The organism is Microbulbifer sp. SH-1 (assembly GCF_011326135.1).
Lineage (GTDB): Bacteria > Pseudomonadota > Gammaproteobacteria > Pseudomonadales > Cellvibrionaceae > Microbulbifer > Microbulbifer harenosus.
Window position 1 is genome coordinate 685,344 of the sequence record NZ_CP046948.1, and the last position, 115,343, is coordinate 800,686.

Genomic DNA, 115,343 nt, shown 5'->3' on the forward strand with positions numbered 1-115,343 from the left:
CCTGACAATAATAGTCTTCAATCCGGTGCTATCACGCAAGTTGTTCCCGGTTGGAATTGTAGAGAGCAGTAATGGCATTAAAAGCAACTGTATTCAAAGCCCGCATTCAGATAGCGGATATGGACCGGGATTATTATGCGGAACACCTGCTGACGTTGGCGCGCCACCCGTCGGAGACCGATGAGCGGATGATGATTCGGCTGCTGGCTTTTGCGCACAATGCCAGTGAGCAGCTCGAGTTTACCCGCGGCCTCTCCAGTGATGACGAGCCGGACCTGTGGCAGCACAGTCTGAGTGGAGAAATAGAAACGTGGATTGAGGTGGGTGTACCGGCGGAGGACCGAATTCGCAAGGCGTGCGGGCGCGCGCGCAGGGTAGTGATCTACGCCTACGGTCAACGCACCGCGTCGGTGTGGTGGCAGAAAATGGAGTCCGCCACGGCGCGATTCGACAATCTGGATATTTTCTATCTGCCTGCGGAAAGTTGTGCGCAACTAGCGGCGATGGCGGAGCGCACCATGGATTTGTCCGTCACTATCCAAGACGGGCACCTGTGGTTCGCGAGCAGCGACAGCAATATTGAAGTCCTGCCAGAACGCTGGAAATAAGGGCGCCTCAAAAAATCTACGCGCGTGCGCCTGGCGTCTACCGCCAGCCACCTGCTCGCTACGATTTTTACAGGTGCCCGCAAATTTTTACGGCCCGCCAGAGGCGCGGGCGAGATCAAGGAGTCTTACTATGCCGTCATTCGACATTGTTTCCGAGGTAGATAAGCACCAGCTGACCAATGCGGTGGACCAGGTCAACCGCACCATCACCACCCGCTATGACTTTAAGGGTGTGGATGCTGAGGTCGAGCGCAATGAGTTCGTGCTGACATTGCGCGCCGATTCCGACATGCAAATCGGCCAGATGGAAGACCTGGTGCGCCAGGCGCTGATCAAGTGCAGCATCGACCCGCTGGTGATGGATGTGGGCGACCCGGTGCAGTCCGGCAAGCAGGTGAAACAGGAGATCAAGCTGAAAAATGGTCTCGACAAAGAGCTGTCAAAAAAGATCGTCAAGATCATCAAGGAGGAAAAGCTCAAGGTGCAGGCCGCTATCCAGGGCGACGCCGTACGGGTTACCGGCAAGAAGCGCGACGACCTGCAGCAGGTGATTGCCATGCTGCGGAGCAAAGAACTGGAGCAGCCGTTGCAGTTTGAGAACTTCCGCGATTGAGGTGGTCTCCTCATAACGGGGGATTCCTTTTTTGAAGTATCTTTCGAAACCGTTATTTGTTGCTGCTGTGGCCGGGCTCTTGAGTCTGCCCGCGGTAGCTTCACCTATTGCGGAGATTGAGACGCGTTCTGCGGTTCCGGTGTTGCCGGCGGGGCTGGTGGATGCCTGGTGGGTCGACGGCAGTGAGGGGCTGGATATTTCCGGTCTGAGTTTCTGCGATGGCGAATTGTTGGCGGTGGCCGACAAGGTGTCGGAGTCTATTTTTCGCCTCGCTCCCGAATCCGGCCGCAACGCGGTAGCACTCGAAACCAAAGCAGATTTCGCCCGGCCGCCGTTGCCGGATGATCAGCCGGTGCTGTTGAAAGCCCGCATCATGCATCATGTAAGCGTGCCGCTCAGCATGGACTTTGAGGGGATCACCTGCGATGAAGCTGGGATCTATCTGTTGAGCGAGCGACACAATCGCATCAGCCTGCTCAATCAGGACGAGCGCCGGGGTGAGTGGCTACCGGTGCGCTGGTCGGAAGCGGCTAAGGCGCGCGGTTTTTTGCAGCAGTTCAATGGCGAGAGTGAAGGTCTGGCCAAGGCCGGCGACGACTTCTGGGTCGCACTGGAACGGGACCCCCGCGGGCTGCTAAAGCTGAGTGCTGGCGATAAGGTGGGGTGGGACTTTCGTGCCATACCCGCTGTCGACGGGCTCGATTTTCGCGGTCGCTCGGAGGATATCGCCGGGCTTGCGGTGTACGACGGCGCGCTGTTTACACTTGAGCGCAACGCGTTTGCCGTATGCCGTCGCAATTTCGACAACCTGAAAGCCCAGTGGTGCATCCACTATCGGGGCATCGAAGAAGGACCGGCATATGTCTACCGGGAGACCAGTTTCGGAAAAGGGGAGGGGCTTGCGGTGAGCGCGCAGGGTATTTTTGTGGTGCTGGATAACAACGGTGCCGGTCGCGTCGCGGCGCCGGAAGATTCCCGTGGGTTGTTGTTGCACCTGGCTTTCCCCGAACTGCCTATGGAAAAACGGTAACAGATTTTGGCGGTCACCAAGCTGGATCGACTATTGAAAGAGGTGCGTGCTTGCCGTTTGTGCGAGGCCCACCTGCCGCTCGGTCCGCACCCGGTTCTGAGTGCGGCCCGCAGTGCGAGATTGCTGATTGTCGGCCAGGCACCCGGTACCCGAGTGCATGCTACCGGGATTCCCTGGAACGATCCCTCCGGCGACCGCCTGCGCGAGTGGCTACAGATTGACCGGGAAACCTTCTATGACCCGTCCCGCGTTGCGATCATACCCATGGGTTTCTGCTATCCGGGGCGTGGTAAGGGCGGTGATCTGCCGCCGCGCCCGGAATGCGCGCCAACATGGCATGCGCGCCTGTTGGCGGAGTTGCCAAATATCCAGCTCACATTGCTGATTGGCCAGTATGCCCAGCGCTACTACCTGCCTCATTGGTATGGGAGCATTAGCGAAAACGTTTACCACTTCGCCGATGCGCTGCCACACGGATTGTTTCCGCTGCCGCATCCGAGCCCGAGAAATACCCTCTGGCTGAAGCGCCGCCCCTGGTTCGAAGAGGAAGTGGTGCCGGCGTTGCGCGAGCAGGTTCGCTCGATTCTGTAGGAGCTTGCTTGCAAGCGAACCAGGTTACTTTTGGAAAAAATATGCAGGTTTCCGACAAGATAAAAATCCACCCCAGCTGGCTCTCGGTACTAAAGCCCGAGTTCAGCAAGCACTACATGGCCGAGCTGCGTCAATTCCTGCAGCAGGAGAAACAGGCGGGCAAAAAAATCTTTCCACCCGGTGGTCAGATTTTCAATGCCTTCAATTCCACCCCGTTTGATCAGGTCAAGGTGGTTATTCTCGGGCAGGACCCATACCACGGTGCCGGCCAGGCCCACGGCCTGTGTTTTTCCGTGATGCCCGGCGTGCGCATTCCGCCGTCGCTGCAGAACATCTACAAGGAATTGCATTCAGACCTCGGCATCGTGCCGCCGAATCACGGTTGCCTGCAGCCCTGGGCGGAGCAGGGTGTGCTGTTGTTGAATGCCACCCTCACAGTAGAGGAGAGCAAGGCGGGGGCCCATCAGGGGCGCGGCTGGGAGCAGTTTACCGACGCCGCGGTGCACGCGTTGGCGGAGCAGCGGGAAGGGCTGGTGTTTGTGCTGTGGGGCAGTTACGCGCAGAAGAAGGGAAGTTTTATCGACCGCCGCAAGCATCTGGTGCTGCGCGGGCCGCATCCATCGCCGCTGTCGGCGCACCGGGGTTTTTTCGGCACCCGGCCGTTTTCCCAGGCGAATGCGTATCTGCAGCAACGCGGCGAAGCGCCCATCGACTGGGCGCTGCCTTCCGCGGATGCCTTGCGCCGAGTAGCGGTGGAGATCTGAACTGTCTTGTAGGAGCCTGCTTGCAGGCGAACGCTCTGTGTCAAGCAAGGTTCGCCGGCAAGCAGGCTCCTACAGGAGGGATTAGCGCAGTTCAGGCTAAGGGATCGGCGTCGGCGTCGTAGGGGAGTTCGAGCAGTTCCAGCACGCGGCCGTCGGCCAGTTGCAGGCTCTCGCCATCCGCCACCTTGCTTTTGGTCAGCACTGCCAGCAGTTCGACGTCATCGCCCGCGCGGCTGGCCTGCACAATATTGCCGACACTGGAACCGCCGGCGGGGGTGAAGATTTCCGCTGCGGGCTGTGGCAGTTCACCGCCGTCGATGCGCGCGCGGTACATGCGACGTTTGGCGGCGCCCAGGTACTGCATGCGCGCAACCACTTCCTGTCCGGTGTAACAGCCTTTCTTGAAGCTCACGCCGTCCAATACCTGCAGGTTCACCATCTGCGGAATGAATATTTCGCTACTGCTCTGGTAAACCTGCGGCACGCCTGCTTCGATCAGTTGATACTGCCAGCGACAGTAGCTGGAGGGCACGGGGCCGCTGCCGGCGAGCTTCTGCCACAGATCGGCAGTCTGCTCCAGTGGCAGCTGGATCACCACATTGCGCTCGCCGAGGCACGCCGCCAGTGCGCGGTGGCCGTTGTGATCAAAACTGCGCAGCTGGCCGGGTATCAGGTCGGAGCCGCTGTCGTGGGACAGGGTCAGGAGCTGGCTGGCAGCGGCGCCGGCATCGCGCCCGCAGAGAGCGAGCCAGTGCTGACTGTCGCTGACATCTTCCAGCTGGGTTTTGAAAAATACCGCGTATTTTTTCAGGGCAGTGAGTGCCGTGGTCACCAGGTCCCGCGGCAGCAGCAGGACGAACTCAGTCTGGGAAATTTTCAGGGCGTGAAATGCGCTGATCATGCGGCCCTTGGGGTTGCAATGGCTGCCGAGGGTAAGGTGTTCGTCCGGTAGTTTCACCAGGTCACAGGTGAGCTGGCCCTGAAGGAATTTCTGGCTATCGGGCCCGTTGATGGCAATGGCGCCCATGGGGCTAAGGTCGATCAGTCGCAGTTCGGCACTTGAGCTGCCGTTTTCTGCCGGGGAAAAATCCGCCGCGCCGTCATTCCATTGTGCGCCCTGGCTACTGAGAAATTCCTGCCATTGCTGTTGATCCATGCTGAATTCGCCTTCGTCGACCGCTTGTTGAAGTGGTGCAGTATCTGGGGTTTTGCGGCGGGATTTCAACTACCGGTATACTGCGCGCACTTTGCAACCGGCTATTGAGAAAAGAAGTATGGATCGCAACCGCCTGTTTTGGGCCAGCCGCCGCGGCATGTTGGAGCTGGATCTGGTGCTGCTGCCGTTTCTGGATAACGTCTACGAAACGCTTTCCGAGGAAGACAAGCAGCGCTATATCCGCCTGCTGGACGAGCAGGATCAGGATCTGTTCGCGTGGTTCATGCGCCGGGAAGATCCTCAAGATCCTGAGCTGTTGAAAATAGTGCAGATTATCCGTGACAACACCGGTCTACAGGACTGACTCCACGGTATCTCCCGCCTGCGAGGTGCCTGCGCCGTTGCGCAGTGCCTTCGCGGGCGCCCGCAGTGAACGCAGCGCACGACTCGCCTGTGATTTCTCATCCTCCCTTCGGTTGCAGTGCCTGCTGTGGCTGATAACCGCGCAAACCCTGTTTCTGCTCGTCGTGTCCCGATTGCCGTGGTTGGCGGTGGGGGGCGCGCTGCTCCTGATCGGCGTTTTCGTCTGGCGGGAGTGGCGCCGCCTTGATCGCTCGGTGGGGAGACTGTCGACCGCGGAGAAACGCTGGTACTGGCAGACGACGGGCGGTGCCAAGCGGGAGTTCCAATTCTGCGGAGAACTGACTCTGTGGCGCTGGCTGATTGTGATCAACGGCCGTGATCTTGAGGGGCGCAGGCTGCGGCTTGTGCTCAGCAGTGACGGGGCCAGTGCCGACGACTGGCGCCGGCTGCTGGTAGCGTTGCGTTATTCTCGATAATTTGCCGCTGAATTCCCGCCAGTTCAGTCCACATCGATAAACTGTCGCTGGTTGGCGTAATTTTCGGGCACCAGGATAGTATCCATCGCCAGTTCCCTGAGCCCCGGGTAGTCGAGTGAGTAGTGCAGACCACGGCTCTCGCGGCGATCCAGCGCGGAGCGGATGATCAGTTCTGACACCACCGCCAGATTGCGCAGTTCAATCAGGTCACTGGTGATCCGGTAGTTGGCGTAGAACTCCAGGATTTCCTGCTGCAGCAGCCGCACCCTGTGCTCCGCCCGTAGCAGGCGTTTGCGGGTACGCACGATGCCCACATAGTCCCACATAAACCGGCGCAGCTCGTCCCAGTTGTGCGAGATAACCACGTCTTCATCGGAATCTGTTACCCGCGAGGCATCCCATGCCAGTGCCGGCCGCGGCGGGTTAATCTTGTCCAGGGTGCTGTCGATGTGCATGGCGGCGGAACGGGCATAGACCACGCATTCCAGCAGTGAGTTGCTGGCCAGGCGGTTGGCGCCGTGCAGGCCGGTGAAGGTGGTTTCGCCGATGGCGTACAGCTGGTCCAGGTCGGTGCGCCCGTACTGGTCCACCATTACGCCGCCGCAGGTGTAGTGGGCGGCCGGTACCACGGGGATGGCTTCCTTGGTGATGTCGATCCCGTACTGGAGGCAGTTCTTGTATACCGTGGGAAAATGCTCACGGACGAATTTTTCGTCCTTGTGGGAAATGTCCAGATACACGCAGTCGGCACCAAGTCGCTTCATCTCGTGGTCGATGGCGCGGGCGACGATGTCGCGCGGTGCCAGCTCGCCGCGCTTGTCGAAGCGTTGCATGAAGCGCTCACCGTTCGGCAGCTTGAGCTGTGCCCCTTCGCCTCGCAGCGCCTCGGTAATCAGCATGGATTTGGCTTTCGGGTGATACAGGCAGGTGGGGTGGAACTGGTTGAACTCCATGTTGGCCACCCGGCAACCGGCGCGCCAGGCCATGGCGATGCCGTCACCGCTGGCGCCGTCCGGGTTGCTGGTGTAGAGATAGGCCTTGGCGGCACCGCCGGTGGCGAGAATCACTGCACGCCCCTGGAATACCTCTACCTCTTCGGTGTCCTTGTTGTAGACATAGCAGCCGGCGCAGCGGAAGCGGCCGGTGGCCGCGTCGGGCTGGCGAATCAGGTCGAGGGCGATGTGGTGCTCAAAGCAGTCGATATTCGGGGTGTTGCGCGCGCGCTCAATGAGGGTGCTGTGCACCGCGCGGCCGGTGGCATCGGCGCTGTGGATGATGCGGCGGTGGCTGTGACCGCCTTCTTTGGTGAGGTGGTAGTCGCCCGCCTGTTCGCGGGTAAAGTCCACTCCCTGGTTGATCAGCCAGTGAATGGCATCGCTGCTGTTTTCCACGGTGAATCGCACGGCGTCCGGGTGGCAGAGTCCGGCCCCGGCATCTAATGTATCGGCAATGTGTGCATCCACCGAGTCGGTCTCGTCCAGCACGCCGGCGATACCGCCCTGGGCAAACCAGGTGGAACCATCCTGCAGCCGCTGTTTGGAAAGCAGCGCCACGCGGTGGCGGGCGGCAAGGTGCAGGGCCAGGGTGAGCCCCGCGGCGCCGCTGCCGATAACGAGAACGTCGTAGTTGTTCAAGGTTGACATCGCCTCTTTGCTGGTAGAAGGCGCCTTTAAAATCTACTGCGCGTGCGCCTGACGGCGTCTGCTCGCTAGGATTGTTAGAGGCGCCCTGGAGTTTTATTCGAGTCGGAGGGCGCGTAGTATACGCTATCTTCAAAAATTGCCGATTTGTCAGGAACTTATGACCAAAACGGGTTGTCTTCGACACAACAGAATAATCCTGTGGTCCGGGCCATTGTGCGTCGGGACCGTGGTTGGGAGTAGGGGATGACAGGTCATCAGGCGTCGCCGAGTGATCAACAGCTGGTCGAGCGGGTTCAGAAAGGGGACAAGCGTGCCTTTGATCTGCTTGTACTCAAGTATCAGCACAAGATCGCGGCGGTGGTTAGCCGTTATATCAATGATCACGCCGAGGTCAACGACGTGGTGCAGGAGGCCTTTATCAAGGCCTACCGGGCGCTGGCGAATTTCCGTGGGGAGAGCGCCTTCTATACCTGGATGTACCGCATTGCCATCAATACCGCCAAGAATTACCTGGTTTCCCGCAGCCGCCGTCCGCCATCCTTCGATGTGGATCTCGAAGACGCCGAGTTTTACTCCGGCGCCGAGATGTTGCGGGATAACGATACCCCGGAAAACCAGCTGTTCCGCGATCAGCTGGAGGCTACTGTGCACCGCGCGATTCGCGAACTCCCGGAAGACCTGCGCTCCGCGGTTACCCTGCGGGAGCTGGAGGGGTTGAGTTACGAGGAAATCGCAGAGGTCATGGGTTGCCCGGTGGGTACGGTACGCTCGCGGATTTTCCGCGCGCGCGAGTCCATTGACCGCGCGGTACAGGCGGCCATGGCCGGTGAGCCGGAACCGGTCGGTGGGCGCGGATGAGGCGGCCCCGGTCGCATGTCATTCTGCCGGGGTTTGCGTCTATTATTTGATCGGCACATAGTCAGAATTGTTTTATCCAGAGGGTGTTAGAGAGTTTCCCGGTCTAGCCAGTAGCGATGACCGGTACGACAGGCAGTTTTTTCGTGGAATTCACACAAAATTTGCCTGCGAGTAAAACTTTTCTGGTGGACACCGGTCTCAGATACCAACAGACAGGGCGGTTACAACGCCCATTGGATTGCACTGAAAGAGGGTTGCCCCGTATGTCTCACGGGAATCATCAGCAGCGTTTGAATGAATCGCTTTCCGCGTTGATGGATGGCGAGGCCAGCGAGCTGGAAATTCAGCGCCTGCTCCGAGAAGCGGATGCCTATGGTGGCGAACAGGGCCAGCGCTGGTCCCGTTATCAGCTCGCCGCCAGTGTTCTGCGTGGCGAAAAGGTTGCGCCGGTAAATCTCGGCCTTGCGGCGAGTATTTCTGCGGCTATCGCCGACGAGCCGCCATTGGCGGCAATCGCGGAGCCGCAGGCGGCCAACGATTCAGGAGCTGCCCAAAGCCGTTGGTGGCGCCCGCTGTCTCGCGGGGCGGTGGCGGCAACGGTGGCATTCGCCGCGGTACTCGGGGTGCAGCAGATGCAGGCCCCACAGACCGGTGGTGAGCTGGTGGCCGAGGTAGAGCGCCCGGCGCAGCAACCGGTGCAGTCGGTGCCGCAGCCCAGTGGTTTTCTGGTCCCTTCGCTGAATACCCGCTCGGTGAGCACCAATCCTCAGTTGGTTCCTGAGCAAAGAGTCGGTATGGGCGCGTCTGCCCAAATGCAGGCTGTCCCGTCCCCCGAATTGATGCGCCACCTTAACCGGGTGATGATGGAGCATTCTGAACAGGCTGCCCGCGTGGGGAGCCAGGGCATGGTGCCCTTCGCTCGTGCCGCCTATGGTGAACGCCCGCCGGAGTAACGGTGAGGTGATAGCAGTGCGCGGGCGGCTGCCGCTTGCCGCACCGCTATCCCGTTAGGTTGCCAGCGCACGTCTACTTTGAATAAAGATTGATCATGGCAAAAAAAATTCCTGTCACTGCCCTGAAAGCCAACAGTTCCCTGTTGGCTTTTTTACTGGTCACTGGTCCGGCGTTACCACTGGCAAATGCTCAGGGTCTGGATGTTTCACGCGCCGAGAAGTCCGCGCCTGCCGCCAGCGATACGGCCCTTGTGCAAGGCGCCGGGCAAGCAGTACCTCCTGAAGCCGTCACTGATCCGCAGGCTGGGGGCGCCGAGATCCAGGCGTTGCTGGGTAAGCTTTCCAACGCGGTAACCAATCTGGAATACCGCGGCCTCGTGACCTTTGAACACGTGGGGGTAATGGAAACCCTGGAGGTGGTACACGGTATTCGCAATGGCGAGCCGGTGGAGCGAATCCGCTTCCTGACGGGGGCACCCCGGGAAATGGTGAGTCGCGGGCACGATGCCCAGTGTCGCCGCGACGGCAGCCCGCTGTCCCGCGCCGGTCTCTGGAGCAATTTGGGACTGCAAAATGTGCAGGACAACTATCAGTTTCTGCTGCGTGGAGAAGAGCGTATCGCCGACCGCGAAACCGTGGTGCTGGAAGCGCGTCCACGCGACATGCATCGTTTCGGAATGGTGGTGAGCGTGGACCGCGAAACCGGCCTGCCGCTGAAGTCCCTGCTGGTGGCACCGGCCGGTCGGGTGTTGGAGCGTTTTCAATTTGTCGAACTTGAATTGGCGCCGGTGGCCGACAGTGAGTTGCAGCCACACTCTGACTCCGCGCGGGAAAGAGATAGCACCGGTCACTGCGGCACCCTGGTGAGCCGCTGGCAGCTGGGATGGGTGCCAAATGGTTTCAAGGCGGTAGCGGCACGAGAATTGCCTGATGGCGAGATGCAGGTATTCAGTGACGGCCTGAATGCGTTTACGGTATTCGTGCAGCAGCTCGGGCCGGGCATGAATTATCGCGGGCGCGCAGTGCGCGGAGCCACTGTGGCCTACATGGATCATATCGAGGTCAACGACGAACACTATACGGTGACGGTGGTGGGGGAAATTCCCGACAATACCGCGCAGCTGGTTGCGAAATCGGTAAAAAATCAACCGTGACACGGGATGTCGGGCAGGGGTGGTTTCAAGGCGATGATTGAAGAGCGCGGCAGGGTCTTAGCCCTTGACGAAACCGGTATCTGGGTGGAAACAGTGCAGCGCAGCAGTTGCCACAGCTGTGCCGCCAAATCCGGATGCGGGACCGGTTTACTGGGAGATTTCTGGCGTCGCGCATCCCAGGTGCGTGTCGAGGTGTCGTCACAAGCGCTCATGGACATCCGGTTGCATGACACGGTGGTGATTGGAATTGCCGAGAACACTCTCGCCAGCAGCGCATTGATCGTCTACCTGTTACCACTGGTTGCTCTGGTGTTGGGAGCCGTGATCGGGCAGTCCCTCGGTGCCGAAATCTGGGCCATTCTGGGTGCTCTGGCGGGGCTGGCGCTGGGCGCGTTGGCGATTCGCCTCTACAGTCATATCAATCGCGCAAACCCAGCGCTAACACCTCAATTCTTGCGATTGGAACGGGAATACTCCTGTTCCAGCATTCCTGTTGCCGAAGTCCGCTGAGTCCGCCGGTTCCTCTTTTCTACTTATTGCTTCCGAATATCTCTCTACACTGAGTGATGGACTCGTGGCGGCTCACCTTGCGGTAAGCGAATTTTATCCGGGAGCGTTCAGATGAGAGAGACGCGTGCCAATTTCGACGTGCATGGCGATTTCGACGTACATTGTTATGCGGAAAGCTGGCCACTGAAAACGGCGTTCGTGATTTCCCGCGGTGCGCGGACCGAAGCTCGCGTCGTGGTGGTTGAGGTCTCCGCCGATGGGGTTACCGGTGTTGGTGAGTGCACGCCGTATCCCCGCTACGGGGAGAGCGTGGAGTCGGTGCTCGCAGAAATTTCCTCCGTACTGCCGGCCTTGCGCCGGGGGCTTACCCGCGAGCAGCTGCAGCAGGCCCTCCCCGCCGGCGCCGCCCGCAATGCGCTTGATTGTGCGCTGGCGGACTGGGAGTGGCGAAAATCCGGTGCGGCTCACTCAGGCCCTGACTGGCTGCCGACGGTGCAGACGCTGGTGATTGCCGATCCCGACTCCATGAGCGAGGCAGCGCGCGCTGCCGCCAGACGCGGGGTGACCGTGCTCAAGCTCAAGCTGGACCGCCAGCTGGTGTTGGAGCGAGTGGCTGCGGTGCGGGCGGCTGCGCCGGATTGCCAATTGGTGATCGATGCCAACGAAGCTTGGGACGGGGAGGGCCTGCCGGCGCTTTGCCAGGCCCTTGCCGAACATGGAGTGGCGATGCTGGAGCAGCCGCTGCCCGCTGGTGAAGATGCGTTGCTGGCTGACTTCACCCACCCTCTGCCGATTTGTGCCGATGAGAGTTGCCACACCCGCGCCGACCTGCCGCACCTAGCCGGCCGCTATGACATGCTGAATATCAAGCTGGACAAAACCGGTGGTCTCTGCGAGGCGCAGGCATTGGCGGAGGCTGCAGCAGCGCAGGGTTTTGAGGTGATGCTGGGGTGCATGTTGTGCACGTCCCGCGCAGTCAGGGCGGCCTGGCCACTGGGGCAGTTTGCGCGGTTTGTGGACCTGGACGGCCCGACCTGGCTGGCGCAAGACGTGGAGCCGCTGCGCTTTGAGGGTGGTCGGGTCTACTGGACCTGACACGAGAAATCCTTGGGTGCTCCGGGCATGTCAACGTCAGGGGGTGTAGCAGAGCAGTTCAATCATGGCGGCCAGATATTCCTCGCTCGCGGCATCAGCGGAGATCGGCGGATATTCCAGGGTGATGCATGGGTATTGCTGTTCTTCGCACCAGGTGCCGAACGAGCCCGGCGTTTTGTAGCCGAGATCCGTGACCAGCGGCAGCTCCATGCGCTCCGCCAGCCAGTGGCCCAGCGGGCTCTGCTGGGGGTCATCCACGCAGGCGAGTGGCTCGTGAATGGATACCAGCCATACCGGTTTGAGGTCGTGCACCAGGCGGCACAAGGCGTCGGTTTCCGGCTCGGAACCGGCCTGGGTGCCGGTGGACAGATAGACATCGCGCTCATCGGCTGCGCTGTTCCAGCGATAGATGGTGCCGTCTGACTTCCAGTTAGCGGTGGCGAAGTTCCGGTTGAGATCAACGCCGTTGGCATTGGAGCGGGTACCCAGTTGGCATCCGTCAGGGTTGACCGCCAAGATCACATGGTGGCGCAACTGCCCCGCGCCCAGGGAGCGCAGCGCGCAGGAAAGGGTGACCACCGCAGCCACTTCATCGCCGTGCGTACCGGCCATCACCATACCGGTATGCTGGTCTTGAACTTCCGCGGGAAAGTAGAGCAGCGGTGCGCCAAGGGCGGACAGGCCATACTGCAGCCGCCGATGCGCAAACAGCCCCCGCTCGGTACGGGGGCGTAGCGCAGGACCGTGGTTATTGTTCGATTTGCCGTTCCCGGATCTGGCTGATTGCTGAAGTTGTCTCATCTGCCGTGGCGCCTTTAAGTCCTTAACACTGTTTTACACTGGATTGTGAGAACTTTTCCGCGAATTTTTCGACTAACTGATTGTCTCTCGCTGGTGGGCGCATGCGGTTTTCCGTGCCAGCCCGGATTTTGGTGAGACGCGCGCGATGGTAACGCTGATTGATAGTTACACTGCGCGCAATTTGGAACACACTTTTTGGCATATTAATAGAATGGTTTATCACAGGTGGCAAATATGATTGCACGCTGCACGCAGTTTTTGCTTGTGCTTTGTCTTTTTGTTTCAACGGCGGTTTACGCACGCGGGTTTCCTGAGCTGACCGATCTAGTCGAGCAGAACTCTCCCGCAGTGGTGAAAATCAACACGGTGGAGCGCAGTCGTGTTGCGCGAAACTCCGTTCCGCCCCAATACCAGCAGGAAATTCCGGATATCTTCCGCCACCTGTTGGAGCCCCGCGAGCGCCAGCAGCGGCCGGTGGCAAGCATGGGGTCTGGCTTCATTATTTCCTCTGATGGCTACGTGGTGACCAACAATCATGTGGTGGACGGTGCGGATGAAGTGCTGGTCACCCTTACCGACCGCCGCGAGTTTGAAGCCAAGGTGATCGGTACCGACCCCCGGTCCGACCTGGCACTGCTGAAAGTGGAAGCCTCGGATTTGCCCACTGTGCGCTGGGGCGACTCGGAGAAAATGAAAGTTGGTGAATGGGTAGTCGCCATCGGTTCACCGTTCGGCCTCGATTACTCCGCCAGCGCGGGAATCGTGAGCGCGATGGGGCGCAGCATTCCCAACGAAAGCCGCGAGAATTATGTGCCGTTCATCCAGACTGACGTGGCCATCAATCCGGGCAACTCGGGCGGCCCGCTGTTCAATTTGAATGGTGAAGTGGTGGGGATCAATTCCCAGATCTACACCCGGAGCGGCGGTTCCATCGGTCTGTCGTTTGCCATTCCGGCGAGCCTCGCCCAGGACGTGGTGGCGCAGTTGAGGGAAAAAGGGCGCGTGGACCGCGGCTGGCTCGGCGTGGGTATCCAGGATGTCGACCGCAAGCTGGCTATTGCCATGGGACTGAGCAAGCCGGCGGGTGCGCTGGTGGGGCAGCTGGAAGCCGGGTCTCCCGCGGCGCAGGCCGGTATTGAGGTGGGCGATATCATCATGCGCTTTGACGGCCAGCAGATTCTGATGCCCGGCGACTTGCCGCACGTGGTCGGCCAGACCCGCCCGGGTGCCGAAGTGCCGGTGTTGCTGATGCGCGAGGGTAAGGAGCGCAAGCTCAATGTGCGCGTAGGTGCTCTGCCCGGGGATGACGACGGTCAGCAACAGGCGAGCAGTGCCCCAGCGGCCAGCGATGTGGGCGGTCGACTGGGTCTGGTGGTCGATGATATCCCCGACAGTCTCAAACAGCGCCTGGGCGTTGAATCCGGTGTGCAGGTAAAACAGGTGGTGCCCAGTAAGGCGGGTGCCAATGCCGGTCTGCGCAGTGGCGATATCATCGCCCAGCTGGGATTCGATCAGGTGGAATCTCTCGATGACTACGAGAAAATCGTCAAGAAGCTTCCTAAGGGCGAGCTGCTGCCGATCCGCTTCTTCCGCGGCGGTCAGCCTACCTTCCGTACCATCCAGATCGACGAGGACTGAGAGTGAGTTGAACTGTGACCGACGGGCTCCAGCGGTTGCCACGCCGCATCCCGGGAGCCCGCCGGCGGTCCTTGGCCCCCAATACCCGGGGGTATAGCGCTGACTGGATGCACTTTTCCCGCAACCTGTTAGACTTGCGCCCACAGCGCGGCCCGGTCCGCCTATTAACTCACTGATTTTTAAAAGGTTTTGTCCTCGCAGTGGCCACTGATCTCTCCCATATCCGCAATTTCTCCATCATCGCGCACATCGACCACGGGAAATCCACCCTCGCAGACCGTTTTATCCAGGTTTGCGGCGGTCTGAGTGACCGCGAGATGGCCGCCCAGGTACTCGACAGCATGGATATCGAGCGGGAGCGGGGTATTACCATCAAGGCCCAGAGCGTGACGCTGGACTACACCGCGCGCGACGGCAAAACCTATCAGCTGAACTTTATCGACACCCCCGGACACGTGGATTTTTCCTACGAGGTGTCCCGTTCACTGGCAGCCTGTGAAGGTGCGCTGCTGGTAGTGGACGCCGCCCAGGGTGTAGAAGCCCAGTCCGTGGCCAACTGCTATACCGCGATTGAGCAGGGGCTGGAAGTCATTCCGGTGCTGAACAAAATGGATCTGCCGCAGGCGGAACCTGAGCGCGTTGCGCAGGAAATTGAAGACATTATCGGTATCGACGCTACCAACGCCACCCGCTGCAGCGCCAAATCCGGCCTGGGCATTGAGGATGTGCTGGAGGATCTGGTGCGTCTGGTGCCGCCGCCAGAGGGCGATGTGGATGCGCCGCTGCAGGCGCTGATCATCGATTCCTGGTTCGACTCCTATCTAGGCGTAGTGTCGCTGGTGCGGGTGAAGCAGGGTACCCTCAAGGCCAAAGAAAAAATCGTCACCAAGTCTATCGGTCGCCCGCATGTGGTGGACAGCGTCGGTGTCTTCACTCCCAAGCGCAAGGAAACCGGTGTACTCCGCGCCGGCGAGGTGGGCTTTGTAGTGGCCGGTATCAAGGACATTCACGGTGCGCCGGTGGGCGATACTCTGACCCACGCCAAAGGTGCTGAAGATGTGGCGATGCTGCCCGGCTTCAAAAAGGTCAAACCGCAGGTGTATGCCGGTCTGTTCCCGGTCAGTTCCGATGACTACGAAGCGTTCCGCGATGCACTGGACAAGCTGTCGCTGAACGACGCCTCCCTGTTTTACGAACCCGAGTCTTCCGATGCGCTCGGATTCGGTTTCCGCTGTGGCTTCCTCGGCATGCTGCATATGGAGATCATCCAGGAGCGTCTGGAGCGGGAATACGATCTCGACCTGATCACTACCGCGCCCACCGTAGTCTACGAAGTTCTGATGAACGACGGCTCTATCGTCTACGTGGACAACCCATCGCGCCTGCCGGAAATTGGCTCCATTGAAGAAATGCGCGAGCCCATCGCCGAGGCAAATATCCTGGTGCCGCAGGACTACCTGGGCAACGTGATTACGCTATGTATCGAAAAGCGCGGCATCCAGAAAGACATGCAGTACGTGGGGGGGCAGGTGTCCCTGCGCTACGAGCTGCCCATGAGTGAAGTGGTGATGGACTTCTTCGATCGCCTCAAGTCCGTGAGCCGCGGTTTTGCCTCGCTGGATTACAGCTTTGTGCGCTTTGACCCGGCAAAACTGGTGCGTCTTGATATCCTCATCAACGGCGATCGGGTCGACGCGCTGGCGGTGATCCTGCATCGCGACAACGCGCAGAGCCGCGGCCGTGCCATCGCGGAAAAAATGAAAGACCTGATTCCGCGGCAGATGTTTGATGTGGCGATCCAGGCCGCCATCGGTGGTTCGGTCATCGCCCGCACCACGGTGAAGGCACTGCGCAAAAACGTAACCGCCAAGTGCTACGGTGGCGACGTCACCCGTAAGAAAAAGCTGCTTGAGAAGCAGAAGGCCGGTAAGCGCCGCATGAAGCAGCTCGGCCGGGTGGAGGTGCCCCAGGACGCCTTCCTCGCGGTGCTGAAGGTCGACGGCTGATAGGCCAGGCGGCTCTTCCCTGCGCCGCTGAATAACAAGAACCAGTCAGAAAAAGAGACACTTGAATGGATATCAATTTCCCCCTTATTTTGCTGTTGCTGGTTGTGGCAACAGGGGCAATCTGGCTGTTCGATGCACTGTTTCTGGCGCGTGGGCGCAAAGCGCTCGCGGGCAAGGGGCAGCCGCCAGCGGAGCCGGTATTGGTGGAGTATGCCAAATCGTTCTTCCCGGTGCTGGCCATCGTATTCGTGTTGCGCTCTTTCCTGGTGGAGCCTTTCCAGATTCCTTCCGCGTCCATGGACCCCACTCTGGAAGTGGGCGACTTCATTCTGGTGAACAAGTTTGCCTACGGCCTGCGTCTGCCGGTCTCCCGCACCAAGGTGCTGGATATCGGTGAGCCAAAACGCGGCGACGTCATGGTATTTTTCCCTCCGCACGCCAATGAAACCTACTACATCAAGCGGGTGATCGGCCTGCCCGGCGACAAGATCCGCGTGGTGAACAATCAGTTGTACATCAACGGCAAGCCCGCTCCGCAGGAGCTTATCCAAGCGCCGTCGCCCGGAAACCCGCAGAGAGAATTTCTTTGGGAGGAGATTGACGGCGAGCGCCACCTGATGGCCAAGAATGTTGTCCCGGGTGAGTTCGGCAATATCCCGACCATTACCGTGCCCGAAGGCCACTATTTCATGATGGGTGACAATCGTGACAACAGTCTCGATAGCCGCAGATGGGGCTTTGTGCCGGAGAAAGACATTGTCGGCAAGGCCTTTGCAATCTGGATGCATTGGGACAAACTACTCAGCCTGCCCAGTTTTGACCGGGTAGGAGGCATCGAATAGTTGGCATCGAATAGGACTCGATGAACCCAGCCAAGCGCTGAAACCAGGGATGACCGTCGTTTATTAGAATGATAAAACGGTAGCAGAAGATGGCGATACAACACCTTTCGGGGGGGCGTCTGTTGCGGGCGCAACGGGGTATGAGTTACTGGGGTTGGCTGTTGGTGATTGCGGTGTTTGGCTTTGGCCTGACCGTTGTATCCAAACTGGGGCCGGCCTATATCGACGCGCATTTCGTGGAGGAGGGGCTGCATTCCCTGTCGCAAAACTCCAGTATCCGCGAGATGAGCAATACCGAAATCAAGCGCGAGCTGGACCGGTATTTCACCATCAACAACGTGCGCGGTGAGCCCACCCAGGCGGTGAAGATTATTCGCGGTGCCGACAGTACTCTCGTCAGCATCAACTACGAACTGCGCCAACCACTGTTCCACAATGTGGATGTGGTGATGAAGTTCGACAAGCAGCTCAATACTGCCAAGCCGGAATTGTGCTGTGAACCTTTAGTAGACATCGAGCAGTTCCGCCGTCGCGAAGACTGAGTGCCCCCGGGCGCGCTCAGCGCACGGTGGGCGCTCATAGTGAAAGACGACAGACTTACGTGACAGACCTCTTGCTTCAGCGACTCTGCAGCCGCCTGGGCCATCAATTTGCCCGGGCGGAATTGCTCTCCCTCGCTCTCACCCATCGCTCCCACGGCAGCCGTAACAACGAGCGGCTGGAATTCCTTGGCGACTCCATCCTCGGATTTACCATCAGCGCAGCGCTGTTTGAAAAATTCCCCGATGGCCGCGAGGGCCAGATGAGCCGCCTGCGCGCACAGCTGGTGAGTGGGGAGACGCTGGCTGAAGTCGCACGGGAGCTGGAACTCGGCGAGTGCCTGCGTCTCGGCGAGGGCGAAATGAAAAGCGGCGGCCACCGCCGGGCCTCGATACTGGCGGATGCCGTGGAAGCGATAATCGGCGCTATTTATCTGGACGCCGGCCTTGAGGCTGCGCGGGCACGTGTACTGGCATGGTTCACACCGCGGCTTGAGAACCTGTCGCTGGAAACTGCCAAAGATCCGAAAACCCGCCTCCAGGAGTGGCTGCAGGCCCGCCAGAAACCACTGCCGGAATACACGGTGGTAGATGTCGGGGGTGAAGAACACTCCCAGGAATTTGTGGTGGAGTGCCGGGTGGCGGGCCTCAAAGTGCCGGTGCGTGGCACTGCCAGCAACCGGCGCGCGGCGGAGAAAGCTGCCGCCACCGAAGCCTATACTCGACTGACCGGGCAGGACTGACTCTATAATCTGCGTCAACAGCCAATGCCCAATTTATTTGCCTGGCCGACCCTCTATACGGGTGTCGGCCGTCCGGAGACCTTTCTTGAGCGACACAACCATCCCGCCAACCCCTTCACCCGCCGCCCCGCTGAATTCCTCGCCGACCCGCTGTGGCTATGTGGCTATTATCGGCCGGCCTAACGTCGGCAAGTCGACCTTGCTGAACCATATTCTGGGGCAGAAGATCTGCATCACCTCGCGCAAACCGCAGACCACTCGTCACAATATGCTCGGGATCAAGACCGAAGGCCCGAACCAGATTATCTTCGTGGATACTCCCGGGCTGCACGCGGGGGAAGAAAAGGCGATCAATCGCTACATGAACCGGGCGGCCATCAGTTCCACCAGAGATGTGGATGTGGTGGTATTTGTGGTGGAGCGCGCGCGCTGGACCGAGGGGGACGAGTTGGTGGCGCAGAAGTTGCAGGGCCTCAAGTGCCCGTTGATCATCGCGATTAACAAGGTGGATCAGCTGGAAGACAAGAGCGATCTGCTGCCGCAGTTGCAGGCACTGTCTGAGCGTTTTCCCAAGGCGGAGATTGTACCGCTGTCCGCACTGCGCTCAACCAATCTGGAGTCTTTGGAAAAGGTCATTGCCGAGCGACTGCCGGAGGGCGAGCACTTCTTCGAGGAAGATCAGATCACCGACCGCAGTTCGCGCTTCCTCGCCGCGGAAATCGTACGCGAGAAGGTCATGCGGCAGTTGGGGGCGGAAATCCCCTATGCCGTTACCGTGGAAGTGGAAGAATTTGCGCAGCAGGGCAATGTCCTGCACATCAGTGCGGCCATTCTGGTAGAGCGCGACGGCCAGAAGCGTATCCTCATCGGCACCAAGGGTGAGCGCATCAAGCAGATCGGCCAGGCGGCGCGGCTGGATATGGAGAAGCTATTCGACAGCAAGGTGATGCTGAATCTGTGGGTCAAGGTCAAGTCCGGCTGGTCCGATGACGAGCGCGCGTTGCGCAGTCTCGGTTATATCGATAAGCAGTAACCGTTCCCGCTCTCCGTGCAGCAGCTGCCCCCGCAACCGGCCTACATCCTGCATTCGCGGCCGTTCCGGGATACGAGCCTGATCCTGGAGTTGCTGACCCCGGACTATGGACGCATTGCCTGTATTGCCAAGGGCGCGCGCCGCGACAAACAGCGGCGCCAGCGCGCCCTGCAGCCATTCGCCCCCCTACTGGTGACCCTTTTGGGACGCCACGATCTGAAAACCCTCGGTCCTGTTGAAAGCGCCGGCCAGCCGCTGTGGTTAAAGGGGCGCGCAGTTTACGCCGGCCTCTACGCGAACGAGCTGCTGGTGCGCTTACTGCCCGAGGGGGAGTCACATCCCTTGGTGTTTTCCGCCTACCAGCGACTGCTGACGCAATTGGCGCGCCTGACAGGAGAAGAGCGAGGGGAGCAGGGCGCTGTGCTGGAGTGGCCCCTGCGATGTTTTGAATTGCATCTGCTGCAGGCGCTGGGTAGCTGCCCCGAGCTGGATTTCAGCCCTCTGGACAACGGGCCGATACGCGCGGAGTTGATCTACCGTTTGACGATGGAAGAGGGGTTTGCTCCGGTCCATCTTCCTGCGGGCGCAGTGCCGCGCGGCAACGACTTTTCCGGTGCGCACTTGTTGATTCTCAATGCGTGGCTGTTTGCCGGCGACGAAAATGGAGGAGAAGAGGGTGCTGGCTCGCTGGAGCACCGGGCGGAAGTGCTGGTTGCAGCCAAGCGTCTGTGTCGGCTGATCCTGGCCCCACTACTCGGGAGCCGACCGTTAAAGAGCCGTGAATTGTTCCGACAGGTGTACGGCGCGTCATAGTCGGGCGATCCGGCGTTCAGTGGGAGTTTTCCCCCTCACGAATCACTCGACCGTTACTGCCCTTCGCACCGACGCTTTCCAGTCCGAACAGCGCGTCCAAATCCTGTTCTGTGGCCCATTCGCGCAGGCTGCGAATTTCCCGTCGCACCTGCTCATAGGCGCCTTCGAATTCACCGGTGTCTACCAGAGCCTGATCCTGGACCGGGCGCAGCATTTCCTGCAGCTGTCCGGTGGCCGATCTCAAGCGCAACACGCCGCAGTAACAACACCCGCCGTGGAGGCGGTGTACCCGCTCAAAGAGGCCTTTGTGGTCTTTCTCGGCAAATAACCGGGTCAGTTCCGGTTCGTCTTCATGCAGCCCTTTCAGCAGCATGCGCAGCAGGTCGCGGGCGAGGCCTGGGTCTTGATTGGCCAGATTCAGGCTCTCGCCGATATCTACCAAGCGCGGTGCGACCAGAGGGGGGATGGCGATATCCTCGCCGGACCCGTTTACTTCCATCCAGCGCTTTACGGTGTGGGTGAGCTGGACTTCACTCACCGGTTTGCTGAGGTAGTCGTCGAGCCCGGCGCTTAGCAACCGCGATTTTTCCTCGGTGCCGACATGGGCGGTGAGGGCAATCACGGGTGTGCGGCGGCCCGACTCCTCCTCGCGGATCTTACGTGTGGTGGCGATGCCGTCCATGCCGGGCATCTGAATATCCATGAAAATCATGTCGAAGTGCTGCTCCCGCCACAGCGCCAGGGCTTCTGCCCCACTCGCCGCGACTACCGCTTCGATATTCTGTGCGCGCAACAACTCACTCATCAGCAGGCGATTGGCCTCGTGATCATCCACCGCCAGTACCCGCGGTGCCGATGGCCACGGGAGCGCCGGAAATGCGCCGGTTTGTGGTCGCGACTGGGCCTGGTGTGGCACCACCCGTTTGAGCGCTCTCAGCAGCCCCTCACGACTGACCGGTTTGCCGAGAAATGCCAATACCCGGGTGCGCAGCGCGTCATAGCAGCGACGCAGATCCACCGGCGAACCCTGGACCACCACCCGACACTGATAGGTGTCCACCAGCTGCTGAACGGTGGCAATGAAATCGTCGAAATTGCCCGCGGCGATGGCCGTGTCGATAATCAGCGCGTCCGGCAGGGCATCGTGTCGCCACATTTGCTCAATCGCTGGCACCAGGTTCTGGCCGTCGCAGTGTTCCTGCGCCTCGGCCTGCCAGTGGCTGAGTTGCTGGTATATCTGCTGGCGCGTCATGGGGTTGGGGTCGACCAACAGAACCCGGCAACCGGGGAACTGCTCGCGGGTGATTGCCGCGCGATTGCGGTCTATGGTCAGCGGCAGCTGTACCCAGTAACTGCTGCCACCCTGCTCGTTACTCTCCATTCCGAGTTCGCCGCCCATGGATTGCACCAGGCTGCGGGCGGTACTGAGCCCCATGCCGTTGTTCGTCACCTGCTGTTGTAGCGGACTGGAATTGAGTAGTTGTCGCAGCTCGCGACGCCCCTGTTCATCGCAGCGGGCACCGTTGTCAACGATGCTGATTTGCACCATCAGTTCGGATTCCTTGCCACTCTGTACGGCTATCCGCACGGGTATGCTGCCGTTCTCCGAGCAGCGGATGGCGGTGCTGACCAGATTGGTGAGAATCTGTTTGATGCGCAGCGGGTCGCCGATCTGCGACGGTGGGAGCTGCGGGTCGACGAATGGCACCAGCTCCAGATTGTGCTCGTAACCGAAGGGCGCGAGGATCTGCAAGGTTTCTTCCAGCACCTGCCCGAGGTTCATAGGGCTGTGGTCCAGCACCAGATTGCCGGATTCGATGCGGGAGAAATCCAGAATGTCGTTGATAGTAGTGAGCAGGCTCTCGGAAGAGCGCAGGATGGTCTGCAGATAGTCCTGCTGCAACTGGTCCACCTCTGTCTTCAGCAGGAGGTTGGTAAAACCGATGATACCGTTCAGTGGGGTGCGGATTTCATGACTGGTATTGGCGAGAAAGGTGGATTTGATCCGGCTGCTTTCCAATGCTTTCTTGCGCGCGAGTTCCAGCTCAATGTTCTGTTCCTCCATGGCGTCCAGCGACTGGCGCAGGTCCTCCATGGACTGATGTAGCCCGTCCTGATAATCCCGCTGGTACTCCGCCAGATTTTCCGCCATCAGGTTGATCTCTTCTGACAGTTGCGAAAGTTCCAGGTTGCGGGAGCCGGCCGCGCGGGTGGCAAACTTGCCCTGGCCCACCGCGCGGAGGGTTTCCTTGATGCGCTCGAGACTTCTGGAGGCGCGCTCGGCGAGTGCCACTGCCCATACCAGCGCGATCAGGGTGCAGATGATCAGCCCGATGAGGCCGACCAGCGCCACCTGATACGTGCCGACGAGAAAGTAGGGGCGGTGCAGCTCAATGGTCAGCCAGCAGTTGGTGTCTTCTCCGCGCAGCGGGTGCAACACCTGCAGGCTGTTCAGGTCTTCGTACACGTGCGCTTGCTTGCCGCGCAGCTGGTCGGCGCTGAAACTGGTGCGGGGGCGCGGCCCCACGCTGGAGAGCAGGGTGAATTTTTCCTCTCCCGCTTCGTTGCGGTCGGCGCGGTAGAGCTGTACGGAGCGAATCATGTCCCGCTCGAGCATCAACGCCATCAGGCCTTTGTCGAGCCACTGAATGCGCTCCTCGAACGGGTGGCCCTCGCTCAGGTGAATCAGCTCTACCAGCTGTTCGGCACTGGCGCGACCGTGACTGAGCAGTAGGTCGCGGCGGTCCTGCATCTGCTGCAGGGTAAACAGCAGTGCCAGCAGCAGCGACAGGATCAGTGCCGGTGCCATGGTGTAACGGAACAGAATGGCGCGCAGGGAAAAGCGCCGGCCATGAGTGCGTCGCGGGCTGGCACGCGTGTGTCTGCGACCGGGTTGCGGGTTTTGTTCCATTATTGATCCGATATGGGCGACCGCCTCAGGCGTAGCTTGGGACTTTGAAGCGGGGGCCACGGCAGTGAAAATACTGTGTTATTTTTGTCCGATTCTACCCCTGCTGCCCGCAGATGCCACCCCAATTTCGCGACATCGGGCGGCAATTGTGCTGGCAGCCGGCAAGGCGCATTCGCAGCAGCGGCGGTGCGGGGGTAGAATGTGCGCCCGCATATGCCGATGGATCAGAAGTTGACTATGGAATACCCGACGATTGCCGACTGCATAGGCAACACGCCCCTGGTGCGTTTGCAGCGACTGCAGGGGGATACCTCCAATACCATCCTGCTCAAACTCGAGGGCAACAACCCCGCGGGCTCGGTGAAGGACCGTCCGGCCCTGTCGATGATCAGCCGCGCGGAAGCCCGCGGCCAGATCCGCCCCGGCGACACCCTGATCGAGGCCACCAGCGGCAATACCGGCATCGCTTTGGCCATGGCCGCGGCCATCAAGGGCTATCGTCTGATCCTGATCATGCCGGCCAGCGCCACTGAAGAGCGCAAGGCCTCCATGACCGCCTACGGCGCCGAGCTGATACTGGTCACCGCCGAGCAGGGCATGGAGGGCGCGCGGGATCTGGCACTGCAAATGCAAGCAGAGGGCAAAGGATTGGTACTGGATCAGTTCTCCAATAGCGACAACCCAACGGCGCATATCGAAACAACCGGCCCCGAAATCTGGCGTCAAACCGGGGGCGAAATTACCCATTTTGTCTCTTCAATGGGTACCACTGGCACCATCATGGGATGCGGCCGCTACCTGAAACAGCAGAATCCGGGCATCCAGATTATCGGCCTGCAGCCCACCGAGGGCTCGGCCATTCCCGGCATCCGTCGCTGGCCTCTGGCATATCTGCCGAAAATTTTTGTCCCAGAGGAGGTCGACCGGGTGATGGACATCAGTCAACGGGAAGCCGAGGCGATGACCCGGAGGCTGGCGCGGGAAGAGGGGATTTTCTGCGGCGTCTCCTCCGGAGGTGCTGTCGCGGGTGCGCTGAGAATCTCCGCCGAAGTGGAGAATGCCACCATCGTCGCGATCATCTGTGACCGTGGAGACCGCTACCTGTCGTCCGGGCTGTTCAACGCAGAGCAGCCCTGATACAGGGCATAGTGGCGATCGTACCCATCCTATTGTTCTGACCGCGAGTTAATACATTGGTACAAGTCAGAAAAAAATATCCGCGACTGGCCGACGGCACCCTGGATCGGGAGACTTGGCTGCGTCACATTCAGGCGCTTGCGAAACTGGACGGTGGCAGCTTGGTCACACTTCGCAATGCTATTGAAATGAGCGAGCAGGCGGAGCAGAAAGCCATCGATGCGGAAAACATCTGGGCCGAGGGTGCCAGCAGTTTTCTCACCGGCCTGGAAATGGTCGAAATCCTCGCAGACCTGCAGATTGACGGCGAAGCCCTGTGTGCCGCCATGCTCTATCGCGCGGTGCGGGAAAAGCGCCTGCCTCTCAAGGTCGTAGAAGAGGAGATGGGGGAGACCATCGCCAAACTGATCCGCGGTGTGCTGCAGATGGCGGTTATTCGCAGCCGCAGTGCCGATACCGGGGTCGAAAACCAGAGTGGTGCGGTAGAGGAGCATTCGGAAAATATCCGCCGCATGTTGGTGGCACTGGTGGACGATGTGCGCGTGGCACTGATCAAGCTGGCGGAGCGCACCTGTGCCATTCGCGCTGCCAAGAACGCGCCCGAAGCCAAGCGTCGCCGCGTGGCGAGAGAAGTGGCGGACGTCTACGCACCGCTGGCACATCGCCTGGGTATTGGTCACATCAAGTGGGAGCTGGAGGATCTGTCCTTCCGCTACCTCGAACCCGACGACTATATGCAGATCGCCCGCTTGCTGGATGAAAAGCGTCTGGCGCGGCAGGACTATATCGACAATGTGCTGCAACTGTTGCGCAGCGAACTGGCGAAAGCGGATATCGAAGGGGAGGTGTTTGGCCGGGCCAAGCACATCTACAGTATCTGGCGGAAGATGCGGCGTAAGAATATCGGCTTTTCGCAGGTCTATGACATCCGTGCGGTGCGCATCCTGGTCCCTACGGTGCGGGACTGCTATGCCGTGCTGGGTATCGTGCACAACCTGTGGCGCAACATCCCCAATGAATTCGACGATTACATCGCCTCGCCCAAAGACAACGGCTATCGCTCGCTGCACACCGCAGTGATCGGTCCCGACCGCAAGGTGCTCGAAGTACAGATCCGCACCTTCGCCATGCACGAAGAGGCGGAGTATGGGGTATGCGCGCACTGGCGCTACAAGGGCACCGATAAGAAATCCGGCCAGCTCGATGGGCAGGACGGTTATGAACAGAAAATCGCGTGGCTGCGCCAGGTGCTCGACTGGCACGAAGAGGTGGGCGGCAACCCCCTGCAGGAGGATCTGCAGGCGAGCGATGTGGACACCCGTATCTATGTGTTCACGCCCGATGGCCACGTGGTGGATCTGCCCAAAGGGGCGACGCCCCTGGACTTCGCCTACAAGATCCACACTGAAATCGGCCACCGTTGTCGTGGCGCAAAGGTGGATGGCCGTATTGTACCGTTGAACCATGAACTGCAGACGGCCAATCAGGTGGAAATCCTCACCGGCAAACGGGAGGCGCCGAGCCGCGACTGGATTTCCCGCAGCATGGGGTACATCAATACCTCGCGCGCGCGGGCAAAAGTCATCCACTGGTTCAAGATGCAGGCGCGGGACCAGAATGTGGCCGAGGGCCGCACCATTCTCGACAGCGAGTTCAAACAGCTGGCGCTCGCGGATTTCGACTTCGAAAAGCTTGCGAAAAAACTCAACATGCACTCCCTGGACGACCTGTATGCCGCGGTCGGTGCCGGCGATATCGGCGTGGGTCAGGTTCTGAATACCGCCCAGCGCATGGTGAAAGTTGATCAGGGCGAACCGGTGCTCTCGCTTACCGCGCCAGTCGCCCGGGAAGGGCAGACCGATGTCTATATCGACGGCGTCGGCAATCTGCTGACGCATATCGCCCGCTGCTGTAATCCGGTACCGGGGGACGACATCATGGGTTACATCACTCTCGGGCGCGGAGTGTCCATTCACCGCAAGGACTGCGCGAACATGTTGCGCATGCAGTCCGATGAACCCGAGCGTATCCTGCAGGTCAGTTGGGCCGAAAAACCCACCGAAGTCTATTCCGTGGAAATCATGGTGGAGGCTTACGATCGACACGGCCTGCTGCGGGATATCACTACCATGCTCGACAGTCAGCGGGTCAATATCACCGCCATGCAGACCCGCTCGAACAAGCACAAGCACACGGTGGATATGGTGATTACCGCGGAAATTCACAATTTCGAAGAACTGAGCCACGTGTTGCACCGCATCAACCAACTTCCCAACGTGGCATCCGCCAAGCGGCGGATTTTGCATTGAATCCGGTGAGCGCGGCATGCCAGGGGACAGCGAACGGGTGAAACCGATGAAACAGCGCTATAGCGTAGAAGACCTGCAATACTTGATGTCGCGGCTGCGCGACCCGGAAAGCGGTTGTCCGTGGGACCTGAAGCAGACCTTTGCCTCCATTGTGCCTTCCACAATTGAGGAGGCTTATGAGGTGGCGGAAGCCATTGAACGGGAAGATTTTGCGCATTTGCGGGAAGAGCTTGGTGATCTGCTGTTTCAGGTGATCTTTTATGCTCAACTGGGATGCGAGCGGCAGCACTTTGATTTTCCCGGAATCGTCGACACACTAGTGCGGAAACTGGTACGCCGGCATCCCCATGTGTTTCCCTCGGGAGACCTCTACGGCGACAATCCAAACGTGGCAATCGATGAGCAGCAGGTCAAGGCCAACTGGGAAACGATAAAAGCGGCGGAGCGCGAATCCAAGGGTGAATCCGGTACACTCGGCGGGGTGGCTGCTGGCCTGCCGGCGCTGACCCGCGCGCTGAAATTGCAAAAGCGTGCGGCTCAGGTGGGATTCGATTGGCCCGCAATCGACGGTGTATTGGAAAAAGTAGAGGAAGAGTTGCGGGAGCTGCGCGAAGCCATCGCCTCCGGAGACACTGCACACGCCCGCGAAGAACTGGGCGATCTTCTGTTTTCCTGTGTCAATGTCGCGCGGCACCTGAGTGTCGATCCGGAAACCGCATTGCGCCAGTGCAATCGCAAATTCGAACAGCGCTTCGGCGCCGTGGAAACGGTGCTCGCGGAGCGCAATCAGCGGCCTTCGGATGTCTCCCTCGAGGAGTTGGACCAGCTCTGGGAAATGGCGAAAAACGCAATGACCCCCTGAATCCGGCGGTGGTCCGCATGCACCGAACAGGGTGTAGTCCGCAAGGATTGACCCCAAAAAACTGGATTTCTGTAAAAAAATTACCGAATTCGGCCTGACCACTTACGGACTTGTTCTGCCTTGGGGCAAAGTGTAAGGTAGCGCTCTTTTTATCACTGGGGGTAAAAATGCCCCCCGGTATGATCTGGAGATTATCTGATTATGCGAATCATACTTCTGGGCGCACCGGGCGCCGGAAAGGGCACGCAGGCCCAGTTCATCACCGAGAAGTTTGGAATTCCTCAGATTTCTACCGGAGACATGCTGCGTGCTGCGGTCAAGGCGGGTACTCCTTTGGGGCTGCAAGCCAAGGATGTGATGGCTGCGGGCAAACTGGTAAGTGATGAATTGATCATCGCGCTGGTCAAAGAGCGTATTGCCCAGGCGGACTGCGCCAATGGCTTCCTGTTCGATGGCTTCCCGCGCACCATTCCCCAGGCTCAGGCACTGCTGGATGCGGATGTCGCTATCGACCATGTTCTGGAGATCGCTGTAGATGACGAGGAGATCGTCAAGCGTCTTTCCGGCCGCCGGGTGCATGAAGGTTCCGGTCGAGTCTACCACCTGGTGTACAACCCACCCAAAAACGAAGGTGTGGACGATGTGACCGGCGAAGCACTGGTTCAGCGTGGTGACGACAGCGAAGACACCGTGCGCAAGCGCCTTGCGGTTTACCACGAGCAGACCGAACCGTTGGTAGGCTTCTATCGTGAGCTGGGCCAGCGCGCGCCAGAGACCGCCCCGAAGTACAGCAAAGTAGAAGGGGTCGGCTCCATGGATCAGATTCGCGAAAAAGTAATCGCTGCACTGAGCTGAAGCCGTCGCCGCTAACGGCCGGCAATGATAGAAATAGAAAGGGCTCCAGTTGGAGCCTTTTTCATTTATTGATGCGACCTGTCATTGTCCCTGCCTATATGGCCGTTTGCAGCACGGCTAAATACTTTTGCGTCGGACTCTGGAATACTGCCGCCCGTATTAGGCGCGGAATCCCGCTGCAGAGACGACCTATCCTCTCTAGAGCAGAACCGGGACCGCCTCCTGACCCCATTGGAGTGTTTACGATCATGGCTCACGCGATCATTCTGATGAACCTTGGTACCCCCGCCGAACCCACACCCCGTGCGGTACGGCAGTTTCTGCGGGACTTCCTTTCTGATCCCCGGGTGGTGGAAATCCCCCGGCCAGTCTGGCAGTTGATCCTTAATCTGTTTGTGCTGCCACTGAGACCCGCGCGGATTGCTCCCGCCTACAGGGAAATCTGGAATCGCGGTCTCGATGGCGAAGCAGTGACGGGGTCTCCCATTACCTTTTATACCCAGCGTCAGGTCGAGCTTCTGCAGCAGCGTCTTGATGCCGCGGCAGAGCGTCGGTTCCCGGGAGAGGGTGCGCAGGAAAGTGGTGGACAGAACAGTTTGGTGGCTTACGCTATGACGTACGGCGCCCCGAGCCTTGCCGATACGGTTGCCAGGTTGCAAAAACAGGGTGCCAGCAGGTTCGTCGTTTTACCCTTGTATCCGCAATATTCCGCCACAACCACTGGCGCTATTTACGATCAAGTGGCGAAAATCATCCGCGCCTCACGCAATGTCCCGGATATCTCCGTCGTACATGATTACTGGAGCCATCCCCTCTATATTGAGGCGCTGGCTAACTCGGTACGTGAACATAGGGAGAAATACGGTGCGGCAGAAAAACTGTTGATGTCGTTTCACGGTATTCCCAAAGCCAATATCCGCAAGGGGGATCCCTACTACCAGCAATGCTGCGGCACCGCTGAGCGGCTGGCTGCGGCACTGGCGCTGCCCCGGGATCAATGGGAGATTACGTTTCAGTCCCGATTTGGCAAGGCGGAATGGTTGCAGCCATACACCGATCGAACCCTTGTAGAGTGGGGGCGGGCGGGTGTGGCGAGTGTGGATGTGATCTGTCCGGCGTTTTCTGCAGACTGCCTGGAAACCCTGGAAGAAATCGCGGTAGAGAATCGCGCTAACTTTATTGATGCCGGTGGTAGTGAATACCGATATATTCCGGCGTTGAATGCGCGAGAGGATCACCTGGCAGCCATTGAAGCGATCGTGCGGGAGAGAATGCCTGCAGGATTTTCCCGGTAATATTTATTGGGTTTCCAACTTCCCAACGGTGAAATTTACCCTCTGAACACCGTTGAACCATAAAAAATGGAAATTTTTTAATAATTTTGGTTGTTTTTTTGCTTAATTTCTTGCAAACGCCTTTTTTTTTATTAACTTTGATACAGCCGTGTCATTTTCTATGGCTGGCCGGCACATATCTGTGTTCAGAGTGACTTCTTTTACAGAGAAAGAGGAGACAAGGGATGGCACGAGTCGCAAAGAAAGCTGCCAAAGCAAAACGCGTTGCGAAAGCAAAGCCGGCTGCCAGGGCCAAAGCAACCACATCACCGGTAAATACTTCACCGGTCGTAACCAAAGCTCAGAAAGCGGTGGATGCCGCAGCCAAGGCGCTGGATGCGCAACTGGACAGGGTGGGTAAAGCCCGTGCCCGCGCGCAAAAAAGCAATTCCGCTGCCGCAAAGCAGTCGCTGACATCAGCCAATGCCAAGCTGAGGGAGCAGCGCGTCAAGCTTGCTGAGGCCAAGCTTGGCCTGGCCAAGGCCAGTGCCATGGATGCCGTGCGTCACGCTGAGGAATCCGCGAAGAAAGCCGTCTCGGATATGGCCGAAAAGCTTTCGGCCAAGGCAGACAAAGAACTCGATAAGGCGGTAAAAGCGTTCACCAGCCGCTGGAAGAAGGCCCGCGCCAAGGCCGATGCCAAAAAAGTAAAAGCGGCGGAAAAGAAAGCCACCGCCAAAGTGAAGTCTGCGGCGAAGAAAGCGGCGGCGAAAGCCAAAGCGCTGGAGAAAAAGGCTGCTGCCAAGGCTAAGGCCGAAGCCAGGAAGGCAAAAAAGGTTGCGAGTAAGAAAAAGGCCGTTCGGAAAGCGGCGGCCAAGAAAACTCCGGCCAAAAAATCCCCGGCTAAGAAAACGGCCGTGAAAAAGACTCCCGCCAGGAAGAAGGCCGCTGCCAAGAAGGCAGCCACCAAAGCGGTTAAAACCACTCCGAAAAAGTCCGCGGCTCGCGGGCGTCCAGCCAAAAAGGCACCCGGCCGTCGCGGCCGCCCGCCAAAGTCTGCCTGAGCTTTTTCCGATCCGAGAACCCCGGCCAAGTGCCGGGGTTTTGCTGTATTCGCCAACAGTTCTCCGCTCTGCCTGTAAATTAGGCCTTCAGGCGCAACGTTACGCGGTTTGCGTTTGCCGCTGGTCGTGCCACAATTCGCCCCCATCTTCTGGCCCCCTTTCCCGGGGGCCGGGTTCGTCTGTGTGATACCAGTGCGGGGCACTTTCCTTGAAAATCCTGGCCATTGATACCACTTCCGGTGCCTGTTCCGCCGCTCTGTACGCCGATGGGCGTATTTGTGAGCAGTTTTTCCGGGCGGAGCGGGATCATACCCGCCGTCTGCTGCCCATGGTGGAGGCGGTATTGGCAGAGGGGCAGAGTAGCCTGACGCAGGTGGATGCGCTGGCGGTGAGTCAGGGGCCCGGCTCCTTCACCGGCCTTCGGATTGCCATCAGCTGTGTACAGGGGCTCGCTTTTGCCGCAGACAAGCCGGTGGTGCCGGTATCCAGCCTGGCGGTACTCTCGCGGGGGGCGCGGCGGTCACACCCGGATTGGGGTGACGCTCCGGTGCTGGCGGCGCTGGATGCGCGAATGCAAGAAGTGTACTGGGGGCTGTACCCGCCGGGAGAGGGTGCAAATGCGCTGCTCGCCGACGCTGTTTCCACCCCCGAGCAGGTGGTCTCGTCATTGAAGTCGGTTGGATTCCTAACGGCCGACACCGCTTCCACGAATTGCTCGTTGTATGCCGTGGGGCCAGGTTGGGAATATCCGGCGCTGGCAGCACTGAAGCCGCTGGCTGTGTCCACTGAATCGGCCATCCATGCACAGGATATCGCGGTGCTGGCGGCAGAACTCTGGCAGCGGGGAATTCAGGTCAGTGCGGAAGAGCTTGAGCCCGCATACCTGCGCAATGAGGTGACGTGGAAAAAGCGCGCGCGCATCCGTCAGCGCTGACGTTGTCTATTAAACAGCTTCAGCAAATCACGAATCGTTCACAGCGCGTCTCGGAACAGGCGACCGACAAGTAGTAGCGGAATTTATGGATATTTTTCACATTGTCATTCTGGCGTTAATCCAGGGCATTACCGAGTTCCTGCCCATCTCGAGTTCAGCGCACCTGATACTTCCCAATCAGGTTCTCGGGTGGCCGGACCAGGGGCTGGCATTCGATGTGGCAGTGCATTTCGGCTCACTGATGGCCGTGTTACTGTATTTTCGCAAGGAAGTCTGGCAACTGATCTGCGATGGGCTGGGCGGCTTTAGAACAGGGCAGTTTACGGATGAGGGGCGATTGGCATGGCTGATTGTGCTGGCAACCATTCCCGCCGGGGTTGCCGGCCTTGCCTTTAAAGATTTCATCGAAACCCATTTGCGTTCCTCCGCCGTCATTGCGGCTACCACCATCCTGTTCGGCCTGCTGTTGTGGTGGTCGGATGTGCACGGCAAGCGCAGGGACGATCTTCGTAAACTGAACTGGAAAAAGGCGCTGATGATTGGCGCTGCGCAGGCATTGGCATTGATTCCCGGTACGTCGCGTTCTGGAATTACCATGACGGCCGGACTGATGCTGGGGATGAATCGCGAGGCGGCCTCGCGTTTTTCTTTTTTGATGTCGATTCCCGTTATTGCACTCAGCGCACTGTTGCTTACCCTGGAGTTACTGGAAAGCGAGTCGGTGCCCTGGGACAGTATTGTTCTTGGCGTGATTCTTTCCGGTATCAGTGCCTACCTCTGTATTCACTTTTTCCTGCAATTCATCAATCGTATCGGTATGGCGCCTTTTGCCATTTATCGCCTGCTGCTGGGTGGCGCCCTGATCTGGCTGATACTGGCGCAATAGCTGGTTCCATAACAATCGGACGCAGGCGCGTGCCGGTGCAAGCGGGCCTGCCTGACATGAGGTGTATTTATGACAACCACAGTGGCATTTATTGGGCTTGGCGTAATGGGATATCCCATGGCGGGTTATCTTTCCAATGCCGGGTATCGGGTGCGGGTCTATAACCGCACCGCAAGCCGCGCCGACAAATGGCTGGAAGCCTATCGCGGTGAAGCTTTCGCGACGCCGGCGGAAGCGGCGCGTGGCGCCGAGTTTGTGTTTGCCTGCGTAGGTAACGACGACGACTTGCGCCAGGTCACCACCGGCCCGGATGGGGCTTTTCTCGGAATGGACCAGGACAGTGTGTTCGTGGATCACACCACGGCGTCGGCCAATGTCGCACGTGAACTCGCCGCTGCGGCGGCAGCGCAGGGTATTGGATTTCTGGATGCACCGGTTTCCGGTGGGCAGGCAGGTGCGGAAAACGGCGCGCTCACTATCATGGTCGGCGGTGACGAGAGCGTCTATCAGCGGGTCAAACCGTTGCTCGTGTGCTATGCCCGCGCCGTCAACTTGCTGGGCCCGGTGGGTAGTGGGCAACTGTGCAAGATGGTTAATCAGATCTGTATCGCCGGGGTGGTGCAGGGGCTCTCGGAAGGGCTGCATTTTGCCCGCGCCGCGGGGCTTGACGCCGCGCAAGTGGTGGAAGTGATCTCCAAGGGGGCGGCCCAGAGCTGGCAGATGGAAAACCGCTATAAGACCATGCTCGCTGGAGAGTACGAACACGGCTTTGCGGTGGACTGGATGCGCAAAGACCTCGGTATCGTGCTTGATGAGGCCAAGCGCAACGGCGCTTTGCTGCCGGTGACTGCGTTGGTGGATCAATTTTACAGTGAAGTGCAAGCGCTCGGCGGCAGCCGCTGGGATACTTCGAGCCTGTTTGCGCGCCTGACGAATATCCGCGATTTCAGCTGACCTGCGATACGCGCCTCAGGCCGGCAACCGTGAAAGTGCTCCTGCTTTCCGCCTACGATGCCGACAGTCACAAGCGCTGGCGGCGCGGCCTCGTGGCCGCGATTCCCGAATGGCAATGGACGGTGCTCACCCTGCCACCGCGTTATTTCAGCTGGCGGGTGCGCGGCAACAGCCTCAGTTGGGGGCGGGGTGAAGCCCGCGCATTGCTGCAGCAGCCCTGGGATCTGATCGTCACTACCTCAATGACCGATCTCGCCTCCCTGCGAGGGCTGGTGCCATCCCTTGCCAGTGTGCCCACGGCAGTCTATTTTCACGAAAACCAGTTTGACTATCCGCGCAGCAAAGATGCGGTGGCGAGTGTCGAACCGCAGCTTCTGAATATATACACGGCCCTTTGCGGCGACCTGTTGCTGTTCAATTCCGAATACAACCGCAGGACCCTGCTTGACGGCGCCGAAACGCTGCTGTTGAGATTGCCGGACCAGGTGCCGAAAGGTATCTGTGAGGAAATCGCCGGGAAATCCCGCGTATTGCCGGTGCCGCTGGAGGTCGCGGCGTATCAGATACCACAGACGAAGCCGTCTCGACCAACTTTTGTGTGGAATCATCGCTGGGAGTACGACAAGGGGCCGGACATATTGCTGGCTGCGGTGCAGCTTTTCGGAGGCTTGCAGATTCCCTTTACCTTGCATGTGGTGGGGCAACAGTTTCGGCGGCAGCCAGTGGAATTCACCCATCTACACCAGCTGCTGAAAGACCTTGGTGCGCAGGGGGTATGGGGTTATCGGGAGAGCCTCTCTGACTACCGCAATATTCTGAGGCAAAGCCATGCGGTTATTTCCACTGCCCGACATGACTTTCAGGGGCTTGCTGTGCTGGAGGCCGTGGCGGCAGGGTGTGTACCGCTGGTGCCGGATAATCTCGCCTATCCCGAGTGGTTTGGACCGGGCGGCTGGCGCTATAGCGGAGATGTCGCATTGAGCGCGGCAAATCTCGCCAATGTAATGGAGCGAAGTGCTCTGGCTGTTCAACGCGGTGTTGCTCTGCGTGTGCCGGATGTTTCCGGATTGAGCTGGAATGCCCTGCAAGGGGAATATCGCCAGCTGCTGGAGCAGTGTGCCGGGGCTGGCGCGCGCGTGGACTGAGCGTACCCCCTCGTGCGGGAAACAGGTATCATTCCGACGTGCATTCTCCGACAGCAACTCAGAAGAACGGAACAGCAAGGATTTATGAGCAAGCAGCGCGTACTCACCGGCATTACCACCACCGGAACCCCTCACCTGGGCAACTATGTGGGCGCCATTCGCCCGGCCATTGCCGCCAGTCAGGAGGAGAGCAATCAGTCTTTCTATTTCCTGGCGGATTACCACGCGCTGATCAAATGTCAGGACCCGGAACAGGTGCATCAGTCCACTCTTGAGATCGCCGCCACGTGGCTGGCGTTGGGGCTGAATACCGATAACGTAGTCTTCTACCGCCAGTCGGATATTACCGAGATCCCCGAACTGACCTGGCTGCTCACTTGCCAGACCGCCAAAGGGTTGATGAATCGCGCCCATGCCTACAAAGCGGCAGTAGACAGCAACCGCGACGATGGCCAGGACTCCGATTTTGGCATCACTATGGGCCTGTACAGCTACCCAATCCTGATGGCCGCCGACATCCTGATGTTCAGTGCCAACAAGGTGCCGGTAGGCAAGGACCAGATCCAGCATATTGAAATGGCACGGGATATCGGAGCCCGTTTCAACCATCACTACGGCGAGCATTTTGTGCTGCCGGAAGCGGTGGTGGATGAGAATGTCTCGGTATTACAGGGTCTTGATGGCCGTAAGATGAGCAAAAGTTACGGCAACACCATCCCGTTGTTCCTGCCGGAAAAACAGCTGAAAAAGCACATTAACAAGATCAAAACCAACCTGCTGGAGCCCGGGGAGCCGAAAGACCCGGATACCTCTACCGTGTTCCAGATCTGGCAGGCCTTTGCCGCGCCGGAGCAGGCCGCGGAAATGCGCAAGGCCTTCGAAGAGGGCATCGCCTGGGGTGAGGCCAAGAAGCAGTTGTTCGAGTTGATCAATGGCCAGATCGGTGAGGCCCGCGAGCGCTACAACGAACTGTTGGCCAATCCGGCGCAGATTGAGGTGGAACTGGAAAAGGGTGCGCACAAGGCCCGCGAATATTCCCGTCCGTTCCTGGCCAAGCTCCGCGAAGCTGTGGGTATCCGCAAGATCGGCTGAGCGACTGCTCGGGTGTGACTGTTACAGAACCCACCGGCCGGTGGGTTCATTCATTTCCATCTGCGGATTTCCCGGATCCCCGATTCCTACTCTGCCCAGACGTACCCTGGCCAGTGGCCCTCTGCTCCTCACTGGCTTTCCAGCGTGGACGCGGCGGTTTTTCCGCCCGGTTCGCCGGCCAGCCCTCCCGCTGGACCCCGCGCTCGCCATCGGATTCATCGGTCTGATCGTGGAAGAGGTGGACCTGTGTCTCGAATGGCATGTCGATACCAGCTTCATCCAAGGCTTCTTTCACCGCCTGAATCACCCGGGCACGGACGTGGGTCACGTCTGATTTTGCGCTGTTTGTCCACCAGCGCATGCTGATGGATACCCAGCTGGCTGACAAATCCCAGGGCAGGGCTTCCGGCGCCGGCTCATGCAGGACACCTTCGACGTCTGCCAGAGTATTGCGGATCACTTCGCAGGCCTGATCGATGTCATCGCTGTAGCCGATGCCGATTTCATACTCGCTGCGACGCCGGGTATGGGCCGTTTTCACGACGATTGCATTGGTATAAATGTCGCTATTCGGTACGACCACTCGCTCGCCGTCATAAGTGTCGATCAGCGTCGCGCGGGTTTCGATACGGTGCACGGTGCCCTCGAATTCGGCGACTTTGATCTGGTCACCTATGGCAAACGGCTGGCGCACGAGAATCAGAAGGCCCGCCAGCCAGTTTTGCAGGATGTCTTTGAAGGCAAAACCGATGGCGACGGAACCGACACCCAGCCCGGCAATGAGGTCTCCAGGCTTGAGGCTTGGCATGACAATGGTCGCGGCGAGCAGGAATCCCACCAGTACTAAGCACCATTTGACCAGGCTGCCGAGTACGTCGCCAAGGTTGTCCCGGGACCGGCGTTTGAGTTGCCGGCGGATCAGAAAACTTAGAACACTTCCGACTAAAAGGGCGAATAGCAATACCACCAATGCGACGGTGAAGTTGGGCAGCAACCGGATGGCGCCGTCCACCCAACTGTCGACCTGGTCAATTGCCGCGCTGTAGTCCGCGGAAACGGTTTGCTCCTTATCCGTTTCAGTACTCCGCGGTTCATTTTCCTGCATCTTGATCAGCATAATGGGATTGGAGTTAACCTGGGTTGCGCAGCCGGATATTCAGCGCGAAGTCCGCGCTCTCTCCATCCTGAGCGGCGCTGTGCATCAGGTAAATCAATACCCGGTAGGTACCGTCGCGGGGAAGAGTGGCGATAAAGTGCGAGTGGTGGCCGTGTCCCTTGTGCAATGCGCGCGGCGCTGCCGGCGCAGTGACATGATAGCTGGCCTGGCTGTTAGAACTCTGTATATCCAGCTCCAGCGATTGGCCGGTTCTGGCATCGATCAGGTATTCAATGGACTGATGACCATTGATTCTGGCGGTGATATGTGCGGTCTGACTGCGTGATGAGGTTACCTCACCAGGCTTGAGAGGGGCGTTGCGGAGCTCAACTTTTTCCTGCTGGACCGCGCCGGGCGAGCCTGCTCCGGCGGCGAATGACCCATTTGACTGGAACAGCAGCCATAGAAAAAGTAGAAGCCATCGTGATATCTGCACTGGATGCTCTAAAAAACTGTTGGAACCGGGCAACCAGTGTAGTTTCGGGGGGCGAGAATCAGTCGTCTGTGGTGTGCCCGGCTTCGCGCTGAAATTGTCCGAGCCGGAGATAGTGGATGACTTGGTCGGTGACGGTCTGGTTTTTCATCATGAAAACGTGTGTCACCGGCATCTCCAGGTGATCGTTCATGCCCGCGAGGCGCGTGCGCGAAACCGAGACCTTACCGTCATCTTTACTCGGCAGCAGGGTGGATAGAATCGGATTAATACTTCTGGTACCTGCAATAATTCCGACATCAAAATTCGCGGCCCCAAGCTGGTTAGGCTCGCTCATGTTGCGGGTGCCGAGCAGCAGCCCCGCACCGCCAAACATGAAGTGGAAGCCGGGAAATTTCCCGAGAATGAGGGATGTGCAGGGGTCAACTGACCTGAGTCTCCGCGAGCGGCTTCAATGTTTCCACAAACCGCTCGGGCTTCTCCTGAGTGACTACAATGGACCGAGCTGGCAGCTGGATGATCACCGCGCGGTTCCTGGGGGCGGAAAACTCACTGGCCGGTACAACTTGTATGGTCACGGGCAGTCGCCTTGGGCCGAAAGTGGATGGACACAGGGTGTTCCGGGAGTGTAATGGCACCGTGGAGCAAGGGGAAATCCCCGGTCATATTTGCCGTGACTGTCTAGTTTCAGCTCCCGGTCGGCGCTGTCGATTGCTATACTCCGCGCGCTTCAAGCTGTACCCAAATTCTGGAGAAATTCATGTCGGATTCACGCTGCGATATCGGTTTTATTGGCGCGGGCGTCATGGGGAAAAACCTCATTCTCAATCTCGTCGACAACGGATACCGTGTGTGTGCGTTTGACCTGGATCACAGTCGCCTGGAAGCCCTGAAAGCGCAGGACGTCCTGGAGCGCGGCGACCAGCCGCCGCGGGTGGAGGTCTGCAACTCCTACACAGAGCTGCTCGCACGGGTGAAAGCCCCGCATCTGGTGGTCCTTTCCGTGCCCGCAGGGGCACCGGTAGACGACGTGTGCAATAAGCTGCTGGACGCGGGGCTGCAAGCCGACGATATCGTGATCGATACCGGCAATAGCCTGTGGACGGACTCGGTCAAGCGCGCCAAACGCTATGAGGGCAAACTGATTTTCTTCACTACTGCGGTTTCTGGTGGTGAGGTGGGTGCCCGCTTTGGGCCATCGCTGATGCCAAGTGGCGATCGCTACGCCTGGGCGCGAATCGAGCCAGTGTGGCATGCCATTGCCGCTAAGGTGGATCCTGCCAGCGGCCAGCCCATTGAACGCTTTGAACCGGGCAATCCGGTCACCGAAGGCGAGCCCTGCGCGGCCTACATCGGCCCTATCGGTTCCGGTCATTTCGTAAAAATGGTACACAACGGTATCGAGTACGCCGATATGCAGATGATCTGCGAGGTGTACGACGTGATGCGCAGTGCTCTGGAAATGACCCCGGGGGAGATCGCCGCCGTCTTCCGGGAGTGGAACAAAGGAGTGCTCAACAGCTACCTGATCGATATCAGTGCAGAAGTGCTGGATACCCCCGATTCCGTCACCGGCAAACCTTTGGTAGATATGATTCTCGACCGCGCTGGCCAGAAAGGCACCGGTCTGTGGACCGCGGTGGACGCCCTGAAGCTGGGTTGCCCGGCGCCGAGCATTGCCGAAGCGGTTTTTGCCCGCGCGCTCTCCACTCGCAAGGTGCTGCGCACCCGTGCGGCGAAAAAACTGGTGGGACCGGACGTGGCGCCAGTGGCGAAAGGCGAGCGTGACGAGATCATCGCGCAGCTGCATGATGCGCTCTATTGCGCAAAAATCTGTGTGTATGCCCAGGGCTTCGATTTGATGAAACTCGCGGCCCGCGAACAGGGTTGGGAGCTGAATTTCGCTGAAATCGCACGGATCTGGCGCGCCGGCTGTATTATCCGCGCTGTATTCCTGCAATCCATCAGTGATGCCTATGAGCGGGATGTGAAACTCTCCAACCTGCTGCTGGATGAATTTTTTATCGAGCAGATTGCCAATCACCAGGGCAACTGGCGCCGTGCGGTGGCCGATGCCTCTCTCGGCGGTATTCCGGTGCCGGCGCTGTCTTCGGCGCTGAGCTACTACGACGCTTTCCGCCGCGAATCCCTGCCGGCCAACCTGCTGCAGGCGCAGCGGGATTTCTTTGGCGCACACACCTTTTCGCGGGTGGATCGGCCGGAGCAGGAAAAATACCACGTGCTGTGGGGTGAGCCCGGTCGGCCGGTGAAGAAAGTCTGAATGGAAAAACGCTTAGTAGAAATGACCGCAAACGCGGCCATTTTTCATTGGCAACACAACACTCAATGCGTGTGGGGAGGAAAACTGCGGAATGCCTCCACTACCGCCCGGTCCATGGACCGTTGCGGGTTGTCCAGCACCTGCCTGGTAATGGGGTGTGAAGTATGCCCGCGCCACACCAGGTGATTCTGGCGCACATCCTTCAGGTCGATGGTGAGGTGCCCGTCAGTGGTGTGGTTGATGTTGGCGTGGGCCCGGCCGAGATATGTGGTTCCCGGCATGCGGACCGCAGGATTTGCGCGCACCTGCACATTCACCAACAGGTCCGGGTTACTGCTTGGCATCAGGCCGCGAGCCATCAGCTGCCGGGAGACCTCATCCTGTGCCAGGGATATGGCGCGGCCGTTACTGCCGGTGATGGGGCCAAAACCAAATGTCTGATAAGGGCCTAAGGCTGCGGATGCGGTGTGCTGTGTATCCGGGCTGGCGCAGCCAGTGCCGGTAAAAATACCACCGAGCGTGGCGAGGGCAACCAGCGTTGACGCGGTCATCGTGCGGACAGTGTTATGGCGATTCTGTTTCATGGGCCAATCCCGAAACTACTCTGCTACTGACCCGCACCAGCTTAGTTTGGGATTGGCCTGAAACCACGTCCGTTGATAGCGGGGAAACTTCTCGGTCAGACTTCCTCGACTTCCTCTGCCAGTTGCCGGTCGCGCTCACTCTGGGTTGCGCGGGCGACAATCTCGTCGACGCTGGCGGTGTCGGTATTCACACCACCGAATGCCTGTAACAGGTCTTTCAGCAGCGCAGAAATTTCCAGGGTCATCACCGAAAATTCAATATCAAACCGTTGCGCGGCGCTGTCGGCATCCACATTGTCGGCTTTCTCGGTGACCGCATCACTGAATTTGAGGCGCTTGATCGCGAGCTGGTCGTCCACCATCAGCTCTACACCATCGCGCCAGACAAGTCCGAGTTTGTGCACCTGCATGCCGGCCACCAGGTGGTTGTGGATTTCCTCTGCGCACAGGTCCTGGTTCTTGCAGCGGATTACGCTGCCGGATTCCTGCGGGTCGCGCAGCTCGCACTCGTTGCCGAATTCAAAATTGGTTGGGGCTTCCGGTGCGGAGAGCCAGTGGGTCATGGATTGCTGGGGAATATTTTTTGCGGCAAGAGGTACCACGGACAGGCTGCTGATGGCTTCGCGCAGGTTTTCCAGCAGCTCTTCGGCGGCCTTGGCGGAAGAGGCGTTTACAACTATCCAGCCATCTTTGGGGTCGATATAGGCAAATTGCAGGCGTGAGCGGGCGAAGGCCTTGGGGCGCATTTCCAACAGCACTTCGTCTTTCAGATTCTGCCGCTCCTTGCGCCCCACACTGCGGGCCTCTTTGTCGGCGATGGCCTGTGCCAGTTCCTCGACTTTTTCATTCACCACTGCAGCGGGGATTACTTTCTCCTGCTTCTTCGCACATACCATCAGATAGCCGTTAGCGGCGTGTACCAGTTCGCTGCCGTGGCGCCCAAGCGGTGCCACCCAGCCATAGCGGGTCATATCCTGGCTTCCACACGGCGTGAAGGTAGTGGGTTCGAGCAGCTCGTTCAGCTGTTCGGCGGAGAGGTTGAATTCGCGGGTGAGGCGGTAGACGCGCAGGTTTTTAAACCACATACAGCAGGCCGTTTGTTGTCAGATTTATCGGGATCGTCAAAGCGGCCGCGCATTATCCAATGTATGCGGAAGTGGAGCCAGTCAAAATCGAGACTGGCAATTCGATCTCGCCCGGGGCGGCCGCGTGTTCTCTGTTTGCTAGATGTCCAGATTGCCTTGCTGGCTTTGTGTGTAAATGGTGTAGGGCAGAGCAACGGTATCGGTGGCCGCGGAGAAGACACTGTCGATCAGATACACCCCGACCAGTGGAGTGAAGTAAATGGAACTGCCGTTCGAGTTCAGTTTGCACATATTGTAAGCAACGCCGCTGTATACCCGCGGCATACTGATGCATGAGGATTTCTGCTTGTTGAGATTCGTCGCGATCTCCTGATCTGTACTTGTAAGCGTGGTGACAGTGCCACAACCAGAGAGAAGCAAGGAGCCAAGAGCGCAGGACAGAAAGGAAGCATATTTCATAGTTATACCTTCATATACAGATTTTTATTTTCTGATGTACAACACGATTGTGTGATTCACTTCTTAAGTGAAAGTTTCATCAATCTGGCCCGGCCGCTCGAATAGGTACGTGGGCTTGTGCTCCTGCAGTTCTAAGCGCGAGCCATACCCCCATAGTACTCCGGCGGCGTGGAGCTTGTTTTTATGTGCCGCACTCAAATCAAAGTGGCGGTCTCCGATCATAAGCGTGCGGGAGGTAATACGTCGCTCCGCTAAAAGCTTTTCCAGTTGCTGCCATTTGGCAATTCCCACATCGCCACCGCTAACAAACTCGAAATAGTGGTGAAGGTTGAACTGTTTAAGAATCCGCGTGGCAAAATCCGCGCGCTTGGAGGTGCAGACCGCGAGGCGAATACTGTCGTTGCGGCTCAGTTTTTCCAGCATCTCGGTGATGCCGGGGTAGAGTGTGTTCTCTGCATATCCGCTCTCACCATAGCGCTCGCGGTACTTGTCCACCATAGCGCGGATAAGCTTCTCGTCGCTGCTACCTGTCAGGTGGGCCATGGTCTGCTCCAGCGGCGGGCCAATGTGGAGCGTAAGCTCGCTGGCGGGGCGTGGGGTAAAATCGTGGAATTCGAGCGCGTGGTTCATGGAGTTGATGAAGCCCTCGGCCGGGTCACTCAGTGTGCCGTCCAGGTCAAAAAGCAGCCATTCGTAGTGGGCCATGGATCACTCCTTGCAAATTTATGTATCGTCGAATTCAGACTGCCAACGGCGCAAACTGGCCTCGGGTGAGACGTAGCAGATCCTGTGGTGCCAACTCAATTTCCAGCCCCCGTCGACCGGCGCTGACGAAAATGGTGGGCGCAGTTTCCGCCGAGTTGTGCAGAAAGGTCGGTAGAAGTTTTTTCTGTCCCAGCGGGCTTACGCCCCCGAGCACATAGCCGGATGAACGCACTACCTCGTTTTTATCCGCCATGGCGGCTTTCTTTGCGCCGGCGGCCCGGGCAATCAGCTTCATATTGAGCTGGCATTCCACTGGCAATATCGCCACGGCGAGGGACTTTCCATCCAGTGCGACCACCAGTGTTTTGAAAACCCTCTCCGGAGGCAGTCCGAGCTTCTCCGCGGCTTCCAGCCCGTAGGATTCGGCTGCAGGATCGTGGGTATATTCGTGGAGCTGGAAGGTGATTTTTGCTTTGATGGCGCTATTGACGGCAGGGGTCATTTCCAACGTTCCTGTCAGGTTTCGCGCATTTTCACCCGATTGCCCGCCAATTACAAAAAGGCCCGGTGAGTCTGCCGGGCCTTTTGGGGAAAAACAGCAAAGGTGAATCAGCGGCGGGGAATGGCCGCAACGACCTTGATAAAATAGGCCCAGAAATTCGCCACGCTCTGGATATGCACCCGTTCTTCCGGTGAGTGCGCACGACGGATGGTGGGGCCGAAGGAGACCATATCCCAATGGGGGTAGGGTTTGGCCAGCAGGCCGCATTCGAGTCCGGCGTGGATCACTTTAACGTCCGGCTCCCGGCCTTCCATCCCGCGGTAGACCTCTTTCATCAGAGCCAGTAGCGGGGACTGCATATTTGGTGTCCAACCCGGGTAGGCGTTGTCGAGGCTGGCCTCGGCGCCGGCGAGCTGGAAGGCGGCGGCCACGTTGAGACCGTGTTCATCGCGTGCACTGTCGGAGAGGCTGCGTACCAGGCATTGGATGCGCACGCGGCTGTTGCCATTTTCCGTTTCGGTAACGATCCGGGCGAGGTTGTTGGAGGTGTCGGCGATGCCCTCAAGTGCGGTGCTCATGCGCTCCACACCATTGGGACAGCAGCGGATGGCGCGGATCAGCTTTTGTTGGGATTGCGTGTCCATGACCGTTGCCGGGACATCACACTGTTCCAGAGTAATATCCAGTTTGGCTTCGTTGTCCAGCTCCGCCTTGATGACCGCCGCCACCGCCTGTACGACGTCCTGCAGTTGGGCGACTTTTTCTGCCGGGACGGCAATAACACTGAACGATTCCCTCGGAATGGCATTGCGCAGGCTACCGCCATCGAGGCTGGCGATACGCAACTCGGCAATTTGCGTCAGGCCGCTGTCGATCATACGGTTGGCGATCTTGTTGGCATTGCCCCGTCCCTTATCGATATCCAGTCCGGAGTGGCCGCCGCGCAGGCCGCGCACGCTCAGTTTGAATGCCTGGTATCCAGCGGGTGTTGGTTCCGCGGAGTAGGGCAGGGACACATTTACATCCACACCGCCGGCGCAGCCCACGTAGAGTTCGCCTTCATCTTCAGTGTCAAGGTTCAGCAGCAGTTCCGCTTCGAAGTGGCCCGGCTGCAGATGCTTGGCACCGGTCATGCCCGCTTCCTCGTCGATGGTCAGAAGAGCTTCCAGCGCGGGGTGCGGAATGTCGGTGGATTCCAGCAGGGCAAGGATCGCGGCTACACCAATGCCATTGTCTGCGCCGAGGGTGGTGCCCTCTGCGGTCACCCATTCGCCATCGATATAAGGCTTAATGGAATCGGTGAGGAAGTCGTGCTCGGTGTCGGCGTTCTTCTGCGGCACCATATCCACATGGCTCTGCATGGCCAGCGTTTTGCGGTCTTCCATTCCCGGGGTAGCCGGTTTCTTGATGATGACGTTGCCAATCTGATCCAGCTTCACATCGAGGCCGCGGCTTTGGGCGAATTCGACGATATACGCCACCACCTTGTCTTCGTGTTTGGATGGGCGTGGGATTTCGCACAGTTTGGCGAAATGCTTCCACAGAGGGGTGGGGTTGAGCGCGGCGATGTTTACCATGGAATTTCCTTGTATTTGGGCCCGGGGGTATAGACCGCAATCCGGGTGGGCCGAAAAAGGCCGCGGCGCTTGTGGCGCCGCGGCTGGAATTGAGTTTTGGAAACGGTACCGGGGATCAGCTGGCGGTGTCTTTGCTCTGCGCCGGGAGGGAATCCGCCTGTTCCTCCGGGGTATTTACCACCAGCTCCAGGGCAACCCGGCGCTTGTCGGTATCCACCGCGCTCACTTTGACTGGTACTTCCTGGTCCAGCTGGAAGCGTTCTTCGCCGCGGGAAATCCGCAGGCGCTTGCCATCAAACTCGAACGGATTCTTTTTGCCATTGAAACGAACAAATCCGTTGATGCCATTCTCTTCCAGGCGCACACCGATACCGGCCCCGTTTACCAGGGTGATCTTGCCGGTAAATTCTTCGCCCACCTTGCTTTCCAGGTACTGGCAGTAGAGCCATTGTTGCAGCGCGCGATCCGCCTGTCGGCCAGTGGCCACAGTCTGTTGAAGAGCTTCGCCCTGTTCGTCGTTGAGTGACGGAAGCTCGCCGCCGGCCTGGGCGGCACGCAGAGCGCGGTGGTTGTGCAGGTCGTTGAACTTGCGGATAGGGGAGGTGACGGTAGCGTAATGCGCGAGGCCGAGCCCCAGGTGCGGTGCTGCCTTGTTGGACAGCTCACCGGGACGCAGCATGCGCTTCAGCACGGCGAGCACATTTTTCATTTCCGCGTCTTCGCTGCTTTCGAGCTCCTTAACCAGTTGCAGGTACACCTCCAGTTGGTGCAGATCCTGCTCCGCATATACCGGCAGCACGTCTTTTAACAGCGCACGTATTTCGGCCATCCGTTCGTCGCGGAAGCCCAAGTGAATGGAGAAACAGCCGGTACCGATTTCCGCAAGCTTCTCACCGGCGCAGATGTTGGCCGCAAGCATGGCTTCTTCCACCATCCGTTGCGCGGCGGTGCGCTCCTGCTTTTCGATGCGCTCAATCTTGCGCTGCTCGTTCAATACCAGCTCGTAGTCGGGACGGTCTTCCATCATCAGGGAGTGGCCAGCGCGGTAGCTGGCGCGGGCCTTGCTCAGGCTGTCGAGCAGGCGCAGGCTCTGGTGTTGGTCGGCGGGCACCGCGTTGTCGTCGCCCTCAATGAAGCGCGCCACCTGGTTGTAGCTCAGTTTGTGCCGGGAGCGGATGGCGGCAAATTCATACTCAAAGCCATTCAGAGCACCATCCGCACCGACCGCGATATGCAGCACCAGTGCCGGACGCAGCTCGCCCGCCAGTAGTGAGAAGCTGTTTTCGCACAGGCTCGCTGGCAACATCGGCAGGGTTTCACCGGTCAGGTAAACGCTGTTGGCGCGCTGGCGCGCTTCCTTGTCGAGAGGCGAGCCGGGCTCAATCAGGCTCGAAGGGTCAGCCACAGCGATGTGTAGATTCCAGCCGTTCTCGGCGGTAGTGACCGCGAGGGCGTCGTCCATATCCTGTGTGGTTTCGGCGTCGATGGTAACAAAGCCCAGTTCCGAAAGGTCCTGGCGTTCTGCGCACAGCGTCTCCAGCGTTGCCGGAATGGACGCGGCCTGTGCGAGGGCGGCTTCACTGAACTGGTTCGGCAGGCGGTGCTGGGCGACGATGAATGCATGCTCGATACCGGCCATATCCGGCTTGCCGATCACACTCTCCACCTTTGCCTGGGACTTGCCGTCCTTGAAAGGGTGGCGGGCGATAGAGCAGGCGATGAACTCACCCGGCTGTGCCTTGCCGCGGGCCTTGGGTGGCAGAAAGATCCAACGTGACAGGCCTTGTTCGCTGGGCTGGATGAAATGGCCCTGCCCGCGCTGGATGTACTGGCCCACCAAATACGAGAGGTTCGATTCGATCAGTTGGTCCAGTTCGGCCGTGAGTTTTCCCTGCTCCTCTTCGGTCAGGCTTACGCGCACCCGGTCGCCGGGGAAAACCCGGTCCATCTCTGACGGCGGCAGGAATGCCTCGCGGCCATCGTCAAGAACAATGAACCCAAATTTGCCGCTGCTGCCTCGCACTCGCCCCTCGGCAAATTCCTTGGAGGAGCGGATTTCGGTTTTCAGCTGTGTCAGCTGCTTGAGGGCGTCGGCGTTCAGCATGGAGACTTCTCTGGTGGTTTCTCGGGGGTTCTCTGCGCAGAGCAAGGTTTTGTTGGGCGCGGATTCTACCAGACGGACGATTACAGGCCAGCTGAGTAGGCGACACAATGCCTGCAGGCCAGGTGACTGCGGGACGCCTGCTATTTCGCAAGGTTGGTTTATCCTAAAAAATGTCGATGTGGGGGATGAGGTTGATACCTAATGGTCTAAATGCGCAAAGATCGCAATGCCCATACGGTGCCTGAGGCTATATTCTTAGGGACCCAGAATAATGCGCGGTTGCGGACAGAGCCGACAAAATCGGTCGAGTCTGGCGCCGTTGTAAAACCGGCCTCCGGAGAGGAATGAAATGAGCATATTTTCCCACCCCGCATACGATAATCACGAAGAAGTGGCGTTTTACCACGATGCCAAAAGCGGGTTGAAAGCGATTATCGCGGTCCACAACACCAATCTGGGCCCGGCCCTCGGCGGCTGCCGCATGTGGCCCTATGCCGATGATTCCGAAGCATTGAATGACGTGCTGCGCCTTTCGCGCGGTATGACCTACAAGTCCGCTATGGCCGGACTGAAGCTGGGCGGCGGCAAGTCTGTGATTATCGGTGACCCGCGCAAGCAGAAAACGCCGGAACTGCTGCGCGCCATGGGCGATTTCCTCAATACGCTTGGCGGTCGTTATATAACGGCGGAAGATTCCGGCACCAGCGTGGCGGATATGCAGATCATTGCTGAGCGCAGCAAGTTCGTCTCCGGAGTTATTGCCGGCCAGGAACACGGCGGCGATCCCTCACCGTCCACCGCTTATGGCGTTTTTGTGGGCCTCAAGGCCGCGGCTGCGCATCGTTGGGGGCGCACGGATCTGGCCGGCCTCAAGGTCGCCATTCAGGGCGTGGGCAATGTAGGTTTCCGCCTGGCCAAACTACTGAAAGAAGCTGGCGCTGAGCTCTACGTCACCGATATTTTCCAGGACAACATTGACCGTGCGGTGGATGAGCTGGGTGCGACCGCTGTGGGCGCCGACGAAATCTTCGATCTGGACGTAGACCTGTTCGCTCCCTGTGCAATGGGTGCCATTCTCAACGACAACACCATCAGCCGTTTGAGGGTAGGTGCCATCGCTGGCGCCGCCAACAACCAGCTGGCGGAAGAGCGCCACGCGCAGGTGCTGAAAGAGAAGGGCATTCTGTATGCGCCGGACTATGTGATCAACGCCGGTGGCATCATTGACGTCTACTACCAGCAGCTTGGTCAGGAGCAGGGCGAATACAACGCCGAGCAGGTAAAAGCCCATATCGAGACCATTGGTACGACCATGCGAGAAGTTTTCCAGCGCGCCGACGAATCCGGTGAAACCACCGCGCATGTGGCCGATCGTATCGCCGAGGAGCGTTTTGGCCATAAAGACGCGCTCAACAAAGCCGATTCCGCAGCCGCGTAGTGTGGCGTTAGCGCGCATTCTGACTGCTATTTACACCAGTCTCCCTGACGACGTCATCGTCCCTCTGTGAAGTAATTTCGGGCGCTACGGCGCCCGCTTTTTCGCCTACACTTTTATCCGCTTGCACTATTCACCGGTATTCGCGCCCGGGGAACCTCCTCGGTAATTGTTCAGTCAGAGAAGATATTTCCGTCTCTGCGCGACGTCGATCACATTTTCCAGGACTTACCGAGGCATTCAGGATAAATGACAATGAACATGCGACACGCATCATGGCCCGCTCGCCTGCTTACGATAGTACTTCTGACCGCTGTGGTCGGTTGCGACCGGCACCAGGACACAGCGGGTGCGAAGGAAAGCGTGCACAAGGCGCTGAGCGTCGACAAGGAGGCGGCGGCAAGCAGCAAGGCTGCGGCCAGTGGCAATGCGGCGTTTGTGGCACCGCCGAAAATCGAACTGCCATTCCACAAGGAAACGCTCGACAACGGGCTCACCGTTATCGTGCACGAGGACCACAAGGCGCCGGTAGTGGCGATCAATATCTGGTACAAGGTAGGTTCCAAGGACGAGACCCGCGGCAAAACCGGGTTTGCCCATCTGTTTGAGCACCTGATGTTCAACGGTTCGGAAAATTTCCCTGGCGAATACTTCGAGCCTTTCCAGCGCTCCGGTGCCACCGATATGAACGGCACCACCAATAACGACCGTACCAATTATTTTGAAACCGTCCCCAAGGGCGCGCTGGATATGGCGTTGTGGATGGAGTCCGACCGCATGGGGCATTTCAAGGGCGCCATCAGTCAGGAAAAACTCGATGAGCAGCGGGGTGTGGTCAAGAACGAAAAGCGCCAGGGGGAAAACGCCCCCTATGGGCAGGCGTTCGATCTGATTGCCGCCAATACCTTTCCGTCTGATCACCCTTATTCATGGACTACCATCGGCTCCATGGACGATCTGGATAATGCCAGCCTCGAAGACGTCAAACAGTGGTTCTCGGATTACTACCAGCCTGCCAATGCGATCCTGGTTATCACTGGCGATATCACGGTCGAGGAGGCGATGAAAAAAGCCCGCCAGTACTTTGGCGGTATCCCCAGCACCTCCGTACCACCGGAGTTGAAAAACTGGGAGCTGCCAAGTCAAGTCAACAAGCGCCTTGAAATTACCGACCAGGTACCGCAGACCCGCATTTACAAAGTGTGGAATGTTCCGGCGGTTGGCAGCGATGAAGAAAACGCGCTGGATCTGCTGACTTCGCTGTTGGCGAATCGCAAGAACTCCCTGCTGTATCGCCGTCTTGTGCGTGAAGAAAAGGTGGCCACCAACGTCAGTGCGTTCTATTACGGCCGCCAGCTTGCGGGCCAGCTGATTGTCATGGTCGATGTGAAGCCCGGGCAGTCGGTGGAGAAAGTGGAGAAGCTTCTCGACAAGGAACTGCGAGAATTCGCCCGCAGCGGCGTTAATGACGATGAGCTGCGACGAATCAAACAAAGTGAGTTCGCAGGCCTGGTAAAGGGGCTGGAAAAGATCGGCGGCTTCGGTGGCAAGTCGGATATTCTCGCCAGTTCGGAGTTTTATTATGGAGACCCGGGTGCATTTGTGAATGGACTCGATGATTACGCAGGTGTATCCGCGCTTGATGTGCAAAATGTGGCGCAACAGTGGCTTAAGCCCCAGCACTTCACATTGATCATCAACCCCAAAGAAAAATATGCTGCGGTCGAAACCGATGTGGATCGCAGTAAACTGCCGGCAGTGGACAAGACGGTTGAGCTCGAACTGCCGGAACAGCAGACCTTCACTCTGGATAACGGACTGAACGTGGTGCTGGCCGAGCGCCACGACACACCCGTTGTACTCATGAGTCTCCAGTTCCGCAGTGGCGCGGCCACCGACGGCGATAGACCGGGACTTGCCTCTGTGGCTGCCCGTATGCTGAGCGAAGGCGCCGGCAACTACGACAGTCTCGCGTTCAGCGCCCGCCAGGAAGAGCTGGGCGCGAGTATCGGCGCCGGCAGTGGTCTCGACTACAACACGCTGAGTCTCAGCGCGTTGAAATCCCAGCTGCAGCCGTCGCTGGAACTGTTCCGCGATGTCATTTCCAGCCCGCTGTTCCCTGAAGAAGATCTGGCTCGGGTTAAATCCAACTGGTTGGATGCCATTCGTCAGGAAGAGGCCCAGCCCCAGGGGCTGGCGATGCGCAAATTGCCGCCGTTACTGTTCGGCCAGGAGCATCCCTACGGTGTGCCGTTGACCGGTTCCGGAACACCGGAGGCGATAAAATCCATCACCCGCGAAGATTTAGTGAATTTCCATAACACCTGGCTGCGCCCGGACAATGCCCAGCTTACCGTGGTGGGCGATGTCACCAAAGACGAACTCAAGAAGCTTCTTAACGAAACGCTCGGTAGTTGGCGCGCACCCAGGGAGCCGCTGCCGGAGTTGGCTATTCCCCAAGTCGCCAGGCCGGACAAACCGCGCATTTACCTGCTTGACCGCCCGGGCGCCCAGCAGAGTTACATCATGGCTGGACTGGTAATGCCCGAGTGGAATCCGGAAGACGCCGAAGCTTTCGATGCAATGGCCTCTGCCATTGCTGGAAAATTCACCTCGCGTATCAATATGAACCTGCGGGAGGACAAACACTGGTCCTATGGCGCGCGCGCCGTGTCACTGGATACCGAGGGGCAGCGTCCGTATATCGTGTTTGCGCCTGTTCAGACCGACAAGACCGCACAGGCCATACAGGAGTTGCTGAAGGAATTCAGGGCATACCTGAGTACGCGTCCTATTGAAGAAAAGGAACTTAAGGATTACCAGGACGACGAAGTGCTCAAGCAGAGTGCCCAGTTCCAGACCAAAGGGCAGCTGCTGTCCACTATTGCCTGGCAGGTAGAAAAAGGATTGCCGCCGGAGTATATCGCTGACTATCCCCAGCGCGTCAGCGCCCTGACCATCGAACAGGTGGCGGCGGCGGCGAAGGAATACCTTGCGCCGGACCAGTTTACCTGGATGGTGGTGGGTGACCTGAGCAAGATCCAGAAGGATATTGAGGCACTGGGTATCGGGCAAGTGGAAGTGATTCCATCCAGCGAATAGCGGTATTTGCGTTTACACATCAGGTCCCATGGAAGCCCGGCGGCAAGTACGCCGGGCTTTTTTTATAACGCGAAAGTGCGCTACATTGGCCCGCCGTGGTAGTGGCTAAACGGCAAGTCACGAGTAACACACCAAAAATCACTATAAAAATGGGTCGAAGTGACCCGGGGGCGCAATGTTTACTCCTTTCGCAAAACCGCACTCCGCAATCCGCGGTTTCAGCAATCTGCTGGCAATCACTCTATTGGCCTGGTCTTCCCTGTCCTGTGCGGAAAATATTGCCGTGCAGGCCGGCTGGTTGTTCGACAGCGAACGCGGCCGACTGCAACACCAACGCACGGTACATATTGTGGACGGCAGAGTGGAATCCGTGGAGCGCGGATTTACCCGGCGCAGTGGAGAGCGCGTTATCGACCTTCGCGCATTTACCGTGTTGCCCGGATTGATGGATATGCACACCCACCTCGCGTTTGAGTATGGTCCGCGGACCTACACTGAGACTTTCACCTGGAACCCCGCGGATTACACGTTGCGCGCGGTCAATACCGCCGAACGCACGTTGATGGCAGGTTTTACCACGGTGCGGGACCTGGGAGACAGGGCCAACGTCACCATCAGTTTGCGCAACGCCATCAATCGCGGCGAGATTGTTGGCCCGCGGGTGTACACCGCCGGGAAGTCCATCGCTACCACCGGGGGTCACGCCGATCCCACCAACGGCTACCGCCAGGATCTGATGGGCAGCCCAGGCCCGGCTGAGGGTGTGATCAATGGGACGGCCAGCGCTCGTGAAGCGGTGCGGCAGCGCTACAAGGATGGTGCGGACCTGATCAAGATCACGGCCACCGGTGGCGTGCTGAGTGTGGCCAAGAGTGGCCAGAATCCACAGTTCATGCAGGATGAACTGGAGGCTATTGTTGCAACGGCGAAAGACTACGGTTTTACCGTGGCAGTTCACGCCCATGGCAAGGAGGGGATGGAGCGGGCGATCCGCGCAGGTGTGGATTCTGTGGAGCACGGCACTTACATGGACGCGGAAACCATGGCGCTGATGCTGGAGCACGGCACCTGGTATGTGCCGACGCTGATGGCGGGCGATTGGGTTACCCAGAAGGCGACGGTGGAGGGATTCTTCCCGGATATGGTGCGCACCAAGGCGGCAACCATTGGTCCGCTGATCCAGGATACCTTCCAGCGCGCGCACAAAAAGGGAGTGAAAATCGCCTTCGGTACCGATACCGGTGTCAGTCGCCACGGGGACAATGCGAAGGAATTTTCCCTGATGGTGCGTGGTGGCATGAGCCCCGCTGATGCCATTCGCGCAGCCACCCTGAACGCGGCACAGTTGCTGAAAATGGAAGACGAACTCGGAAGCATCGCCCCGGGTAAGTGGGCGGATATGATCGGGGTGGTTGGCAATCCGCTGGAAGATATTACCGCGTTGGAGCGGGTGCGGTTTGTGATGAAGGGTGGGGAAGTGTTTAAACAGCCGGAGTAAATTTAATCTGCAGTAAGCAGAGCCCAAAATAGAGTATTAAAAATGCTTGATCACACAGTTGGACGTCTCGCGAAGGTACCGCTGCACCGGCAGCGGTACCGCCACAGAACCTGCTTAGTGTGAGCAGGTGCCGTGGCACTATCTTATTTCGTCAGCTCAAACACCAGTTCCAGATTCACCGAAACCGAAGTCTCACCCACCGCAACCGGTGTACCGGCGCTGTCTTTGGCGGAAGCCATTTCCGCGCGCATCATCGGACGCGGTATGCCGCCGTGGCTGCCCTCAGAAATGCTCACGATTCTGCGTACCTTGGTGCCGAGCGCATCCGCATAGGATTCTGCGCGCGCCTGGGCCTGTTTCAGGGCTTTCTCGCGGGCTTCCGCCAGCAGGGGCTCCGGCTCACCGATGGAGAAGCTGGGGCCGTGAATCTGGTTGGCACCTTCCGCCGCGAGAAGGTCGATCACCTTGCTCAGCTCATCCAGTTTGCGCACCGTAATATTTACATTGTTGTGCGCCTGATAACCCAGCAACTGACGCTCGCGATTGGGTTGATAGTCGTAGCGGGGCATGAGGTTGATACCGCTGGTTTGTATGTCCTTGTCGTCGATACCGGCCTTTTTGATGGCTTTCATCAGTTTGTCCATCTGCGCGGCGTTAGCCTGCATCGCCGCGTCGCTTTCGCTCGCTTCGGTAATTACACCTGCGGAAATATTCGCGATGTCCGGTGCGCGGCTGGCTTCCGCCTGGGATGAGATGGAAATCAGCGTGCCGGAAGGGCGCTTGTCGGCATCGCTGCCACAACCGGTGGCGAGTATAGCGAGACCTGCAAGCAGGCCAGCGGAAAACAGTTTCATAGTCTTTTGCATGGCGAATCCTTAATATTGCCAGTAACACTTGTTGACGACGCGTATTGTTGCGCCGGAAAGATGAATATCAGGTGAATAGACGTTCGAAAGTTTCTTCTTCAGGGTGGTAGAGCGCAAATCCAAGTCGCAGTAATTGCTGGCGGCGATCGCAGAGTACATTTTTCTGCCGCAGTTCCGCCTGCAGTGTTTCCGCGTTTTCCGCACTGCCGCAGCGGAAGGTGAAAAAATGCCCGTGGCCGTTTTCCAGGTCGTGGGCGATGAGGTTGCCGCGATTCAATAGTGGATGATCGGCGGCGTCCATGGCGGCGAGAAAGCGCCGCTGATTGCCCAGTACGTATTTGTGGATGCTCTCCACGGTGATGCCTTCGCGCTCGTACAGGTCCAGCACCGCCAGCGCCTTGTACAGCGGCGAGTAGTCCATGGTGGCGCCGGCGAAGCGCAGCCAGTTGTTGCCAAAGCCCACCCCCTCCGCGCGGTTTTCCAGTTCCGCCATTTCCGCAAACCAGCCGGTATTGAGCGGGCGCAGCTGGCAGTCCCGGGGGATGGTCATAAAACACATACCTTCGCCCGCACCGAGGTATTTATAGGAACCCGCGGTGTAGAACACCTTGTCGGCAATGGCGGAGAGATCCGTAGGGCGGGCAAAGAACGCGTGGTAGCCGTCGATCACCATCTGGGTGGCATCCGGTTTGCGTGTGGCGAGTTCCAGCAAACCGGGGAAAGCGACCCCGGAATCGAAAAACACCTGGCTGGCGTAGGCCAATTGGTAGTTGCCACTCTGCAGTTCCTGCTCGAAGCGCTGGGGCAGGGTGGCGAAAGGCTGGGTGGCAATACGCACCACATCCACATTGGGTAGCTCTTCCAGGCGCAACAGCTGGCGGGAGAAGCTATAAAACTCTCCATCGGTGGTGAGAATGCGCAGGGGCTTATTCAGATCGAGCGCGCTGATCAACCGGTACACAAGCTCGTGAGTGTTGGGTGCCAGTGCAATCTGCTGCGGCGCTGGAAGGTTCAGGGCCGCGGCGATGCCGCGCTGGAAGGCGGGGATCTTTTCACCGAAAATCTTCTCCCACTTGCTATCGGCCATCTGCGCCGCGTCCTGCCAGTAGGCGTTGATGGCCTCCAGGGTGACGTCGGGCCAATAGTGGTGAGAGTGGCACGCCATATGCAGAACCGGCAGGTCGCATGTGGCCGGGGCCGCCTTTTGGGCAGCCTGTAAAAAATGACGATAGTATTTTTGGTACATTTCGCGCTGGTAACTTTTTGTCGGGTGGCTAAAGTAGCCATCTTGTTGATGTACGGGGATTGTAATCCCACAAAGGAGACGTTGCAGTGGAATATTTACACACAATGGTGCGAGTCACCGATCTTGAAAAATCTCTGGAGTTTTATTGCGACAAGCTCGGTCTGTACGAGGTCAGCCGCACGGAGCACGAAAAAGGGCGCTTTACACTGATTTTTCTTGCCGCCCCGGGGGACGCCGATTCCGCCAATGATGAAAAACGCCCCTGCCTGGAACTGACCTATAACTGGGACCCGGAGACCTACACAGGTGGCCGCAACTTCGGCCACCTGGCCTATCGCGTGGACAATATCTACGAAACCTGCCAGCGGCTGATGGATATGGGGGTGACCATCAATCGCCCGCCGCGGGACGGTTATATGGCGTTTGTGCGCTCGCCGGACAATATTTCCATCGAGTTGTTGCAGAAAGGGGACCCCCTGGAGCCGCAGGAACCCTGGGCTTCCATGGAAAACACCGGAAGCTGGTAAGCAGATTTCACAAGTAAGCAATGACTGAAGTGGCAATAGTGAAGAAGCAGAGAAGCTGTGTGATCCTGGCGGGTGCCAATGCGGCGCGCCGGGTAAGAGATGAGGGGTTGCGCCCGGATGGTATTTCCACCCTGGTAGGCGCGTCCGGGGGGCCCAAGTGGCTGTGCATCAGCCAGCTCGACCGGGTGTTGATCGGTGAGTTTTTTCGTGAACGAACTACGCCGATCGCGACCCTCGGCTCCTCCATCGGCAGTTTCCGCAACATGTGTTACGCCACCTCCAGCCCCATGGCGGCGCTGGAAACACTGGAATACGGCTACGTAAACCAGACCTACGACAGCGCGCGGCCGACGCCGGCGGAGATCACGGCCGCCGGCGAGCGGATACTGCGGGATGTCCTCGGCAGCCGCGGGGCTGAAGAGGTGGCGGGCAACCCGGTGTGGCACAGCCATTTCGTCACCGTGCGCGGTCGCGGGCCGCTGGCCAGTGAAAAGAAAGCGCTGCTGGCGCCGGCGTTGCTGGCGTCCGCCCTGGCCAATGCCGTCAGCCGCCGCAGTCTGCGCGCCTTCTGGGACCGGGTGGTGTTCCACTCCGGCGCCAACCCGAGTGTGGATTTTCGCAACCTCTATACCGTAAATACCGCGCTCAATGCGGATAACGTATGCGCGGCGGTGCTGGCGTCCGGCTCCATTCCTCTGGTTATGGCCGGAGTGCAGAACCCAGCGGGAGCGCCGGTTGGCAACTATCGGGACGGGGGGATCACAGACTATCACTTTGACCTGGGCTTCGAGCACCCGGACGGACTGGTGCTGTACCCGCACTTTTTCCCCTATCTGGTGCCCGGCTGGTTCGACAAGAGTTTTCGCTGGCGCTGGGTGCGCGGCGGCGCCATGCAGAATGTGATCCTGGTGGCGCCGTCGCCGGGCTGGGTCGCGAAGTTGCCATACGGCAAGATCCCGGACAGGGACGACTTCGTGAAGCTCTCTACCGAGGAGCGTCTGCGCTACTGGAACGCAGTAACCGAGGCGGGCAAACAGGTTGCAGAGGATTTTTACGAATTGTGGCAAACTGGCGCCATTGCCGATGAACTGATCGAAGTCGGTGGTGATCAGGCGCTGCATAAGTTGGCGCTATCTGCCTGAGTGCCTCCCAAAGTCTAATGCGCGTACGCCTGGCGGCGCGCTCGCTACGATTTTGAGCGGCGCCACTAACTCAATTGTGAACGACGGGCCCGCCAGTGATAGACGCCGAATTTACCCAGCCGCAGGAAGAATTCCGCACCACCCAGGAGCGTGTTTACTACCAGGTGCGCGATGCCATCCTGCGGGGCCAGTTCCTGCCGGGCAGGGCGATTACCATTCGCGGTCTGGCGGAGCAGCTGAACTGCAGCCCGATGCCGGTGCGCGAGGCGCTGCGTCGCCTGACGTCTGAGCGCGCGCTGGAACTGTCGGACACCCGCCGGGTAACCGTGCCCACCCTGACCCGGGAAAAACTGGATGAAATCTGTGCGGCCCGCGTTGCGCTGGAGTGCCAGGCAGCGGCGCAGGCACTGCCATTCGTAGGGGAAAGCGAGATCGCGACGTTGCGTGCGTTGGATGACCGGATCACCGCAGCGCTGGCCAAACACGACATTCAGGAATACGTCACTGGCAATCTGGAATTTCACTTCACCCTGTACCGGCTCGGTCGCCCCTACATCATCCTCTCACTGATCGAAAGCCTATGGTTGCAGACGGCACCGCTGCAGCATCTGGTGTTCCAGCGTTTCGGTGTGCAGGAATTGCCGGATCGCCATCAGGATCTGATCCGGGCTATCGCTCAGAAAGATGAGCTGCGTGTACGCACCGCCATTCGCCAGGACATTGAAGAAGGCCTGGGTTCCATTTCCGCCGAAGAGTTGTTGCCGACCTGATGTTCAGTTATCTCCATATCGTTTTACATCTGCTTGTACCACTGGCCATTGCCTGGTTTTTCTTTCGCGATGAATGGAAAAAAGCCGCACTGTTTATGTTGGCCGCAAACCTGGTGGACCTGGATCATCTGCTGGCCTCCCCGATGTATGACCCCAATCGCTGCAGTATCAATTTCCATCCATTACACACCATGTTTCCGATCTCTTTTTACGGGGCCATGATATTCCTGCCGTGGAAGCCGGTGCGCTGGCTGGGTATCGGCCTGATTACCCATATGTTGCTGGATGCCATCGACTGCGGCCTCTGATTCCTGCGCATTTTTTTGCGTAAGTGTTCTGTTTTCGCCAAAACTTGACGGTTTTCTCCCGATTGCGGAACGGGGCATTTTTTCCTGCGCTGATGAATATAGTCTGGATCTGCAGAATAAAAATCAGCTAACAGGAGCATTTTATGCAGATGACTTCGTCGCGGCCGTTGACGGCCGCAATTCCGCACTGGGTACTCACATTGTTGTTGCTTGGGGCTGGGCAGGGCGCATTTGCCTGCATTTCCTCCGAATCGGAATCTAACGACGCCGAGTCCGATGCCGACGGCCCGGTCTGCTCGGAGCAGACCGTCAATGGCAATATCGCCAATCGCCGGGATCAGGACTGGTACTACTTCAACATCAACCAGGCGGCCAGCCTGAATATTTCCCTCGACCATGCCAGTGGCGATGATTTTGACTGGCATCTGTATGACCCCTCGCAAAAACTCTACAGTGCTGAGACGGGCAATCGCCCGGAAGCGGCCAGTGTCAACGTCGGTGGAGCCGGTCTCTACACCCTGAAAATCACCCGCTACTCTGGAACCGGGTATTACGCTCTCGACGTGGACGGTATTCCTTCCGGTGGTACCAGCAGCAGTAGTAGCAGTGGTGGCAGCAGTAGCGGCGGCAGCGGTGGTGGCTGCAGTGTCGGTTCGCGGCCGTCAAAGCCGGGCGGGCTGACCAGCTATCTGAGCGGCAGTCAGGCGGATGTCTGCGTGAGTCAGAATGATCCAGGCGTCCTGGTGATGGGGGGCGGCAGCGATGTGGATGATGCCTTCACCCGCCGGGTGAAACCGAGAATTGGCGGTGGCGACGTGGTGGTGCTGCGCACCTCCGGCAGTGATGGCTACAACGATTACCTGATGGGTTTGCTGGATGCCGATTCCGTGGAAACCCTGATGGTAGACCGGACCCAGTTCGCCAATAGCGAATACGTCGTCTGGGCGGTCAACTCGGCGGAGTTCGTATGGATTGCCGGCGGTGACCAGTCCGACTATCTCAATCAATGGCAGGGCACGGCACTTGAACAGGCGCTGGACAATGTACTGGCGCGAGGTGGCGTGATTGGCGGTACGTCCGCTGATGCAGCCGTACAATCCCAGCATATTTATGATCCGGATGGCATTCTCGGTGTGTATTCGTCGGAGGCGGTAACGGATCTCTGCCACGAGTACATCAATATATCCTCGAACTTCCTGACCACCCTGGTAATGAACAACAGCATAGTGGACACCCATTTCGCCGAGCGCGATCGTATGGGCCGCCTGATGACATTTATGGCGGGGCTGCCGGCGGCTACCCGGGGGATCGGTGTGGACGAAGCGACCTCTATTTTCTTCACCAGCGATGGGAATGGTGTGGTGGATGGGGCCGGTAGTGTCTATGTGCTCGCCGAAGATGGGGCGACCTCCCGCACCCAGGCGCAATGTGGCCAGGCAGTAATTTACGAGGATGTGCTGCGCTATCAGTTGGGTGAGAACGATACGTTCAATCTCCTGAACGGTGCCAGTTCAGTGGCGCCCAAGCGTATTGGTGTCGACGGGCGTTCGGCCAACTTCTATATCAATCAGCCGTACCAGTAATTCCTAGCATGTTCACTGTCGGCCGCAAAATCTGTGGCCGGCAAGTCAATTCAGCCCCGGGGAGAAATGCTCTTTCCGGGGCCTTTTATTTTCTGGTGTTTTCAATAAAGCGGCTTGAATAAAACGCGGTTTCCCTTTTCTGGCTCGCAGATAATTCGGTTTTTGATGGCGCCGATGGCGGACCTGTGTGCGCCCCAAGAAACGCTTTACAGTATTTTTTCGCCGTGATAAAAATTGCGTGAAGTTTGCTAGATAACAACTTTAATCAGCCAACTGAGAAACCAAGCCAAGCGCCATGACAAAAAGCAACGTGAATTTCATTGCTGCCATTGAGCGCTGCTCTTCCGACTACCACCTCAGTGAGTGGTTCGACGAGTAGCTTTCCCGCCTCGGCATAGCCGGGCGCTCGACGCTGTTTAGCGTGCCGTCGAGCACAGGGAAGCTATACGTCGGAATTCCTCCGTATCGTTTGCTCTCCACAATCTAACAGGATTTACGTGTGGCCTGAATTGCTCAGGTGCTGGCTCGGGCCCGTCGTGCGGCTTCCGGCTGGTCATAACGCGCGTACCTGCAGTCCCGTCCGGCTTTGCGTCATTGGCGCACCCAGTTCCCATGATTGTCTGAACAGCACAATCACTGCCATGAATAACAAGCATTGCCAATGCAACACAGGGCGAGACGCCCGGAAGGGGAATCAACGTGGATAATAAAAAGCAACATCACAGAACAGGTCTCTACAACGCGATCCATCTGGCGCTCGGCTGTTCGCTGGTCAGTGTCGGCGCCGTTGCCCAGGAAAAGCCGGTGGAAAGCACCGTCGAAGAAGTTTTGGTTACCGGTACCCATATCAAGGGACTCGATACCGAGGGCGCGGTGCAGGTCGTGCAGATCAATCGCGACGATATCGCAGCGTCCGGTGCAACGTCACCCATCGAAATCCTGCAGCAGCTGACCCAGACCGGCGGCGGCAGCGGAACCTTTTCCACGGCTACCGGCGGTCCGCTGTCCAGCAATACCCCGGTGGGGGCCGCGGGTGTTTCCCTGCGCGGCCTGGGCGCGAGTTCCACACTGGTGCTGGTGAACGGTCGCCGCGTTTCCGTGAGTTCCTTCGCCAAGGGACAGGAATCGTTTGTGGATGTGAACTCCATTCCGCTGTCCGCGATTGAACGCGTGGAAGTGTTGCCCAGCGGCGCCGCCGCCACCTACGGTGCCGATGCCGTGGCCGGTGTGGTGAACTTCGTTCTGCGCGATGACTTTGAAGGCAGTGAAGTTACCCTGACCCACGGCAACTCCACCGCGGGCAGCGATGAAGGCAAATACAACCTGAACTGGGTGTGGGGCAGTAAAGGCGAGCGCAGCCACACTATGGTGGTGGTGGATCTGTTCTCCCGCAATGCCATGTACGATCGCGACCGCAAACTCACGGCCAATTCCGTGCGCCCGAGCCAGCAGGGGATTTACCCGAGTTTCAATGACATATATTCGATGTATTACGACCAGACTGAGGGGCCTGAAACCGGCGGTTGTCCGGAGGATCAGTTTGGATCGGGAAGACTGGGCGAATATTGCGAGTTCAACACCAACTCGTTAGTGGCCACACAAGACGAATACGAAAGTGCCAGTGTCGTGGCAACATTCAACTACGACATCTCAGACAAGCTGGAGTGGTTCAACAACTTGATGCTGCAGACCAACACTTCTCGCGGTACCTCGTCACCGGCGAACTTCAGCTATGTGCCGGTGGATCCAGAGAGCCCGCTTTGGCCGGATGCGCTCAAGGCGGATATTGTCGAGGAAGGCTCATTCAGCCCGGATGCTCCTACCAGTGATTTCAGTGATTTTTACGGTTATCCGATTTATGCCTGGGGCAAATTCCCCGATCCCCGTGCCGTTGAAGTGGAAAGCACATCCGTACGCTTCCTCAGCGGTCTGCGCGGTGAACTGAGTGGCTGGAGCTGGGAAACCGCACTGAATATCGGCCGCGCGGAGTCAGATCAGCGCGGCCTGTCCGGTCTGTATAAATCCGAAGGGTTCATCAATGCCCTGGTCGGTAACCTCTGTTCCGATGGGTCGCTGGTGAATCGTTGGGATGTGAATTTGCAGACGCCGCGTAGAACGAGTTATGGCGCCGGCGAAACCTGTGAAGACCTGGGCAAAACTACTGCCTGGTACAACCCTTTCAATGGCCAGGCCGAGCAGGTGGATGCCATCGACCAGTTCGTGCGCACCGATGCCCGTCGCAGTGGCGAATCCAGCCTTTACGCCATCGACGGCAATATTTCAGGTTCGTGGATCGAGTTGCCTGCGGGCGCCATCCAGGTGGCATTCGGTGGTGAATTCCGCCGCGAATCCGTGGCGGACACCCCGTCCGGTGATGCCATTTCCACCACCCTGAATCCCGAGCCGATTCTCGGTTTCAGCTCCACCTCCGCCGATGCCGCGCGCAACCAGTGGGCGCTTTATATGGAACAGATGATCCCGCTCGCGGCTAACACGGAACTGCAACTGGCGCTGCGCTACGACCATTACGACAGCTTCGGCGGCGATGCCAACCCGAAACTCGCCCTGCGCCATGCCTTCAACGACGCGATCATTTTCCGCAGCAACTGGTCCACGTCCTTCCGCGCACCGTCGCTGGCACAGGTCGGCGCGGGCACGCTGCTCTCCAGCTACACCGTGGACTGCAGTGTGACGCCGGAGGCCTGTGACGGACTCGACGACGAAGACGGTGAGGCACTGTTTTCGGAAGAAGTGAGCAACAACGACCTCAAGCCGGAAACTGCTACCACGTGGGGCATGGGTTTTCTGCTGAAGCCCGGCAAGGACACCGAAATCAGCATTGACTATTGGAATATCGAGCACGAAAACCTGATCGGCGTTGAGGAAGATGACTTCATTCTGCGCGCTCTTGCTGGCGATTTTCCAGTCGTGGGCGAGGGCGACTTAGCCACCGGTCAGCCGGGCCTAGAGGTCGCCAACGGCTTTGTGGTGGATGCCCACTTCCAGCTGGCGAACCTGGGCTGGCAGAAAACCAGCGGTGTGGATATGGCGTTCACCCAGTATTTCGATACCGAAAACTGGGGCAGCTTCCGCTTCACCCTGGATGGCACCTACATGGCCGAGTTCGACAAGCTGCCGTCTGAGGCGCTGGGCATTGTGAGTGAAGCGGGTAACTACACCTACCCACGCTGGCTGGCCAACAGCTCGCTGCGCTGGCGTATGGAGGATTGGTCCACCACGCTGTTCGCGCGCTACACCCACAGCTATGCCGATGACCCCAGCCCACGTGTGCTGGAGGCAATCCAGGAGCCGGGAGCCGAGTATTTCCTGTCCCGCGTTAACTTTGACAAGAACGGCGATGTGGAAGTGGACAAGTGGCTGGTGTTTGACCTGAGTGTCAATCGCGAATTCAGCAACGGCAGCTGGCTGAGCCTGCGGGTCAATAACCTGTTGGATGAAGAGCCGCCGCTGGTGCTGGGTACCAGTGCCAACGTGGATAACTTTAACCACAACTCCATGGGGCGTTTCTACACCCTGAGTTACACCCACGCCTTCTGATCGGCGTCCCACAGGAACTGATCACGGCAGGTGCGCGGTTTGCACCTGCCGACAATTTTCAACTTACTGCGGTGCTATTTCATGCAGACCAGTGAAACAGAGTCTCCGGACGTGGTGGAGCGGTTCGTAAACAAAACCTGGGCAATGCCGGACACGTATCTGATATTGCTCGCGGTAGCTCTGATTGCGTTCGCGCTCAATTTCCTCATTCCCGCCGGTACCTACGAGACCGTGACCAGCGTGGTCAATGGCAGCGAGCGCAGCGTTATCGACCCGGCCAGTTACCAGCAGGTGTCGGATGAACCGGCTGGTTTATCCCTCTTCGCCGAGGGTGGAGAAATCGGCCTGCTGAATTTTGCTTTCGAAGGTATGGTGTCCGGCAGCAAATGGGGAGCGTCCATCGGTGTATTCGCTTTCATATTACTCACAGGCGGTGCTTTCGGGCTGATTTTTGCCAGTGGCTCGGTGGAGCGCGGCCTGTTTCAGGTGATTGCGCGCAAACGGGAAGCGGGACATTTTTACCTGGCACTGCTGTGTTTTCTGTTCTCCATTGGCGGGGCTGTGTTTGGAATGGGGGAGGAGGTGATTCCCTTTGCCTTGATTCTGGTGCCGCTGCTGGTGTCCATGGGATACGACAGTATCACCGCAATAATGGTGACCTATGTGGCCACCCAGGTGGGCTTCGCCACGTCGTGGATGAATCCGTTCGGGGTCAGTATTGCCCAGGGTATTGCCGGGGTTCCGGTGATGTCAGGCAGTGTTCCGCGCATGCTGTTGTGGCTGCTCGCCACCTGTGGGCTCGCGCTCTACACCGTGATCTATGCGCGCCGCATTCAGCGCCGTCCGACGCTGTCCTTGGCGTACTGCTCTGATCAGGTTTTTCGCAATCAGACACAGTCTGTCTCAGCACTGAAATCCATGGTGCGCGGCGATGGTTGGGTGCTGCTGCTGTTTTGTGCGGGCATCGCCTGGATGATCTGGGGGGTGGTGGAGCGCAATTATTTTCTGCCGGAGATCGCCACCCAGTTTTTTACCATGGGCATTGTAATTGCCGCAGTCGCCATCCTGTTCGGATTGAATGGGCTCACTGCCAACAAGGCAGCTGCGGCTTTTCGTGAAGGGGCGCAACAGCTGTTGCCCGCGGCCATGGTAGTGGCGTTTGCCAAGGGCATTGTGCTGCTGCTCGGCGGCGATGACCCACAGGGCGCCAGCGTCCTCAACACCGTATTGCATGCTGCGGGCAATGGTCTCGCGGATGTGTCCGGCGCGGTTTCCGCCTGGTTCATGCTGCTGTTCCAGACCGTGTTCAATTTCTTCATTACCTCGGGGTCTGGCCAGGCCGCATTGACCATGCCGATCATGGCGCCGCTGGCGGATGTTGTCGGTGTGTCCCGGCAGACTGCGGTGCTCGCCTTTCAGCTGGGGGACGGCTTCAGCAATATCGTGGTGCCGACTTCCGCTTCGCTGATGGGGTGCCTGGGGGCTGCGCGTCTGGATTGGGGCGTGTGGCTGCGCTTCGTGCTTCCTTTGATGGGCATGTTGTTTCTATTTGCCTCCGCCGCCGTGGTTATCGCCGCGATATCTGGATTCTGAATAATTAAGTTGTAGGGATATGTCTCAAATTACTCTGATAAAGAACGCGAACGTATTCGCCCCGCGCAGTCTGGGTCGCTGTGATGTGCTGGTGGCCGGTGAGCGTGTGGCCAAAATCGATCAGAACATCGATCTTCCGGATTATCTTGGACAGACGGTGGATGCCGACGGTGCCTGGCTGATGCCCGGGCTGGTGGACTCTTTGGTGCACATCAGTGGCGGTGGTGGTGAGGGCGGCTTTGCGTCGCGCACGCCGGAGCTGGATGTGCGGGATGCTGTGAGTTCGGGCGTGACCACCGTGGTGGGCGCCCTTGGAACCGATGCAATCACCCGCACACTCAATGAACTCTTCGGCAAAGCCAAGGCGCTGGAAGCGCAGGGGATTACCTGTTTCATCCAGACCGGCTCCTACCAGGTACCGGTCAACACCCTGACCGGCAGTGTGCGCAGTGATGTCATGCTGGTGGACAACATTATCGGCGTCGGTGAGCTGGCGATTTCTGATCATCGTTCTTCGCACCCCTCCCGCGATGAGTTGATCCGGATCGCCGCTGACGCACGCGTTGCGGGATTGCTCAGTGGCAAGGGTGGCGTGGTCTCTGTACATGTGGGGGATGGCCCCGGGCGGTTATCACCATTATTCGACGCCGTTGAAAACTCTGAAATCCCGGTTACGCAGTTTTACCCGACGCACATGAACCGCAACGACGCCCTGCTGGCGCATGGGGTTCGCTTCGTGCGCGCTGGCGGCTTCATTGATTTTACCACTTCAACCACTCCGGAAATCCTCGCCACAGGCGAGTTACGCGCGAGCCGGGCTTTGAGGATGGCGCAGGAGCAGGGGGCGTCAATAGACCAAATGACGTTTTCTTCTGATGCACAGGGGTCGCTGACCAACTTCTGCGAACAGGGTGAACTGCGGGATATTGAGGTGGGTTCAATTGCCAGCTTGTTCGATGAGTTCCGGCGCGCGGTGCAAGACGAAGGGATAGAACTCTCGCAGGCGCTGCAGGTCGTTACGCTCAATCCTGCGCGCGCGCTCGGGCTCAAGCGCAAAGGCCAGATTGTTACCGGACGGGATGCCGACCTGATCCTGGTTGATCCCGATCGTTTCCAGATCACGCATGTCATGGCGCGAGGGCGATGGCAGATGGTGGACCACCAACTCCGCGTTGCGCGGGTGTCTGTTTGAATGGTGAGGGTGGAATGATGCGGCAAGATCGACATCTGTTTGAGGAATCGCTGGCACTGATGCACAACAATCTCTCCGAGCCATTACAGACTGGCGAGTTGGCCGCTTATCTCGGTATTACTCCCAAGAAGTTGGAGCGGATATTTCGCCGATATACCGGAGAGTTACCCGCACGCTTCTATCGCTCACTGAGGCTGGAGCTGGCACGAGGTCTGTTGCACGGCAGCGGGCTGGGCATTGATGAAATCGGGCGGCGCTGCGGCTTCAGTTCCGCCTCGCATTTCAGCCGTTGCTTCCGGGACTTTGTTGGGCACAGTCCGCGAGAGGAGCGCAAACGGCGGGAAATGCCTGCGCGTCTGCAACACGCTTTCGCGAGTTCACTGAAATCTGAATTCTTTGGCGTGGAGCACAGTTCATGAAAGCGGAAATTAAAACGCGCGCGATTCTCGGCTTGCTCGTGGCTCTGCTGAGCGCATGTGATGGTGCCGAAGTATCCCGGGATGCACCGGAAGGATCTGGCAGTCTGTTGATCGTCGGTGGCGCACTGCGCAGTGATAACACGGCGGTATATCGCGCATTTATCGACGCCATACCCGCACAGTTTCCCGAGATTGCTATTGTGCCTGTCGCGTCGGGGCGACCGGCGTATTATGCACAGCAGTTCACAGCAGACCTCCGTCGCCATGGGTTTAACGGCGACATCCGCATACTGCCCATTGCGATGGTGGATGACCCGTCTACCGACGCCGAGGATGAAAGCCTGTGGCGTTCCGGCGGCGGCGACCTCGCATTGGCAGCAAGCTTGAGTGAGGTCGGTGGCATCTGGTTTGTCGGTGGTGATCAGACCCGTATTACTACTGCGCTGTACGCAGAGAACAATATGGAAACGCCGGTGCTGCAAGCGATTCGTCGGCAATTGTCGCGCGGTGCGGTCATTGGAGGGACCAGTGCGGGAGCGGCCATCATGAGTCGCACCATGATTGCCGCCGGAGACGCCTTGAGCGCTCTGACAATGCCACCGACGGATCAGTATGTGGGAATGGAGAGCCAGGAGTCCGGCCAGCTGATGCTGTCGCAGGGGTTGGGATTTCTGCCCGTTGGCGTGGTGGATCAGCACTTCGACCGCAAGGCGCGGCTCGGGCGACTTGTGCGTACCCTGGCACTGGTGGGGGATACGGCGGGCCGCCTGGGCTTTGGTGTCGACGAGGACACCGCGGTACTGGTAGACCTTGCCAGCGCGGAAATGACCGTGCTGGGGGCTGGCAATCTTGTATTCGCGGATGGGCGCGGGGCGGTGTTCAGTGACGGGGAGCAGGCATTTGCGGCGAGGGGCCTGCAGCTCTCAGTATTGAGCGCGGGCGACACTTACAATTGGCGCACAAACCGCTACGGCCTTTCCGGCGGCGAAACGCAACAGCGGGAAGCGTTTGGTTACAAGGTAATCCACGGCGCGGGTATGGCTCTCGGCAATCCACGGCTGGATCAGCTGCTGGGATTCTCTCTGCTGGACAATACTGAAGCCCGCGAGCTGCGCCGTATTACTTTCGACGAAGAATCGGGAAAGGGTGTCCTTTTTCGTTTTCGTCAGACCGATGAAAGCCGCGGTTACTGGCGTTATAGCTCCGGTACCAAGGACCAGTACTCTGTTGTGGGTGTTGAGCTGGAGATAGCGCCTGTTTCCGTCTCCGTTTCCTCACGTCCCTGAGGGCTGACTTAATGGTCAAGTGGCGTGCTCGTGTCGAGGCGCCACGCCGTCCCGTCGATCTCCCGGTCTCCCTCCACCTCCGGTTTTTGCCTTGTGTTCACCCGTCGCCGTTGTCTGACAACAGACTATTCTGCTTGAAACATGCTCAGTAAGCGTCCAGTGGCCACCACACGGTGGCCGTTGGCACTACGCTTGTGCTGGGACCGGGGCTTCCAGCTTTTGTTGAATATCGCTTGCACCCTCCATTTCCCAGTAGCTAGAATGTGATCACATTTTGGTGTCACTTGCCGCCATCGGGGCAATCAGTAAGGCAGGCACTACACAAACAGGAGTGAGTTCATGAACAAGAGCCAGTTACAACAACATGACCGCGAGCACCTGCTGCACCCCTTCACCGATTTTCATGACCTGGGAGCGCAGGGCACCCGTGTAATTACCAGCGCGGAAGGGGTCTATATCAACGATATTGACGGCCACCGAATGCTCGACGGTATGTCCGGCCTGTGGTGCTGCAATCTGGGTTACAGCCGCCGGGAAATTTCCGAGGCTATTTACGAGCAGCTCAATCGGCTGCCGTTCTATAACAGTTTTTTCCAGTGCACCACGGTTCCGTCCATTGAGCTTGCGGACCTGCTGGCGGAAGTCACCCCAGCACACATGAACAATGTATTTTTCACCGGCTCCGGCAGTGAGGCCAACGACACAAATCTGCGCATTATTCGCCGTTACTGGGATCTGAAAGATCAGCCGGAGAAGCGCATCGTTATCTCGCGCAAAAATGGTTATCACGGTTCGACGATCGCCGGCGCCAGCCTGGGTGGCATGAGTGGCATGCACAAGCAATTCCAGGCGCTGGACTATATCGAACATATCCAGCAGCCATACTGGTTTGGTGAGGGTGGCGACATGTCGCCCGATGAATTCGGTATTTACGCCGCGCGCTGTCTGGATGAAAAGATTCAGGAGTTGGGGCCGGAAAAGGTCGCCGCCTTTATTGCCGAGCCTATTCAGGGGGCTGGCGGTGTGATCATTCCGCCGCAAACCTACTGGCCGGAAGTGAAAAAAGTTCTGGATCAATACGACATACTGCTGGTGATGGATGAAGTCATCTTCGGCTTCGGCCGCACCGGCGAGTGGTTCGGATCTGACTATTACGGAATGAAACCGGACCTGATGACCTTTGCGAAGGCCGTCACCAACGGCTATTTCCCATTGGGTGGGACAATGGTCGGTGACCGTGTGGCCGAAGTGATCAAATCCAGGGGGGGAGAGTTCACCCACGGTTACACCTATTCCGCGCACCCCGCAGCCTGTATGGCGGGACTCGCCACCATCAATATCCTGCGGGATGAAGGCATTATCCAAAACGTGCGCGACAACACGGCACCATACCTGGCCAAGCGTTGGGCGGAGCTGGCGGATCATCCTATTGTGGGTGAGGCGCGGTCGCTCGGGCTTGTCGGTGCGCTGGAACTGGTCAAAGACAAGTCCAGCCGGGAGCGCTTTGACGACAAGGCCAGCGCAGGCGGCGTCTGCAGAAATATGAGCATCAAGAATGGGCTGGTGATGCGCGCCACCGGTGACACGATGATTATCGCACCACCGTTGATTCTCACCACCGAACAAATTGACGAACTGGTGGAAAAAGCCCGCCGCGCGCTGGATGATACTGCCAAAGCCATGGCGTAAACTGCATGATACAGTACCCGTTCGCGCGGATTTCCCGCGCGGGCGTGGGAATTGAAATACCTCCAGAAGTGAATTGGTTATGGCAGCACAAGAACAATATGAGCCGTCCAGGGAATTGCTTGCAGCGTCTGAAGCCTTTCTTGACGCGCATCCGAAACTCAAATGGATTGAAGGGTTTGCATTCGATATCAACGGCGTTCCTAGAGGAAAATGGTTACCGGCCGATTCTGCGCACAAGCTGCTTGGTGGCGGCCTGCAGATGCCGCGCAGTGCCGTCAGCCTGGATATCTGGGGGCGGGATATAGAGAACAGTCCGCTGGTCTTCGCCAGTGGCGACAGTGATGGCATCTGTATGCCGGTATCTCCCATCTGCATGGCGCCGTGGCACCGTGAGCAGACGGCACAACTGCATATGCAGCTGTTCGAGGCCGATGGCTCGGTGTTGTTCGCCGATCCGCGCTCCCAGCTGCAAAAAGTCGTGGCGCGGATTGAGCGCCTCGGTTACAAGGCGGTGTGTGCCACCGAGCTTGAATTTTATCTCCTGCGGGAAGGAGCTGATGAGCTGGGCCATCCTCGCCCTGTCAGCGACAACGACTCAGATCTGGTGCCCTCCACCGACGTTTACGACCTTTCGGAACTCGATTCCCAGCGCCACTTCTTCGCCGATGTGCGCGCAGCCTGTGAGGCTCAGGATATCCCTGCGGATTCGATTATCTCTGAATATTCTCCCGGTCAGTTTGAGATCAACCTACTGCACTGTAACGATCCGGTAAAGGTGGCCGATCAGACGCTGCTGTTCAAGCGGCTGTTGAAAGGGGTGGCCCGCAGCCACGGTTTGCGTGTCAGCACCATGGCCAAATTGTTTGGCGATCTCGCCGGCAACGGGATGCACGTCCATCTGAGCCTCGAAGATAAAGACGGCAACAATGTATTTGACGATGGCAGCGAAGAGGGCACCGATCTGTTGCGCCATGCCGTGGCCGGCATGATGGCGACGGCGAACGATGCCATGGCGATTTTTGCACCCCACAGCAACTCCTACCGGCGCTTCCAGGAAAGCAGCCACGCGCCGCTGAATCTGTGCTGGGGGTATGACAACCGCACCGTCACCTTCCGCATCCCCGCCGGTGACTCCAATGCCAGACGTATCGAACATCGCATTGCAGGTGCCGATGTGAATGCCTATCTGGTACTGGCGGCCATTCTGGCTGGCGTGTGCCACGGCCTGGAAAATCGCCTGCAGCCACCAGAGCCGGTGGAAGGGGATGCCTACCAGATGGAGTGTGAAGAGCAACTGATCAACACCTGGAGTGGCGCGCTCGACAAGTTCGAAGAGAGCACATTGTGGAAAGACTACTTCGATCCGGAGTTCGTTGATCTGTTTGTGATGTTGAAGCGTCAGGAACAGGCGGAAATTGCTTCCCGGGTGACGGATGTAGAGTACGAGAGTTATCTGCAACGGGTTTGATGCGCTGCGGGTGAATGTACAGGCGTGGATTGCGACCCGTAATCAACGGCTTTTGTGTCAGTGTGGCAGGCAGCGGAAAATGCTCTGCTATACCTTAATCAGACAGCTGTGCACTTGAGTGTGCAGCGCGTCGCAAACTCTCCTCCTGAAAGTGTGTTCGAGAAAACTGGCCCGCCTTATGGCGGGCATTTTTTTGGAGGACGCAAACTAGCAGAAATTTCTTCCCATTTGTCAGCGAATGCTTAGGCAGTACTTGCTGTTTCATCCGAAACTCCACCTATACTGATTCTGACCGTACGCGCGGGTCACAGTTACCCTATGGCCCGGCCGTCATGGAGCATTTCAGAGCTAAAAGGAGTTACTCATGCGAACCAAGTCCCTGCTTTTTCCACTGGCAGTTGCCGCCGCAAGCGCAACTTCGCCGGCATTCGCCGACTTCAATGCTGGCGATTTCATTCTGCGCGTTGGTGCTGGCTATATGGAGGCCGACGATTCCGTATTTTCGCGACCGGAGCGTGTAGTAATCCCCGATCCCAACAACCCCAACGATCCGGATGCCACCATCACGGTGGATATTCGAGAATCTGTGGGTCTTGATAACGATACGACCTGGTTTATCAACGGCACTTATTTCATTATGGATCATGTGGCTGTTGAGCTCTATCACCTGAACAGCGCGGACCTTGATGCAAATTTCAACACCGATATTCGTGGTGCAGGAATTAACGCCCGGAGCTCCAATGGACTGGGGGATTTCGAAACATCGGTAACCAGCTTTTTTGTCGACTGGTACCCTGTGTGCGTGGAGTCCTGGATTCAGCCGTATATGGGCATTGGCGTCAATTACACGGACATCGAGCAGGATTTCCTGCGTCCAGCGTTTACCTATGACAATGTCAATTACGGCCTGATCAATCTCGGCAGTTCCTGGGGATGGACCGCGCAGATTGGTGTGGATATTGAGTTTGGGCGCAACGCCAACTGGCTCTTCAATGCCTCTGCCATGTATGTGGATGCAGAGCCCGAAATCGAAATTGGTGTTGACTCGGTTGTTCTCAGTAATGGGTTGGCGGTCAACAGTATCCGCTACAGGGACGATCTGGATCTCGATGCCTGGATTTTCAACCTGGGCGTTGGTTACAAATTCAGCTTCTGATCTTTAGTGAATGCTCCAGACACTCTTGCCTCGGTATGCCCGCACCAGCGCATACCGGGGCTTTGTTTTGAGGGTGTTGGTCTCGGGGCTCACAAACATCCAGACTGGTTGGTCTCTCCTCTGGTGTGGACGGATTCGGTCTGGCAGTCATTTCTTTGCCGGTGTATTCTTCGCCTTTTACGGCGCCTGAGCTTTTTGCGTTCGCCAAAACAATAATTCTGGGGAATCTATGACCGCCTTGGGCAATCATACAGACGGTCCGACGGCCAGCAACCGGCCACTGAATATCTGTTTACTCGGCTATCGCAGCCATCCCCACTGTGGCGGCCAGGGCATTTACCTGCATTACCTGAGTAAGGCGCTGGTGGAGGCCGGTCACAACGTCGATGTTATCTCCGGGCAGCCATATCCCGATCTGGATGCGCGCGTGCGCCTGATCAAAATGCCCGGTCTCAATCTTTACGAACACGAAAATCCCACTCGTGCGCTGAAGCTGCGCCACCTGCTGAGCTGGGCGGATTTTTACGAGTGGTTTGGCAAGTTGACCGGGGCGTTTGCGGAGCCTTATGCGTTTGGGAGAAGGGCCGCGCGCTACCTGCGTCGCCACGGCAATCACTACGATGTCGTGCACGATAACCAGTCACTCTGCTACGGACTGCTGGATATTGAAGCGGCGGGAATCCCGGTGGTGGCAACCATTCACCATCCGATCACCCGCGACCGCCAGTTGGCGTTGGACGCTGCGCCGGACTGGTTTTATCGCCTTCTGGTGCGCCGCTGGCACAGTTTTCTGAATATGCAGATCAAGGTGTCCCGCCGCCTCAAGCATATCGTGACCGTTTCCACACAGTCTCTCAACGATGTCGTTGAACAGTTCGGTGTCTCGCCGTCCCAGCTCAGACTGATTTACAACGGTATCGACACGGATATTTTTTCGCCGCAGCCCCAGGTCGCGGTCAATCCTTTCCAGATCATGACCACCGCTTCTGCGGACCAACCACTCAAAGGGCTGCGTTTTCTGTTGCAGGCCATGGCATTGCTGCACGGGCGTTTCCCGCAGCTGCAGTTGCTGGTGGTTGGAAAGCTGAAAGAGGGCGGCGCGACAGAGCAGCTTTTGCAGGAGCTAAAGCTGGATAAACACGTACGCTTCGTCTCGGGTATATCCAGCCAGCAACTGGTTGAGCACTATACCTCTTCGGCTATGGTGGTCTGCCCGTCTTTATATGAGGGGTTCGGACTGCCAGCGGGCGAGGCCATGGCCTGTGGCGTGCCGGTTATTTCCAGTGATGGTGGAGCTCTGCCGGAAGTAGTGGGCGACGCCGGTCTGGTGGTACCTGCGGGAGACAGCGGTGCGCTCGCCCGCGGGATTGAACGCCTGTTGTCGGACCCGTCGCTGCGCGCTGAAATGGCAAAGGCCGGGCGACGGAGAATTGAGGAGCAGTTTTCCTGGCAGGTGGCGGCGAAAAGTCTGGTGTCTTATTACCGCGATATCATCGGTGCTGCTGCGGCGTTCGGCGACGTTCCTGAATCCGCAGCTACTGGTACTGCGTTGCAGGTCCAGAATTATACCGGCAGCACGGGAATCTCCGCGGACACCTATCCGTCAGAAGGGAAGAACCGGGGGGAGGCGGCCTGATGATTACCGTCAACCCTGGGTTGCTGAATCTCAGACCCGGACAGCGGGTTCTGGATCTCGGCTGTGGCGAAGGCCGTCACGCCATCCATTTGTTGATCACCGATGCCGTGGATATTTTCGCCGTGGACCTGAGCCAGCGAGATATTCGCACTGCCTGCGATAAAGCACAGCCGTTTATGGCAGCCGGTAATGTATCCGGCCGTGTGCAGTTTGTCGTGAGCGATGCCCTGCGGTTGCCGTTTTCCGACGATTTTTTTGATGTGGTGATCTGCTCCGAGGTTCTCGAGCATATCGAGGATTACGAAGGCGTCCTGAACGAAATTACCCGGGTGTTGAAACCCGCGGGCATCTTCGCGGCGACAGTGCCGGCGTTCTTCCCTGAATGGGTTTGCTGGAAACTGTCTGACGCCTATCACCAGGTGGAAGGTGGACATATCCGGATTTTCCGCGAGAAGCAATTACGCATGAGCGTAGAACAGCAAGGGTATCAATACTTTGCCCGCCATAAGGCCCACGCACTGCACGCGCCTTACTGGTGGTTGAAATGTTTGTTCTGGGAGCGCGACAGGCAACCGCTGGTGGCGGCTTATCATCGCCTGTTGGTGTGGGATCTAATGCAAAAACCGAGACTGACCCGCTGGATGGAGAAGCTGCTCAACCCGGTGCTCGGCAAAAGCATCGCACTGTATTTTGTGAAGGCATCGTACCCGGAGCCAGATCTGGGGGGCTCACCGGAGCGGAGATCCGAATTGCCAAGTAAGGACGCGGAACGCGAGGTGGCCGCGTGAGCCGGCCTGTTGCGGCAGCTGTCGCCAACAGTACAGAGCAGACATTGTTTCCCCGCGATTTTATCCGGCACAGCGCCAGCTATATTCTTTCGCAGCAGTTGGAAAGTGGCTGCATCCCCTGGTTTACTGGTCACCACGCGGACCCGTGGGATCACGTGGAGGCCGCCATGGGGCTCAGTATCGCCGGCGAGTATGACGCCGCCGAAAAGGCCTATGCCTGGCTTGCGGCAGAACAGCTCGCGGATGGCAGCTGGTGGGCCGCCTACAGAAATGGTGAAGCCGACAGTCGCGAGCGCCGGGAAAGTAACTTTGTCGCTTACGTGGCGACAGGTATCTGGCACCACTTTCTGATTACTGGCGACCGCGAATTTCTATCGCGCTTCTGGCCAATGGTGGAAAAGGCACTGGATTTCGTGCTGGCATTGCAGTCGGAGTATGGTGATATTCAGTGGGCGGTGGATGCTCAGGGTGAGCCCATGTGGGACTCTCTGATCACCGGCTGTTCCTCTATCTATAAGAGTTTCGAGTGCGGAATCCATATCGCTGAGGCGCTGGGCCGACCGAAACCAAACTGGACCCTTGCGCGCTCGAAACTGGGCTATGCGTTGCGAGCAATGCCGGAGCGGTTTGATCGCACCTGGGAGAGCAAGGCACGTTTTTCCATGGACTGGTTTTATCCGGTGCTTGCGGGTGTCTTTGATGGTGCGGATGCAAAGGCGCGTCTGCGGCAGAAGTGGGATGAGTTTGTAGTGGCTGGGCTCGGTTGCCGCTGTGTGAATGACGAGCCCTGGGTGACAGTAGCGGAATCCTGTGAATTGACCATGGCACTGGTGGCCGCCGGCGAAATGCGTAAGGCGGAAGAACTCTATCGCGGCTTACACCGCTGGCAGGACAAAGACGGCGGTTACTGGACTGGCTATGTCTATCGTGACGACGCCATCTGGCCGGAAGAAAAAACCACCTGGACCGTCGGTGCCATGTTACTCGCCGCGGATGCGCTGGCAGGGCTCACGCCCGCCAGCACGCTATTTACCAGGGTGGCGCTACTGGATTCGGCGCAGAATGCCGAGCGTCTTGACCATCGCCACCAGCTCGAACTGAGCGGAGGCCAGGGCTAGTTTGTAGATTTCGTAAGGTGCTTGGCCGCCGTTGGCGGGATCGGGAAAAATATCGTGAATGGCGAGGTAACCGCCGGGCACGATATGCCGGGACCAACTGCGGTAATCGGTCATCGCTGCGTCCAGCGAGTGGCCGCCGTCAATGAACACCAGGCCCAGGGGCGTGCTCCAGTGGCGAGCCGCCACCGCGGACGGCGCCACGATCGGCACCACGAACTCTTCCAGGTCGGCTGCGCGCATGTTGCTGCGGAAATGGTGAAAGCTGTCCATCAGCTGGCTGCGCTCGTCAAACAGATCGCGATCGTGGTACTCCTCGCCGGGCTGGTGCTCTTCCGATCCCCGGTGATGATCCACTGCAAACAGGGTGTTGCGCATCAATTTGCAGGCGCTGCCCAGGTAAACCGTGGATTTACCGCAGTAGCTTCCCACTTCCAGGCAGGGTCCCAGCTCGCCGGCCTCAGCCGCAAGTCGATAAAGTGCCGCGCCCTCTTGCGGGTCGAGAAAACCTTTAATGCTGTCAATGTCGACGGGAAGGTCCTGGGGCAGGGCGAGAGGCTGTTCGAGTGTGTGTGAAATTTCCATGTTCTTCTTCGGCCTTATTGATCGCACAAGACAGTAGCGGCGGAACACCGGGTTTGCAATGGATGTGAAGCGCAAATCCGCTGGCAAATAGTTTCCACACAAACGATTGAAAATTTCCCGGCAGTGACGTCTGCAGGTAATGTGAAAAATATGCGTAAAGATCATAGACCATACTGGCTGAAGCGCCTGATGCTGCAATTTCGCAGCTGGCGCACGCGACACTTCTTGTTGCCACAATTCGATGCCGTCGGCCGTGAGCCGGAAGTGATGCATCCGGCCTCGGTCAAGGTGTTCGGTCGCAACATTCGCCTGGGCGATTTCCCCCACTTGATCTCCACCCCGGACAACTGCATCCGCTTTACCGCCATGGGACACCGCGGTGGTGATGCGGAAATCACCATCGGTGATTACGTACTGATCTCCCCTGGCGTGCGCATCTCTGCTGGCCAGTCCATCACCATCGGCGATGCCTGCATGCTCGCCGCCAACGTCTACATCTCCGATTCCGACTGGCACGGGCTCTACAACCGCACACGTCCATTCCGCTGCACGGAAGCCGTTGCCATAGGCCATAACGTGTGGATCGGTGACAGCGCGATCATCTGTAAAGGCGTGACCATAGGTGATAACGCGGTGGTAGGGGCGGGGAGCATCGTGACGAAAGACGTCCCTGCGAACGCCATCGTGGCCGGCAACCCCGCCCGTGAGATCAAGCAGATCAACCCCCGCCGGCGGATGATCACCCGCGAAGCGCTGTTCGCCGACAGCTTCCGCCAGGCGCATAACCTGGATGAATTGGATAAAATGCTGCTCACCGGCAACAGTCTGCTGGGGTGGCTGCGGTCGGTTGTTCTGCCGCGGCGTGGAGACTGATTCATCGGGCCGTTCGCTGGGTCATCAATTTGGAAGTCTGATAGCGGGAAGTTTGAAAAAATGAGTAAACAGGGCAGTGTGGTACTGATCGGGATGCCGGGTGCCGGCAAGAGTACGCTTGGGGTGTTGCTGGCTAAGGAGTTGGCGAAGGATTTTGTGGATACCGATGTGCTAATCCAGCTGCGGGAAGACAAGACCCTGCAGGAGATCATGAACGAGAGCGACTATCTGAACCTGCGCCGTATCGAAGGGGAGGTGATTGCCGAAGCGGTTCTGCCCAATCATGTTATCGCCACCGGTGGCAGTGCGGTGTACAGCGAAGAGGGCATGCACAACCTACTGAAATTCGGCCCTGCGGTGTTTCTGAACTGTACGGCGGATGAGTTGCGTCGGCGGATTCACAACTATGAAAGCCGTGGTATCGCCAAGGCGCCGGGGCAGAGTTTTGAGGAATTGTTTGAAGAACGTCAGGCTCTGTATCGCCGGTATGCGGATATTGTGGTGGATTGTGATGGGAGGGATCTTGAGCAGGTATTGGCGCAGGTAGTTCGCGAGTTATCCAGCCACTGAGGTTTTTCTTCGGGCTTCGTAGATGGTGTTGTGGCGGTGCAGGTTTCACAAGGCTGTCCCCGGTATCGACACCTTCTCGAATAGTCTTGTGAATTTTTCTCACTTTGCTAAAGCCACTAATGGCTTACGAAGCGAAGAAATTTGAATTGAAGGGCAAGTGCCGGGTATTTGTTTTTGAAAGCGTCGGAAACAGGGACGTTTCCGACGCAGCCTACAGGGATGTATGCATGGCGGTTTCAAAAACAAATACCCGGTGCTTGACTGCCACAATTCTATGAACAGAGCCCTGGCGCCCGGCCGCTACATAGCCCAGAACAGAGCTCCGCAAAGGAATAGGAGCTCTGGACAAAAATCAAAGAGGAAGCTGGGTAGTGTACTTAACCTGCTTCAAAGCAAAGGTAGAATTCACAGAAGCCACATTGGGCAGGTGAACCAGCGAGCGCTTCAGCAGCTGCTCGTAGTGCTCCACGCTGTCGACCACCACTCGCAGAACGTAGTCTTTGTCGCCACTGGTGGAGTAGCATTCCACCACCTCCTGCACATCCTGCACGGCGGATTCAAAATTGTTCAGGGAATCCTCGTCGTGGTTGTGAATCGTCACATAGCAGTATACTGTGACCCCCAAGTCAAGCTTGCGCGGATCAAGGAGAGTAACGCGACCACGGATGATACCCTCAGCTTCAAGACGCTTGATGCGTCGCCAGCAGGGAGTGTGGGAAAGGCCTACTTTGTCTCCAAGCTCAGCCATGGAATAATCGGCGTTTTCCTGCAGCGCCCGCAGAATCTTGCGGTCGAAATCATCCAGGTCTGTTGAGCGCTTCATATAAACTCCTATCCTACAGTCTTAGTCTTGATCGAGATGGCTGTCATAATTTTACGTGCAAACCCGTAAATAAAGCAATGTTTCCATGTGCCGAAGGCACTAGTATGGCTTGACCACGCCGTCGCAACTTCCGGCTGCCGCAGCATAAGACGTCTGAGCAGGCGCCGAAACCCGCGACGCGCGCCTCGAATCACAATAATTACCGGATGCCGGTCACTACGGCAGGCATCCAGCAGAGGAAAGAAGTAGGCGTATGAGTGAGCATAAAGTGAACACCGAGTCTCAGGCCCCAGCCACCAGACCGGTTTCTCTCGATGACCGGTATACCATCCTCAAGGGGCGGGTACTGCTTTCGGGCATCCAGGCCCTGGTGCGGCTTCCCATCGACAAAATGCGTATCGACCGCGCCCGCGGCCTCAATACCGCCACCTTCATCTCCGGCTATCGCGGGTCTCCGCTCGGCGGCTACGACCAGCAGTTGAGCCGCGCCACGAAACTGTTGAGTGAATACAACATCCGCTTTGTCCCCGGTGTGAACGAAGAACTGGCCGCGACCTCAGTATGGGGCTCCCAACAGGTAGGGCTATTTGAAGGCGCCCAGGTCGATGGCGTGTGCGGTATCTGGTACGGCAAGACACCCGGTGTGGACCGCTCCTGTGACGCCTTCCGCCACGCCAATGCCGCCGGATCGTCCCCCAAGGGCGGGGCACTGATCATTGCCGGCGACGATCACGGCTGTAAATCCTCTTCCTACCCCGGGCAGTCCGAATTCGCGTTCGTCGACATGCATATCCCGGTGCTGAACCCCGCCACCGTGCAGGAAGTTCTGGACTATGGCCTCTACGGACTCGAGCTGTCCCGCTTCAGCGGTTGCTGGGTGGCAATGATTACTCTCGCCGAGAATATGGACAGCGCTTCTACGGTCGACGTCGATCCGGAAAGTGTCACCTTCAATTATCCCGAAATCGAGCGCCCACCGGGCGGGCTCAACATCCGCAAACAGGATAACCCCCTCGAACAGGAAGAGCGCCTGTGGCGCTACAAGCGGCCCGCGGCGCTGGCGTTTGCCCGCGCCAACCAGCTGAACAGGCTGGTGCTCGACAACCCCGATGCCACACTCGGTATCGTCACCGCCGGCAAGGCTCATCTCGACCTGATGCAGGCGTTCGAGGACATGGGCATCGACGAAGAGCGCGCTCGCGCGCTGGGTATCCGCATCCTCAAGGTCGGTATGACCTATCCGCTGGACGTGCCCGGTATTCAGGAATTCGCCCGCGGTCTCGACAGCTTGCTGGTGCTCGAAGAAAAACGCAGCCTGATGGAAGTGCAGCTGAAAGAAGAGCTGTACAACGTGCATGTACGCGATCCGCATTTTCCGCGCATCCTCGGCAAGGTGGATGAGCACGACAACCCGCTGTTACCTATGTACGGCGAGCTGTCGCCGGCCGTGGTGGCGCAGGTACTGGGTTACCTGCTAGGGGAGGAGCGACTGCACGAGCGCGCCCGCCACCGCCTGATGCGCCTCGACGCGCTGGCGGAGCGTATTTCCGCCCAGGCAGGTTCCAGCGTCGCGCGCCTGCCCATGTTCTGTGCCGGCTGCCCGCACAATCGCTCCACCCGTGTGCCGGAAGGCAGTCGTGCACTGGCAGGTATCGGCTGCCATTACATGGCCCAGTGGCTGGATCGCGAAACCTACACCTTTACCCAAATGGGGGCCGAGGGCGTCAACTGGATCGGGCAGGCCGCCTTCACCAGCGAGCCCCATGTATTCGTCAATCTGGGCGACGGAACCTACTTCCACTCCGGTATTCTCGCCATCCGAGCGTCGGTGGCGGCGAAGGTGAACATCACCTACAAGATCCTCTACAACGATGCCGTCGCCATGACCGGCGGCCAGCCCCACGACGGCGAGCTGCGCCCGGACATGATCTGCCGGCAGGTGCTGGCGGAAGGCGTGAAGAAAGTCGTGCTGGTGATGGACGACACCGAGAAGTACAAGACCGAACAGTTCAAGGGGGCACTGAGCTTCCCCAGCGAAGTGGAAGTCCGCCATCGCGACCATATGCCCACTGTAATGAAGGAGCTGCGTGAAGAGCCCGGCTGTACCGTCATCGTCTACGACCAGACCTGCGCTACCGAGCTGCGCCGCAAACGCAAGCGCGGCCTGCTGCCGAAAGCGGAAGGGCGCCCGTTCATCAACGAACTGGTGTGTGAGGGCTGTGGTGACTGCGTTACCCAGTCCAGCTGTATCGCGGTCGAGAAGGTCGATACCGCGCTCGGCGACAAGCGTCGGATCAACCAGACCACGTGCAACCAGGACATGTCCTGCGTCAATGGCTTCTGTCCGTCATTTGTCACCGTGAAAGGCGGCAAGCTGAACAAGCGCGCCGGGGTTGGCGATGCCCTGTGCCAGGCGGCGGACAAGCTCGCGGTTCCGCAGATGCCGGATCTCTCCGAGCCCTTCAACCTGCTGGTGACCGGCGTCGGCGGCACCGGTGTGGTGACCATCGGCGCGCTGCTGGCGATGGCGGCGCACATCGAGGGGCGCGCCTGCAGCACCTTGGACCAGACCGGTCTCGCGCAGAAGGGCGGGGCAGTTTACTCCCATGTGCGTTTTGCCGAGCGCCCGGAAGCGCTGCAAGCGGTGCGGATTTCCGACGGTCGCGCCGATGCCCTGATGGCCTGCGACCTGATTGCTGCCGGCAACCTGTCGGCGAGTCTCGCCAAGCTGGACGAAACCTTGAGTCGCGCCGTGGTCAACACCCACCTTAGCCCGACAGCGGCCTCGGTGCTGGGGCGTGAGGATATCCACTCGCCCCAGGCGGTACTCGACACCATCAAGGATGCCGTGCTGGAGCTCGATGTGGTCGAAGGTCATACCCTGACCAAGGCGGCTCTCGGCGACACCCTGGCGGCGAATATTTTCATGCTGGGTTTTGCCTGGCAGAAAGGTCTGATTCCCCTCGGGCTCAACGCCATCCAGCAGGCGATCGAACTGAACGGCGTGGCGGTGGAGGGCAACCTGCAAGGGTTCGCTGCCGGCCGTCTCGCCGCGGCCGACAGGCCGGCGCTGGATCGGCTGCTGGCAAAAGGCGAAGAAAAATCCCTGCCGCAGGGGCTCGAAGATATTGTGGCGCACCGGGTGGCGCATCTTACCGGTTACCAGAATGTTGCGTTGGCGCGCCGCTACCGCGCGTTGGTGGATCGGGTTAAGGCGGCGGAAATTTTGAAAGTACCGGGCAGTGAAGCGCTGGCAGAAGTGGTTGCGCGCAACTACGCCAAACTGCTCGCGTACAAGGACGAATACGAGGTGGCACGTCTCTACAGCGACGGTCGTTTTATGCAGTCCCTGCGGGAAAATTTTGCCGGTGACTTCGAGCTGGAATTCAATCTGGCACCGCCGCTATTGAGCCGCTTTGATAAAAACCTCGGGCGCCCGCGCAAGATGAAGTTCGGCGGCTGGATGCATCGTGCCTTCGGTGTACTGGCAAAGCTGCGTTTTCTGCGCGGTTCGGCGCTGGATATTTTCGGCTATACCGCCGAACGCAAAATGGAGCGCGCTCTGATTGCGGAGTACGAAAAACTGGTCAACGAAGTTGTCGGCAGGCTCAATGCGGAAAATCACGCGGCGGCCATTGAATTGCTCAGTTACCCCGACATGATCCGCGGATACGGTCTGATCAAAGACGAAAATGTAGAGAAGGCGAATCGCGTAAAACTGCTGTCCTTGCAACGTTTCTACAATCCCAGCACTGGCATGCAGGATGTGGCGGCACAGGTGGAAGTATTCGACCCGGCCAAGGCGCAGCAAGTGGGCTAAACCGCCGCGTGTAGCAATGCCCACGTTTTTGCCCGGAAGTAAAAAAATGGCGAGCCGATTGGCTCGCCATTTTTTTGTGAATCGAGCCGATTACCAGCCGATCTGAGCCCGAAACCCCAACTGGTCGGTGCCGTCACCGGTGAAATCATCGTCGCCGATGATGTAGTTCAGCATGAAACGCACGTTGCGATTAGCGTAGAAGTTGAGACCCACCGTGGTGCTGTTGGCTTTCAGGTGATCGAAATCCCGGTTTTCCATAGTGTCGTAGCGGAAGGTCAACTCCCAGGCGCCTCCCCACAGACCGTCACCGCTGGGCTTCGCTGAGCTGAAAGCACCGCGTTTCTGGCTGTAAGGCTTGTGCTCACCGGTCAGCATCCAGCTGCCCTGGACATACCAGGTGTGAATGGTCTGGTCGCCGATAAAGCAGCCGAATTCGGGATCGCAGGGGAAGGGGGCCGGCGCCCCGAATTCGTCCTCGAAGTCCTCTTCCGTCAGATAGTAATTTCCCTCGAAGCCGCCGACGGTGTATTCCGCCTGCAGATACAGCGGGCCGTAGCTACCGGCCAGCTCCAGCGCTGCGGTGCTGGCGTCTCCGCCAAGGTCACCCGGGGTGAGCGCCATCAGCTGAGACGGGCCGCGACGGCCTGCGTAATCGGCTTCGGCCATCAGGTCGCTGGAGTTCTGATTGGCGTTTTCATAGCTGATGGAGGTGCCCAGGTGCAGGGTTTCATGGTCGGTATTGATCGGATGCCAGGCCAGACGGCCGGCGGCTCCCAGGCCCTCGTTGCGGGGGGTGCCCGCATCGCGCAGATTGAACGCCATCATACCGAGGGTGAAGCAATCCAGGACGCCGGTCCAGCCGATACCCTGCTGAAACTGGTTGCCATCGTAGAGGCCAGTAGCGCTGGAGAATGGCCGCTCCAGCATAGTCAGCTCGTTGGAGCTGGTCATTTCCGCCATGGAGCGAAAGGGTTTGAACTGGCCAATACGCACCTCGCCGTCGAGGAACTTGTGCGCCAGGTACACGTCGCGGAAGCCATCGAGGGTGCTGCCACCGGCAAAATCCTGCTCTAGTATGTAGCTCCAGTCGTAGATGTCACCTTTCAGAGTAATACGTGCGCGACGGAACTCCGTGGTGCTGATAGCGTTGACCTGGTCGCTGTCGAACAGGTAGGTGTCGAAATGAATACGGCCGCCGAGAGACGCGGAAAAGTTTCCGTCATCGGAAACGATTTTCAGGTTGCCTTTGGTTTCTGCTTGATCGGCAACGGCGGTACCTGAGAGCAGGCAGGTTATGGAAAGAGCCAGCAGGCTCTGGTGGGGGCGGTCCATAGTGTTGATTCCATATCATTTGGCTGTCTTATTGGCGGCGAATACTATCAGCCCATGATTTTCGTCAGAAATTGGAAACATTTTTGAAACAATTGACATCCATAAAATTAAATGTTTCCAACTGTCACATTATGGTAACAAAATTAATGTAATGGGCGCCGAATCAGATCTGGGTAATATGGAAGCCGACACCTTTCAGCAAATCGGTGACAGACCTGTCGCCCACTAGATGCCCGGCGCCCACGATCACGAACAGAGTTTGGTGTTGCTGGCTGAAATCCTGGATTTTTTTCGCCATCTCGCGGTTGCGCCGATAGAAGAGTAGCTCATGCAGCTGTTCAAATTCAGGGTGTTCGTCAATTCCTTCGCGAAACACCAGGTCGTAAAGTGCCTGTTGATCGCCGGCCTTCCAGGCCCCGGTCATACGCGGCACGAACCTGTCCATTTCCGCCAGTTGATCCAGGGTTTGCTGCAAATAGAGCTCCGGCTTTTCCAGGCTGTTCAGTAGTTGCAGTTGTTGAATCACGCTTTCCAGTTCCAGTGTGGTTTTGCCCTTCTGGCGTGCCTGCAATAAAAAGTGGCGGTCAATGCCGGCTTTCGGGTCCAGCCCGCGTGCCTGCATCTCCACCATGCTCAAGGTAATCATGGCAATGGCGGGGCGCATACGGCTGAAATGTGTCTCTGGAATCTGGCGTTTTCGCAGCCAGGTCTGCAGTTCGCCATACAAGGTGGGGGGAATATGGTTTTTCAACTGATCGCCCGGTGGATAAAAGGATTCCAGCATGACTTTCTGTTGGAGTTGCGGGTCGGATTCCATGGCGACGACATCCGCTTCTACCACCAGCGCACTGCTGTTGTTGTAGGCGTTTATGATGGTGTCCCGCAATGGGTAGAAACTCTGGTCGGCGAGGTGGATCGAGCCCAGCAGGTAGACGGTATGTTCTCCCTTTGTGGCCTGCAGTAACAGACCGCGGTCATTGGCCGCCTGGACCTGAGCCGCTGCCAGCGTGGTAATTAACAGCAGTAACCAGTGAAGCAAGAGGCTTTTGTGGGTGCGATGTCTGGGTGGGCGGGCTGGATTGAAGAGTTCCATATTGTGCTCCTTATATTTTCTGTCAAAAAATTCTACCGGATTCCACCAGACTTGTGATTTATATCGCCATTACGAGAATTGTGCGCCCTGGCGCAGAAATCAGCGGTACAATTGTGAAGCCGAATTGACGGGAGATTGGTTGCGGAAGTGTTTTTCCGATATTTTCTTCCGGCCTTTTGATCGCGCATCCTGTGCAAGTATTGATCTTGTGCGGGAAGCGGCACGGGCGGCAGGTGATCTTGAATCGTGGAATGGAGTTTGCTCGGCTATGCGGATTGTGCAACTGGTACCTTCTATGGACGGTGGCGAACTGGCGCAAGAGACGCTGGAGTTCGCTCAGGAGCTTGCAAGGCAGGGGCATGAATCTGCAGTGATCTCCGCAGGGGGAACTCTGGTCTCGCGCCTGACGTTGCACAATTGCCAGCATCATCAATTACCCGTCGACCAGAAACCATTTTTTCGCGCGCGCATTCACGGCAGGCTGCGCCGGCTGCTGGAAAATCTGCGGCCGGATATCCTGTTGGCCCGTGACGCACTGTGCAGCTGGCACGCTTGGTGTGTGTGGCAATCCCTCCCCGAGGCGACGCGGCCGCGTCTGGTAACCGCACTGCATACTCTGCCGCCCAGTGGTCTATTCCGTGGACGAGTGAACGGCGCGCTGGCGCGCGGTGAGTTAGTCATGGCTTCATCCGGGTCTTTGGCCCGCGAGTTGCAACTGCGCTACGGCGCCATCCTCAATCAGGCGACCGCGGGAGGAAATGGTGACGCGTCTTCAGGGCCTCAGGTGCGCTACCGCGGGGTAAACACCCGTGAGTTGGACCGGCGGGCGCCGGTCTCCGGACACTGGCACCAGAAGCTGTTGAACCAGTTTCCACAGTTGGAGGGGCGCAACTGGCTGCTGTTGCCGGCACCCATCGCACCGGGAAAAGGGCTGGAGTGCTTTCTTGAACTGCTGGCGGTGCTGAAACAGACGCTCCCGGATATCTTTGGCCTGATTGTCGGTGAAGTGGTGCCGGGGCAAGAAAAGTTTGCCCGGCGTCTTGAGCACCGTGCTGAAACCATGGGGCTTGCCGAGTATGTACTGTTTCTTGGGGCCCGCCGCGACATGCGTGAGCTTTACGCCAGCGCTCGGTTGACACTGGATCTCTCGGGTGATCCGGCTGGTACCGGCCGGGTCATCACCGAGTCACTCGCCATGGGTTGTCCCGCCGTGGCGCTGGCTGGAACTGGCACAGAAGTTTTACAGCAGTGTTTTCCGCAGGGGCTGTTGCCCGATCTTTCCAGCAGCGGCAATGCGACCCTGGCCGCGCGACTTGCCGATACCTGCGAGTCCATTCTGAACCACTCACCCAATGTGAATTTCACCGGCTTCAGTCTGGCGGAAACCACGACTCAGACGGTGGGATGGTTTCGGCAGTTATGTGAAGGGCGTGCGGCAACCGGAAGCAGGGTTGCAGAGACTGCGTGATTTGCGCCCGCCGTCTCAGGCAATAAGCCCTGTGTAGACCTGCCAGGTGGCTCGGGCCATAGAATCCAGGGTGAACTCCTGCTGAGCGCGGGCAAACAGTGGCGCGAAATCCGTGTCTAATGTCGTGCTCCGCAGCGTCGCCTGAATTTTTTCTGCGATGTGTATGGGCTCGACGTCGTCGAGCAGATAGGCAGGCGGCAGCAGGTCGATGGCATTGCCGTTCGCGCTGGCGATCACCGGCGTGCGGTGCAGCAGTGCTTCCAGCAGAGTGTATGGAGTACTCTCCGCTGCTGCTGGGATGATGACCAGATCTGCGGCTTGCATGAAGTCTGCCAATGTATTGTTCCCCGCAAAAAAGGCGACACGGTTGTCCAACTGCAGGCGGCTGACCAGCTGTTGTAGGGCTTCTTTCTCCGGCCCGTCGCCCAACACCATCAACCGCGTACCGGGTAGCAACGGCATTGCGGTAATCAGCTGGTCCACACAGCGCGCTTTGATTAAGCGACTTGCCACCAGCAGTGTCGGTCCGTCAGAGGACGGCAGCCCAGGCAGCACCGTGTTGGCCGCAGGCGCCGACAACTCCACTCCGTTGGGAATGATGTTCCACTCCAGTTTGGAATTGGCGACGGTGGTGTGACTGATGGCAATACGCGCATCGAAGGCGCTGGCGAGTTTGTCGCGCGGATGGCGCACGTTGTGGCGAGTGATGACCTGGCGGGTTTCCGTGTAGGGCTGCACCGCGGCCATCAGTTGTGCAGATTTTGACCCGTGGCCATGTACTATCTGGTAACCGCCCTTGCGGATCAGGCTCGCCAGGCGCCAGACCAGATTGGGATGGTGGCGGCTGCGGTCAGTATTCAAAGGAATGAATTGGATGCGTTCGTCCAGAGTTTGCAGATAGCGGGGATGGGCAATGACAGCGATGTGAGCGCCGGTATTGTGCGCCTGCCAGCGCGACAGGTCGGCAACGTGTTTTTCGAGCCCGCCGTGTTCCCGGCTGGCAATAAGATGGCAGATGGTTTGAATCATGCGGCTACAGGTCCGGTATCTCTGGAGCGCCGCGATGATTGTTATTGCGGTTGGGCAGGGCACCGGAGACTTCCGGTGTGATTACGGCGCCAGCCAGTCAGCCAGTTCAGGCTGTTAATGAGGACGCTATTGTCACTGCGCTGTGTGACAGGTTTTTGATTGCCATATGACCGTTTTGTTATAGCGATGGGTCGTTGATGCGTCAGAATTTTTTGTGCCAGTTCAGCGAGGCAAAGTCGAACCCCGGGTTCGGGGTGTTGGTATAGCCGTTGGAAAAATGGCTGTAGCGCAATGACAGGGTGTCGCCGCTGTTTAGGGTATACCCGGCGGCAAAGTGCAGGGAGAAGTTCAGGTTGGTGGACAGATCAATCCGGCCAAAGCTGCGTTCATCGAGGTAGGCCACTCCGACGCCTGCTTCGCCGAACAGGCCCTGTGCCTCACTGCGTGGATACCAGCGCACTATGGGTTTCAACTCCCAGATATGTTGTGTCTGGTCTTCGCCTCGGTAATCGTGCCACATATAGCTGTAGCTCACCTGGGCCCACCACTGGAAGTGGTGATTGCCGGGGTAATCGTAAAACTGATAGGACCAGTTGGCGCCGACCATATTGGCCCCGGCAATGGAGTACTGTTGGATCAGCGCGTCTCCCAACCCCTTGCCACCGCTCAAGATGAACTCCTGAGCCCCCTCCATCCAGCCGCCTTTACTCTGTGCCTGGGCGTGTGCGGGAACGTTCATAAGTGCAATGCCGCATACCAGGAGCATCAAATAAAAATGTCGTATTGCGGAAACGCCAGATCGGGGACGGGGCATAGTGCTATCGCCAGTTGATTCGCCAGTTATTGCTTTTAAATACCGGAATTCAGAAGGTTGCCGGTCTTTGCAAGATTAGCTGTTCTCGGCGCGATCGCAAACAGCACCGCCCGGACTGCCGGGGGTGCTGGGGTGAGAAGAGGGCGATGAAGACGTGTCAGCGCCACTGCCGCTTGAGCTGTCGCAGCGCATCCGAGTGCAACTGGCGCGCACGCTCCTGGCTGAGTCCCAGCTGTTCGCCGATGACACGGAAAGAGCAGTCGCGATCTGAGATCAGGCCGTAACGGAGACTCAACACCGTACGTTGCCGTGGAGGCAACTTGGCCACTGCATCCCGCAACCTCTGCGCCAGTTCCTGGCTGGATACGAGCTCGTCGGTATTGAGCATCTCGTTTGCCGGCGCGTAGTCGAGCCGTGTACTGTTCTGATCATCGGAGATGGGGTCGTCCAGCGAACTGGTGGGGCCGGGCAGTTTCAACAGACTCTGCACCCGTTCCAGCTCCAGCCCACTCTGTTTGGCGATGTTCTCGTCTGATGCCGGCAATCCCTCCGATCGCACCTGATTGATAGCCCGATAGATATTGCGCAGGTCGTCCTGCACATTGGCGGGTTGGCGCACCAGGTCGTCATTGCGCCGCAGGGTGAGCTGGATTTCCTGTTGAATCCACCAATACGCATAGGTAGAGAAGCGGTAGCCCATCTGTGGTTTGAAGCGCTCAATGGCCTTCATCAACCCCACGTTGCCTTCCTGTATCAGGTCGATAAACGGCACTGAGGGATTGCGGAAGCGCTTGGCGATGGCGATAACCAGCCGCAGGTTGCACTGGATCAGCTTCTTGCGCTGTTCCTTGAAGCGTTTCATCAGGTTTTGAAGGGTGCTGCGGTCGCGGTGAGAGATTTTATCTCCCTTGAGCAACGCTTCCGCCCTGGCGATGATGAGTCCGTGATCGTAGGCACCGGTACTGCCGCGCTGCTCCACACCTTCACTGCGCAGCTCAACCAGATCGGTGCCGCGTTTCTGCAGCAGGGCGATGATTTTTTCTTCAAGTTCCCGCAACAGACAGGTGGTGGTGTGCTCCTCTTCCGGGGTCAGCAGGTCTAGACGATACAAATGCTTCAGATAGTTCTGCATCGGTGTGCCGACACTGTCGCCCAGGGTATCGTCGGATACGGAGTCCTCCTCGATCATATCCCCGGAGGCTTCAATGGATTGTTCAGGGTCTTCCTGCTGGAAGTCATCCCCGGTCAGATTGTTGCCATTATCCTTCAGCCATTCATCATCCCTTGAGTTGATGTTTACTCGGGACAAAGTCTGAACCTTATGCTGGGGCAGGGCGGTGCAGCCGTCTCGACCGTTCTGCCTGCCGTAAAACCACCGGCGTCATCCTTTCGCAGGATTGCGGTATGGCGCACAAATCGCCATGTCTACTTACTGACTATAGATGACGGTCGAATAGTGCGCCGGAGAAAAAGCGACTCCCGGGTTTTCTCACCGCAAGATCGCGCCTGAGGCGGGGGGATAGTCAAAAATGTTCAAAAAGCCTACAGCTTTATTGCTCAACAATATAATTCCGGAAAGGTTTGGCGGGGGAGTAGCGGTACATCTGTTCACTCAATCCTCTTGACGCGCAAGGCGCGTCCACCGCTCACCTTGCGCATAAAAAAGGAGCCGAATACACCGCGCTCCAGGGCGACCTGCTCGCCGCCACGCCAAATGGCGCGGTTACCACTTTCCACCTGTTGCCACACCTGACCATTGTCCAGAGTAAAGATGTACTTGCCGAAAGCCCCCTCCGCTGCGCTTGCAATGGTGGCGGTAATGGACTCGGGAGCCTCGTCGATGACCTGTTTCTGTTCCTGGCCAAACTGCTGCTCCGCGTGTTGGTGCAGATTGCCGGTAATCTGGTCGAAGCAGTCGAGACGTTTGTTGTTGTCACTGAACTGACTGCACTGCTGTAACTGTTCGCGGAGAGATTCGACTGCGGCAGCGGGAAGTGAGATCACCGCCAGTAGCAGGGCTGGAAGCAGTAGAGATGTATGGGAGTGGGGCGGCATTATTTTTTCCATTTAGTCAGTTTCGATCGTTGAGTACGGGAAATTCTGCCTCAAGCCGCGGGAGCGGACAATGCAAAGTGAGCCACTTGTCACGTTTCCTCCCGTGAGGCCATGGAACAATGGAATTGCAGGTAAGAATAAGCATAAGTCAACACAATCAGGGGTCCGAAATGAAAAAACTGATACTTCCCGCGCTCGTTATTGCGGCAGTAGGTGGTTACTTTTACTACACCAACCTCGAGGTTACGGCACCCCGCGCGGTTACTGCCGAAGACGCTATGGTCGAAGAGGTACAGGCCGCGATGGCGGAGGTTGAGGCCGCCGGGCCCAGCGTCAGCCCGGCCGATAAGGACGTGATGGCAGCAGCGGATGAGGATGTGTTCGCGGACGTGCCTGAGGCCATGGAGCATGCGCTGGATGAAACCTCGGAAACAGCCGGGGGCGATATGGAAACCGTGCCAGAATCCGATGCCGAGATTGATCACGCGCACGAGTAGCAGAAGCGCATCTCCAATATCGCTTCAGACAAAAAATACCCGGAAAACGCCGTAGTGGTGTTCTCTTAAGCAGCTCTGTGGCGGTGCCGCTACCGGGTGCGCTCTTGTGAGACACGCCGTAGACCCATCCATGGGGGCTCTTCTGCGAGGTCCCTCTCGCAGAAGGTCTCACAAGAGCGCACCCGCCATCGCCACCTTCGCCCGATATTCTGCTTAGTGAACAGTATTACGGAAAACGCCGGGTATTTTTTTGTTTGAAGCGATAGTAAGCGGACGCAGATCAGTCGGATTTTGCCTCCCGCTCCAGGCGCTGCAACGCCAGACGCAGGAAACCGTCGGCGTTCTTCAGTGCGGCCTCCGCCGGCGCGCGCTCGAGTCCGCTGAGGATCATCATGATCGCCAGTTTGGCGTTGTGATCGCACTGATCCAGTACCTGGTCTGCTTCTTCATAGGATGCCCCGGTCGCCTCCACCACAATACGCCGGGTGCGATCCACCAGCTTCTGATTTGTGGCCTTTACATCCACCATCAGGTTGTAAAAACTCTTGCCGCTGCGAATCATGCTGGCGGTGGTGATCATGTTCAGCACCAGCTTTTGCGCAGTGCCCGCTTTCATCCGAGTGGAACCGGTGAGTACTTCCGGGCCCACTTCCGGAAGGATCGCAATATCCGCTTCTTTTGCAATGGCTGCGGACTTGTTGCAGGCCAGCGCCACCGTAGTGCAACCCAGGCTGCGGGCGTAGCGCAACCCACCGGTCACGTAAGGCGTGCGGCCACTGGCGGCAATGCCGACGACAATATCCCGGGGGGTCAACCCGATGCTTTTGAGGTCTTCAGCCCCCAGTGCCGGATCGTCCTCCGCGCCCTCCTGAGCGCGGTGTACCGCCGCTTCCCCCCCGGCGATCAGCGGGATAACCATGCCTTCCGGTACGCCATAGGTTGGCGGGCATTCCACGGCATCCAGCAGGCCGATACGCCCGCTGGTACCCGCACCCATGTAGATCAGGCGCCCGCCGCAGCGAAAAGCGTCCACTACGGCATCCACCGCCTGCGCCACTTCCGGCAGTACTTGGCGAACCACCCCGGGAACATGGCTGTCGGCATCGTTGATTTTTTCCAGAATACCAAGGGTTGGCAGCAGGTCGATATCCAGTGTGTCGGGATTGCGCGACTCGCTGGCGAGCGATCCGAGTTCGCTGGCAAGTGTCTGTTTCATATCTTCCCCGCCGGTTCGGCGCACGGTTATTTTCACGGGTAATACGCGCTTCTGTGGCCGCTTGGGTCCATGTTCCTGGCGGTGTGAGTCTGGAGGACGATGTCTGTGCATGGTTGAAGTGTAATCCTGCCCAATGGTTGGCACCACCGAGTTGCCGGGAAATGATCGGATGCACATGAGTTCGGCAAGAGGTTATGCTTTGCCGGAATAAAAAAACATTAGGTTGCAATCAATGAATCTGAATCAAATAACCCTGCCGGTGCGCGATATGCCGCTGGCCGCGGCCTTTTATCGCCGTCTCGGTTGCCTGCAAATTGTGGATACGCCGCACTACGCGCGCTTTGAATGCCCACAGGGCGAAAGTAGTTTTTCACTGGCGCTGGATGAGGGCGAATTTCACAATGGTGCGGTGATTTATTTCGAGTGCCAGGATCTGGATCGGCGGGTAGCGATGCTGCAGGAAAAGGGAGTCGAATTCGCACAGCTACCGGAGGATATGCGCTGGCTGTGGCGCGAAGCGGTGCTTTATGATCCCAGTGGCAACAAGATCAAACTCTACTGGGCGGGGGAAAATCGGCTCAACCCGCCGTGGCGAGTCGAGTGCTCTGGGTAGGTGGTCACAAAGGAAGCCGCTGCTCTGCGCACAGTATGAAAAAAGGGCGCCGAGGCGCCCTGTTTAATCCGCCGAATCAAATCATCAGAAACTGAATTTATAACCTACAGACAGATTGAACATCCACGGGTCATAAATGTAATCGCCGGAGTAGGAATCGAAGAACGCATCCTCACCCGCGGGCGGGGGAACGTCGTCGAACACCCGGAATCTCATGTCTGTCACAGAGCGTGCGTACACGGCGGCGACATTCACCAGCCAGGAGCTGTCATGGCCGAAGTTGAAATCCACACCGGCTTGCCAGGTATAGCCCCAGGAATATCCGATATCGAATTCACCGCGAAGCCCCAGGCTTTCCAGATTAGCGCGGGTAGCGCCCCGGAAATTGGTCCCATTGAAATCGGTGTAACTGATCCCGCCACCAACGTAGGGCTGGACCATGCAGGATGGATCCAGAGGGTAGAACTTGAGGCTCGCAGTGCTGACATCTGCCTCGAATCTGGCGACATCGCCGAAGCGCTCACCATCGAGAACCAGTGAAAGATAACCGTCGGCATCGCCGCCCGAATGTGTTTCACCGTTGACATAGCCGAGTTCGAAACCCCAATGATCTACCGGTTTCCATTCGACATTGATCAGCCAGCCCCACTCGTCATCCGGGTCCACGGTAGCGCGGAATGCATCAAAGTACTGGAATGTTTCGTCCACAAAGCTGACTTTGTCATTTCTCGGTGACATGTACGAACCACCGACCCGCACGATGAATTCCTGTGTCTGTACAGGTGGTGCCGGCGGCATTGGTGCATAGCCAGAGTCACCTGCGAGTGCCACGCTGGAAATCGCGCATGCTAACGGTGCTAACAACAAAGGCGCAAAAGAATGTGTCAATTTCATCGAGGTAACCCCTTAAATACCATTGGAAAACAAAACTCATCGAAGTTCATGAAAAGTGTAATTCTGAAAATTTGGATCTGTGGGAAAAACAACCAATTTTTCGTGCCATTGAGGAACTTTTACGCAAAATAGGCGTGTATGTTTTTTTTATGGCGGGATCTTTTTCAAGGTGAGGTGCGAAGCGAAGTTGGAAAAAAGCGCAAAAACAAGAAATTGCGTCAACAGGGAAATGGTTTTCAGCAGGCTGGTGAAAAATTTAACGGAGTTCTTCAAAGTCCAGTGTTTATGAGCACTGGACTTCGGGGCGTCAATCTTCGGTAGGTGTAAGAGGGCTTGGTTCGGTCTGGCGGGTATGAGTTATTTTTGCGCGTTGAACTGTTTTCCGTTTACGCCAATGCTGTCATCGCCCATCAGGTAGAGATAGGTGGGCATTATTTCTTCCGGTGTGGCGACGGTTTTCGGATCTTCAGCAGGGTAGGCGGCAGCCCGCATATTGGTACGTGTGGCGCCGGGATTGATACTGTTGACGCGAATATTCGACACGCCATCCACTTCATCCGCCAATACCTGCATCATGCCCTCAGTGGCAAATTTTGACACAGCGTAGGCGCCCCAGTAGGCGCGGCCTTTGAGGCCGACACCGGAACCGGTAAAAATCACCGACGCGGCTTTGGCTTCCTCTAGTAATGGCAGCATCGCCTTGGTGAGGCCGAAGGCCGCGTTCACGTTCACCTGCATAACCTGTTGCCACACGGAGTAGTGATAGTTGGCCATGGGGGTCCGTTGCCCCAGCAGGCTGGCGTTGTGTAATAGACCATCGAGACGGCCGAACTCCTGCTCCACGCCCTGCGCGAGAAACTCCAGTTCTTCCCATTTCACCCCGGACAGATCCACAGGCAAGATTGCAGGCTTGGCGCCGCCGGCGGCTTCGATTTCATCGTACACCGCTTCCAGTTTGGGCACGGTGCGGCCCAGCAGAATCACGGTGGCGCCGTGGGCCGCATAGGTTTTCGCGGCCACGCGGCCGATGCCGTCGCCGGCGCCGGTGACGAGGATGATTTTGTCTTTCAGCAGGTCCGCAGGGGCCTGGTAGTCGGTGATGGTTTCAGACATCGGGGATTGGGCTCGTTGATGGATTGTCGATCGCGCGCCGCGATCACTTTTTAAGATAAAACTGCTGCAACAGTGGCCAGATTTCACTGGCATCATGAATTAGATGGTCGGCGTGCCAGTTTTCCGGATCGTCGCCACTGTCGATATAGCCATAACTGCAGGCGATGGTGGGCATCCCGGCGGCGCGTCCGGCGGCGATGTCGCGCTCGTGATCGCCCACGTACACCGCTTCCGCGGGTTCACAACCAATGCGGCTGCAGGCGAGCAGGATAGGCTCGGGGTCCGGCTTGCGGTTGGTTACGTCATCCGGGCAGATTACGGCGCCCGGTGTGGGTAGGTGCGCGAATGCCTGCAGCAGTGGAATGGTGTAGGCAGAAGGTTTGTTGGTGACCACACCCCAGGCGATGTCGTTTTCTGCCAGCTGGTTTAGCAGTCGCTCAATCCCGGGGAAGGGCACGGTGTGCTTGGCCAGGTGCATCAGGTACAGATCCAGCAGGCGCTGGCGCAGATCGTCGAAACCGAGCTGGCCTTCGTCGACCCCGAAACCGAGGCGCACCATGGCGCGGGCGCCGTTGGAGACTACTTCGCGGATGGTGGCGTCCGCCAGTGGTGGTAGTTGCTCCTGATGGCGCAGCTGGTTGAGCACCACCACGAAATCCGGGGCGGTGTCGAACAGAGTGCCGTCGAGGTCGAAGAGTACAGCTTTCATATCCGGGTACTTCAGTATTTATTCTGCTGGGCGGATGGTGTGCATCAGGTAGTTGACGTCTACATCCCTCGGGTTGAGTTTGTACTGCTTGGTGAGGGGATTGTAGGTCATGCCAGTGATGTCGCGGGTTTGTAGGCCGGCCTCGCGCACCCAGCGGCCGAGTTCCGACGGGCGGATGAATTTGCCGTATTCGTGGGTGCCTTTGGGGAGCATACGCAGTACGTACTCGGCGCCGACCACGGCGAAGAGCCAGCCTTTGGGGGTGCGGTTGATGGTGGAGAGGAAGATGTGGCCACCGGGCTTGACGAGCTGGGCGCAGGCGCGGATGACCGAGGCCGGATCGGGTACGTGTTCGAGCATTTCCAGGCAGGTCACGATGTCGTAGCTGGCGGGTGCGTTTTCCGCGAGTTCTTCGACGGGAATGCGCTGGTAATCGATGGATACGCCGCTCTCCAGGGCGTGGAGTCTGGCCACGTTCAGCGGGGCTTCGCCCAGGTCGATGCCGGTGACGTCGGCGCCGCGTTGCGCCATGGCTTCGGTGAGAATGCCGCCGCCGCAGCCGACGTCGAGCAGTTTTTTGCCGGCGACGGGGGCGCGTTGGTCGATGTAGTTGGCGCGCAGGGGGTTAATCTCGTGCAGGGGTTTGAATTCACCCTGCTGGTCCCACCAGCGGCTGGCCAATTGTTCAAATTTGGCGATTTCCGCCGGATCTACGTTGGTCATTTGGGCCTTATTGCGTTTGTGGGGTCCGTTTTTCCCCACCTTCACTGGCGCCGTCGCTCCCGGTAACCATTTCCGGGACACGCCGTGAACCCATCCATGGGGGCTCGGCTGCGGCCGTCCTGGCCGCAGACGGTCCCGGAAACGGTTACCGGGAGCGCCAGCTTCAATTCTAAGTTCTGACTTTGTTCGCTAGGTGTCAGGTTGTGCGACCGGCAATTCTATCACGCCACACCCCAACCCGTTGCCGCAGTTCTTCCTCGTTCAGGGTCATTAGTCTGCGATCTCGCAGCAATAGTTTCCCCGCCACCCATACATTGCGCACATGGTGCCCATTGGCGGTGTAAATCAGTTGCGAGAGCGGATCGTGCAGCGGCTGCTGCTCCAGTTCGCTCAGGTCGATGGCGCACAGGTCGGCGGCTTTGCCCACTTCGATGCTGCCGGTCACGTCGTCGATTCCCAGGGCGCGGGCGCCGTGGATGGTGGCCATGGCGAGGGCCTGGTGGGCGGGGAGGGCGTCGGCATTGCCGGATACGGCTTTGGCGAGCAGGGCGGCGGTGTTGGTTTCCAGCAGCATGTCGAGGCCGTTGTTGCTGGCGGCGCCATCGGTGCCGAGGGCGACATTGATGCCGGCATCGAGGAGTTTCGCCACGGGGGTGAAGCCGGAGGCGAGTTTGAGGTTGGACCGCGGGCAGTGGCTGACGTGGGCGCCGGTCTTCTGGACCAGGGCGATGTCGCTGTCGTCCAGGGCGGTCATATGGACGCAGAGCATCTGCGGAGACAGCAGGCCGAGGTTGTGCAGGCGTTGGGTGGGGCGCAGGCCGGTGTCTTTGAGGGCTTTTTCCACCTCGCCTGCGGTTTCGTGCAGATGCATCTGCACGGGCATCTGCAGTTCATCGGCGTAGATGGCGATTTTCTTCAGGGTTTCGTCGCCCACGGTATAGGGGGCATGGGGGGCGAAGGCGAGGCCGATTCGGCTATGGGAGCGGTAGTCGTCCCGCAGTGTCAGGCCTTTTTCGATGGCGTCGTCGCCGTTTCTGGACCAGGCGTTGGGGAAGTCGATGATCGGGAAGGCGATCTGGGCGCGCATACCGGCTTCACGCGCGGCGGCGGCTGCGGCTTCCGGGAAGAAGTATTGGTCGGAGAAGGTGGTAGTGCCGCTGCGCAGCATTTCCGCCATGGCGAGGCGGGTGCCGTCGCCGACGAACTCAGGGCTGACCCACTGCTGTTCCGCCGGCCAGATGTGTTTTTCCAGCCAGGTCATCAACGGCTGGTCGTCGGCAAAGCCTCGCAGCAGGCTCATGGCGGCGTGGTTGTGGGTGTTGATCAGGCCGGGAATCAGGATTTGCTGGTCGAGCTGGTGTTCCTCGCGTGCGCTGAAGCGGTGGCGTGCTTCCGCGGTGGGGAGAATGGCAGAGATGACCCCATCGTCGATCGCTAGTGAGCAATTTTCATACACCCGCTGGCTGGGCACCACGGGGATGATCCAGCGGGCGTGAATCAGTGTGTCGATGGTTTGTCGCTTGTTTTGAGTGGGAGTGCTGGTGCTTGGCATTGCTCGATTTTTGTTCTGGAAGAAAGTCGCAGACTTTAGCGATGTGTGGGGGTGTGAACAAGTCTCTACAAGTCGTCCTACCGCGCGCCAGTTGTGGTAGAATCGCCCGCTTGATCGGGGTCTGCGAGCAGCAGGCCCCAACAGTTTCCCAGTCTGTTGCGATGTCCGCCCAAAGCGCGGCGGCGGCAATGGGTGAAGCCGGGGCCTGCCCCGCGGTTGGCGTTAACGATAAGGAATGCCTGAAAATATGGGCGAATTAGCCAAAGAAATTTCTCCGATCAATATCGAAGAAGAGCTGAAGCAGTCCTACCTCGACTATGCGATGAGCGTGATTGTGGGCCGTGCGCTGCCGGATGTGCGCGACGGTCTGAAGCCGGTGCACCGGCGCGTGCTTTTCGCCATGAACGAACTCAAAAACGACTGGAACAAACCCTACAAGAAGTCCGCCCGTGTGGTGGGTGACGTGATCGGTAAATACCACCCGCACGGCGACAGTGCGGTGTACGACACCATCGTGCGGATGGCGCAGCCATTCTCTCTGCGCTACATGCTGGTGGATGGTCAGGGTAACTTTGGTTCTATCGACGGCGATAGCGCGGCGGCCATGCGTTACACCGAGATCCGCATGAATAAGCTCGCCCACGAGCTGTTGTCGGATCTGGATAAAGAGACGGTCAACTTTATCGACAACTACGACGGCTCCGAGCAGATGCCGGAAGTGCTGCCGTCGCGGGTGCCGAATCTGCTGGTGAACGGCTCCTCGGGTATCGCCGTGGGTATGGCGACCAATATCCCGCCCCACAATATGAGCGAGGTGGTGAGAGGGTGCCTGGCGCTGATCGATAACAGTGAGCTGTCCATCGATGAGCTGATGGAGTACATCCCGGGTCCGGATTTCCCCACTGGCGCCATCATCAATGGCCGCGCCGGTATTCTGCTGGCCTACCGCACCGGCCGCGGCCGTATCTACGTGCGCGCCAAGGCGGAAGTGGTGCGCGACGAAAAAACCAGTCGCGAAACTATCATCATCCACGAGATTCCCTACCAGCTGAACAAGGCGCGCCTGATCGAACGCATCGCCGAGCTGGTGAAAGAGAAGAAGATCGAGGGAATTTCCGAACTGCGCGACGAGTCCGACAAGGACGGCCTGCGCGTAGTGATCGAGCTCAAGCGCGGCGAGCTTGGGGATGTGGTTCTGAACAACCTCTATTCCCAGACCCAGCTGGAAAGCGTGTTCGGTATCAATATGGTGGCGCTGGTCGATGGCCAGCCCAAGCTGCTGAACCTGAAAGAACTGCTTGAGTACTTTATTCGCCACCGCCAGGAAGTGGTTACCCGTCGCACCGTATACCTGCTGCGCAAGGCGCGCGAGCGCGGGCATATTCTGGAAGGTCTGGCGATCGCCATTTCCAATATCGACCCGGTAATCGAGCTGATCAAAGCCTCTGCCACCCCCGCGGACGCCCGCGAAGCGCTGCTCGCCAAGGGCTGGCCGGTGGGTGATGTGCAACAGTTCCTGGAGCGCGCCGGTGCCGATGCCTGCCGCCCGGATGAGCTGCCAAAAGAATTCGGCATGCGCGACGGCGCCTATTACCTGTCTCCGGCCCAGGCCCAGGCCATTCTTGAGCTGCGCCTGCACCGCCTGACCGGCATGGAGCACGACAAACTGCTGGCGGAGTACAGCGAGCGCCTGGAGCAGATCGCAGAATACCTGGAAATCCTCGGCAGTCCCGAGCGCCTGATGCAGGTGATCCGCGAAGAGCTGGAAGTGCTGGAAAAAGAGTACGGCGATGCCCGCCGCACCGAGATTGTTGCCTCCCGCCAGGATCTGTCGGTAGAAGACCTGATCACCCCGGAAGACAAAGTGGTGACTATCTCCCACGGCGGTTACGCCAAGAGCCAGCCGCTGGCCGACTATCAGGCCCAGCGTCGCGGTGGTATGGGCAAGTCGGCCACTCAGGTGAAAGATGAGGATTTTGTCGAGCACCTGCTGATCGCCAACTCCCACGACACCATTCTGTGCTTCTCCAACCACGGCAAAGTGTACTGGCTGAAGGTGTACGAAGTGCCTACCGCTGGCCGCGCCTCCCGCGGCCGTCCAATGGTGAACATGCTGCCGCTGGAAGAGGGCGAGCGCATCAGCAGCCTGATGCCGGTGTCCGAGTACGATGAAGACCATTTCATTTTCTTCGCCACTGCCAATGGCACGGTGAAGAAAACCCCGCTGACCGCCTTCTCGCGTCCGCGCAGCGTCGGCCTGCGGGCAATCGACCTGGATGAGGACGATCGTCTGGTCGCCACCGCGATTACCGATGGCAGCCGCGATGTACTGCTGCTGACCAGCGCCGGCAAGGCCGCCCGTTTTGCCGAGGAAAACGTGCGCTCCATGGGGCGTGTGTCCCGCGGTGTGCGCGGTATCCGCATGGCAGACGGGGTTTCCGTGATCGCCATGGTGATTCCGGAAGAGGGCGGCTCGGTGATGATGGTGACCGAAAATGGTTACGGCAAGCGCACCGCTACGTCCGACTTCCCCACCAAGGGCCGCGGTACCCAGGGGGTGATCGCCATTGCCGAAAGTGAGCGCAATGGCGCACTGATCGGTGCATGCCAGGTACATCCCGGTGAGGAAATCATGCTGATTTCCGATCAGGGCACCATGGTGCGCACACGGGTGGATGAGGTCTCCGTACTTGGTCGCAACACCCAGGGGGTGCGGGTGATCCGCCTGAAAGAGGGCGAGAAGCTGGTGGGGTTGGCGCGGATCCAGGAAACGGACGATGCCAACAGCGAAGACGGGGCCGTTGCCGATGATGGCGCTGCGGACGAGTGATGGCCGCGCCCGCTGTAACCCTGGAAAGGCTGCGATAACTCGCGGCCTTTTTTGACTTCAGCTGGCCAGATCGGGTTGCGGGCGAAAGCCCTGTAACCTGCGTGAGTGAATTCCGTGATTGCCAGTTTAGCAATGGCTGGAATTGGCAAAGATTTAATCCGGGGCGCCTCAAAAATCTACTACGCGCGCCAGGTGGCGATGTTTTTTAGAGGCGTCCTTCAGGTCTGTTTATCTTCTGGGAATTGAAATCAATGAGGAAGTTTAATTTCTGTGCGGGTCCTGCGGCGCTGCCGGAGCCGGTGTTGCGCCAAGCGCAGGAAGAGTTGCTGGATTGGCAGGGTATGGGCTGTTCGGTGATGGAAATCAGTCACCGTTCTCCGGAATTTGTCGCGGTGGCGGAGCAGTCCGAGCAAGACCTGCGGGATCTGTTACATATTCCCGACAACTACAAAGTGCTGTTTCTGCAGGGTGGCGCCACCGCCCAGTTCAGCGCGATCCCCATGAACCTGTTTGGTGCCGACAGCAAGAAGGCGGACTTCATTCACACCGGCCAGTGGGCCGAAAAGGCGATCAAGGAAGCGGAGCGCTATGGTGAGGTCAACATTGTGGCCTCGGCGGAGGACCGCAATTTTTCCTACGCGCCGGCAGCGGACAGTTGGCAGGAAAGCGCGGATGCGGCTTATTTCCACTACACGCCCAATGAAACCATCGGCGGTGTGGAGTTTCCGTATATTCCCGAGGTGAAGAGCCCGCTCGTGGCGGATATGTCTTCCACTATTCTGTCGCAACCGATCCCCGTAGAAAAATTTGGCTTTATTTACGCCGGTGCACAGAAGAACATCGGTCCGTCCGGGATTGCGGTGGGTATCGTGCGCGAAGATCTGCTGGATCGCGCGCTGCCGGAAATTCCCCGCAGCCTGAGCTGGAAGATTGCCGCCGACGGCCAGTCCATGGACAACACTCCCCCGACGTTCGCCTGGTACCTGTCCGGGCTGGTGTTCAAATGGCTCAAGGCCCAGGGTGGGGTGAACGCCATGGCGGAACTCAGCCTGAAGAAATCCGGGCTGCTGTACGGTTTTCTTGATCGCAGCGCATTCTTCTCAAGCCCGGTGGCAAAAGACAGCCGTTCGCGCATGAATGTCCCCTTCGTCCTGGCGGACGACAAGCTGGACAAACAGTTCCTGCAAGAGTCAGAGGAAGCCGGATTACTGAACCTGAAAGGGCACCGCTCTGTGGGTGGCATGCGCGCATCCCTGTACAACGCGGTGCCGCTGGAGGCGGTCGAGGCACTGGTTGCTTTTATGGCGGACTTCGAGCAGCGTCACGGTTGATGCGGCGTTTGAAACTAATTTAAGGATTTGGGCAAGAGTTATGTCTGAAGATAAGCCGAAGCAGGACGAGCGCCTGCTCGAACTGCGCGATCGCATCGACAATATCGACAGCGAAATTGCGCGGCTGATTTCCGAGCGCGCCAACTGTGCGCTGGAAGTGGCGGAAGTGAAAAAGTCCAATGGCGAAAACGCACTCTACTATCGCCCCGAGCGCGAGGCGCAGGTGTTGCGCCGGGCCATGGAGCGCAACCCGGGCCCTCTCACCAACGAGGAGATGGCGCGGCTGTTCCGCGAGATCATGTCTGCCTGCCTGGCGCTGGAGGAGCCGATCAAGGTGGCGTATCTCGGCCCCGAGGGCACATTTACCCAGCAGGCAGCGCTAAAGCACTTCGGCCACTCTGCCGTATCCAAGCCGCTGGCGGCCATCGACGAGGTGTTCCGCGAGGTGGAAGCGGGCGCGGTCAATTACGGTGTGGTACCGGTGGAGAATTCCACCGAGGGTGTGGTGAACCACACCCTGGATAACTTCATGACATCCAACCTGAAAATCTGCGGCGAAGTGGAGCTGCGGATTCACCAGCATCTGATGATTTCCGATATCACCCGCAAGGAATCCATCACCCGTATCTACTCTCATGCCCAGAGCCTGGCGCAGTGCCGCAAGTGGCTGGATTCCTACTACCCGAATGTGGAGCGCGTGGCGGTGGCAAGCAATGCCGAGGCGGCCAAGCGCGTGAAAGGGGAGTGGAACGCGGCAGCCATCGCCGGCGACATGGCGGCGGAGTTGTACGGCCTCAAGATCCTCAATGAAAAGATCGAGGACCGCCCGGATAATTCCACGCGCTTTCTGATCATCGGCTCCCAGGCTGTGCCGCCGAGCGGCGATGACAAGACTTCACTGATGGTGTCCATGCGCAATGAACCGGGCGCACTGCACGATCTGCTGGCGCCGTTCCAGGCTCACAAGATCGACTTGACCCGGGTGGAGACCCGCCCGGCGCAGAGCGGCAACTGGACTTACGTGTTTTTTATCGATTTTGTTGGGCACCGCGAGCGCGAGAATGTGGCGGCGGCGCTGAAAGCTGTTGGCGCCTGCGCTTCGGATATGAAAGTGCTCGGCTCCTACCCCCGCGGAGTGCTGTAAATGTCTGAGGCAGGAGCGCAGAACGGGCAGGGAGCCCGCGGAAATATTGTCGGCCGCCTGGTGGTGGTTGGTATCGGTCTGATCGGCGGTAGCCTGGCGCTGAGTTTGAAGGCGGCCAGCGGCTGTCGTGAAGTCATCGGCGTGGCGCGTCGCGCGCAGACCTGCGAGCAGGCGGTGGCGCTCGGTGTGGTGGATCGGGCCGTGACGGACCTCGGAGACATCCTGCCGGAACTGGAGGCGGGCGATGTCATCTTTGTCGCCGTGCCCACACTGACCGTGGAGGCGGTGTTTGCGCAGCTGAAAGACCGTCTGCCCGCGGGTGTCACCGTGACCGATGGTGCCAGTGTGAAGGGCAGCGTAATCGCGGCGGCAAAAAATGTCTGGGGGCGGGTGCCGGACTTCCTGGTGCCGGGTCACCCGATTGCCGGCTCCGAGCAGAGCGGAGTGACCGCGGCACGCGACGATCTATATATCGCCCATCGCATCATTCTCACACCACTTGAAAATACCGGTGCGGATCACGTGCAGCGCATTCACGCCATGTGGGAAGCGGTTGGGGCAGAAGTGTTGTCCATGCCAGTGGCAGAGCACGACGAAGTACTTGCGGCTACCAGTCATCTGCCTCACGTAATTGCTTTCGGCTTGGTGGATACCCTGGCCCACGATGCGGAAAACGAAAATATTTTCCGCTACGCCGCCGGTGGCTTTCGCGATTTTACCCGCATCGCCTCCAGCGACCCGGTAATGTGGCGGGACATTATGCTTGCCAACCGGGACGCGATTCTCAAGTCTATCGATCTCTATACCTCCAATTTGGAATCTCTGCGCAGTGCCATTGCCAGCGGCGACAGCGAACATTTGATGGGGGTATTTACCCGGGCCAAGGCGGCGCGGGATCATTTCACTAAAATGCTGGCCAAAAAAGCGTACACAGAAACTATGGAAGCGAAGGAAGTAACGTTTGTCGCCCGTCCGGGCGGCGCTGTAACTGGTGATCTGCGGGTACCGGGTGACAAATCCATGTCACACCGCTCCATTATGCTGGGCTCTCTGGCGGAGGGGGTTACCGAAGTGGAGGGATTTCTGGAGGGGGAGGATGCTCTGGCAACCCTGCAGGCGTTCCGCGACATGGGTGTGGTGATTGAGGGGCCGGTCAATGGTCGCGTCACCATTCACGGCGTAGGTATGCACGGCCTGCAGGCGCCGCCCGGACCGCTCTATGTGGGCAACTCCGGAACCTCCATGCGTTTGCTTGCCGGTCTGCTGGCCGGGCAACAGTTTGACTCGGTGCTGACGGGGGACGAGTCCCTGTCCAAGCGCCCGATGAATCGCGTGGCGAATCCGCTGCGTGAGATGGGCGCCGCGGTGGAGACCGGGGAAGACGGGCGCCCACCGGTGAAAATTACCGGTGGGCAGGCCCTGAGAGCCATCGATTACACCCTGCCCATGGCCAGTGCCCAGGTAAAATCCTGTGTGCTGCTGGCGGGACTCTACGCTGAGGGTGAGACCAGCACCGCCGAGCCTGCGCCCACCCGCGACCACACCGAGCGCATGCTGGCGGGGTTCGGTTACGATGTGCGCCGCGACGGCCCTCGCGCCAGCGTGACCGGTGGCGGCAAGCTGGCGGCCTGTCACATTGATGTGCCGGCGGATATTTCTTCTGCCACCTTCTTTATGGTGGCGGCGTCTATTGCTCCGGGCTCTGATGTGCTGCTGCAGCATGTGGGTATCAATCCCACCCGCGATGGTGCAATCAATATTCTGCGGGCCATGGGCGCGGACATTACCCTTGAGAATCGTCGCGAGGTGGGCGGTGAGCCGGTGGCGGATATCCGCGTGCGCTACGCGCCGCTCAAAGGCATCCAGATTCCGGAGGATCAGGTGCCGCTGGCCATCGACGAGTTCCCAGCCATCTTTGTCGCCGCCTCCTGTGCGGAAGGTCAGACGGTACTTACCGGCGCAGAAGAGCTGCGGGTGAAAGAGAGCGACCGTATTCAGGCCATGGCGGACGGATTGAGGATTCTGGGTATCAATGCCGAGCCCACCCCGGACGGCATTATCATCCAGGGCAAGGGGGGCAATGGTGAGGCCGCGGTGTTTAGTGGTGGCGAAGTGGACAGTCTCGGTGATCACCGCATTGCCATGTCCTTCGCGGTGGCGGCGCTGCGTGCCAGTGCGGATATCCGCATCCAGCACTGCGCCAATGTGGCCACTTCGTTCCCGAATTTTGCCGAGCTGGCAAACGGCGCGGGTATGAATCTCGACGTGCGTTGAAAGCCTGTGCTGCCAGGTGGGGGCGGGCTTCGCGCGCGTCCATCCCCGTACGACCCCAAAACTAACTCACGCGGTACCGAATTAGTTATGACTGAAGCAACCACAAAAGCACCGGTAATCACCATCGACGGACCGAGCGGTTCCGGCAAAGGCACCATCGCCAAGTTGCTGGCGGATAAGCTCGGCTTCGCCCTGTTGGATTCCGGCGCGCTTTACCGGCTGACGGCGCTCGCTGCGCTGAATGCGGAAGTGGACCTGGAGGATGCCGGGAGGCTGGCGGAAATCGCCAGCAATCTGGATATCCAGTTTGCCGTGGCCAACAACGAGGTGAGCGCGCTGCTGGAAGGCAGGGATGTCAGTCGCGACATCCGCATGGAGCGGGTGAGTATGGCGGCCTCCAAAGTGGCTGCCGTTCCCGCAGTGCGGGATGCGCTGCTGCAACGACAGCGGGACTTTCGCGCACCTCCCGGCTTGGTTGCCGATGGCCGCGATATGGGTACCACTGTCTTCCCCGACGCGCCAGTCAAGATCTTCCTGACCGCCAGCGCGGAAGAGCGCGCCCGGCGGCGGTTCGATCAGTTGCAGGGGCGGGGGGTTTCTGTTAGCCTCCGCGACCTGCTGGAGGACATCCGCGCCCGGGATGACCGGGATATGAACCGTGCAGCCTCCCCGCTGGCGCCGGCGGAAGACGCCCTGGTGCTGGACAGCACGAGCATCGACATAGACGGTGTTCTGCAAAAAGTGCTCGAACTGGTCAAGCAGCGCATCCGTTGATGCCGCTTTGGGAATCAGTTCCTACAATTTGATTTTTAACAGCAGCGGCCGGGATCAGCCAGAATCGCCCGGCCGCAGTTGTAATCCGACCCGCGTGCTGGCAGCGCGGTGGGACTCTTACTGGTAGCTGACTAATATCCAGAGTTGCCATCGGTGGGGTCCATATATATAGGTAATGTAATGAGCGAGAGCTTTGCTGAACTATTTGAAGAGAGCCTGAAAAGCGTTGAAATGGCACCGGGTGCGATTGTTACCGGTGTTGTAATCGACGTGGACAAAGACTGGGTTACCGTACACGCGGGCCTGAAGTCTGAAGGTGTGATTCCTGCGGAACAGTTCAAGAACGAGAAAGGCGAACTGCTGCTGCAGGTGGGCGACGAAGTACAGGTTGCCCTGGAAGCGGTTGAAGACGGTTTCGGTGAAACCCGTCTGTCCCGTGAAAAAGCCAAGCGCGCTGAAGCCTGGAAAATCCTCGACGCTGCACACGCTGCAGACGAAGTGGTTAAAGGTGTTATCAGCGGCAAGGTTAAAGGCGGCTTTACTGTTGACGTTGCCAACATCCGCGCATTCCTGCCGGGTTCTCTGGTAGACGTTCGTCCGGTTCGCGACACCGCGCACCTGGAAGGCAAAGAGCTCGACTTCAAAGTCATCAAGCTGGACGCCAAGCGCAACAACGTTGTTGTTTCCCGTCGCGCTGTGATGGAAGCGGCCAACAGCGAAGAGCGCGAAGCTCTGCTGGCCAGCCTGCAAGAAGGTATGGCAGTTAAAGGTATCGTGAAGAACCTGACCGACTACGGCGCGTTCGTAGATCTGGGCGGTATCGACGGCCTGCTGCACATCACCGATATGGCGTGGAAGCGTATCAAGCATCCGAGCGAGATTGTGAACGTTGGCGACGAAATCGAAGTCAAGGTTCTGAAGTTCGACCGCGATCGCAGCCGTGTATCCCTGGGTCTGAAGCAACTGGGCGAAGATCCGTGGGTATCCATCAAGCAGCGTTACCCGGAGAACAGCCGCGTGAAGGCTGTTGTCACCAACCTGACCGACTACGGCTGCTTCGCAGAGCTGGAAGAAGGCGTGGAAGGTCTGGTACACGTTTCCGAAATGGATTGGACCAACAAGAACATCCACCCGTCCAAAGTTGTCAATGTTGGCGACGAGGTCGAGGTAATGATTCTGGACATCGACGAAGAGCGTCGTCGTATCTCCCTGGGTATCAAACAGTGCCAGGAAAACCCCTGGGACGCGTTCGCGCGTAAGTTTGCCAAGGGCGACAAAATCTCCGGTAAGATCAAGTCCATCACCGACTTCGGTATCTTCATCGGTCTGGACGGCAGCATCGACGGTCTGGTTCACCTGTCCGACATCTCCTGGAACGAAGCTGGCGAAGAAGCCGTGCGCAAGTTCAAGAAGGGCGACGAGCTGGAAACCGTTATCCTGGGTATCGACTCCGACCGCGAGCGTATCTCCCTGGGTATCAAGCAGCTGGAATCCGATCCGTTCTCTGACTACGTTGCCACCAACGATCGCGGCAGCATCGTGACCGGTACCGTGAAAGAAGTTGATGCCAAGCAGGCGATCATCACCCTGGCGGACGAAGTGGAAGGTGTTCTGCGCGCTTCCGAAATCAGCCGCGATAAGGTTGAAGATGCCCGTAATGCCCTGAAAGAAGGCGAAGAAGTTGAGACCAAGATCACCAGCGTGGATCGCAAGAACCGCGTGATCAGCCTCTCCATCAAAGCCAAGGATCAGGACGACGAGAAGCAGGCCATCAAGGATCACAGCAAGAAGCAGGCTGAACAGGTTCAGCCGGCGACTATCGGTGACCTGATCAAGGCGCAAATGAATAACAAAGACTAATAGGTCCTTGCTATTCAAGGCTTCAGTTCCATGAGTTGAAGCTGCCCGAAAGCCGGACTGGGGTTGCCCAGTCCGGCTTTCTATTAGATGATTGCCGCTATTCCAGAATAATCAATGACTTAGAAAGGATTGCGGACTGCATGACCAAGTCTGAACTGATCGAAAAGATTGCTCTGAGGTTGGATCAGCTGCCGGTAAAGGATGTCGAGCTGGCGGTCAAAGTCATGTTGGACACCATGTCGAGTGTCCTTGCGGAAGGGGAGCGGATAGAAATCCGCGGATTTGGCAGCTTTTCCCTGCACTATAGGGCGCCGAGAACCGGGCGCAACCCCAAAACCGGTGACTCCGTAGAGCTGGCGGGCAAGTATGTGCCGCATTTCAAGCCGGGGAAAGAACTCAGGGACAGGGTAAATCAGCAGTTGCAGCGCGACACATATGAAAGCGCGTGATTGCCGGGCTGATCGCAGTGAGCTAACACTGTAACGGACTTATCGTTTTTCACTCCTTCGGGAGCCGGAGGTTTTCTTGTCATTTCTGCGCTGGATTTCGCGTCTGTTGTTTGGGGTGCTGGCTCTTGCCTGTGTTGCCCTGGGCGTTTATTTCGCCGTGGATAATCCGGAAAGTATTACGCCGCGATTTGCCGGTTATCCCTTGTTTGCGGGCAGTGTCGGATTCTGGCTGATCGGTTTTTTATTGATCGGCGCACTGCTGGGGTTTCTCGCGAGTCTTTTGCCCTACTGGACGGAGCGGCGCCGGGTGAAAGGATTGGAGCGCCAGTTGTTGCGCACCGAGCGCGAGCTGCAGACCGTGCGTCGCCAGGTTGCCGGAGAATGAGTTGAGCGACCTGACGTTTTTCATCTTCATTTTTGCGGCCATCGCCATCGGATGGTATCTCGGTCGCAAAAGTGGCAAAAAGAAAGGTGCCAAAAACAACCAGCACCACGCCTTGGCGCAATCCTACGCGCAGGGCCTCAATTACCTGCTCAGCGAACGCCACAACGACGCTATCGAAAAATTCATCGATGCGCTCGAAGTCAGTAGCGCCACCTTTGAAACCCACCTCGCTCTCGGCAATTTACTGCGCAAGCGCGGTGAGCACGATCAGGCCATTCGTGTGCATCAGAACCTGCTTGCCCGCCCCAGCCTGAATCGGATCAGCCAGCAGAAAGCGCAGCTTGAACTTGCCCGGGACTATATCGCCGCAGGCTGGCTCGACCGCGCAGAGCGCCTGCTGCAGGAGCTGGTGGAAACCTCTGCTGAGCTGCGCAACACCAGTCTTGAGTACCTGGTAGAGGTATACCGGGATGAACGCGAGTGGGCCAAGGCAATCCACGCGGTCAATCTGTTGCACGGGCGTCGCTTCAAGCGGTTGCCGGGAGAGTGGGCTCCGGTACAGGCACATTTTTGCTGCGAACTCGCGGAAGAGGCGATTAACGGCAAAGACTATCTGAGTGCGCGTAAACATATCGACGCAGCGCTCAATTACGATCGACACTCGGTGCGTGCCAATCTGCTGCTGGGGCGGCTGGAGTATTTGCTTGGACGCCCACAAGACGCTATCAAGGTGCTCGAGCGGGTGCCGAAACAGAACCCGGACTATATTCCGGAAATTCTCGATCTGCTGATCACCTGCTATGAAGCGGTGGATGACGAACAGGGGCTGGAACAATATCTTGGCGCGTTGCTCCGGGAGCATCCGTCCAACAGTGTTCTGATAGCGCTCACCGAGCGGATTCAACAGCAGAGCGAGGCGGAAGCGGCAGCTTTCATGGGGCAGCAGCTCGCCCTGCGGCCGTCGTTGCGCGGCCTGGGGCATTTTCTCAATCTGCATGTCGACAGTGCGGAAGGGCGTTCCCGAGAAAACCTGGCCCTGCTCAAAAACCTGATCGACCAGCTGATCGCCAGTCGCCCCCATTATCGCTGTAATAATTGCGGTTTCTCAGGTAATCAATTGCACTGGTTGTGCCCGAGCTGTAAACACTGGGGCAGCGTGCGCTCGGTGAAGGGCATCGAGGGCGAGTAGCGCCCGTGCGGGTCGCAACTAGCGGCAAACGTTTTTTTGAAATTTTGAGGTGTTCCTTGACTGACTCTGTTGCATCCCCGGTAATTGTGGCGTTGGACTACGACAATGCGGAAGCCGCGCTGGCGATGGCTGCGCAACTTGACCCGGCAATATGCCGCGTGAAAGTGGGCAAGGAGCTTTTTACCATCGCTGGCCCGGAGTTGGTGCGGGTGCTGGTAGGGAAAGGGTTTGACGTATTTCTCGATCTGAAATTTCACGATATTCCCAACACCGTTGCCGCAGCTGTGCGCGCAGCGGCCAACCTGGGGGTATGGATGGTCAATGTTCACGCCAGTGGCGGCGAGCGGATGATGCGCGCTGCGGTAGAAGCGCTGGCATCGTTCGGTGACAAGCGTCCACTGTTGATCGGGGTGACGGTGCTGACCAGTACTGCGGAAGAGGAGTTGGCGCCGGTCGGTGTCACCCGGCCATTGAAAGAGCAGGTGCTGGCATTGGCGCAACTGGCAAAAAACAGTGGTCTCGACGGCGTGGTTTGTTCGGCGATGGAGGCAGAATCTCTCAAGCAATCCTGTGGTAGTGCCTTCTCTCTTGTTACCCCTGGTATCCGCCCCGCCGGCTCCGCCGCCGATGATCAGCGCAGAATCGTGACACCTGTTGACGCTCTGAAAAATGGCTCGGACTATCTCGTGATCGGGCGGCCGATTACCGGTGCCGAAGATCCCTCCGCCGCTCTGCGGGCAATTGTGGAGGATATCCGCAGTAGCGGTGTCTGATGGACACGAAAGATGAGGCCGCCGCTTTTACCGGGTCTTAGTTTGTGTCCAGTTGTATTTGCCTGTAACGGCGTGTAATGGCGTGTAATCGCGGAGGGGTCAAAAGCCGGAGAAATTATTGGTAAAGTCAATCCCTCTTGGGGAAGTATGTGGTCCCATGGAATGAAGACCCATAAACAGACTAAAAGGAATTTACCATGAAATTTTTCCGAATCCCGCTGGCGGCGCTCTTCGCAATTTCACTGTTGCTACTTAATGTCCAGCAGGTCAGTGCTGAAGAGGCTGTTGTTCAGGAGCAGACTCTGATCAACCTGAACACTGCAACAGCGGAGGAGCTGTCCGCAGCCCTGGAGGGCGTGGGCCCTGCAAAGGCAGAGCTCATCGTCCAATACCGGGACCAGAATGGAAAGTTTTCCAGTATTGAGCAATTGCTCGAAGTAAAGGGGATTGGAATGGCGACCTTGGAGAAAAACAAGAGTCGGATTCAGTTGTAACTAAATCTCCAGACAGCGCCTCAGGGCGCTGTTTTTTTTCAGTAATGCCTGATTTTGTGTCTGGGCTGAATTTTTCTAGAGGTGACAATTCAGCGTTATGCGGTGGGTCATTATTGGCAGTTCGGGATATATAGGATCGGCCTTGTGTCGTTATCTGGTTGACCGGGGGCTCCCTGTTCTCTCGGTTTCTCGCCGTGGTGAGCATATGGAGGGTGCCGATCATCAACAAATCCCGGAGTATTCAGATGAGTGGTTTCGCGGTCTGTTCAAAGCGGGCGACAGGATCGTATATGCCGCTGGTCTTGCCAGTATTCCCGGGTGTCGCCAACAGCCAGAGCTGGCGGATTGGCTTAACTGTCGGCTGCCAGTAGCTCTTCTTGAGCTGGCCAACGGCGCTGGCGCCGAAAGTTTTCTGTATCTCTCCAGTGTGAAAGCGAAGAAGGTTTTGTGTGGGGGGATCGCTTGCGAAGATTCCGGGCAGCCCGCCAGCGATCCCTACGGTCAAAGTAAGTGGCGTGCGGAACAGCGATTACTGGCATACCCGGGTAAGATTCGGGTCAATGTCCTGCGCCCTGCCGCCGTTTACGGTGAATATGGCGGGAAAGGCCGGGTGCAGGGCGTCCACCGCAGCCGTGCGTTTGCCTGGAAATCCGGGCTAAAGCGTCTGAGTCGCTACCTCCCGTTTGTTCCGGCGACAGGGTATCGCAGTTTCGTGGCGATTGAGGACCTGCTGGTCGCGATTACGTTGCTGGAGGAGCGCGCATGTGACGGTGATATATTCATTGCCGCTGAGCCTGCTTACTACGATCTCGCGGCCATCGGTTCAGCCGCCAGCGGAAGGCATATGAAAAGCAGCCGTATTATGACGCTATTTATCATGTTGCCATTTGAGATATTGGCAGCTCTGGGTGTTAAGACAGCTATTCTTGATGCACGGAGAAGTGAGCTTTATAGTGCTGCGCGGTTGAGAACGCGCCTGGCTTGGCAGCCTAGGGCACGATATGTTGAATTCTTGAGGAGGGGGTGATGGGGGCGCTAATGCAGTTGTGGTGGATGCCGCTGATGCTGTCCGCCGCCGTGACCGCTGTTGGATTGTGGCTGCTGCTCTCTCGATTGTCCCAGTTTGCTCTGGATACACCCAACCATCGCTCGCTCCACGAAGTTCCGGTACCGCGTACTGGCGGTTGGGCGATTCTGGGTGGAGTGTCTGTTGGAATCCTTGTGGCGGGAGTGGATTTTTCTGCTGGTGCTGCGATTGCGTTTTTTCTGCTACTGGCCGTATCACTGGCAGACGACTTGCGTTCTTTGAGTGCCCGGTTTCGATTTGCGGTGCAAATCTCATCCGTAACGCTGTTGTCGATTAACCTTGAGCCGGAGCTTTCTCACTGGTTACTGTGGATCCCATTGGTTGTGAGCGGTGTATGGGTTGTCAATTTGTACAATTTCATGGACGGCATGGATGGGTTCGCAGGCAGTATGAGCGCTATCGGCTTTGGCGCTCTGGGGTTAATCTGTCTGCGAGAGGGGGCGGGTGAGCTCGCGGGAATCTGTTTTTTACTTGCGGCAAGCAGTGTCGCGTTTCTGTACTACAATTGGCCGCAGGCGCGAATCTTCATGGGGGATGCCGGGTCAACAGTCATTGGGCTTGCCGTCTTTGCTGTCAGTACGGCGGGATGGCAGCAGGGCGTATTTGACCTAGTGGTTCCACTTCTGATTTTTCTGCCTTTCTGGCTTGATGCCACACTGACGCTGTTGGTCAGGGGAGTGAGAGGGGAGCGTTGGTGGGAGCCGCACCGGCAGCATTTGTATCAGCGGGCGGCACTGAAACTCGGCGTGAAAACTGCGTTATTTCTAGAAATGACCGTGATGCTATGCACGTCGACAGCGGCGCTTTTGCTGGTAGTATTCGGCTTGGTTTGATTCCTAAGCTTAGTTCCACTGGAAGGTTCTGATGTACTTATATAGGGGATGGGCCAAGGCGGCCCTGCGAGGGGATACATTGGGGGGAGGATGGTGAGGCGCTTTTACAAAGTCGCACAAGATAACTACAAGCCGGTATTGATGCTGTGCTATGACCTGTTGATGCTGACCGTGGCTTTTCTGCTGGCGATGACGGTCCGCTTCAACGGTGCGGCGCTTGTTGCCCACTCCACGATGATGCTGTGTCTTGTCATGACACTGGTTTCCAGCAGTTTCATTTTTCTTCGTCTTGGACTTTATCGCACGGTCATTCGTTATATGGGGCAGCAGGCCTTGGTTGCTGTACTTCAGGGGGTCACTGCCTCCGCAGTGGTGCTTGCCGTGGCGTCTTACCTCACCTATGCCGGTGTGCCCCGTTCTGTACCGGTTATTTATTGGTGTTTTGCCCTGATCGCGGTTGGTGGTTCACGCTGGCTGGTGCGCGTCTACTATCAGATGGCGCTGGAAATCCATAAAACCCGCGTCGCGATCTATGGTGCTGGAACCGCGGGTCTGCAATTGTTCAAGGGATTGGTTCACGGTGAGATGTATAAAACTGTGGCCTTTTTTGACGACAATGCCTCAAAGCAAAATACCCTTATTGATGGTGTTCTGGTTTACAGCCCGGCGAATATCCTTGAGGTAATCTCCGAGCGGGACATTTCAGAAGTTTTGTTGGCTATGCCCGGTGTTCCGAAGCGCCGCCGGCGGGAAATCACGCGCAACCTGCGGGAGAGAGGAGTTGTGGTGAAGGTCATCCCCGGTATGGAAGAGCTGGTGGACAGCGCCGGACGGGTTTCTGATGTTTCCCAGATCTACGAAAACATTCTCGGGCGAGCGCCGGTCGAGCCTCAAAAAGAACTGATTTCTGCGTCAATTGCCGGCAAAGTGGTTTTGGTGACCGGTGCTGGGGGGTCCATCGGGTCGGAGCTCTGTCGTCAAATTCTGCACTGGGAGCCGGCCAGGCTGATTATGGTCGAGGCCTCCGAATTTGCCCTCTATCAGATTGAGCGCGAGCTGCGACAGCAGCAGCATGATGAAAATCTTCAGGTAGAAGTGACAGCGCTGTTAGGGGATGTTCGCAATCGCACCCGCATGAGCGAAATTATTCGATCCTTCAGTGTGCACACCATCTACCACGCGGCGGCCTACAAGCATGTGCCTCTGGTAGAACACAATGTTGTGATGGGCGCTGAAAATAACGTTCTGGGAACCCTGTCTGTGTTGGAGGCGGCGGAAGCCTGTGGGGTTGAGCAGTTTGTACTGGTTTCCACGGATAAAGCGGTGCGCCCCACGAATGTGATGGGGGCGACCAAACGGCTTGCTGAGCTAATCTGTCAGGATTTTGGCCACCGTTTCGGGCGCACCCGCGTGTGTATGGTGCGCTTTGGTAACGTGCTTGGGTCTTCGGGCTCCGTTATCCCTTTGTTCACCGATCAGATCAATGCAGGTGGTCCAGTTACCGTTACCCATCCCAAAGTAACTCGCTATTTCATGACTATCCCTGAGGCTGCACAACTGGTGTTACAGGCGGGAAGCATGGGGCGCAAAGGGGAGGTCTTTGTGCTGGATATGGGGGAGCCGGTGCGAATATTCGACATCGCCTGCCGTCTGATTCAGATCATGGGCCACACTGTGCGCGATGAAACCAACCCTGATGGGGATATTGAAATTCAGATAACCGGTCTGCGCCCCGGAGAAAAGTTGTACGAAGAGCTTTTACTGGGAGATGCGGTGGCAGGAACCGACCATCCGATGATCATGCGCGCGGAAGAGGAGCGTTTGCCCAGCGAGCAGCTGCAACTATTTATTAGCGAGTTGAAAGAGGCTTGTATCCACCAGGATGCAGAGGCTGTCCATCGTCTGCTAGTGGCATCGGTGAAAGATTATGCACCCCGGCAATCGCTGGTTGATACGGTATGGGTCCGGGCTTCGGCGGGAATCGAAGAGGGGCTATCTTCAGTGCCGGTTGTTCGTGCAGAGATCAAACACCTGCCTGTTACTGGAAGAGTGCAGCGTTTGACCGGGGAGGTGCCGGAGGTGTGATCTCCTCTGGCCTGTTGGTTTTCAAACTTCGTGAAAAAGAAAAACCCCGCAACCTTTTCAGGTGCGGGGTTTTTGTTTGGCTCCGCCTGCTGGGCTCGAACCAGCGACCCAATGATTAACAGTCATTTGCTCTACCAACTGAGCTAAGGCGGAATATCGTGCTTGAGAGGCTCTTCTGGTCTCTCTAAATAAAAACCCCGCAGCATGTTTTTACTGCGAGGTTTTTCTGTTTGGCTCCGCCTGCTGGGCTCGAACCAGCGACCCAATGATTAACAGTCATTTGCTCTACCAACTGAGCTAAGGCGGAATTGTGTCTGATCGGTCCGCGAATGGGGCGTCGTTCAGATGGCGCGTATCTTATAGAGCGCCTCCGGGTAGGTCAACCCTCTTTAATCAAAAATAACTCATTGATTTTACTGTGTTTATATTCTGCCCAGCGCCACCTGAGTTCTGCCGGTTTGGCCTATTCGGGGGATAGCGCCTACAATTTCCCGCTTGCATGTGCCCGTTTCGGGTCCAGGACAGATCAGGTGGATACTATGGAGTCTAGACCGTTTCAGGTTGCCAGTAAGTACGCGCCCGCGGGTGATCAACCGGCCGCCATCGAGGCGCTGGTAGAGGGGGTCAATGATGGTCTGGCACACCAGACGCTGCTGGGTGTGACTGGCTCCGGTAAAACGTTCACCATGGCCAGTGTCATCGAGCGGCTGCAGCGGCCCGCCATTGTCATGGCGCACAACAAGACGCTGGCCGCGCAGCTGTATGGGGAGCTCAGGGAGTTTTTCCCGCGCAATGCGGTGGAGTATTTCGTTTCTTATTACGACTACTACCAGCCGGAGGCCTATGTGCCTTCCTCCGACACCTTTATCGAGAAAGATGCCTCGGTCAACGAACATATCGAGCAGATGCGCTTGTCGGCCACCAAGGCACTGATTGAGCGCAAGGACGTGATCGTCGTCGCCACGGTGTCTGCCATTTACGGTCTGGGCGACCCGGATAAGTACCTGAAGATGGTGCTGCACCTCGACCGAGGCGATATTGTCGACCAGCGAACGATATTGCGCCGCCTGGCGGAACTGCAATACACCCGCAATGATGCCGACTTCCGCCGCGCTACCTATCGCGTGCGAGGAGATATTAT

General features: G+C 58.2%; 103 protein-coding genes and 2 tRNA genes (1 of these 105 only partly in view). 71 read left to right on the forward strand and 34 right to left on the reverse strand.

Annotated features, from left to right (window positions below):
• Positions 1-71: 71 nt before the first annotated feature.
• The 5 genes from GNX18_RS03085 (at position 72) to ung (ending at position 3,606) form a co-directional block, all read left to right on the forward strand.
• Positions 72-608, forward strand: coding sequence for a YaeQ family protein (locus tag GNX18_RS03085; protein WP_166215347.1), 537 nt, complete (start codon positions 72-74; stop codon positions 606-608).
• Between the two features lie 130 nt (positions 609-738).
• Positions 739-1,221 (forward strand): YajQ family cyclic di-GMP-binding protein, encoded by a 483-nt coding sequence (locus GNX18_RS03090; RefSeq protein WP_138235277.1) that lies wholly within the window; start codon positions 739-741, stop codon positions 1,219-1,221.
• Between the two features lie 31 nt (positions 1,222-1,252).
• Positions 1,253-2,251, forward strand: a complete 999-nt coding sequence (locus GNX18_RS03095) for a hypothetical protein (protein ID WP_240914184.1) — start codon at positions 1,253-1,255, stop codon at positions 2,249-2,251.
• Between the two features lie 6 nt (positions 2,252-2,257).
• Positions 2,258-2,842 carry a uracil-DNA glycosylase family protein gene (locus GNX18_RS03100; protein ID WP_166215349.1) on the forward strand — a complete coding sequence of 195 codons (585 nt, stop codon included), beginning with the start codon at positions 2,258-2,260 and terminating at the stop codon, positions 2,840-2,842.
• Between the two features lie 41 nt (positions 2,843-2,883).
• Positions 2,884-3,606 carry a uracil-DNA glycosylase gene (ung, locus tag GNX18_RS03105; protein WP_166215351.1) on the forward strand — a complete coding sequence of 241 codons (723 nt, stop codon included), beginning with the start codon at positions 2,884-2,886 and terminating at the stop codon, positions 3,604-3,606.
• A gap of 91 nt (positions 3,607-3,697) precedes the next feature.
• Here ung and GNX18_RS03110 read toward each other — a convergent pair whose 3' ends face one another.
• The gene (locus GNX18_RS03110; RefSeq protein WP_166215353.1) at positions 3,698-4,762 is read right to left on the reverse strand and encodes a folate-binding protein YgfZ; all 1,065 of its coding nucleotides are present in this window, start codon (positions 4,760-4,762) and stop codon (positions 3,698-3,700) included.
• 118 nt (positions 4,763-4,880) lie between these two features.
• Between GNX18_RS03110 and GNX18_RS03115 the strand changes: the two genes are divergently transcribed.
• Together GNX18_RS03115 and GNX18_RS03120 are read left to right on the forward strand one after the other, a co-directional pair.
• The gene (locus GNX18_RS03115) at positions 4,881-5,126 is read left to right on the forward strand and encodes a succinate dehydrogenase assembly factor 2 (RefSeq protein ID WP_138235281.1); all 246 of its coding nucleotides are present in this window, start codon (positions 4,881-4,883) and stop codon (positions 5,124-5,126) included.
• A gap of 37 nt (positions 5,127-5,163) precedes the next feature.
• On the forward strand, positions 5,164-5,601 hold the full coding sequence (locus GNX18_RS03120) for a protein YgfX (RefSeq protein ID WP_166215355.1): 438 nt from the start codon (positions 5,164-5,166) through the stop codon (positions 5,599-5,601).
• Positions 5,602-5,624: 23 nt separating this feature from the next.
• Here the strand turns inward: GNX18_RS03120 and nadB are convergent, their stop codons facing one another.
• The gene (nadB, locus tag GNX18_RS03125; RefSeq protein ID WP_138235283.1) at positions 5,625-7,244 is read right to left on the reverse strand and encodes an L-aspartate oxidase; all 1,620 of its coding nucleotides are present in this window, start codon (positions 7,242-7,244) and stop codon (positions 5,625-5,627) included.
• Positions 7,245-7,487: 243 nt separating this feature from the next.
• On the opposite strand from nadB, the gene rpoE reads away from it, so the two are divergent.
• The 5 genes from rpoE (at position 7,488) to ycjG (ending at position 11,814) form a co-directional block, all read left to right on the forward strand.
• A complete protein-coding gene (gene rpoE, locus GNX18_RS03130) occupies positions 7,488-8,102 on the forward strand; it encodes an RNA polymerase sigma factor RpoE (RefSeq protein WP_138235284.1) in 615 nt (204 codons plus the stop codon).
• Between the two features lie 263 nt (positions 8,103-8,365).
• Complete coding sequence (locus GNX18_RS03135; RefSeq protein WP_138235285.1) at positions 8,366-9,055, forward strand: sigma-E factor negative regulatory protein; 690 nt, start codon at positions 8,366-8,368, stop codon at positions 9,053-9,055.
• Between the two features lie 95 nt (positions 9,056-9,150).
• Positions 9,151-10,209, forward strand: a complete 1,059-nt coding sequence (locus GNX18_RS03140) for a MucB/RseB C-terminal domain-containing protein (RefSeq protein ID WP_138235286.1) — start codon at positions 9,151-9,153, stop codon at positions 10,207-10,209.
• A gap of 6 nt (positions 10,210-10,215) precedes the next feature.
• Entirely contained in the window at positions 10,216-10,719 is a 504-nt protein-coding gene (locus tag GNX18_RS03145; RefSeq protein WP_240914185.1) for a SoxR reducing system RseC family protein, read from the forward strand.
• 111 nt (positions 10,720-10,830) lie between these two features.
• On the forward strand, positions 10,831-11,814 hold the full coding sequence (ycjG, locus tag GNX18_RS03150; RefSeq protein ID WP_166215356.1) for an L-Ala-D/L-Glu epimerase: 984 nt from the start codon (positions 10,831-10,833) through the stop codon (positions 11,812-11,814).
• A 36-nt stretch (positions 11,815-11,850) separates the two neighbouring features.
• Here the strand turns inward: ycjG and mpaA are convergent, their stop codons facing one another.
• Complete coding sequence (gene mpaA / locus GNX18_RS03155; protein WP_166215358.1) at positions 11,851-12,615, reverse strand: murein tripeptide amidase MpaA; 765 nt, start codon at positions 12,613-12,615, stop codon at positions 11,851-11,853.
• Positions 12,616-12,637: 22 nt separating this feature from the next.
• Positions 12,638-12,916: a hypothetical protein gene (locus tag GNX18_RS03160; RefSeq protein ID WP_166214644.1), complete on the reverse strand. Its 279-nt coding sequence runs from the start codon at positions 12,914-12,916 to the stop codon at positions 12,638-12,640.
• Between GNX18_RS03160 and GNX18_RS03165 the strand changes: the two genes are divergently transcribed.
• The 7 genes from GNX18_RS03165 (at position 12,850) to recO (ending at position 20,229) form a co-directional block, all read left to right on the forward strand.
• Positions 12,850-14,253, forward strand: coding sequence for a DegQ family serine endoprotease (locus GNX18_RS03165; RefSeq protein WP_138235289.1), 1,404 nt, complete (start codon positions 12,850-12,852; stop codon positions 14,251-14,253). The genes GNX18_RS03160 and GNX18_RS03165 overlap by 67 nt on opposite strands.
• Positions 14,254-14,453: 200 nt before the next feature.
• Entirely contained in the window at positions 14,454-16,259 is a 1,806-nt protein-coding gene (gene lepA / locus GNX18_RS03170; RefSeq protein WP_138235290.1) for a translation elongation factor 4, read from the forward strand.
• 65 nt (positions 16,260-16,324) lie between these two features.
• Entirely contained in the window at positions 16,325-17,101 is a 777-nt protein-coding gene (gene lepB / locus GNX18_RS03175) for a signal peptidase I (RefSeq protein ID WP_138235291.1), read from the forward strand.
• Between the two features lie 89 nt (positions 17,102-17,190).
• Positions 17,191-17,643: a DUF4845 domain-containing protein gene (locus tag GNX18_RS03180; RefSeq protein ID WP_166215360.1), complete on the forward strand. Its 453-nt coding sequence runs from the start codon at positions 17,191-17,193 to the stop codon at positions 17,641-17,643.
• 59 nt (positions 17,644-17,702) lie between these two features.
• On the forward strand, positions 17,703-18,383 hold the full coding sequence (gene rnc, locus GNX18_RS03185; protein WP_166215362.1) for a ribonuclease III: 681 nt from the start codon (positions 17,703-17,705) through the stop codon (positions 18,381-18,383).
• 85 nt (positions 18,384-18,468) lie between these two features.
• Complete coding sequence (gene era / locus GNX18_RS03190) at positions 18,469-19,416, forward strand: GTPase Era (protein WP_371808084.1); 948 nt, start codon at positions 18,469-18,471, stop codon at positions 19,414-19,416.
• A gap of 15 nt (positions 19,417-19,431) precedes the next feature.
• Positions 19,432-20,229 (forward strand): DNA repair protein RecO, encoded by a 798-nt coding sequence (gene recO, locus GNX18_RS03195; RefSeq protein ID WP_240914188.1) that lies wholly within the window; start codon positions 19,432-19,434, stop codon positions 20,227-20,229.
• A gap of 16 nt (positions 20,230-20,245) precedes the next feature.
• On the opposite strand, the gene GNX18_RS03200 is transcribed toward recO, so the two are convergent.
• Positions 20,246-23,140 carry a response regulator gene (locus tag GNX18_RS03200; protein ID WP_240914189.1) on the reverse strand — a complete coding sequence of 965 codons (2,895 nt, stop codon included), beginning with the start codon at positions 23,138-23,140 and terminating at the stop codon, positions 20,246-20,248.
• Between the two features lie 231 nt (positions 23,141-23,371).
• Here GNX18_RS03200 and cysM point away from each other — a divergent pair, with 231 nt between their 5' ends.
• From cysM to GNX18_RS03255, 11 genes are all read left to right on the forward strand, one after another.
• Positions 23,372-24,277, forward strand: coding sequence for a cysteine synthase CysM (gene cysM, locus GNX18_RS03205; protein ID WP_205828116.1), 906 nt, complete (start codon positions 23,372-23,374; stop codon positions 24,275-24,277).
• Between the two features lie 56 nt (positions 24,278-24,333).
• On the forward strand, positions 24,334-26,586 hold the full coding sequence (gene relA / locus GNX18_RS03210) for a GTP diphosphokinase (RefSeq protein WP_138235294.1): 2,253 nt from the start codon (positions 24,334-24,336) through the stop codon (positions 26,584-26,586).
• Between the two features lie 46 nt (positions 26,587-26,632).
• Entirely contained in the window at positions 26,633-27,448 is an 816-nt protein-coding gene (mazG, locus tag GNX18_RS03215; RefSeq protein WP_166215364.1) for a nucleoside triphosphate pyrophosphohydrolase, read from the forward strand.
• A gap of 201 nt (positions 27,449-27,649) precedes the next feature.
• Complete coding sequence (adk, locus tag GNX18_RS03220) at positions 27,650-28,303, forward strand: adenylate kinase (protein ID WP_166215366.1); 654 nt, start codon at positions 27,650-27,652, stop codon at positions 28,301-28,303.
• 248 nt (positions 28,304-28,551) lie between these two features.
• Positions 28,552-29,598 carry a ferrochelatase gene (hemH, locus tag GNX18_RS03225; RefSeq protein WP_166215368.1) on the forward strand — a complete coding sequence of 349 codons (1,047 nt, stop codon included), beginning with the start codon at positions 28,552-28,554 and terminating at the stop codon, positions 29,596-29,598.
• A gap of 350 nt (positions 29,599-29,948) precedes the next feature.
• Positions 29,949-30,641 (forward strand): hypothetical protein, encoded by a 693-nt coding sequence (locus GNX18_RS03230; RefSeq protein ID WP_240914191.1) that lies wholly within the window; start codon positions 29,949-29,951, stop codon positions 30,639-30,641.
• Between the two features lie 208 nt (positions 30,642-30,849).
• Positions 30,850-31,575: a tRNA (adenosine(37)-N6)-threonylcarbamoyltransferase complex dimerization subunit type 1 TsaB gene (gene tsaB, locus GNX18_RS03235; protein ID WP_166215372.1), complete on the forward strand. Its 726-nt coding sequence runs from the start codon at positions 30,850-30,852 to the stop codon at positions 31,573-31,575.
• Between the two features lie 85 nt (positions 31,576-31,660).
• Positions 31,661-32,461 carry an undecaprenyl-diphosphate phosphatase gene (locus GNX18_RS03240; protein ID WP_138235300.1) on the forward strand — a complete coding sequence of 267 codons (801 nt, stop codon included), beginning with the start codon at positions 31,661-31,663 and terminating at the stop codon, positions 32,459-32,461.
• 69 nt (positions 32,462-32,530) lie between these two features.
• Positions 32,531-33,415: an NAD(P)-dependent oxidoreductase gene (locus tag GNX18_RS03245; protein WP_166215374.1), complete on the forward strand. Its 885-nt coding sequence runs from the start codon at positions 32,531-32,533 to the stop codon at positions 33,413-33,415.
• Positions 33,416-33,444: 29 nt separating this feature from the next.
• Complete coding sequence (locus GNX18_RS03250) at positions 33,445-34,560, forward strand: DUF3524 domain-containing protein (RefSeq protein WP_166215376.1); 1,116 nt, start codon at positions 33,445-33,447, stop codon at positions 34,558-34,560.
• An 84-nt stretch (positions 34,561-34,644) separates the two neighbouring features.
• Positions 34,645-35,652 (forward strand): tryptophan--tRNA ligase, encoded by a 1,008-nt coding sequence (locus GNX18_RS03255; protein ID WP_166215378.1) that lies wholly within the window; start codon positions 34,645-34,647, stop codon positions 35,650-35,652.
• A gap of 46 nt (positions 35,653-35,698) precedes the next feature.
• On the opposite strand, the gene GNX18_RS03260 is transcribed toward GNX18_RS03255, so the two are convergent.
• From GNX18_RS03260 to GNX18_RS03275, 4 genes are read right to left on the reverse strand one after another with little or no spacing between them, the layout of a single operon-like run.
• Entirely contained in the window at positions 35,699-36,769 is a 1,071-nt protein-coding gene (locus GNX18_RS03260) for a mechanosensitive ion channel family protein (protein WP_240914193.1), read from the reverse strand.
• A 13-nt stretch (positions 36,770-36,782) separates the two neighbouring features.
• The gene (locus GNX18_RS03265; RefSeq protein WP_166215380.1) at positions 36,783-37,244 is read right to left on the reverse strand and encodes a hypothetical protein; all 462 of its coding nucleotides are present in this window, start codon (positions 37,242-37,244) and stop codon (positions 36,783-36,785) included.
• A gap of 58 nt (positions 37,245-37,302) precedes the next feature.
• Entirely contained in the window at positions 37,303-37,617 is a 315-nt protein-coding gene (locus tag GNX18_RS03270; RefSeq protein WP_205828045.1) for a hypothetical protein, read from the reverse strand.
• A gap of 46 nt (positions 37,618-37,663) precedes the next feature.
• Positions 37,664-37,819 (reverse strand): hypothetical protein, encoded by a 156-nt coding sequence (locus tag GNX18_RS03275; RefSeq protein ID WP_166215382.1) that lies wholly within the window; start codon positions 37,817-37,819, stop codon positions 37,664-37,666.
• 182 nt (positions 37,820-38,001) lie between these two features.
• Here GNX18_RS03275 and gndA point away from each other — a divergent pair, with 182 nt between their 5' ends.
• Complete coding sequence (gene gndA / locus GNX18_RS03280; RefSeq protein ID WP_166215384.1) at positions 38,002-39,522, forward strand: NADP-dependent phosphogluconate dehydrogenase; 1,521 nt, start codon at positions 38,002-38,004, stop codon at positions 39,520-39,522.
• Between the two features lie 62 nt (positions 39,523-39,584).
• Here the strand turns inward: gndA and GNX18_RS03285 are convergent, their stop codons facing one another.
• The 7 genes from GNX18_RS03285 to GNX18_RS03315 form a co-directional block, all read right to left on the reverse strand.
• A complete protein-coding gene (locus tag GNX18_RS03285) occupies positions 39,585-40,106 on the reverse strand; it encodes a DUF4136 domain-containing protein (protein ID WP_166215386.1) in 522 nt (173 codons plus the stop codon).
• Between the two features lie 95 nt (positions 40,107-40,201).
• The gene (rdgC, locus tag GNX18_RS03290) at positions 40,202-41,191 is read right to left on the reverse strand and encodes a recombination-associated protein RdgC (protein WP_166215388.1); all 990 of its coding nucleotides are present in this window, start codon (positions 41,189-41,191) and stop codon (positions 40,202-40,204) included.
• Positions 41,192-41,329: 138 nt separating this feature from the next.
• Positions 41,330-41,650: a YceK/YidQ family lipoprotein gene (locus GNX18_RS03295; protein ID WP_138235307.1), complete on the reverse strand. Its 321-nt coding sequence runs from the start codon at positions 41,648-41,650 to the stop codon at positions 41,330-41,332.
• A 63-nt stretch (positions 41,651-41,713) separates the two neighbouring features.
• Positions 41,714-42,355 (reverse strand): HAD hydrolase-like protein, encoded by a 642-nt coding sequence (locus GNX18_RS03300; RefSeq protein ID WP_166215390.1) that lies wholly within the window; start codon positions 42,353-42,355, stop codon positions 41,714-41,716.
• Positions 42,356-42,389: 34 nt separating this feature from the next.
• Positions 42,390-42,857, reverse strand: coding sequence for a Cys-tRNA(Pro) deacylase (ybaK, locus tag GNX18_RS03305; protein WP_138235309.1), 468 nt, complete (start codon positions 42,855-42,857; stop codon positions 42,390-42,392).
• Positions 42,858-42,964: 107 nt separating this feature from the next.
• Positions 42,965-44,434 carry an aminoacyl-histidine dipeptidase gene (locus GNX18_RS03310; RefSeq protein ID WP_166215392.1) on the reverse strand — a complete coding sequence of 490 codons (1,470 nt, stop codon included), beginning with the start codon at positions 44,432-44,434 and terminating at the stop codon, positions 42,965-42,967.
• A 115-nt stretch (positions 44,435-44,549) separates the two neighbouring features.
• Positions 44,550-46,538: a VacB/RNase II family 3'-5' exoribonuclease gene (locus GNX18_RS03315; RefSeq protein WP_166215394.1), complete on the reverse strand. Its 1,989-nt coding sequence runs from the start codon at positions 46,536-46,538 to the stop codon at positions 44,550-44,552.
• A gap of 349 nt (positions 46,539-46,887) precedes the next feature.
• Between GNX18_RS03315 and GNX18_RS03320 the strand changes: the two genes are divergently transcribed.
• The 3 genes from GNX18_RS03320 to GNX18_RS03330 all read left to right on the forward strand — a co-directional run bounded on the left by GNX18_RS03320 (position 46,888) and on the right by GNX18_RS03330 (position 52,573).
• Positions 46,888-47,976 (forward strand): Glu/Leu/Phe/Val dehydrogenase, encoded by a 1,089-nt coding sequence (locus tag GNX18_RS03320; RefSeq protein WP_166215396.1) that lies wholly within the window; start codon positions 46,888-46,890, stop codon positions 47,974-47,976.
• A 252-nt stretch (positions 47,977-48,228) separates the two neighbouring features.
• The gene (locus tag GNX18_RS03325) at positions 48,229-51,075 is read left to right on the forward strand and encodes a pitrilysin family protein (RefSeq protein WP_166215398.1); all 2,847 of its coding nucleotides are present in this window, start codon (positions 48,229-48,231) and stop codon (positions 51,073-51,075) included.
• A gap of 175 nt (positions 51,076-51,250) precedes the next feature.
• Positions 51,251-52,573, forward strand: coding sequence for an amidohydrolase family protein (locus GNX18_RS03330; RefSeq protein ID WP_166215400.1), 1,323 nt, complete (start codon positions 51,251-51,253; stop codon positions 52,571-52,573).
• Between the two features lie 143 nt (positions 52,574-52,716).
• On the opposite strand, the gene GNX18_RS03335 is transcribed toward GNX18_RS03330, so the two are convergent.
• Entirely contained in the window at positions 52,717-53,439 is a 723-nt protein-coding gene (locus GNX18_RS03335) for an SIMPL domain-containing protein (RefSeq protein ID WP_240914194.1), read from the reverse strand.
• Positions 53,440-53,506: 67 nt separating this feature from the next.
• Positions 53,507-54,604, reverse strand: coding sequence for a hypothetical protein (locus GNX18_RS03340; RefSeq protein WP_240914196.1), 1,098 nt, complete (start codon positions 54,602-54,604; stop codon positions 53,507-53,509).
• A gap of 167 nt (positions 54,605-54,771) precedes the next feature.
• Here GNX18_RS03340 and GNX18_RS03345 point away from each other — a divergent pair, with 167 nt between their 5' ends.
• The 16 genes from GNX18_RS03345 to GNX18_RS03420 all read left to right on the forward strand — a co-directional run bounded on the left by GNX18_RS03345 (position 54,772) and on the right by GNX18_RS03420 (position 74,918).
• A complete protein-coding gene (locus GNX18_RS03345) occupies positions 54,772-55,212 on the forward strand; it encodes a VOC family protein (RefSeq protein ID WP_166215404.1) in 441 nt (146 codons plus the stop codon).
• A 38-nt stretch (positions 55,213-55,250) separates the two neighbouring features.
• Positions 55,251-56,354, forward strand: coding sequence for a hypothetical protein (locus tag GNX18_RS03350; protein ID WP_240914198.1), 1,104 nt, complete (start codon positions 55,251-55,253; stop codon positions 56,352-56,354).
• Between the two features lie 95 nt (positions 56,355-56,449).
• The gene (locus tag GNX18_RS03355) at positions 56,450-57,124 is read left to right on the forward strand and encodes a GntR family transcriptional regulator (protein ID WP_138235319.1); all 675 of its coding nucleotides are present in this window, start codon (positions 56,450-56,452) and stop codon (positions 57,122-57,124) included.
• Positions 57,124-57,432: a DUF6122 family protein gene (locus tag GNX18_RS03360; protein ID WP_138235320.1), complete on the forward strand. Its 309-nt coding sequence runs from the start codon at positions 57,124-57,126 to the stop codon at positions 57,430-57,432. Before GNX18_RS03355 ends, GNX18_RS03360 begins: the two co-directional genes overlap by 1 nt.
• 143 nt (positions 57,433-57,575) lie before the next feature.
• A complete protein-coding gene (locus GNX18_RS03365; protein WP_240914200.1) occupies positions 57,576-59,015 on the forward strand; it encodes a Type 1 glutamine amidotransferase-like domain-containing protein in 1,440 nt (479 codons plus the stop codon).
• A 699-nt stretch (positions 59,016-59,714) separates the two neighbouring features.
• The gene (locus GNX18_RS03370) at positions 59,715-62,573 is read left to right on the forward strand and encodes a TonB-dependent siderophore receptor (RefSeq protein WP_166215407.1); all 2,859 of its coding nucleotides are present in this window, start codon (positions 59,715-59,717) and stop codon (positions 62,571-62,573) included.
• An 81-nt stretch (positions 62,574-62,654) separates the two neighbouring features.
• Complete coding sequence (gene yfcC / locus GNX18_RS03375) at positions 62,655-64,166, forward strand: putative basic amino acid antiporter YfcC (protein ID WP_166215409.1); 1,512 nt, start codon at positions 62,655-62,657, stop codon at positions 64,164-64,166.
• Between the two features lie 19 nt (positions 64,167-64,185).
• Entirely contained in the window at positions 64,186-65,358 is a 1,173-nt protein-coding gene (iadA, locus tag GNX18_RS03380; RefSeq protein WP_166215411.1) for a beta-aspartyl-peptidase, read from the forward strand.
• A gap of 14 nt (positions 65,359-65,372) precedes the next feature.
• Positions 65,373-65,777 carry a helix-turn-helix domain-containing protein gene (locus GNX18_RS03385; RefSeq protein ID WP_166215413.1) on the forward strand — a complete coding sequence of 135 codons (405 nt, stop codon included), beginning with the start codon at positions 65,373-65,375 and terminating at the stop codon, positions 65,775-65,777.
• Complete coding sequence (locus GNX18_RS03390; protein WP_166215415.1) at positions 65,774-67,063, forward strand: cyanophycinase; 1,290 nt, start codon at positions 65,774-65,776, stop codon at positions 67,061-67,063. Before GNX18_RS03385 ends, GNX18_RS03390 begins: the two co-directional genes overlap by 4 nt.
• Positions 67,064-67,402: 339 nt before the next feature.
• Positions 67,403-68,752: an aspartate aminotransferase family protein gene (locus tag GNX18_RS03395; protein ID WP_138235327.1), complete on the forward strand. Its 1,350-nt coding sequence runs from the start codon at positions 67,403-67,405 to the stop codon at positions 68,750-68,752.
• 79 nt (positions 68,753-68,831) lie between these two features.
• Positions 68,832-70,220, forward strand: a complete 1,389-nt coding sequence (locus GNX18_RS03400; protein ID WP_138235328.1) for a glutamine synthetase family protein — start codon at positions 68,832-68,834, stop codon at positions 70,218-70,220.
• 364 nt (positions 70,221-70,584) lie between these two features.
• Positions 70,585-71,376 carry an OmpW family protein gene (locus GNX18_RS03405; RefSeq protein WP_166215417.1) on the forward strand — a complete coding sequence of 264 codons (792 nt, stop codon included), beginning with the start codon at positions 70,585-70,587 and terminating at the stop codon, positions 71,374-71,376.
• 229 nt (positions 71,377-71,605) lie between these two features.
• Positions 71,606-73,012 carry a glycosyltransferase family 4 protein gene (locus GNX18_RS03410; protein WP_166215419.1) on the forward strand — a complete coding sequence of 469 codons (1,407 nt, stop codon included), beginning with the start codon at positions 71,606-71,608 and terminating at the stop codon, positions 73,010-73,012.
• Complete coding sequence (locus tag GNX18_RS03415) at positions 73,012-73,800, forward strand: class I SAM-dependent methyltransferase (protein ID WP_166215421.1); 789 nt, start codon at positions 73,012-73,014, stop codon at positions 73,798-73,800. The genes GNX18_RS03410 and GNX18_RS03415 overlap by 1 nt, the downstream gene beginning before the upstream one ends.
• Positions 73,797-74,918 carry a prenyltransferase gene (locus GNX18_RS03420; protein WP_166215423.1) on the forward strand — a complete coding sequence of 374 codons (1,122 nt, stop codon included), beginning with the start codon at positions 73,797-73,799 and terminating at the stop codon, positions 74,916-74,918. Before GNX18_RS03415 ends, GNX18_RS03420 begins: the two co-directional genes overlap by 4 nt.
• On the opposite strand, the gene GNX18_RS03425 is transcribed toward GNX18_RS03420, so the two are convergent.
• On the reverse strand, positions 74,844-75,500 hold the full coding sequence (locus tag GNX18_RS03425; RefSeq protein ID WP_166215425.1) for a class I SAM-dependent methyltransferase: 657 nt from the start codon (positions 75,498-75,500) through the stop codon (positions 74,844-74,846). The genes GNX18_RS03420 and GNX18_RS03425 overlap by 75 nt on opposite strands.
• A gap of 150 nt (positions 75,501-75,650) precedes the next feature.
• Between GNX18_RS03425 and GNX18_RS03430 the strand changes: the two genes are divergently transcribed.
• Both GNX18_RS03430 and GNX18_RS03435 read left to right on the forward strand, forming a co-directional pair.
• On the forward strand, positions 75,651-76,373 hold the full coding sequence (locus GNX18_RS03430; RefSeq protein ID WP_166215427.1) for a DapH/DapD/GlmU-related protein: 723 nt from the start codon (positions 75,651-75,653) through the stop codon (positions 76,371-76,373).
• A gap of 60 nt (positions 76,374-76,433) precedes the next feature.
• Positions 76,434-76,943 carry a shikimate kinase gene (locus GNX18_RS03435; RefSeq protein ID WP_166215429.1) on the forward strand — a complete coding sequence of 170 codons (510 nt, stop codon included), beginning with the start codon at positions 76,434-76,436 and terminating at the stop codon, positions 76,941-76,943.
• Positions 76,944-77,295: 352 nt separating this feature from the next.
• On the opposite strand, the gene GNX18_RS03440 is transcribed toward GNX18_RS03435, so the two are convergent.
• Positions 77,296-77,766, reverse strand: a complete 471-nt coding sequence (locus GNX18_RS03440) for an Lrp/AsnC family transcriptional regulator (RefSeq protein WP_010131435.1) — start codon at positions 77,764-77,766, stop codon at positions 77,296-77,298.
• A 253-nt stretch (positions 77,767-78,019) separates the two neighbouring features.
• Between GNX18_RS03440 and GNX18_RS03445 the strand changes: the two genes are divergently transcribed.
• Positions 78,020-81,586: an indolepyruvate ferredoxin oxidoreductase family protein gene (locus GNX18_RS03445; protein ID WP_166215431.1), complete on the forward strand. Its 3,567-nt coding sequence runs from the start codon at positions 78,020-78,022 to the stop codon at positions 81,584-81,586.
• A gap of 90 nt (positions 81,587-81,676) precedes the next feature.
• Here GNX18_RS03445 and GNX18_RS03450 read toward each other — a convergent pair whose 3' ends face one another.
• Both GNX18_RS03450 and GNX18_RS03455 read right to left on the reverse strand, forming a co-directional pair.
• Positions 81,677-82,918, reverse strand: coding sequence for an OprO/OprP family phosphate-selective porin (locus GNX18_RS03450; protein WP_166215433.1), 1,242 nt, complete (start codon positions 82,916-82,918; stop codon positions 81,677-81,679).
• A gap of 163 nt (positions 82,919-83,081) precedes the next feature.
• Positions 83,082-84,011 carry a TraB/GumN family protein gene (locus GNX18_RS03455; protein WP_166215435.1) on the reverse strand — a complete coding sequence of 310 codons (930 nt, stop codon included), beginning with the start codon at positions 84,009-84,011 and terminating at the stop codon, positions 83,082-83,084.
• A gap of 268 nt (positions 84,012-84,279) precedes the next feature.
• On the opposite strand from GNX18_RS03455, the gene GNX18_RS03460 reads away from it, so the two are divergent.
• Positions 84,280-85,479 (forward strand): glycosyltransferase, encoded by a 1,200-nt coding sequence (locus GNX18_RS03460; RefSeq protein ID WP_166215437.1) that lies wholly within the window; start codon positions 84,280-84,282, stop codon positions 85,477-85,479.
• A gap of 15 nt (positions 85,480-85,494) precedes the next feature.
• Here the strand turns inward: GNX18_RS03460 and GNX18_RS03465 are convergent, their stop codons facing one another.
• From GNX18_RS03465 to GNX18_RS03480, 4 genes are all read right to left on the reverse strand, one after another.
• On the reverse strand, positions 85,495-86,508 hold the full coding sequence (locus tag GNX18_RS03465; RefSeq protein WP_138235340.1) for a glycosyltransferase family 4 protein: 1,014 nt from the start codon (positions 86,506-86,508) through the stop codon (positions 85,495-85,497).
• Positions 86,509-86,710: 202 nt separating this feature from the next.
• A complete protein-coding gene (locus GNX18_RS03470; protein ID WP_240914201.1) occupies positions 86,711-87,247 on the reverse strand; it encodes an acyloxyacyl hydrolase in 537 nt (178 codons plus the stop codon).
• A 232-nt stretch (positions 87,248-87,479) separates the two neighbouring features.
• Positions 87,480-88,631, reverse strand: a complete 1,152-nt coding sequence (locus tag GNX18_RS03475; protein ID WP_138235342.1) for an RNA polymerase sigma factor RpoD/SigA — start codon at positions 88,629-88,631, stop codon at positions 87,480-87,482.
• Positions 88,632-88,930: 299 nt separating this feature from the next.
• On the reverse strand, positions 88,931-89,377 hold the full coding sequence (locus tag GNX18_RS03480) for a hypothetical protein (protein WP_138235343.1): 447 nt from the start codon (positions 89,375-89,377) through the stop codon (positions 88,931-88,933).
• 170 nt (positions 89,378-89,547) lie between these two features.
• Here GNX18_RS03480 and GNX18_RS03485 point away from each other — a divergent pair, with 170 nt between their 5' ends.
• A complete protein-coding gene (locus GNX18_RS03485) occupies positions 89,548-89,874 on the forward strand; it encodes a hypothetical protein (protein WP_166215439.1) in 327 nt (108 codons plus the stop codon).
• 280 nt (positions 89,875-90,154) lie between these two features.
• On the opposite strand, the gene murQ is transcribed toward GNX18_RS03485, so the two are convergent.
• The gene (gene murQ / locus GNX18_RS03490; protein WP_166215440.1) at positions 90,155-91,090 is read right to left on the reverse strand and encodes an N-acetylmuramic acid 6-phosphate etherase; all 936 of its coding nucleotides are present in this window, start codon (positions 91,088-91,090) and stop codon (positions 90,155-90,157) included.
• Between the two features lie 232 nt (positions 91,091-91,322).
• Here murQ and GNX18_RS03495 point away from each other — a divergent pair, with 232 nt between their 5' ends.
• A complete protein-coding gene (locus tag GNX18_RS03495; protein ID WP_166215442.1) occupies positions 91,323-91,703 on the forward strand; it encodes a VOC family protein in 381 nt (126 codons plus the stop codon).
• 84 nt (positions 91,704-91,787) lie between these two features.
• Here GNX18_RS03495 and GNX18_RS03500 read toward each other — a convergent pair whose 3' ends face one another.
• From GNX18_RS03500 to GNX18_RS03520, 5 genes are all read right to left on the reverse strand, one after another.
• Positions 91,788-92,597: an OmpW family protein gene (locus tag GNX18_RS03500; RefSeq protein WP_138235347.1), complete on the reverse strand. Its 810-nt coding sequence runs from the start codon at positions 92,595-92,597 to the stop codon at positions 91,788-91,790.
• Between the two features lie 357 nt (positions 92,598-92,954).
• On the reverse strand, positions 92,955-93,698 hold the full coding sequence (locus GNX18_RS03505; protein ID WP_205828118.1) for a YciK family oxidoreductase: 744 nt from the start codon (positions 93,696-93,698) through the stop codon (positions 92,955-92,957).
• A gap of 55 nt (positions 93,699-93,753) precedes the next feature.
• Complete coding sequence (locus tag GNX18_RS03510) at positions 93,754-94,419, reverse strand: HAD family hydrolase (protein WP_166215446.1); 666 nt, start codon at positions 94,417-94,419, stop codon at positions 93,754-93,756.
• Positions 94,420-94,437: 18 nt separating this feature from the next.
• Positions 94,438-95,142, reverse strand: coding sequence for a bifunctional 2-polyprenyl-6-hydroxyphenol methylase/3-demethylubiquinol 3-O-methyltransferase UbiG (gene ubiG, locus GNX18_RS03515; protein ID WP_138235350.1), 705 nt, complete (start codon positions 95,140-95,142; stop codon positions 94,438-94,440).
• Positions 95,143-95,338: 196 nt separating this feature from the next.
• On the reverse strand, positions 95,339-96,694 hold the full coding sequence (locus GNX18_RS03520) for a TRZ/ATZ family hydrolase (protein WP_138235351.1): 1,356 nt from the start codon (positions 96,692-96,694) through the stop codon (positions 95,339-95,341).
• A gap of 247 nt (positions 96,695-96,941) precedes the next feature.
• On the opposite strand from GNX18_RS03520, the gene gyrA reads away from it, so the two are divergent.
• From gyrA to GNX18_RS03590, 14 genes are all read left to right on the forward strand, one after another.
• Positions 96,942-99,524: a DNA gyrase subunit A gene (gene gyrA, locus GNX18_RS03525; protein ID WP_138235352.1), complete on the forward strand. Its 2,583-nt coding sequence runs from the start codon at positions 96,942-96,944 to the stop codon at positions 99,522-99,524.
• Positions 99,525-99,775: 251 nt separating this feature from the next.
• Positions 99,776-100,855: a 3-phosphoserine/phosphohydroxythreonine transaminase gene (gene serC, locus GNX18_RS03530; RefSeq protein ID WP_166215448.1), complete on the forward strand. Its 1,080-nt coding sequence runs from the start codon at positions 99,776-99,778 to the stop codon at positions 100,853-100,855.
• Positions 100,856-100,895: 40 nt separating this feature from the next.
• Positions 100,896-101,999 (forward strand): prephenate dehydratase, encoded by a 1,104-nt coding sequence (pheA, locus tag GNX18_RS03535; protein ID WP_138235354.1) that lies wholly within the window; start codon positions 100,896-100,898, stop codon positions 101,997-101,999.
• Entirely contained in the window at positions 102,000-104,273 is a 2,274-nt protein-coding gene (locus tag GNX18_RS03540) for a bifunctional prephenate dehydrogenase/3-phosphoshikimate 1-carboxyvinyltransferase (RefSeq protein WP_166215450.1), read from the forward strand.
• An 87-nt stretch (positions 104,274-104,360) separates the two neighbouring features.
• Entirely contained in the window at positions 104,361-105,047 is a 687-nt protein-coding gene (gene cmk, locus GNX18_RS03545; RefSeq protein WP_138235356.1) for a (d)CMP kinase, read from the forward strand.
• A 180-nt stretch (positions 105,048-105,227) separates the two neighbouring features.
• The gene (gene rpsA, locus GNX18_RS03550; RefSeq protein WP_138235357.1) at positions 105,228-106,907 is read left to right on the forward strand and encodes a 30S ribosomal protein S1; all 1,680 of its coding nucleotides are present in this window, start codon (positions 105,228-105,230) and stop codon (positions 106,905-106,907) included.
• Positions 106,908-107,047: 140 nt separating this feature from the next.
• Positions 107,048-107,356: an integration host factor subunit beta gene (ihfB, locus tag GNX18_RS03555; protein WP_138235358.1), complete on the forward strand. Its 309-nt coding sequence runs from the start codon at positions 107,048-107,050 to the stop codon at positions 107,354-107,356.
• A 76-nt stretch (positions 107,357-107,432) separates the two neighbouring features.
• Entirely contained in the window at positions 107,433-107,741 is a 309-nt protein-coding gene (locus GNX18_RS03560) for a lipopolysaccharide assembly protein LapA domain-containing protein (RefSeq protein ID WP_240914203.1), read from the forward strand.
• Position 107,742: 1 nt separating this feature from the next.
• Positions 107,743-108,930, forward strand: coding sequence for a lipopolysaccharide assembly protein LapB (lapB, locus tag GNX18_RS03565; protein WP_138235359.1), 1,188 nt, complete (start codon positions 107,743-107,745; stop codon positions 108,928-108,930).
• A 56-nt stretch (positions 108,931-108,986) separates the two neighbouring features.
• Entirely contained in the window at positions 108,987-109,703 is a 717-nt protein-coding gene (gene pyrF / locus GNX18_RS03570; protein ID WP_138235360.1) for an orotidine-5'-phosphate decarboxylase, read from the forward strand.
• A 197-nt stretch (positions 109,704-109,900) separates the two neighbouring features.
• On the forward strand, positions 109,901-110,197 hold the full coding sequence (locus tag GNX18_RS03575; protein WP_166215452.1) for a ComEA family DNA-binding protein: 297 nt from the start codon (positions 109,901-109,903) through the stop codon (positions 110,195-110,197).
• Positions 110,198-110,294: 97 nt separating this feature from the next.
• Positions 110,295-111,224, forward strand: a complete 930-nt coding sequence (locus GNX18_RS03580; protein WP_240914205.1) for an NAD-dependent epimerase/dehydratase family protein — start codon at positions 110,295-110,297, stop codon at positions 111,222-111,224.
• A gap of 11 nt (positions 111,225-111,235) precedes the next feature.
• Entirely contained in the window at positions 111,236-112,117 is an 882-nt protein-coding gene (locus GNX18_RS03585) for a glycosyltransferase family 4 protein (RefSeq protein ID WP_166215456.1), read from the forward strand.
• A gap of 90 nt (positions 112,118-112,207) precedes the next feature.
• Positions 112,208-114,202, forward strand: coding sequence for a nucleoside-diphosphate sugar epimerase/dehydratase (locus tag GNX18_RS03590; protein WP_240914206.1), 1,995 nt, complete (start codon positions 112,208-112,210; stop codon positions 114,200-114,202).
• A gap of 77 nt (positions 114,203-114,279) precedes the next feature.
• Here GNX18_RS03590 and GNX18_RS03595 read toward each other — a convergent pair.
• A tRNA-Asn gene (locus GNX18_RS03595) sits at positions 114,280-114,355 on the reverse strand.
• A 78-nt stretch (positions 114,356-114,433) separates the two neighbouring features.
• Positions 114,434-114,509, reverse strand: a tRNA-Asn gene (locus tag GNX18_RS03600).
• A gap of 232 nt (positions 114,510-114,741) precedes the next feature.
• Here GNX18_RS03600 and uvrB point away from each other — a divergent pair.
• A protein-coding gene (gene uvrB, locus GNX18_RS03605; protein ID WP_166215458.1) for an excinuclease ABC subunit UvrB crosses the window boundary here: on the forward strand, positions 114,742-115,343 show its beginning. The gene runs 1,423 nt beyond the window's last position; the window shows 602 of its 2,025 coding nt (coding positions 1-602); it begins with the start codon at positions 114,742-114,744; the stop codon falls past the right edge of the window.

Coding starts and splice junctions, on each gene's coding strand:
- GNX18_RS03085 (WP_166215347.1), top strand. CDS start 72: ATGGCATTAAAAGCAACTGTATTCAAAGCCCGCATTCAGATAGCGGAT.
- GNX18_RS03090 (WP_138235277.1), top strand. CDS start 739: ATGCCGTCATTCGACATTGTTTCCGAGGTAGATAAGCACCAGCTGACC.
- ung (WP_166215351.1), top strand. CDS start 2,884: ATGCAGGTTTCCGACAAGATAAAAATCCACCCCAGCTGGCTCTCGGTA.
- GNX18_RS03110 (WP_166215353.1), bottom strand. CDS start 4,762: ATGGATCAACAGCAATGGCAGGAATTTCTCAGTAGCCAGGGCGCACAA.
- GNX18_RS03115 (WP_138235281.1), top strand. CDS start 4,881: ATGGATCGCAACCGCCTGTTTTGGGCCAGCCGCCGCGGCATGTTGGAG.
- nadB (WP_138235283.1), bottom strand. CDS start 7,244: ATGTCAACCTTGAACAACTACGACGTTCTCGTTATCGGCAGCGGCGCC.
- rpoE (WP_138235284.1), top strand. CDS start 7,488: ATGACAGGTCATCAGGCGTCGCCGAGTGATCAACAGCTGGTCGAGCGG.
- GNX18_RS03135 (WP_138235285.1), top strand. CDS start 8,366: ATGTCTCACGGGAATCATCAGCAGCGTTTGAATGAATCGCTTTCCGCG.
- GNX18_RS03140 (WP_138235286.1), top strand. CDS start 9,151: ATGGCAAAAAAAATTCCTGTCACTGCCCTGAAAGCCAACAGTTCCCTG.
- GNX18_RS03145 (WP_240914185.1), top strand. CDS start 10,216: ATGTCGGGCAGGGGTGGTTTCAAGGCGATGATTGAAGAGCGCGGCAGG.
- ycjG (WP_166215356.1), top strand. CDS start 10,831: ATGAGAGAGACGCGTGCCAATTTCGACGTGCATGGCGATTTCGACGTA.
- mpaA (WP_166215358.1), bottom strand. CDS start 12,615: ATGAGACAACTTCAGCAATCAGCCAGATCCGGGAACGGCAAATCGAAC.
- GNX18_RS03165 (WP_138235289.1), top strand. CDS start 12,850: ATGATTGCACGCTGCACGCAGTTTTTGCTTGTGCTTTGTCTTTTTGTT.
- lepB (WP_138235291.1), top strand. CDS start 16,325: ATGGATATCAATTTCCCCCTTATTTTGCTGTTGCTGGTTGTGGCAACA.
- GNX18_RS03180 (WP_166215360.1), top strand. CDS start 17,191: ATGGCGATACAACACCTTTCGGGGGGGCGTCTGTTGCGGGCGCAACGG.
- GNX18_RS03200 (WP_240914189.1), bottom strand. CDS start 23,140: ATGGAACAAAACCCGCAACCCGGTCGCAGACACACGCGTGCCAGCCCG.
- mazG (WP_166215364.1), top strand. CDS start 26,633: ATGAAACAGCGCTATAGCGTAGAAGACCTGCAATACTTGATGTCGCGG.
- adk (WP_166215366.1), top strand. CDS start 27,650: ATGCGAATCATACTTCTGGGCGCACCGGGCGCCGGAAAGGGCACGCAG.
- hemH (WP_166215368.1), top strand. CDS start 28,552: ATGGCTCACGCGATCATTCTGATGAACCTTGGTACCCCCGCCGAACCC.
- GNX18_RS03240 (WP_138235300.1), top strand. CDS start 31,661: ATGGATATTTTTCACATTGTCATTCTGGCGTTAATCCAGGGCATTACC.
- GNX18_RS03245 (WP_166215374.1), top strand. CDS start 32,531: ATGACAACCACAGTGGCATTTATTGGGCTTGGCGTAATGGGATATCCC.
- GNX18_RS03255 (WP_166215378.1), top strand. CDS start 34,645: ATGAGCAAGCAGCGCGTACTCACCGGCATTACCACCACCGGAACCCCT.
- GNX18_RS03260 (WP_240914193.1), bottom strand. CDS start 36,769: ATGCTGATCAAGATGCAGGAAAATGAACCGCGGAGTACTGAAACGGAT.
- GNX18_RS03270 (WP_205828045.1), bottom strand. CDS start 37,617: ATGTTTGGCGGTGCGGGGCTGCTGCTCGGCACCCGCAACATGAGCGAG.
- gndA (WP_166215384.1), top strand. CDS start 38,002: ATGTCGGATTCACGCTGCGATATCGGTTTTATTGGCGCGGGCGTCATG.
- GNX18_RS03285 (WP_166215386.1), bottom strand. CDS start 40,106: ATGAAACAGAATCGCCATAACACTGTCCGCACGATGACCGCGTCAACG.
- rdgC (WP_166215388.1), bottom strand. CDS start 41,191: ATGTGGTTTAAAAACCTGCGCGTCTACCGCCTCACCCGCGAATTCAAC.
- GNX18_RS03295 (WP_138235307.1), bottom strand. CDS start 41,650: ATGAAATATGCTTCCTTTCTGTCCTGCGCTCTTGGCTCCTTGCTTCTC.
- GNX18_RS03300 (WP_166215390.1), bottom strand. CDS start 42,355: ATGGCCCACTACGAATGGCTGCTTTTTGACCTGGACGGCACACTGAGT.
- ybaK (WP_138235309.1), bottom strand. CDS start 42,857: ATGACCCCTGCCGTCAATAGCGCCATCAAAGCAAAAATCACCTTCCAG.
- GNX18_RS03310 (WP_166215392.1), bottom strand. CDS start 44,434: ATGGTAAACATCGCCGCGCTCAACCCCACCCCTCTGTGGAAGCATTTC.
- GNX18_RS03315 (WP_166215394.1), bottom strand. CDS start 46,538: ATGCTGAACGCCGACGCCCTCAAGCAGCTGACACAGCTGAAAACCGAA.
- GNX18_RS03320 (WP_166215396.1), top strand. CDS start 46,888: ATGAGCATATTTTCCCACCCCGCATACGATAATCACGAAGAAGTGGCG.
- GNX18_RS03325 (WP_166215398.1), top strand. CDS start 48,229: ATGAACATGCGACACGCATCATGGCCCGCTCGCCTGCTTACGATAGTA.
- GNX18_RS03330 (WP_166215400.1), top strand. CDS start 51,251: ATGTTTACTCCTTTCGCAAAACCGCACTCCGCAATCCGCGGTTTCAGC.
- GNX18_RS03335 (WP_240914194.1), bottom strand. CDS start 53,439: ATGCAAAAGACTATGAAACTGTTTTCCGCTGGCCTGCTTGCAGGTCTC.
- GNX18_RS03340 (WP_240914196.1), bottom strand. CDS start 54,604: ATGGCGTGCCACTCTCACCACTATTGGCCCGACGTCACCCTGGAGGCC.
- GNX18_RS03360 (WP_138235320.1), top strand. CDS start 57,124: ATGTTCAGTTATCTCCATATCGTTTTACATCTGCTTGTACCACTGGCC.
- GNX18_RS03365 (WP_240914200.1), top strand. CDS start 57,576: ATGCAGATGACTTCGTCGCGGCCGTTGACGGCCGCAATTCCGCACTGG.
- yfcC (WP_166215409.1), top strand. CDS start 62,655: ATGCAGACCAGTGAAACAGAGTCTCCGGACGTGGTGGAGCGGTTCGTA.
- iadA (WP_166215411.1), top strand. CDS start 64,186: ATGTCTCAAATTACTCTGATAAAGAACGCGAACGTATTCGCCCCGCGC.
- GNX18_RS03385 (WP_166215413.1), top strand. CDS start 65,373: ATGATGCGGCAAGATCGACATCTGTTTGAGGAATCGCTGGCACTGATG.
- GNX18_RS03390 (WP_166215415.1), top strand. CDS start 65,774: ATGAAAGCGGAAATTAAAACGCGCGCGATTCTCGGCTTGCTCGTGGCT.
- GNX18_RS03395 (WP_138235327.1), top strand. CDS start 67,403: ATGAACAAGAGCCAGTTACAACAACATGACCGCGAGCACCTGCTGCAC.
- GNX18_RS03400 (WP_138235328.1), top strand. CDS start 68,832: ATGGCAGCACAAGAACAATATGAGCCGTCCAGGGAATTGCTTGCAGCG.
- GNX18_RS03405 (WP_166215417.1), top strand. CDS start 70,585: ATGCGAACCAAGTCCCTGCTTTTTCCACTGGCAGTTGCCGCCGCAAGC.
- GNX18_RS03410 (WP_166215419.1), top strand. CDS start 71,606: ATGACCGCCTTGGGCAATCATACAGACGGTCCGACGGCCAGCAACCGG.
- GNX18_RS03415 (WP_166215421.1), top strand. CDS start 73,012: ATGATTACCGTCAACCCTGGGTTGCTGAATCTCAGACCCGGACAGCGG.
- GNX18_RS03425 (WP_166215425.1), bottom strand. CDS start 75,500: ATGGAAATTTCACACACACTCGAACAGCCTCTCGCCCTGCCCCAGGAC.
- GNX18_RS03430 (WP_166215427.1), top strand. CDS start 75,651: ATGCGTAAAGATCATAGACCATACTGGCTGAAGCGCCTGATGCTGCAA.
- GNX18_RS03435 (WP_166215429.1), top strand. CDS start 76,434: ATGAGTAAACAGGGCAGTGTGGTACTGATCGGGATGCCGGGTGCCGGC.
- GNX18_RS03440 (WP_010131435.1), bottom strand. CDS start 77,766: ATGAAGCGCTCAACAGACCTGGATGATTTCGACCGCAAGATTCTGCGG.
- GNX18_RS03445 (WP_166215431.1), top strand. CDS start 78,020: ATGAGTGAGCATAAAGTGAACACCGAGTCTCAGGCCCCAGCCACCAGA.
- GNX18_RS03450 (WP_166215433.1), bottom strand. CDS start 82,918: ATGGACCGCCCCCACCAGAGCCTGCTGGCTCTTTCCATAACCTGCCTG.
- GNX18_RS03455 (WP_166215435.1), bottom strand. CDS start 84,011: ATGGAACTCTTCAATCCAGCCCGCCCACCCAGACATCGCACCCACAAA.
- GNX18_RS03460 (WP_166215437.1), top strand. CDS start 84,280: ATGCGGATTGTGCAACTGGTACCTTCTATGGACGGTGGCGAACTGGCG.
- GNX18_RS03465 (WP_138235340.1), bottom strand. CDS start 86,508: ATGATTCAAACCATCTGCCATCTTATTGCCAGCCGGGAACACGGCGGG.
- GNX18_RS03470 (WP_240914201.1), bottom strand. CDS start 87,247: ATGAACGTTCCCGCACACGCCCAGGCACAGAGTAAAGGCGGCTGGATG.
- GNX18_RS03480 (WP_138235343.1), bottom strand. CDS start 89,377: ATGCCGCCCCACTCCCATACATCTCTACTGCTTCCAGCCCTGCTACTG.
- GNX18_RS03485 (WP_166215439.1), top strand. CDS start 89,548: ATGAAAAAACTGATACTTCCCGCGCTCGTTATTGCGGCAGTAGGTGGT.
- murQ (WP_166215440.1), bottom strand. CDS start 91,090: ATGAAACAGACACTTGCCAGCGAACTCGGATCGCTCGCCAGCGAGTCG.
- GNX18_RS03495 (WP_166215442.1), top strand. CDS start 91,323: ATGAATCTGAATCAAATAACCCTGCCGGTGCGCGATATGCCGCTGGCC.
- GNX18_RS03500 (WP_138235347.1), bottom strand. CDS start 92,597: ATGAAATTGACACATTCTTTTGCGCCTTTGTTGTTAGCACCGTTAGCA.
- GNX18_RS03510 (WP_166215446.1), bottom strand. CDS start 94,419: ATGAAAGCTGTACTCTTCGACCTCGACGGCACTCTGTTCGACACCGCC.
- ubiG (WP_138235350.1), bottom strand. CDS start 95,142: ATGACCAACGTAGATCCGGCGGAAATCGCCAAATTTGAACAATTGGCC.
- GNX18_RS03520 (WP_138235351.1), bottom strand. CDS start 96,694: ATGCCAAGCACCAGCACTCCCACTCAAAACAAGCGACAAACCATCGAC.
- gyrA (WP_138235352.1), top strand. CDS start 96,942: ATGGGCGAATTAGCCAAAGAAATTTCTCCGATCAATATCGAAGAAGAG.
- serC (WP_166215448.1), top strand. CDS start 99,776: ATGAGGAAGTTTAATTTCTGTGCGGGTCCTGCGGCGCTGCCGGAGCCG.
- pheA (WP_138235354.1), top strand. CDS start 100,896: ATGTCTGAAGATAAGCCGAAGCAGGACGAGCGCCTGCTCGAACTGCGC.
- GNX18_RS03540 (WP_166215450.1), top strand. CDS start 102,000: ATGTCTGAGGCAGGAGCGCAGAACGGGCAGGGAGCCCGCGGAAATATT.
- cmk (WP_138235356.1), top strand. CDS start 104,361: ATGACTGAAGCAACCACAAAAGCACCGGTAATCACCATCGACGGACCG.
- rpsA (WP_138235357.1), top strand. CDS start 105,228: ATGAGCGAGAGCTTTGCTGAACTATTTGAAGAGAGCCTGAAAAGCGTT.
- ihfB (WP_138235358.1), top strand. CDS start 107,048: ATGACCAAGTCTGAACTGATCGAAAAGATTGCTCTGAGGTTGGATCAG.
- GNX18_RS03575 (WP_166215452.1), top strand. CDS start 109,901: ATGAAATTTTTCCGAATCCCGCTGGCGGCGCTCTTCGCAATTTCACTG.
- GNX18_RS03580 (WP_240914205.1), top strand. CDS start 110,295: ATGCGGTGGGTCATTATTGGCAGTTCGGGATATATAGGATCGGCCTTG.
- GNX18_RS03585 (WP_166215456.1), top strand. CDS start 111,236: ATGCAGTTGTGGTGGATGCCGCTGATGCTGTCCGCCGCCGTGACCGCT.
- GNX18_RS03590 (WP_240914206.1), top strand. CDS start 112,208: ATGGTGAGGCGCTTTTACAAAGTCGCACAAGATAACTACAAGCCGGTA.